The organism is Streptomyces sp. NPDC020917, from assembly GCF_044333795.1.
GTDB lineage: Bacteria > Actinomycetota > Actinomycetes > Streptomycetales > Streptomycetaceae > Actinacidiphila.
The window spans coordinates 57,672-162,170 of sequence record NZ_JBIRRR010000023.1 but is presented as its reverse complement, the minus strand read 5'-3'; the positions used below and the strand labels follow the sequence as shown (position 1 = coordinate 162,170).

Genomic DNA, 104,499 nt, shown 5'->3' with positions numbered 1-104,499 from the left:
GTCGCCCCTTCGGGGCGGGGGTCCGGGGTGCCCCCGGGCCCGCGTTGCCGGGTGCGGACCTGCTGTGGCTGGGCGCGCAGTTCCCCGCGCCCCTGCGGGGGTGACCCCCGTCCCCATTCTTCCCGCAGACGGGGGACGGGCTGGGAGGGGACGGTGCGGGAGTGTCCCCGCAGGAACTGTGCACACACCCGGCCCACCCAACGAAGGGAGCCGCACGCACAGTTCCGAGGAGACACTCCCGTGGCGGCCCCGACCCCACCCACCGAAGGTGCACCGCCAGGGGCGCGGGGAACGGCGCGAACAACCACGACGGCGCGGCAGACGGCAAAGCAGGCCCGGGGGCAGCCCGGGAGCCGCCAGGGCGAGCTACGACGAGTCCAGTGGGCGGCAGCGCGCAGCGGCGAGGCAGCCCGGCGGCCGAGGCCGGCCACGAACAACCCGCACCCCACGCACATCTCCAACCCAAGGGCTTCTCTTTCGCGCCCCCATGCATTGTCATGAACATGCGTTACGAATCTCGTCATGTGCCCCACGCGCCCCGCGCGTGCCCGCACCCCCCACCCGAGAGGACGCACCAGCGTGAAAAGCCCCAAGTACGTGGCGGCCGTCGTCGCCACCACCGCAGCCCTGGTCATGGGCGCCGGCCTGGGAACCGCCACCGCCAGCCCCGCGCAGCCCGCAGCCGTGGGCGTGTGCAGCTCGACCGCGGTCTCCGGCCAGGCGGTGAGCGGCGCACTGCCCCAGGCCGAGGTCCACCGCCGGCTCTCGTCCCTCACCGCGCAGCACCGCGCGCAGTACGGGATCGCGGCCAAGGGCCCGCTCGGCGCCCCCGCGGCCGCATCCGCGCGGCAGTCCCTGGTCGACATCCATCCCGCGCAGGGCACCGCCTTCAAGTCGGCGTCGGGCGCGGACGGTTCCTGCGCCACCCAGTCCGTCTCCACCCAACTCACCGTCCAGGAAGGCGCCACCACCATCTACACGCCGACGATGTACCCGCCGGGCGGCTCCTGCGTCGAACTCGTCACCGTGTACACGCAGTCCGTGCGCGAGGTCGCCGCCTGGGACTGGTGCCGCAGCGTGAACTTCGCCGCCTCGGTGCCGATCACCTCCTCGTTCCTGAGCACGTACGGCAACGGCTCCGGCGCCTACACCGGCCGCGTCATCAGGACCTCGTCGTCCTCCAACACCTGGTCCGCGGCGCTCTACAACTACGCCGCGGGCCGCTGGGACACCCTGTTCACGCAGTCCGGCACCAACCAGTCCGGCAGGACGGACGGTTGGGACATCGAGGAGCTGTACTCCTCGGTCGGCTCCTCCGGACAGGCGTACTCCTGCGGCGAGATGGCGGGCCTGACCTTCGAGTCCAGCGGCATCTCCGTCCGCACCAACGGCGTGTGGTCCGCCGCCTCCTCCGCGAACGCGGACACCCACTACGACTCGCCGAGCAGCGGTTTCTACTGCCCCACCCGCAGCTACCAGATGATCAGCGCCTACGACCACTGGAAGGACGTCGGCTGACGGCACCCCAGGACCGGCGTTCCGGCCGGGCCCGGCGTGGGAGCATGCGGGCGTGAGCGAGCTTGCTGTGCTCGGGACGGGCGGGGCCTGGCCGGAGGCCGGGCGGGCGGCGAGCGGCTTCCTGCTGGAGGCCGACGGCTTCCGCCTGGCCCTCGACCTCGGCTACGCCACGCTCCCGCGGCTGCTGGAGCGCTGCGCAGCGGCCGCGCTCGACGCCGTGGTGATCACCCATGGACACCCCGATCACTGCGCGGACCTGAGCGCGCTGTGCCGGGCGCTGCTGTTCGGTGAAAGGCGCCGCGGCCGGGTGCCGCTGTACTGCCCGCCGGGGGTGCTCGGCCGGGTCCAGGCGATGGAGCCGACCGAGGACCTCCACGAGGTCTTCGACCCCCGTCCGCTGCCGGGCGACCACGCGGTCGGCCCGTTCCGGCTGGCGGCCCGGCTGCTGCCGCACCATGTGCCGCACGCGGGAGTGCGGTTGACCGCTCCCGGACTGACGCTGGCCTACAGCGGGGACGCGGGCCCCGACCCCGTCCTCGGCGAACTGGCCGCCGGCGCCGACCTGTTGATCGCGGGTGCCACGCTGCTGGGCCCCGCCGCCGACCCGCACCTGCTCAGCGCCGCCCAGGCCGGGGTGTGGGCCTCGCGCGCGGGAGTGCGGCGCCTGCTGCTCACGCACTTCTGGCCCGGCGCCGAGCGCGCCCGCTCCGTCGCGGAGGCCGCTGCCGCCTACGGCGGGGAGATCCTGGCGGCCGACGAGGGGATGGCGCTCTCCCTGTGAACGGCCCCGGGCCGCCGAACCGCTCCGGACCCTGTGAACGGCCCCAGGGCCGCTGAACGGCCTTGGGGCCACCGAACGGAGCCGGGGCCGCGCAGCACCACGCGGCCCCGGTTCCCGTCCGGGCCGAAGCCCGTCCGAGGTCAGTGCATCCAGAGCAGGTACAGGCCGTTCGTGCCGTACTCGCAGATGTAGACCGGGCCGTGCACCGGCGCGTCGGCCTGGGCCTGGGCGACGCAGCTGTCGTACGTGGGGAAGTACCCGAGGAACATGAAGCCGCTGCCGGGCGGCGGTGACGCGTGTGCGGCGGTTCCGGCGAGGCCGAGGCCGAGCACCGCGGTGGCGGTCAGGACGGCGGCACGGGTGAGGACCCTCTTGCGCATATCGGTCACAACTTCCTTCCAGGCAGGCGTCAGCCGCCTGCTGAACGGGCCAGATGGGGTGTTGTGCGTGGAGATGCGTGCACCACGAAGCCTGCCCGGTGGCGGGCTCCGTTTTCAATAGGTCCAGACCAATTGGTGAGGGTGGGGTCCGTGGGGCGGCCGCCGGAACGCGGAGCCCGCTCCGCCCGCGCCGCCGCGTTCGTCGCGCCGGCGGCGGGCTGACCCGGGCAACGGGACGGGCCTGCCGTGCGCCCCGAACGCGCCCGCCGGGGGCCGGACATGGCCGGGCCGACCCGGGGCAACCGACCTCTGAGGCGGTCCGCCCCCCGGGCCGCCGACGAGATCCGACGGAAGGGGGACCAGATGACCATCCTCTGGGCGATCGTCGCGGGCCTGATCATCGGCCTGCTCGCCAGGCTCGTCCTGCCCGGACGCCAGCCGATCCCGCTGTGGGCGACCATCGTGGCCGGCATCGTCGGCGGGCTGGTGGGCAACGGCCTGGCCGCGGGCTTCGGCGTCGCGCACACCAGCGGCGTCGACTGGACGCGCCACGCCCTGCAGGTGGGTGCCGCGGCCGTGCTCATCGCGATCGTCACACCGCTGTGGACGGGCAGGCGCCGCGTCTGAGGCGCGTCCGGCCGGGGCCCTACGCCTCGGCCCGCGCCGTGCCGGTACCGGGTGCCGCCCCGCCGGCCGCGGCGCCGCGTGCCGCCTGCGCCGCGGTGTCGCGTGCCTCGTCGCGCCGCAGCGCGACGACGGCCATGTCGTCGTGCAGACCTGCCGCCGCGTGCGCCCGCAGGTCGTCGGTCACGGCCTCGACCAGGCGGGCCGGCCGGTGCTCGGCCCATCCGTCGGCGCGCTCCAGCAGCGGGTAGAACGTGCCGCCGGCGTCCCGCGCCTCGGTGACGCCGTCGGTGTACACCAGCAGCCGGTCGCCGGGCCCGAACGGGAACGTGGTCGGCGTGTACCCGCCCTCGGCCAGGGCACCCAGGCCCAGCGGCGGCGCGGGGTTCTCGACGTCCAGCGGCGTGACCGAGCCCTCGTGGAAGAGCAGCGGCGGCAGGTGGCCGCAGCTCACCACGTGGACGTACGGCTCGTCGTCCGGGATGTCGATGATCGCCGCGGTCACGAAGCGCTCCCCGAGGTCGGCTGTCGTGCCGCCTTCGCCGTCCGGCGGCGAGCAGGCGCCCGAGCAGTCGTTCAGGCCCCAGCGGACGCTGCCCTCCATTTGGGCGACCAGCTCGGGCAGCGGCGACTGGCGGTGGGCCGCGGCTCGGAAGGCGCCCAGGACGGTCTCGGTGTCGCCGATCGACGCCAGCCCCTTGCCGCGGACGTCGCCGATCAGCAGCCGCGTCGACCCGTCGGTCCGAGCCACCGCGTACAGGTCGCCGCCGAGCGGCGTGCCGGCGTCGGCGGCGCGGTAGGCCGAGGCCAGCGAGAGCGGCCCCAGGCGGGGCGGCAGCGGGCGCAGCACCGCCTCCGACACGTGGCGCAGGCCCGCCAGCTCGTGGCGGCGGCGTTCCAGCAGCATGCTGGCCGCCAGCAGCAGCCCCGACAGCGCGACGAAGGAACCGAGCTGCACCAGGACGTTCTCGGTGGTGAGCGTCATCCGCTCGGCCCCGGCGGTGACCAGGGCGACGACCGCCAGGGCGGCGACCAGCGCCGCCCGGCGGGGGCTGAAGAGGACCGCGGTCAGGGCGACGGGCACCACCAGCAGGTGCGCCAGGTGGATGTCCTGCGGGAGGAACAGGTCCGCGACCGGCACCAGCGCGATCAGCGTGACCGCCGCCGCGGTCCAGGCGCGGCTCAGCGTGTCCACGGGACCGCGCGAAGCCGCTGGACGCCGTGCGGGCGCGCGGCCCCGTGCGGCCGAGGGACCCGGTGCGGCCGACGGACCCCTTGGGGAGGTGGGACCGCGCAACGACGACGTCCTGCCCCGGAACGTTCTGTGCGGGCCACGCATGCGGACTCCACTCCTCGCGAACAACGTGGCCCCTAACAGCGGGTGAAAGCACCGCATTATTCCCGTATCACACAGAGTGCCCGGATTGTCATGATGCGAGGTCGGGCCGCCCAGCCGCCCCGCCGCCCCGCCGCCCCGTCGTCATGCCGCCTGGCGGCGGGGCGGTGCGGGGTCAGGGCAGGCGGGCGCGGCCCGCGGTGAGGGCGGCGGTGGTCTCCACGACGCGTCGTGCCTGGTGGCGGGCCGCCTGGAGGATCACCTCGCCGGGCGGGCCGTCGCCGGCCACATGGGACGTGCCGTAGGGGTTGCCCGACTGGAACTGGACCGGGTCGGTGTAGCCCGGCGGCACGATGATCCCGCCCCAGTGGCAGAAGGTGTTCGCCAGCGCCAGCAGCGTCGACTCCTGCCCGCCGTGCGCGGTGTTGGAGGCGGTGAACGCCGAGTACACCTTGTCGGCGAGCTTGCCGTGGAACCACAGCGGGCCGGTGCTGTCGATGAACGCCCGCAGCTGGCTGCACGGGTTGCCGAAGCGGGTGGGGGTGCCGAACAGCACCGCGTCCGCCCACTCCAGGTCGTCGTGCGCGGCGAGGGCGACGCCGGCGGTGTCCTCCAGGTGCTGGGCCCACTCCGGACGGGCGGCGACCGCCTCCGGCGGCGCCGTCTCGGCGACCTTGCGCAACCGCACCTCGGCGCCGGCCTTCTCCGCGCCCTCGGCGGCGGCCCGCGCCAGCGTATGGAGGGTGCCGGTGGAGCTGTAGTAGATGATCGCGACGTGCACGGGGCGCTGCCCGGTCTCCATACGGTCTCTCCTTCGTCGTCCGTGCCCGCGGCGGCCGGTGCCGCCTGCACGGTGGTCCGACGGGTAGGACGGAACAGCCGCGCCGGATGTGAGCATCCGGGCCCGGCCTCACATTCCGGGGCGCTGTTTCGTCGGAGTGGGTGAACGGAGATGGAGAAGCAGGGAACGACGCAGGGGAACGGGAGACCGCGTGCGGCGATGCGTTCGAGGGAAGCGGTGACGCCATGACCAGCCCGTCCGAGCAGGACGAGCAGGACGAGCAGGACGAGCAGGACGAGCAGGCCCGATCCGCGGCCGCGGGGGAGCGGGGCGCGTCCGATCCGCGGGCGGCCGCGGTCATGGGCGAGCGCCGCCGGCTGACCAACCTCGCCTACCGGATGCTGGGTTCGCTGGCCGACGCCGAGGACGCCGTCCAGGAGACGTACGCCCGCTGGTACGCGCTGCGGCCCGAGCAGCGGGCGGCGGTCGAACTCCCCGGCGCCTGGCTGACGACCGTCGCCAGCCGCGTCTGCCTGGACGTGCTGGGGTCGGCGCGGGCCCGCCGCGAGAGTTACGTCGGCGCGTGGCTGCCCGAGCCGCTGCCGGACCGTGCGGAGTGGGTGGCCGGGCGGCCGGGCGAGGCCGGCGTCGATCCGGCGGACCGGGTCACCCTCGACGAGTCGGTCAGCATGGCCTTCCTCGTGGTGCTGGAGGAGATGACCCCGGCCCAGCGGGTCGCGTTCATCCTGCACGACGTGTTCCGCTACCCGTTCGCCGACGTGGCCCGGATCGTCGGCCGGGCGCCCGAGGCGTGCCGCCGGCTGGCGTCCACGGCCCGCCGCCGCATCCGCGACGCGCAGCCCGACGCGACGGCCGCACAGGCCGCGTCCGCGGACCAGCGTGCCGGTGTCGTCCGGGCGTTCAGGAGGGCGTGGGAGGCCAGGGACATCGCGGCGCTGGTGGACCTGCTCGCCCCGGACGCGACGGCGACCGGCGACGGCGGCGGCCTGGTCACCGCCGTGCTGCGGCCGGTCGAGGGAGCGGCGGCGATAGCGCGCTTCTACCTGGAACGGCCGGGCCCGGCCGCCGGGCTCGCCTTCGTGGAGTGCACGGTCAACGGCCAGCCGGGGCTGGCCGTCAGGCGCGGTGGCGTGACCGTCTCGGTGATGGCCTTCGCGGTCGCCGGCGACCGGATCCAGCACATCTGGGCCGTGCTCAACCCCGACAAGCTCCGCCCTTGGGGGGCGGTTTCGGCGGCCTAGGGTCCGGCAGGACCCGGCTGGCCGCGTGCTCCGGGCCCGCCCGGCAGGAGGGGGTGGGCGGGCCCGGACGGCGCGTCAGTGCACGTGGATCGTCACCGTGACGGTCTTGAGGACCGCCGGCAGCCTGGTGGTGTCGACCTTGAGGATCTCGCCGCTGTCGCTCTGCCCCGTGGACGGGATGACCTTCCGGTGGACGGTCCACGTCCCGTCGGGGTCGACGGCGATGGTGTCGATGCCGAAGTCGTCGTCGTTGGACAGGTAGAGCGTCCGGCCGCCGTCCGCGGTGGCCACACCCTCGACCTTGTCGTGCGCGAAGAACGAGCCGCTGGGGTCGAGTTGGGTCACCAGCGCGCCGACGCTGAGGTACGGCTGCTTCTGCGCGACGGTGACGCCGGCGGACGTCAGCGCGGTGCGCGCCGCGTCGGTGCCGGCCTTGCCGACGAACGCCTCGGGCGACATGCCGCCGATGGTCAGGCCGCTCACGTCGGTGGCGCCGGCGATGTCGACCGCGTAGAGGGTCTTGCGGGCGGACGGCTCGAAGTTGCCGTCGCGTTCGTCGACCAGGAACCGGGTGCCGGAGAGCGCCGTGATCTCGCTGTTGGCGTCACCGGTGAGGCTCGGGTCGTCCAGCAGGTACAGGTACTGCTTGGTGGCGAACGTCCGCAGGTCGATCGTGACGATGCGGGTCGGCGCGACGTTGCCGGCCTTGGTGCTGCCGAGGTCCGGCTGCTGGAGCGCGGACTGCATGACGCCGACGAGCGTGGAGCCGTCGGGGGTGACCGTCAGGCCCTCCATGCCCTTGTTCTTGGCGCGGTAGGCCAGTTCGGACGGCAGGTACCCGACGATCTTGTGGAACGCGTTGTCCGGGCTGTCCCTGTACGGGGTCAGCCGGCCCAGCTCGTAGCCGTCGGCGTCGAAGTGCGTGAGGTACGGGCCGTACTCGTCCGACACCCAGAACGTGCCGTCGGGCAGCGCCACCAGGCCCTCGGAGTCGTAGCCGTACGGGTCCTTGGACACCGGCACCGGGGTGCCGCCGTTGGCGTTGGTGGCGGCGACGTCGTCGATGACCTCGCTGGTGTCGTGCGGCGGGCGGCCGCTGTACGGCACGCCGCCGAGGCTCTTCGGGCCCTTCAGCAGGACCTTCCCGACCAGCTCGGCCTTGCCGCCGACCAGCCTGAACTCGCCGATCTGCGGGGTGAAGCCGAGCAGCATCTCGGACTTGTTGCCGTCGGGGGCGTCGGCGTTGGGGCCGCGGTCGGTCAGTCCGTAGAAGGAGCCGGGACGGTTCGGCACCGGGGTCAGCGAGGAGCCGTAGCCCTCACCGGACAGGGCGGTGGTGGTGCCCCCGGGGCCCGGGACCTGGGCGAGCGGCGCGAGCGGCTTGCCGTTCACGCGGGTGTCCCGGAACAGCTGCACCGCGTCGGTCGTCGTGTACGTGAACGTGTCCGTGCCCGTGAAGCCGGTGCTCGGGGTGTACGTGAACGTGCCGTCCGCGTTGACCGTCGCCGTCCCGTGGGACGGGTCGGTGTGCCGGACGACCGCGGTCGCGCCGGAGTCGTTCCGCAGCACGTCGCCCTTCACCGTGCCGTGGCCGGAGAACGTGTCGGCGGAGGCCCGGAAGTCGTGCGACGGGGTGGACGTGCGGCCGCCGGACTGGGCGGTGGCCGTCCCCGCGCCCACCACGGCGAACGTGGCGGCGATCGCCACGGCGATCCGGACGCGCTTGCGAGTCAGGGGTCTGGAAGACATACCCCCGAATGTGGCGGTCCGCGATGAACTCCCCGGCGACACCGGATGAACCCTCGGTTCCCGCCGCGGCAGAACGCCGAACGGCGCCCGCACCGCACGGAGTTGCGAAGGTGCGGGGCGGCGGGCAACCCGGCCGGGTGGCGCCCTCCTCCGGCCGGGCGCAACCGTGAGCCCCCGTCAGCCGGCCTGTAGCGCGAGAGGTTGCCGCTCACTCCAGGACCGCCGTGCTGAGGAAGCCCAGCGCCGCCAGGATCGCGGCGGTCCGCACGGCGTGCGCGATCTGCCAGCGGTCGCGGATCCGCGCCCAGTCCGCGGGGGGAGCCTGCGCGTGCCAGCCCGTCTGCTCGACGTTGATGGGGCCGTTGACGGCGAGGGAGATCGCCAGGGCGAGCAGGAGCAGGGCGAGGGCGACGGCCGCCGGCCGCAGCGCCGGGCCGTGTGCGCGGTGCGCGTGGCGGACGAGCGCCGCCACGGCGACCAGGGTCAGCACGGTGACGACCCCGATGTACCAGGTGAGGAAGGCGAACTCGGCCTGCCGGACGCGGACGTACTCCGGGCCGGTCAGCCGCCGGAACGCCAGCTCGAGGACGAGCACGGTGACGGCGATCCCGGCCAGGATCGCGCAGCCCAGCAGGCTCGCGTACCGGGCGGTCCGCACCCATCGCGTGCCGTCCGCCCCTGTCGCCTTCGTCGTGTTCGCCGCGTTCGTCACCCTGGCACCTCCTGGTGGGACTCTGTCCTCTCCGGCTGCCCGATGCCAGGAGGAAGGGGCGGCTCCGGCGGCGGCGCGCCGCTCCAGCCGTCACTCCCGCCTCATTGACATGTTCATACCTCTGCGCGATCCTGCCGGAACGTGCTTCCGCCGTTGTTGACTTCTGTGCGGAAGCAGTGGAATCGGAGGAGTTCCGACGGTCAGACGCCAAGAATCCCCCTCCGATGCGATCTGACCGGACGTCGTCAGCCGGTTCCGCCCACTGCCGGCCCGGCGTCGAAGCGGAGGCCGACCATGGAAACGGGACGATGAAGCTCCTGCGAAGTCTCAACGGCGCCCTGGCCGTCACCGTGTGCGGTGCCCTGGCCGCCGTGCTGTCGCTGCTGTGCCCCGCGCCCGCCCAGGCATCCCAGACCACCATCCACAACGCCGACCCGAGCGTGATCCGGGTCGGCAGCACCTACATCTCGGCGGAGACCTCCGGCGGCGGCATCGCCGTCCGGGAGGCGTCGTCGCCGAGTGCGCTCGGCGCGGCCACCGCCAAGAAGGTGTGGACGAACCCCAGCGGCCGCAGCGAGGTGTGGGCACCGGAGATCGTGGTCGACAGCGGCCGCTACTACATCTACTTCACGGCCGGCGCCGGCGCGGCCCACCGGATGTACGTGATCAGCTCCGCCACCGCGAACAGCGGGTACGGGGCCGAGAAGCAGCTGGCCCTGCCGGACGGCAAGTGGGCGATCGACGGCAACATGTTCACCTTCAAGGGCCAGCGCTGGTTCGTCTGGTCCGGCTGGGCGGGCGACACCAACGTCGAGCAGAACCTCTACCTGGCCCGGATGAGCAACCCGACCACGCCGACCGGCGCGCGCTACATCATCTCGCAGCCGCGCGAGAGCTGGGAGCGCGTGGTCGGCAACCCCTACATCAACGAGGCGCCGGCCGCGATCAAGGACCCCAACGGCCAGCTGCACATCGTCTATTCGGCCAACGGCAGCTGGAGCGACCAGTACTGCATGGCCGACCTGCGGCTGCGGGCCGGCGGCGACCCGACGTACGTCTGGGATTGGTACAAGTCGAACGGCTGCCTGTTCGGGTCGCACGCCGCCACGATGATGAAGGGGTGGGACCCCACCCTCTACGTCGACGGTCCCGGCAGCCACAGCTTCGTGCTGCTCAACGGTGACATCAACACCAGCCCGCCGGCCGGCCCGAAGTTCCCGCTGATGTTCACCGCGGTCCCCAAGGGGACCCCCTACTCCTGGTCCGCGCGCTACTGGTTCACCGGCAGCTTCTGCTGGTGGGGCAACACCACGTACTCCCGGGCCAACGTCCCCGGCGCCACCACCAACACCGGCTTCAGCCTGAAGTTCTTCGAGTAAGCCGCGGTTCCACCCCTGCGCGACCCTGACCCTGCCCCGCCCCCCGGCGGCGCAGGGTCAGTCGCGTCCGAACACCGAATCGCGCGCGACTTCTTGACGGTCGGGCGGGGGGCCTTGACACTGCCATACGGATCGGGGAGCCCCTGATCCGTAGATTGAGAGCGTTCTCTGAAAAAGATTCAGAGGTCGCGAGAGGAGAGTGAAAACAGAAACCAAGGAGAAGTGCGCGATCTGCCCCCACAATCCGCGCCGACCCGGCGTTCACTTCGTGAACTCGGGTGAAAGGACCCCCCACTTCATGCGTACATCCCTCACCGAGAACCGCTCCGGGCCCGCGCCGCGGGCGGCCGGAGGACGGCGGCGGCGTGCCGTCGCCGCGCTCGGCGCTCTGGCCCTGCTGCTCGGCGGGCTGCTGGGCCTGTCCGAGACGGTCGGGACCGCCTCCGCGGACTCCACGGACTACACCCAGAGCGTCAGCCAGACGAGCAGCACCCAGGCGCAGGTCACCTTCACACCGACCTCGGCCTCGTCGTACGTGATCATCCACTACCTGGTGAACAACACGAACCAGCAGAACGTGCAGATGACGGCGGCCGGTTCGGCCTGGCAGTACACCGTCGGCGGCCTGTCGAGCGGCAACGTGCTGAGCTACTCGTTCACGTACACCAAGGGCGGCCCGCAGTACGACAGCCCGTGGTTCACGTACACGCAGGGCGGCGGGACCACCACGCCGCCCGGGACCGTGGCGACCCCCACCTTCAGTCCGGGCGGCGGCAGTTACACCTCCGCCCAGTCGGTGACGATCTCCGACGCCACCTCGGGCGCGGCGATCCACTACACGACCGACGGCTCCACGCCGACCGCCTCCTCCACGACGTACGGCAGCGCAATCACCGTCAGCAGCACCACCACGCTCAAGGCGATCGCCGTGAAGTCCGGGTCCACCGACTCGGCCGTGGCCAGCGCCACGTACACCATCGGCAGCACCGCGGGCTCCTGCCCGGCGCAGTCCGACACCCCCGACTTCGGCTCGAACGTCCACGTCTTCGACCCGTCGATGGGCAACGCGGCCATCCAGTCCCAGCTGGACGCCCAGTTCAACCAGATGAAGGACACCCAGACCGCCCAGTTCAGCGAGAACCGGGTGGCCGACCTGTTCAAGCCCGGCACCTACAACGTCGAAGACAACGTCGGCTTCTACACCTCGGTGGCCGGCCTCGGCCAGAACCCGGACGACGTCACGATCAACGGCGACGTCACCGTCGACGCCTTCAACGCCTCGGACGCGGGCAACGCCACGCAGAACTTCTGGCGTTCGGCCGAGAACCTCGCCATCAACCCCTCCAGCGGCACCGACCGCTGGGCGGTCGCCCAGGCCGCGCCGTTCCGCCGCATCGACGTGCACGGCAACCTGGCGCTCTACCCGGCGAGTTACGGCTACGCCAGCGGCGGCTACATCGCCGACAGCAAGGTCAGCGGCCAGGCGTCGTCGGTGTCGCAGCAGCAGTGGTACACCCGCGACAGCACCCTGGGGAGCTGGGCGGGCGGCGTGTGGAACATGGTCTTCTCGGGTGTGAACGGCGCCCCGGCGAACACCTTCCCGAGCCCGCCGGAGACCACCCTGGGCACCACCCCGGTCTCCCGCGACGTCCCGTACCTGTACATCGACAGCTCCGGCAAGTACCACGTGTTCCTGCCGAGCCTGCGCACCAACGCCTCCGGGCCGAGCTGGGCCGGCGGCAGCACCCCCGGCAGCTCGCTGCCGATGAGCCAGTTCTACGTGGTGAAGGCCGGTGACACCGCGGCCACCATCAACAACGCCCTGGCCCAGGGCTGCAACCTGTTCGTCACGCCGGGCGTGTACCACCTGAACCAGACGCTCAACATCACCAAGGCCAACACGGTGGTCCTGGGCATCGGTTACCCGACCTTCGTGCCGGACAACGGCGTCAACGCGATGCAGGTCGCCGACGTGGACGGCGTCCGGATCAAGGGCCTGCTGTTCGACGCCGGCACCACCAACTCCCAGGCCCTGCTGACCGTCGGGCCGTCCGGCTCGTCCGCGAGCCACGCCGCCAACCCCACCACCATCCAGGACGTGTTCTTCCGGATCGGCGGGGAGATCGCCGGCAAGGCCACCCAGAGCCTGGTCGTGAACAGCAGCGACACGATCATCGACCACATCTGGGCCTGGCGCGCCGACCACGGCAACTCCGGGACGGTCGGCTGGACCACCAACACCGCCGACACCGGCCTGACCGTCAACGGCGCCAACGTCCTGGCCGACGGCCTGTTCGTCGAGCACTACCAGAAGTACGAGGTGGTGTGGAACGGCCAGGGCGGCCGGACGATCTTCTTCCAGAACGAGAACCCGTACGACCCGCCCAACCAGGCCGCCTGGATGAACCCTTCGGGGGTCAACGGCTACGCGGCCTACAAGGTCGGCGCCAACGTCACCAGCCATGAGGCCTGGGGACTGGGCAGCTACTGCTACTTCAACGTCAACCCGTCCGTGAACAACTACCACGCGTTCGAGGTGCCCAACACCGCGGGTGTGAAGTTCCACGACGTGCTGACCGTGTCGCTGGGCGGGGTGGGCACCATCACCCACGTCATCAACGACACCGGCGCGGTCACCGCGTCCAACACCACGCCGAGCAACGTGGTGTCCTTCCCCTGACGGGTCGCTGAACGACTCGCCTGACATCCGCGGGCCCCACCGGAACACCGGTGGGGCCCGCGGCCGTCACTGTGACCAGCTCCTCCGGCGCGTCGCAGCCGAACAGCCAGGGACATGTGGCAGCGGTGTTCGTGGGGCCGGCGGTCAGCCCTCGGTGCGCGGCGCCGCGATGAGCGCGGTCGTCTCGGCGGGCAGGTCGGCGACGCGTTCCACGTCCAGCCCGGCCCGGTCGAGGAGCGCCGTGAACCGTTCGAGGGTGCGGTGGCGGCCGCCGTTGGTCATGAGCAGGTGCAGGTCCCACAGCGCGGGCAGCACGGTAGGGTCCTCGTCCACGACCACGCGCTCCAGGACGACCAGCCGCGAGGACGCGTCGGCCATCGCCTTGCGGCAGTTCTCGAAGACGCCGACGACCGCGTCGTCGCTCCACCCCGCGAGCACCCGGCACAGCAGGTAGACGTCCCTGCCCTGCGGCACCGCCGCGAACATGTCGCCGCCGACCAGTTCGACGCGGTCCAGGCCCACTGTGGCGGCGAGGTTCTCCGCCGCGACCGGCACGACGTGCTCGCGGTCGAGCAGGGTGCCGTGCGCGTCCGGCACCGCGGCCAGGATCGCGGCGGTCAACTGGCCGATGCCGCCGCCGATGTCGGCGAACGACCTGCCCGCGAAGTCGACGACCTCCGGGACGTGGTCGAAGAACAGGTTGCCGGCCTTCATCGCGCGCTGGAACCGCGCGTTCACGTCCTCGTCGTGGCTGAGGTAGCGGTACAGCGGCTCGCCGTAGGCGATCTCGAAGCCCGCGGTCAGCGTGGTGATCGCCTGGTGCGCGTGCCCCCACGCGGTGTAGAACTCCTCGCCGTACAGCAGGCACATGTTCCGCAGCGAGTCCGGCTCGTCGAGCAGCACGCTACTCAGCGCGGTGTTGCCGTAGCCGGACTCCCCGTCGCCGTCGAACACGCCCATCGCGACCAGCAGCCGCATCAGCCGGTGGACACCCTCCTGCTGGGCGCCGGTCGCCTCCGCGAGCGCGCGGTCGGTGGTGCGGCCGGCCGCGAGGTGGTCCGGGATCCCCATCTTGAGCGCGGTGTGCAGGCACTGCGCCCGCCAGCCGCCCGTGATCAGCTCGACGGCCTCCCGGGCGGCCTTCAGGTCGGTCTTCACTGCGGAACCTCCTGGCGGACGGCACTCGCTCGGGTGAGGACGCCGTCTCGGTCGATGTTCTCGGCGAATTCAGGGGCGGTGCCCGCGCAATTCACCGTGCAGGGCACGTGTTTCACGCCTGTACTTTTCAACGGTCAACGATCGGGTCGGATTTCCTGGTGCGCTGCGCCGGAAGAGGAGTGGGATCCCGGGTTTTGGCCTTCCGTAATTGGAGCCGAGGGAAGTCCCCGCCGTCAAGCCCGCCATTGACGCCATCCTGGCCGCCGTCGGGGTCCGCCGGAACCGGTCGAGCGGTCATCGACTATGGCTCCACCGGAGGATATTGTTTCGGCCAGTGGAAAGGGATCCCTTTGCTGTTTCGGCCAATTGCCGGGTAGCCGGGCGTCGCGCCCCGCCCTGCGACGCCGCCTTCTTCGTCCCGCGACCTCGCAGGTGGCGGCGCTGCGCCCGGCGCCGGCAAATGGCGTCAAGTACGCCTGATTCCGGTCGGGTTCCGATTGTGGAAACGGTGGGAGCTGCTGGACGCTCCGAGTCGGCCGTCGTTAGAGTCGGTCGGGTCTGCTGGTGGCATCGGTGTTCGGGTGCCGGTATCGCCGGAGCCGAGTGAACGGACGACGCAGTCTTTCGGCGCCGAGGAGCCGAACCCTTTTCTTGTGCGCGGCAATTGCCTCGCGCACAGGGCGCAACCCGAGCCGACCGCAGCTTTCGAGTGCTTCTCCGTGTTCACGGCGAGAAAGGGTCCTCCGATGACCGGGACGACCGGCGTACCCGCCACCAGCGCTTTTCCGATGCCCCCGGCCGCCCGGTACGCGGTCTTGCCGGGCGGTGCCGCCAGAGTGCCCGCGGGTGCGCGGCGGCGGGCGCATCCCGGATGATCGGCGGGGACGGCGGGTTCGCCGCATGGAGCGCCGGGGAGCCCGCAACGGAGGCGCACCCCGACAACGATGCCCGGGCCGGGACGGCCCTCGGCGGCGCGGACCGGCGCTACGTCAACGGCCTGGGGGCGCGGGGCCATGCGCGTTGACATCGCCTGGTGGGACCTGGACCGCTCCACCGCGACCATCGACTCGCTGCGGGACCACCTGCGGGACGGCACCGTCGACCAGTGGGCCGAAGTCGAGGGCCTGCGGCTGAAGTTCTGGATCGCCGACCGGGAGCGCAACCGCTGGGGGGCCGCGATGCTGTGGGAGACGGCCCCGCCCCCCGATCTCCCGCCCAACCGCGCCGCCGCCCTCATCGGCTACCCGCCCACCCACCGCTTCACCTTCGACGTCGAAGCCGTCGTCGAGGGCGCCCACACCCTGCCCCCCACCCTCCACGGCCTCGGCCCGGCCTTCACCCCCTAGCCCGCCCGCGCCGGAGCCCGGGATGGGGTCCGTGCACCTCGGACGGGTCCCTGATCGTCGTCGACGGGTGAGCCCGCTCTCCTGGGCGGCGGCCGGCCCCGTCGAGTCCGGCGGAATCGGGGGTCGATGTGCTGCCGGCTACGCCTTGGGTGGGCGGAAGGAGACCTGCATGCGGGTGGCCGCGTCGATCTCGTCGAGGGTGAGGAGGGGGGTGGCCCTGGAGTGGAGGGCGCCGCTGGCCTTGACGATGAGGCTCACCGCGGCCATGGAGGTGGCGTCGGGGAAGTCGACGATCATCGCCAGGTCGTCCTCGCCGAAGGCGAAGTACATCGCCTCGACGGTGCCGCCGAGGCCGGACACGACCTCGTCCACGGCCCTCCGGCGCCCGGTGCCGCCCTCCTTCAGCAGACCCCTGGTGCCCTCGGGGGTGTAGCTGGCCTGGATGAGGTACTTGGGCATCCCGTGACGCTCCTTCCCGCGGCTGCGCGCGGCGGTCCCGCGGGCTTCCCGCGCTGGCCACCAGCCTCGTCCCGGGCCCCGCGGCGGGCGAGCGGTCGGCCGCCGGGCGGGTGAGCCGTGCGCGGCGCCGGACGGGCGGGCTCAGGCGGTGGTCTCCCGGCGGCAGGACGTGCCGGTGCGCAGGTTGCCGGTGGCGCCGGTGATGACCGAGTCGAGCCGGGCCCTGGCCTGCACGAGGTCGGCGATGCGCCGGTCGACGTGCTCGCGCTCCGCCGCCAGCCGCCGGAGGAGCTCGGGGGTGGCGCGGCCGTCGACGACGCACGGCAGCAGGTCGACGATCGTCCTGCTGGACAGCCCGGCGGCGTACAGCTGCTGGATCAGCAGGACCCGGTCGACCGCGCTCTCGGGGTAGTGGCGCTGGCCGCTGGGGCTGCGCCCGGCGCTGAGCAGGTGCTGTTCCTCGTAGTAGCGCAGGGCCCGCACACTGACGCCGGTCCGGGCGGCGAGCTCTCCGACGCGCATCTCTTCTCCCGCGGGGTCTGCGTGCGACATCCGTCACGCGACTTGCCTCTGACGTCAACGTCAGGTTTTAGCGTAACCGGCGTGCGCCCCATCGGGAGACTTCCTCCCGTTTCGTCCCCTGGTGCGCGCGGGCTCGAAGGAGCCGGCCCGACCCCACCCCCCGCACCTGGAAGAAGCCCGCTCATGACCATGTACGAGGCGACCGGCCTCACCGGCCCCGCGTCCACCCCGACCGTCTCGGTCAAACCCGTCGTACTCCCCGCACCGCAGCGCAGCGACCAGAGCGACCACAGGGAGGACCTGCCCGTCCGCGTCACCGCCCCGCTCACCGGCACCGACCTGCCGCTCGTGCTGTTCGCGCACGGGTTCGGCTCCCACCTGGACGGCTACGCACCGCTGGTCGACCACTGGGCCTCCCACGGCTTCGTGGTGGTCCAGGCCACCCACCTGGACTCCCAGCGCCTCGGCCTGGCCGCGGACGATCCCCGCCGACCCCACCTGTGGCGCCACCGCGTGCGGGACATGACGCGGATCCTCGACGCGCTCGGCACCCTGGAGGCGTCCGTGCCGGGGCTGGCCGGCCGGGTGGACCGCGGCCGCGTCGTCGCCGCCGGGCACTCCTTCGGCGGCCAGACCGCGGGCATCCTCGTGGGGCTGCGCGTCACGGACCCGGCCACCGGCACCGCGGAGGACCTCTCCGACCCCCGGGTCACGGCCAGCATCCAGCTGGCCACCGCGGGCAGGGGCGGCGACGAGCTGACGCCCTTCGCCCGCGAGAACCTTCCGTGGCTGCGCGACCAGGACTTCTCCCGCATCACCGCACCCGGGCTCGTCGTCGCCGGCGACGAGGACGAACTCCCGCTGTCCACCCGGGGGCCGTCCTGGACGACCGACCCCTACACCCTCGCCGGTGGCGGCAAGAGCCTGCTGACGGTCCGCGGCGGCCGGCACTTCCTCGGCGGCATCTCCGGCTACGAGGCCGCGGAGACCACCGACGAGAGCCCCGGCCGCGTCGCCCTCGTCCAGCAGGTCACCCTCGCCTACCTGCGCCAGGTGACCGGCGTCGACCGCGCCGACTGGGAACGGGCGCGGACCGTCCTCGCCGGCGACACCCACCCGCTGGGACGGCTGGAATCGAAGTGACCACCCGCACCGGTCCCGCCCGCACCCACCCCGCCCGCGCCCCGCGTCCCATCGCTCACCCCCCGGCGCGCTCCTCCAGCAACTCCGCCGGGACGAAGCCCTCTTCGGCGAGCCGGTGCCACAGCTCGTCGGGGAGGGGCAGCCGGGCCGCCTCGGCGTTGGCTGTCACCTCGGCGGCCGACCGGCAGCCGAGGACGACGGAGGTGACGGCGGGGTGCAGGAAGGGGAACTGGACCGCCGCCGCCGGCAGCGGCACCCCGAACTCCTCGCAGACGGACTGGCACTTGCGGGCGCGGGCCAGGTCCTGGGCGGGCACCGGGCGGTAGTTGAACATGGCGTCGGACGACGGGTCCGCGAGCAGACCGGTGTTGAAGACCCCGCCCACGACCACCGCGGTGCCGTTCTTCGCGCACAGCGGCAGCAGCGTGCCCATCGCGTCGTGGTCGAGCAGGGAGAAGCGGCCCGCGATCAGGACGACGTCCACCTCGTACGCGGCGACGTACGCGGCGAGCGGCGCGCTGTGGTTCATGCCGAACCCGATCGCCTTGACCAGGCCCTCGTCCCGCAGCCGCCGCACGGCCTGGTACGCGGTGGCGCGGACCTCGTCCGCGAAGGCGTCCGCGTCGTGCAGGTAGAGGATGTCCACGAAGGAGCGCCCGAGGCGTTCCAGGCTCGACTCCAGCGAACTGCGGATGCCGCGCTCGGTCCAGTCGGGGACCACGTCGGTGCCGGAGCCGTCCGCCCTCGGCCGCAGCAGCCAGCCGGTCTTGGTGGAGATCACCGGCCGGGTGATCCCGGCCGGCTCCAGCAGCCGGCCCAGCCGGTCCTCGGCCTGGCCGTGGCCGTAGCGCGGCGCGGTGTCGAAGTAGGTGATGCCGGCCGCGGCCGCGGCCCGGAGTGTCGCCGCCGCGTCCTGCTCGGCCACCTCCTCGAACAGCCCGCCCAGCGGGGCGGTGCCGATCCCGAGCGGCGGCAGCCCGAACGGCAGCCGCGGCGCGGTCCTGGGCGCCAGGGGCACGGTCACTGGGGTACCTCCCACGGGGAGTGGCGGGTCGGCTCGCCGCCGCGCAACGTCATGGTCAGGGTCAGCCGCACGCGCGTGCCGCCGGGCAGCCGGACCGTGCAGTACCGGCCCTCGACCTGCTGCGCGGGGCCGTCGTCGGCGCGCACCGTGTGCAGCAGGTGCTCGGCGAACGAGCCCGCCTGCAGGACGACCGTGCGCGGCGCGGTGCCGAGGTTGACCAGTTCCACCACGGTGTTCTCCGGGCGGATGTCGGACACCAGCGCGGCGACGTCCGGGGGCAGTCCGGGCCGCTGCTTGTCGGCGTCGTGGTAGCGCACGTGCAGCTGGGCCAGGCCGCCGTTGTAGAGCACCTGCGGGGAGCCGGTGGTCAGCTGGAGCAGCGCCTCGGTGACCACCGGGTTGAGGTTCTGCCAGTGGTGGATGCCCAGGGCGTCGGGGCCGACGGCCGGGTCCACGTCGTCGTTCTCGATCGCCTCGACCCGCTCGGCGCACACCGCGAGGGCGCTGGCGAGCATCTGCTCGGGGAAGGCGGCGTTGCGCCCGTTGAGGTACTCGTGCCAGGGCTCCTCGTGGCCGCACTCGTCCTTGGTGCGCTGGGTGTGGACGGCCGCCCAGTCCCAGCGGGAGCCCTCCCGCAGCCGCTCCACGCGTTCCGCGTCCCCCGCGTCCCGGCTGAAGTGCCACAGCGAAAGGGGGAGTTGGGTCGGCATGATGGTGAAGTCGAACCAGCCGGAGTCGTTGTACCGCTGCGGCACCATCAGGGTGCGCTCACCCGGGATCGTGCTCAGGTGCGGGCGCCAGCGCCTGCCGAGGGTGCCCATCTCGCCGGCGGTGCGCTGCTCGGCGTGGCGCAGCACCGCGTCCAGCGGGTTGCGGGCCAGCTCCAGGTAACCGTGGTCGCCGGTCACCAGGGCGGCGTTGACCGCTCCGACGATCGCCGCCGAGGCGACCGACGACAGCCCGTGCGGCCACGACCAGCCGTAGTGCCCGCCGTACCAGCGGCCTTCCAGGTACTCGCCCACCTCGCCGCCGAGACCGGCGTTGTCGGGGACGACCTCGTGGCCGGCCATCCGCTCCTGCCAGGCGCCGACGTACTCGGCCACCCAGTCCGCGTACCGCCGGTCGCCGCCCAGCAGCCAGGCGTTGGTGGCGAGCGTCGTCGACGCCACGTTGACGAGCGTGTCGCCGCGCCCCATCCGGTCCCACATCACCTGCCCGTAGGCACGCGCCCGCTCCGGCGAGTCCGCCAGCTCGTCGAAGGAGGTGACCCCGGTGCCCCAGTCCAGCGGGAGGCCGTAGGGCCGGAGCGCCAGGCTCCACGGGAAGTAGGTGTCGTGGTCGCTGAATCCGGGGCGCGGGCCGCCGGTACCGGTGTGCGGCGCCCGGACGACCCGGTGCTCGGGGTCGTAGTTGGGGCCGCCGGGCAGGTAGACGTCGGCGAACCGGCAGGCGAGTTCCCGCAGTTCGGCATCGCCCGGGTCGGCGAGGCACAGGCCGTAGAAGAGCAGCATGCCCTCGCCCTGGTGGAACCAGTCGTAGCCGCGCTCCAGGCCGTCCACGACCAGGCCCATCTCGGTGAGCTGCCGGGTCACCCCGCGCCAGTGCCGCCGCGCGGCGGCGAGCAGGTCGGTGCTGCCGCCGAGCAGGTACAGCGTGGGCCAGTTGAAGAACGGCTCGTAGAAGTCGTCGACGCCGTCACGGTCGTCCAGGCCCTCCCCCAGCGTGTCGCGGAAGACGAGGCGACCGTCGCCCTCGGTGTAGCGGTCGGCGAAGACACGCCACGCCTTGTCCTGGAGGGCGAACAACTCCCTTTCCAGTGCCGCCCATCGGGGGACCCCGGTGATCCGGCGGGTGGCGGTCAGCTCCGGTGCGCGGGCGGAGCCGGCGGCCGTCATCGGCCGGCCCCCGCCGTGGACCCGCCGTCGATTCGTTCAACCCCGAGCATCGGGAACACACCCGACCCTTCACAATCGCCCATCGATTACCGATTGCTAGCCTTCATGGCAAGGACAGCTGTGTCAAGAGCCGTCACGTGCCGTGGAGAGGGAGTTCGCCGTGATCGACTGCCATGCCCACCTGTGGGATCCGGGCCGGGGGTTCCCCTGGATCCGGCCGGGTTCCGCGCACCACCGGCCGTTCACGATCGAGGACCTGGCGGTGGCGGGGGAGGGGACCGGCGTGACCGGGACGGTCCTGGTCGAGGCGTCGCGCGGCGACGCCGGCGAGACCCTCGACCTGCGCGCACTGCGGCTGCGCCGACCGGATCTGGTCGCCGGGTACGTGGCGAACCTGCACGTGCACGGCGACGCGGGTCCTGACCGCTTCCGTGAGCTGCTGCACGCGTGGGGCGACACCCGGCCCAACGGCCTGCGCATGGGCGGCCGGGCCTGGGCGGACACCCCGGCGGCCGCCCGGGCCCTCATCCCGGTGCTGGCGGACACCGGCACGGTGCTCGAACTCAACCTGGGCGAGCGGGCGCTGCGCGCGGCGGCCGACGTGGCGGCCCGCCACCCTGCGCTGACCGTGGTCGTCGACCATCTCGGAAACCCACCCAACCTTCGAGAAAACCTGGGAGGTTGGCACAGGGACATGGAATCCGCGGCCACACTGCCCAACGTGAACGTGAAAATCTCCGGACTGCTCACCCAGCAGCACGGCGTGCCGGCGGACGGGGTCGCGCGGCTGGTCCGGCAAGTGGTGGACGCCTTCGGCCCGGACCGCTGCCTGGTCGGCTCGGACTGGCCGATCTGCCTGCCGCGCGGCTCCCGGTCCCGCTCGCTGGAGTCCGCCAGGCTCGGACTGGCCCATCTGTCCCCGGAAAGGCAGGAGGATGTCCTGCACACGACGGCCGTACGCGTGTACGGTCTGCGCGGTTGACAGCCCCCGGTGCGTCCGGCTTCGATGAGTCTATCTATCGATAGACGATAAAAATGCGTACCATAGAGCGAACCACCCCACAGAGCAGGATTGGGAGTCATGGCATCGAACGCGTCGGCTGAGTTCGTCTCCACGCTCGCCACCAACAAGGACCGGTTCCGTAAGACCCTGATCTCCGACCAGGTGTACGGGCTCCTCCGCCAGTCCATCGTCGACGGCGAACTCGGGCCGAACGACCGCGTGGTCGAGTCCGAGATCGCCCGGCGGCTGGGGGTCAGCCAGGCTCCGGTGCGCGAGGCGGTCAAGCAACTGGCCCGTGAGGGCCTCCTGATGCACGTGCCGCGGCGCGGCCACTTCGTCGTGGAGATCTCCTCCCAGGACGCCGAGTACGCCCGCCAGGTGCGCGAGCCGCTGGAGCGGCTGGCCGCGCAACTGGCCACCGAGCACATCACCGAGCAGCAGTTGCAGGAACTCGACGGCCTGGTCGCGCAGATGCACGACGCGGTCGCCACCAACGACGTCAGCCGGTTCCGCGACGCCGACATCGAGTTCCACACCCTGATCAGCCAGAGCGCCGGCAACCCGTTCCTGGCCCGCATGTGGGAGGTCATCGAGCCGAGCCTGCGGACCCTGCGCGCCATCGCCGACCCGCTGTTCGAGGGCGACTGGCACGCCATGGCCGACGAGCACGGCCGCCTGGTGGGCCTGCTGCGCGGCGGTGACGGCGACCTGGCCGCCGAGGCGTTCGCCGACCACGCCGCCGGGCGCGGCCCGGTGCCCGACGGGCGCGCGGCGAAGAAGCCGGCCAAGCCCGCCCCCGCCCGCGGGCAGGACCAGGGCTGACGGCGTCCGCCGCCGCCCAGCACCGTGTGCCCGAGCCGGAACTCCGGCTCGGGCACACGTGGTTGAGCTGCTACCTGCGGGCACCGGCCGTCCACTTCGGAGCCCCGTACTGGTAGGCGCCGAGGCTCGGGACCGCGTCCGTCGAACCGTCGTTGACGCCCGGCAGCGGGATCGCCTGGCTGCGGGCGGGCGACGCCTCGGTCAGCCGGTAGTCGCGGTGCGCCGCGTCCACGAACAGCGGATCCAGCGTGGGATCGAGGTTGTTGGACATCACCAGCCCGCCGGCGGTGGCACCGTCCGCGCCCTTGATCTCACCGATGTTGTTGTAGATCTTCGTCCCGGTCGACTGGTCGGGTCCCTTGACGTAGAAGAGCGTCATGCCGCCGGTGTTGTTGTACACGCCGTTGTCGTGCGAGCCGGTCCCCAGGCCGTTCAGCATCACCGTGCCCTGGATGTTGTTCCAGCCGACGTTGTCCGCGATCACCAGGTTGCTCTGGCCGTTGTCCGCGTAGACGCCGGCGACCGCGAACGCCGTGACCCCCGGGGTCGGCGTGCCGTCGTGGAGCAGGTTGTGGTCGACGGAGGTGCCCATCATGTCGGCGCCGCAGCAGGTGTAGATGCCGGCGGTGTCCAGGCTGAGCCGCGCGTACTGGGAGATGTCGTTGTACGCGATCCGGTCCTTGTCCGGGGTGAGCCCGGCGTTCGTGCCCCACTGCAGGTTGATGCCGCTGCGGCCGACCCGGTAGATCGTGTTGTTCATGACCGTCTGGGAGTTGCCCATGACGGCGATGCCCGCCGCGTAGGTGCCCATGTAGTCCACGTCGTGGATGATGTTGTCGGTGGCGGTGTTGTTCTGCCCGGCCAGCGCGATGCCGTTGCCCGCGCTCAGCGACAGGTCGCTGCCGACGATCCTGTTGTCCGTCCCGTTCAGGACGATGCCGGTGTCGGAGACGCCGCGGGTCACGCTGGAGCCGCAGTCCGTGGTGCCGCGCGTGATGTCGGTGTAGTGCGACAGGTAGCTGCCGGTCAGCGAGTCCAGGGTGTCGTGGGTGCTGGCCGCTCCCGTCGTGATCGTCGAGGCGAACAGGCCGATCCCGACGACCGAGGTGTACGAGGCGTTCGTCAGGTCGAACGCGAGCTGCCGGGTCTTCGCCTCGACGGTGTGCTGCGCCGGGCTGTCCTCGCTGTACACGTACAGGCGGTGCGCCGCGGCGTCGTAGAACCACTCGCCGGGGTTGGCCAGTTCGCCGATCTTGCCGGACAGCGCGTAGCGGGTGTCGGTCGGCACGACCTTGTGGACGCACGGCGGGGCGGCGGACAGCGTCACCGAGCCGGTGTCGGAGCTCGCCACGGTGGTGGTGGCCGACACGTACCAGTAGCCGGTCAGGGCCCGCGCGCCGTTCCAGTACCCGGCGGGACGGGTCAGGGCCGGGTCGGCGATGGTGGCGTCCGCGCTGCCCGCGCCGGCGTGCTCGATCGCCGGGTTCAGCAGGTCGAGGCCCGGGTAGGGCCACTGCGCCTCGATGTCCATCGCCTTGTCCGTGAACACCTGCACCGTGGTCGGGTCGCCGCCGAGGTCGGCGTCGGTGCTCCAGACGTGGCCCGCGCCGACCGCGGCACTGAACGGCGAGTCGGTCGCGTAGGGGTCGCTCGCGGCGATCGCCGTGACGTCGGCGCCGGTCACCTGCGTCCAGCCGGTGAGAGCGGACGCGCCGCTGATCGTCACCTGCGCGCCCGGGGCCGCGCGGTAGGTGATCGGAAGGCCCGAGCTGCCCGAGTGCGCCGGTACGACCGTCTCCGGATAGGTGCCGGACATGATCTCGCAGGTGTCGCCCGCGACCATCACGTCGGCGCACTTCTGGAGGTGCTGGAACGGCTTGGCGGCGCTGAGCCCGTCGAAGACGTCCTTGCCGGACGGCGAGACGTAGTAGGTCCTGGCGCCCTCGGCTCCGTGCTTGTGGCCGTGGGCGCTGCCCGCGGGGGCGGCCGCGACCACGGACAAGGCGGCGACCGCGGCGGTCGCCGCGGACAGCAGGCCCCGCCTCGTCCGTGCCTGCGATCTGTTCAGCATTCCACTGTCCTTTCTCCTGACCTGAGAAATGGGAACCGGCGGGGCGGGGCTATCCCTTGACCGCACCGACGGTGAGACCGCTGATGATGTGGCGCTGCATGTAGAGGAAGAAGATGACGACGGGCGCCACCGCGAGCAGCAGGTTGGGGAAGACCTTCGTCATGTCGGTCGAGTACTGGCTGATCCCGGCGTAGATCGCCGTCGTCACCGTGTAGTGCCCGGACGACGGGCTCAGCAGGATCTGCGGGCTGATGAAGTCGTTCCAGATCCCGATGGAGTTGAGGATCAGCACGGTCACCACCGCGGGACGCATCAGCGGGAAGATGATGGTCCAGAAGGTCCGGTACCGGCCCGCGCCGTCGATGGTCGCCGCCTGGTCGATGTCCACCGGGATGGTGCGGATGAAGCCGACGAACAGGAAGATGCTCACCGGCAGCGTCGAGGCCACGTCGTGCGCGATCAGGCCGGTGACGGTGTTGGCGAGCCCGAGGTCGCGCAGCACGTAGATCACCGGGATGATCACCGCCGCGCCCGGGATGAAGGTGCCGGCGAGGAAGTACAGCATCACCAGCTGGGTGCGCCGCTTCATGCTCCGCGCGATCGCGTACGCGGCCGGGCCGGCGAACGCGATGCACAGCACGTCCACGGCCACGACGAGGAACAGGGTGAACCCGTAGCCGCCGATGACGTTGTACTGCGGGCTGTGGATCGCCGCCGACAGGTGCGAGAACGTCAGCCGGCCCGGCACCAGCGAGAACGGGTTGTTGAGGATGTCGTCCTGCGACTTGAAACTGTTGACCACCAGCAGGTACAGGGGCACGACCATGACCACGAACAGCACGGTCAGCAGCACCCAGCGCACCGGGGAGCGCGCCTCCCGCCGCTCCGCCAGCGAGGGGCCGCCCGCGGCGGCCGATGTCCTGACGCTCATCGCCTTCTTTTCCCTGGGATCCGCCTCCAGCACGGCCATCACCGCCTCCTAACCTGTCGCAGCTTGATCTTGGCGGTTGCGCAGTGCCGTCACCGCGAGGGCCAGTACGGCCGACACGACCATCAGGAACACCGCCTGGGCGGTCGCGTAACCGACCTTGGTGCTCTCGAAGGAGCGGGCCAGAATGAGGTACGAGAACGTCTGGGTCGACCCGGCCGGCCCGCCGCCGGTGAGGCTGACGACGATGTCGTAGGCGCGGATCAGCCCGACGAGGTTCAGCACCGTCGCGATGGTCACCACCGGCGCGATCATCGGGATGACCACCCGCAGGTTGGTCTGCCGCCGGTTCGCGCCGTCGATCGCGGCGGCCTCCAGCAGTTCGGCCGGCACCGTCTGCAGCGCCGCCACGAACAGCACCACGTTGAAGCCGAACCCGGCCCACACGATCACGCCGATCAGCGAGTACAGCGCCATGTTCTCGTCGAAGAGGAACCCGACGGGTCCGACGCCGAACTTGCCCAGCGTGTTGTTGATGGCGCCGTTGGTGCCGAGGATCGCCGCCCACAGGTAGCCGAGGATCAGCGCGCTGATCACGTGCGGGAAGTACGCCACGGCACGGAAGAACGAGTTGCCGCGCGAACGCCCCTTGAGGATCAGCGCGTACACCAGGCCCAGCCCGACCTCGCACACGGTGCCGATGGCGGCGATGAGCGCCGTCACGTACCAGGACTTGGTGGAGTTGGGGTCGTCGAACAGGTGCCGGTAGTTGTCCAGGCCGATGAAGTCGGCGGAGGAGAAGCCGTTCCAGTTCGTCAGGCTCAGATAGATCGCGACGCCGACCGGTACGACGGTCAGCACCGTGTAGAGCACCACCGCCGGGCCCATCATCGCCACGGTGACGGCGCCCTCCCGCACCCGGGTGGCCCGGCGGCTCGGCGCGGGCCGCCCCGGGCGGGGGGCAGCGCCGGAGCGCTGCCCCCGCCGAGTCAGTTCTGCGAGTTCCACCACTTGTCCAATCCGGACGCCGCGCTCGATGCGGACGTACCCGAGAACAGCGACTGGATCGTCGTGTTGAGCTGGTCGCTGTAGCCGGCGATCGGCTGGTGCGGGCCCGCCTTGACGATCACCGAGGGCGCCTTGTCCAGGATCTGCTGCACCGCGGTGCCGAGGCTGGACATCGGGTAGGTGAAGCCCTGCCGCAGGTTGCCGTCGGCGGCGAGCTGGCTCTTGACCGCCGCGGGGTCGGTGACCAGCCACTTCACGAAGTCGATCGCCGCCGCCTTGTGCTTGGAGCGGTTGACCACGACGTACGGGTCGGAGATGTTGCCGAACTGGCCGGACGGGTAGGCGCCGTCGGTCGGCATGGTGAACACGCCGATCCCGTCGCTCTTCTTGGCCTGGTCCGCGGCGGGCACGAAGTACGACCCCATGATGTACATCGCCGACTTGCCGTTCAGGAAGTCCGTCTGGCCGTCCGGGTAGGTCAGGCCCAGCGCGCTCTTCTTCAGGTAGCCCGCGTCGATCCAGCTCTTGTACTGCTGGAGGTAGGAGGCGTAACCGCTGTCCGCGAAGGTGACCTTGCCGTCCTTGCGCTTGACCGTCCAGTCGGGGTCGGCGGTCATGACGCCGGCGTCGGCCATCATCGAGAACTGGGCGCCCGTCACCCACTGGCCGGCCGTCTGCAGCGGGGTGTAGCCCGCGGACTTCAGCTTGGCCATCGCGTCGGTGAACTGGGCCAGCGTCTTGATGCCCGTCGCGTCCACACCGGCCTTGGTGAACGCGGCCTTGTTGTAGAAGACCAGCGACTGTATCTGCTCGCCCACGCCGACCAGGTACCGCTTGCCGTTGATCGCGTACTGGTCGGCCAGCGGGGTCTTCGCCGTCCAGGGCTGGTCGGTGAGGTCGGTGTAGAGGTCCGCGTCCTCCGCGGTCGGCGTGATCTGCTGGGCGATGTCCGGAGGATCGCCCGCGGCGAGGTCCTGCGTCAGCTTCGCGTTCGCCGAGATCGTGCCGGTCAGCTCCAGCTTGATCGTCGTGCCGGGGTGCGCCTTCTCGTACGTGTCGAAAAGGGTGTTCCAGTACTGCTCGGTGAGGTTCGGCGTGATGTTGACGATGACGCGGAGGGTCGTGCCCCCGGCCGAACTCCCGGAATCGCCGCCGCCACAGGCCGCGGCCGATGCCATTACCAGCGGGGCCGCGGCGAAAGCGCAGGTGCGGCGCCAGATCTTTCTCATTCGGGACACGCTCCGTTGCGTAGTCAGGAACACGGACAGCCGAGATCGCACAGGACTTCGGCGGGTTCGTCGTGTCGACGGCTTGATCGCTTACTGCGGGAAGCGCTGATCGGCGCTTCCCGTGGGACCACCGCCCGTCGTCCGGCGGGCGGTGGTCGTCACTGCGGCCAGGGAGGCGCCGTCCGTCGTAACCGCCCGGCCGGCATGGGGTGCGGTGCCGGTGTCAGGTCCGGACCGCACGGCCGCGAGGCGCCGGTCCACCGTCCCTGGTGGAGTCGCATGGACCTTCACCTCCAAGAATTATCGTCTATCGATTAATGATGCTAGGTGTGCCGCCCCGCATGTTCAAGAGTCGTGCGGCAAGCCCTTGCGTTCAGTCCGACCGGCGCCAACGCACGGCGACGCGGCCGGAGTCGGCGGGCTCCAGGAGCGTCAGGGTCACGCGGGTGAGGCGGTCTCCCCAGCTCTCCCTCAGCAGCGGGTCGTCCAGCTCCCGCACCTCGACCCAGGCGGCGGCGACCCGCGGGTCCCACTCCATGCGCAGGCCGGCGCCCCCGTCAGCCGTCACGGTCGCCCACCCCTTGCCCGACTCGACGTGCCCGGCCAGGACATGGCGGATCATCAGCGGTCCGTCCCGCCGCCCCTCCCAGCGGTCCTCGACGACCACCTGGGCCGGGTCGGCGCCCGCGGCGCGCTCCAGCCGCAACTCCCGCTCCCAGCACGCCACCAGCCCCCGCGGGTAGGCGCCGCTCACCTCGGCGCGCAGCGCGGCGCCCGCCTCGTCGAGCCGTACGGTCACCTCGCCGGCCCCGTGCGCGGCGCCGGGCGCCTGCCCTCCGCCGGGCTCGGGCACGTTGTGCCAGGCGCTCTGGAACGGCCAGGCCGCGTACCGGTCGGGCCCGAAGGTCTGCGCGGTGTAGACGGGCCGCCCGACGTCCACCACCAGCGGACGTCCGTCCACCGCCACCCAGTAGGAGCCGACGTCCAGGTGGTTGTGGTGCTCGCCGTTGTGCCCGGCCTTCGCCGCCAGCGCCAGCCCGGACGGGCTGCCCGCCGACTCCCGTGCCACCAGGACCTGCAGGCGGGGGAGCCAGCAGGCGCCGGCCAGCCAGGGCGCTTCCGCCTTCTCCTCCGCCTCTGCCGGTGCCGCCGTGACGGCGCGGCACCACCGTGCGTCCGCCAGCGCGGACAGCGAGCGGCCGAGACCCCCGGTGACCGCGATGCCGCCCGCGTCCCGGGCCGCGGCCACCGCGTGGGCGGCCGTCTCCGGCTGCCCGAGCCGTTCACCCCAGCGGAACACCACCTGCCAGGGCCGCCCGCCGCCCAACCGGGCAGGCGCGTCACCGACGTTGACGTAGTGGTCCGCGCCGAAGTGCATGCGCTGCGGGTAGCGCAGCAACGGCGCCAGCAGCGGCAGGTCCCGGGCGTCGAGACCGGCGCCGCCGGCGTCGGCGAGCAGGTCCAGCACCTCCAGCACGCGGCACGCGCCGGCGAACCAGTAGGCGATGCCCTCGTCGATCCCGCCGTCGTCGGGCAGCGTGACGAGGTAGTGGTCCAGGTCGCGGACGGCCAGCCGGACCAGCCGGGCGCGCCTGGCGTCGTCGTCGCAGAGCAGCAGTGCCGACGTCACGACGGCACTGACGATCCAGGGGTTCCAGTTGTTGGCGGTGCCGTCGGCGCCGATCCAGTGCCAGTCCCGGATCCGCTCGTACGGCGCGAGGACCCGGCGGTCGACCTCGCGGCGCAGGCGGCGGCGCAGGCCGGGCATCCGCAGGTCGAGGTGCGGTCCCAGCGCGCGGTCCGCCCACGCGAACAGCGAGGCGATCTCCGCCGCGCCCAGGTCGAGGAACGGCTGCTCCGGATCAGGCACCAGTTCCCCGTGCGAGGCCGTGGTGCGGTCGTGCGGCGCCCAGCACCAGGTGCTCGCCTCGGCGAGGGCGACCAGCCCGTCCGCGGCGGCGTCGAGATGCGGGCACCCTCCGGGCGCCGTCGCCTCGGCCGCCTCGCCGGTCAGCACGGCGGCCAGCACCAGCAGCGTCACCCGCTCCCGCAGCGCCCTGACCTGCCCCTCGTAGGCGCCGCGGTCCCCGTCGCGGAACGTCCTGGCCCAGGCGGAGGCGGACAACGCCGGTGCCGGGCGGTCCAGTTCGGCGGCGGCTTCGGCCAGGACCTCGGCGCGCACCACCTCGGGAACAGCGTCCCACACGGGCCGGTCGGTCACGTCGGGGACGCCGCACCGCGCGGCGGGGGCGCCCGACAGCAGCTCGGCGAGCGCGTCAGCGCCGGGCGGGTCCGGCAGCGGGGCCGGCACCGGGGCCAGACGTGCGGAAAGAGGACCGGTCACCGCGCTCCACCCTCCTCGTCCAGGACGAGTTCGATCACCGGGAGCAGGACGTCGGGCCGGGCGACCGGCACCGTCAGCGTGAGCGTGTCCGCGGAACGGCCGGGGGGAGCCAGGTTGTTGTGCTCGTGCTGCGTGCCGTCGATCCGCTGGAAGCGGACCTCGGACCCGTCGTGCAGGAACTGCGCGTAGCGCACCCGCCCGGCCAGGCCCGGCAGATGGAGGTGCTTGAGCGGCCACGTCGGCAGGTGCAGGTAGAGGCGGTTCCCCGCCTGGGTGTAGAAGGCGTGGGCGGGTGCCTCGTACGCGCTCGGGCCGGCCCCGTGCACGGACCGGGCGTGCAGCTCCATCCACGCGCCGATCCGCCCCAGCGTGTCACGGGCCCGCGGGTCCAGCGCGCCCCGGCCGGTCGGGCCGACGTTGAGCAGCATGTTCCCGCCGCAGGCCACCGACTGCACCAGCATCCGGACCAGCAGGCCGGGGTCCTTGTAGTCGTGGTTGTCCCGGTCGTAGCCCCACGACCCGTTGAGGGTGTGGCAGGCCTCCCACATGACCGGCACGCCGTCCCGCTCCAGCGGCTCGTCCGGCTGGTACTGCTCGGGGGTCACGTAGTCGCCCGGGATGCCGAGCCGGTCGTTGACGACGATGCCCGGCTGCAACTCCCTCACGGTCTCCAGCAGTTCCGCCGACCCCCACTCGGCGGCCCCCATCCCGGGGTAGGTGAAGTCGAAGAAGAGCAGGTCGATCCGGCCGTAACCGGTCAGCAACTCCCGTACCTGGGCGTGCAGGTAGTCGCGGTAGAGCGCCATGTCCCGGGGCTCCTGCGCTGCCGGTGTCCCGCGCAGCGGGTGATGGCGGTCCACCGGGAAGTGCGGATGGTGCCAGTCGAGCAGCGAGTGGTACAGCCCCACCCGCAGCCCCTCCGCCCGCATCGCCTCGGCGAACTCGGCCACCAGGTCCCGGCCGGTCGCGTGCACCGACGTGTAGTCCGTCAGCGAGGAGCCGAACAGGCAGAAGCCGTCGTGGTGCTTCGTGGTCAGGACCGCGTACCGCATGCCGGCCTCGCGCGCCGCCCGCGCCAGCTTCCCCGCGTCGAACAGGTCCGGGTCGAAGTGCTCCAGGTAGCGGTCGTACGCCTCCTGCGACATGGACTCCCGGCTGCGCACCCACTCGTGCCGCGCCGCGAGGCTGTAGAGCCCGAAATGGACGAACAGTCCGAAGCGCGCGGCCTCGAACCAGCCGGTGGACGGCGTGGGCACGGAAGTCTCCTGTGGTTGACAGCTGTTGGTGGTCGGCTGTTATCTACCATCGATAGGCGATAATGTCACTGATGGTTGCGTGCAGAGCTGTGCGCGGAAAGGCGTGGCGATGAGCCCGACAGGGGATCAGGGAGCGCCGGGGGCGGGGGACATGCCCACCTACGAGTCGATGCGGGCGCCGGTCCACACCGCGTCCTACGTCCGGCCGACCGAGCGCATGCTCACGGCGCTGAAGGGGGTGAGCGCCGCGACCGCCTGCGCGAAGCTGCACCAGTCCGGCATCACCCGGACCTTCATCGACGGTCCGGTGCCGCTGCACAGGGAGCCGGACGTCACGGTCGTCGGCGGTGCCGTGACCCTGCAGTTCCTCCCGCAGCGCGAGGACGTCTTCTCCGGCGCCGCGCAGGAGGACGCCGAGCGCAAGACCGCCCTGTGGGGCGTGCTGGAGTCCATACAGCCCGGCGACGTGCTCGTCGTGTCCGCGTACGGGAGCCACTTCACGGGCTGCCTCGGCGACATGCTGGTGCGCTACTTCAAGCTGCGCGGGGGCGCGGGCATCGTCGTCGACGGGCGGGTACGGGACGCGGCCCGCATCCGCGCGCTCGGGGTTCCCGTCTGGTGCACGGGGGTGACGCCGCACTACGCCTCGCAGACGGAGCTGTTCCCGTCCGCGTTCAACGTGCCGGTGGGCGTCGGCGGCGTGCTGGTGACGCCGGGGGACCTGATCGTCGCCGACGAGGACGGGGCCGTCGCGGTGCCGCAGGAGCAGGCGGTCCCGCTCAGCGAGGACTCGCTGGCCCACCAGGACCGCGAGGCGTTCGCCCGCCGCCGCCTCGACGAGGGCGGGAGGCTGTCGGACTACTACCCGCTCACCGAGGCCGGCCTGGCGGAGTACCTGGCGGCGCAGGGGGCGACACCGCAGGGGGCGGACCAAGCGGCGGGATGAGCCGGTCGCCGCGGTGGGTGCGGGGTCCTGAAACGGACAAGGGCGTCCACGCCCGGTCCGTCCTGGCGCGGACGCCCCGGAAGGGGACGCCTCAGCGGTGGACGGATCGGGGGCGGACGCCCTTGCCGTACCGTGCGGCCTGCGGGGATCCGGATCCGATGCCGGAGGTCAGGCCGCCGGTGGCGTCACGGGCGCACGACGCTCCCGGACTCCGCCCGGACGGCGGCGGGCTGTTCGGCGCCGACCAGCTTCTGCCAGGCGGCGGCCAGGCAGGCGTGTCCCTCCGGCGTCAGGTGCACGCCGTCCCGGGCGATCGCGGCGGGGCTGCCCGCCTCACGCGCCGCCTGGTTGAGCAGTCCGTCGGCCGCGAGCAGCGCGGCGTCGAACTCGGCGGCGAGCCGGCGGACCACGGAGATCCGCCCGTCGAGGTCCTCGCGCCAGGTCCACTGCGCGTCCTCGACCGGCACGAGGAACGGTTCGACGAGCACCAGGCGCGCACCCGCCGAGCGGGCCTGGTCGAGGATGACGCGGTAGTCCCGCTCGTAGTCCTCGAGCGTGGTGATGTCGCCGGAGTCGTAACGCCGCCAGGTGTCGTTGATGCCGATCATCACGGACAGCAGGTCGGGAGCGAGGTCGAGGGCGTCCTCCTGCCAGCGGGCCCGCAGATCGCGGACGCGGTTGCCGCTGATCCCGCGGTTGAGGACCTGCCGGCCGGAGCCGGCCGCCGCCAGATGTCCGGCGATCAGGCTGACATAGCCGGTGCCCAGACTGAAACCGTCCTCGCGGTCCCGCCCCGCGTCGGTGATGCTGTCGCCCTGGAACAGCACACGGACGGAATCGTCAAGCCGTACGGACATCGTCTCTCCTCGAAAGCGTTTTTCCCGCACCGGCGGTCCGGCGCGTGCTCGCCGCATATCTTTCGGTCGAGGTGCGCGACGGACGGCAGTGTCCGTTAACGCCCTGCCCGTACCGGCGGGAACCGCCCCTGGCTTTCCGGCGAAACGGGCGGCGATCGAAAAGGATGCTACACCGCTCGATGGGGCCGGAACAATGATTCGGCGCGGCATACCACGGTTCCGGAAAAGCCGGTCAGGTGCGGGATGAAAAGGGTGCGCATTTCGTCCCGCTGCCCGCTGCGCGATGCCTGAGGTCGAATGCGGCCGGATCAGGCTTGGGGTGTGACCTTGCCGTCCCTGGTGACCTTCACGGTGAGCGCCCCGCCGGCCGGGACCTCGACTCGCGGCCAGTCGAGGAACGCCGTGTACCCGAGGGGGCGGGCGGATTGGCGGGCGGTTTCCGCCAGCACCGACACCTGTGCCGTGTACGGCGTGCCGTTCGTCAGGCGGACCACGGTGGCGCGACGGCTCTCGCTGACGTATTCGGCCTCGACGTGGTCGAAGGGGATGAGGACTCCTTCCCCGGGCCGGACGTAGATGCCGGGAAGTTCGAGTGCCATCAGGACACCGTCGGTCTCGCACCAGGAGTTTCTCGTCCTGATGAAGTTGCCGACGGCCCCCTCGCCCTCGGAGTCGCTGGGCTGGATCCGCTCCATGCTCGAACCGATGAGGTTGTGGGTGGTGATGTGCCCCGGCATGTTGACGGCCTCGGCGTGGGCATGCTGGATGTCGCTGATGAGTTCGGCGTACTTCTTGTCCCCGGTCGCTCGATAGAGCTTGAACAGATGGTCGGCGGAGGACGTACAGACACCGGGCGCGGCATGCTTGTTCTGGCTGCTCGCCCAAACAGCGCCGGCCATCCTTCCCCCCAGCCGCGCGATATCGCTGCCGGCCGGAAACAGCGGATCGTACGCAAGTGTCCAGGACGAGCACAGTGCGGCCTGGACCTGCGCGCGATTCAGCCAAACCCGCTTCCCGGTGTACTGGTACAGCGCCATGAATGATTCCAGGAGTCCAAATGTGGATTCGGAATCCGCATCCTGTGAGATATCCGCGCACGCTCCGCCGGTGAAGCCACGGGACGCGACGTCGCGCGCGTAGTAGAACTCGGCCGCCTCCTCGGCGACGGCCAACCAGTCCGGACGACGGAAGTATTCAGCGGCCAGGGCGAGTCCGGCCGGAGCGATGGCGCCGGCCGTCGAGTTGTAGACGGCGATGTCGCCTGTCTCGGGCGTGATGTACTGGCCGAACTCGCCGTGCTCTCGCCAGGTCTGGGTGAAGGCTGCGGCCAGGCCGCTCGCGGCCATTTCCCATGATTCCTTGATGGTGTCGCCATGCCCTTGTGCCTTCAGGAGCATCATGTGCTTGATGAGCCAGAAGAGTACGTCTCCGTTCTTGCGCACCATCGCCTGGACCGCCGGAAAGTCGGGGTGAGCCTTCTCCGACCGGATCACGGCACCCTGAGTGATGTAGCCGTAGAAGAATCCGCTTCGCCCTTTCATGCGGGAGCAGATGAAGTCGAGCTCGTCCGAGACCCGGCCGCGTTCCGTCGGGTCGTCGAGGGCGAGCATGGGATAGGTGTTGATCATGCCGCTCACCCAGCCGAGCTGAAAGTCCTTGGAATTTTCCGGCAGATAGTACCTGCCGGCCGTCGTCTCGGTGAAATTACCCCGGCAGATGTCGGTGCCGAGCTGCGCCAGCTTGCTCATCGGAAGCAGGTTGCGGGGCATGGTGGGACCGGTGAGTGATTTTCTTACATCCATGAACTTCTGCAGGACGGCAGGAATTCCGTCGGCCTCGAAGGCGAAGATCTGGAAGCGAATCGACACGGCGTCACCGGGAGCCCAGTTCGACGCCCTGTCGTCGCTTGGCCGAAAGTCGCCGAAACCGGCCACCTGCCGGCGCACGACGGGCGCCGAGACGTGGAATGCGCAGCTGGCCCGGTCCGCACTCTCCTCGACCGTGAGTCCGCTGTTGCCCAGACGGGTTCCCTGCTCCGTGAGGACGATCCAGCCCTTCTTGAGCTTGGGCGAGAAGAAGCTCATGGCCGGGGCGGCGGTGCTGCAGGTTTCCAGCTCGATCCGCGAAGGCGCCGAGGAGTCGGAGGCCAGTCGCGGGTTGTTCGATATCGTCACCGGCGTCAGAGGGTTATAGTACATGTCGACCGGATAGTCCGGATTGTATCCGTTGCCGATGGCGCGATAGCGATTGCCGTTGTAGACGATGCCGGGGATCATCACGTAGTTCGCGGTCTCCCACTCGTCGAACGGGAAATCGACGGAGATCGCGGTCTGTTCCGCCTCCCCTTCCTCCAGCGTGCAGGTCAGGGTGACCTCCCACCCGTGACCGTCGGGCACCCGCCGGGTCTCCTGCTCCAGTCGCCACTGCCGCGGCCCGTCGGTCAGTGTGGCACCGCCGAATTCCTGGACCTGGCGCAGGGTCGTGCCGTCGTATTCTCGAACCGACACCCGGAGGGAGCCGTGCAACTCCCGCAGGGAACCGTTCAATTCGGCAGCCAGGCCATCCGCTCGGGAAACCGCTGCGCCGAGTGGCCGGGCTTGCGCGACCGCCGGTTCGAGAGCGATCTTCGCGCCGACTCCGGCGGCCGCGAGCAGGGCAAGGTAGCGCCTTCTGTCAAGCATTCTGCAACCGTCCTCGCGTGTGTGAACGTGCGGTGGAAGTTTCAGATCAAGGCGTGCGTCATGTCACGGCATGTGAGAGATGCGGCGGGATAGACCTGAGACACTCCCCGATGCCGCGCATGATTCTGGGTGCCAGCGCAGCAGAGGTCAAGATGCTAGATCGGATTCATAGTCATGAGTGGAGACAATAAGTAGGAAATATTCGCCTGTGGCGTTCGCGCTGGCCAGGCCCGCCGGCCCGGTGGGACGGCGTCGCGCCTCGCCCGGCTGCCCCGCGCGACGCGCGACGCGCGGAACCGACAGGGCGATGCGTCTTTGACGGCGTCCGGACCGGGGGCGAGGCTGCGGGACATGCGCCGACCCGACGCCCAGCGTCAGACCGCCCCCCCTCCTCGCCGACAGCGTCCGCGCGGCACTCACCGCCCTCCACCGCTCGCCCCGATGAGGTCGGGGCGGCGCGTCACGCGCGACGCGGCGTGAAGAGGCAGGAGACGACCACCACCACGGGCCACAGGGCCTGCCCGGCGGTCAGGACGCGTTCGGCGATGCCGGCGGCGCCGCGCAGTTGCAGTTCGACCAGGAACCAGGCGGCCCCGGCCACCATCAGGGCCGACGCCGTCAGCGACGGCACGGTCCGCAGGCCCCAGGGCGTGTTCGTGCCCAGTGGCGCACCCGGGGCGCGGGCGCAGGCCAGGACCGGCCACAGGGCCAGCAGGGAGAAGCCGACCGCGACCACCGAACCGTGGGCGAACGAGCCGCCGCTCTTCGGCGCGGGGAACAGCACCAGCACGATCGCGGCCACCCCGCCGGCGCCGAGCGCCAGACGCCCCGCGGGGGCGGCCGCCCGCAGCCCGCAGGCGGTCGTCATATGGCACAGCCCGAGCGCGATCAGCGTCGTGGACAGCGCCCAGTACCCGGTGTCGCCGTCGGAGGCGAGCACGCTGATCGTCTGGCGGACGGGGTTGTACGCGGCCCCCTGCATCGCCGCGGCCGTCGTCGAGCCGCCGATCAGCACCAGGGGAGCGCATGCGGACGAGAGCACTGCCCACCACGTCACCCGATCCATGAGACCACCGTAAAACGGGCATACCTCCATCTTCTACGTACACGCGGGTGCGTCGAAGCGGTGGCCTTGCCGGGCGGCCGAGCCGCCCATCGGCGCGGCGAGGAGCGCGGCAGCTCCGGTCATGTCCCGCTCGACGCTCTCGTCGCAGCCGACCCCGGCCTTCCGGCGCCGGTTTCCCCTCCGTCTTCGGGGGCCGCGCCGAGGACGGCGTCCGGCAGGCGCCGCGCACCCTCGAGCCATGCGAGGGTCCTGGTGGGAAGCCCCCGCGGCCAGCGGCGCGAGGATCCGGCGCACCGCGGCGACGTCCTCCGGCGGACTGCGGACCAGCCGGTACCGTGGCCCGGCAGCACCCTTGCCGGCGACGGTGCCGGCCGACCCAACGCCGTGACGGGGAACCGCACTTCATGTCGCATCGCTCCCGGCGCACCGCGTCCGGCCCGCCCCGTCCGGCGGTATGCCGGGCACCCGTCGGGGTTGCGGGCAGGCGCGCTCAGAGCCTGTTGCGCGCCTGCGCCGGCCGGCGATCGGTTGACCTCTCGGGCAGGCGATCGCGCCTTCGGGCGATTCTCGCGAGAGGCGGCCACGATGATCAACAGGCGGGACGTCGTACGGGCGGGCACGCTGGGTGCTCTGGTCACGGGGATGCTGGGTGCGCAGGCGGCACCCGCCGCCGCCTCGCCCACCGGGGAGGCGGAGCGGGTCGGCCCCCGGGACTGGAAGCGGCTGGCCGGCGCGCTGTCATCGAGCTCCACCCTCTACCGGCCGAGGGGCGACCGCTACCCGCCGCCGGCGGTCCCGTTCAACCACCGCTACGCCGGGATCCACCCGGGGGGAATCGTCGCGTGCGGCACCACCGCCGACGTCCGCACCGCGGTCCGCCGGGCCCGCTCGGTGGGGCTGCCCGCCGCACCCCGCTCCGGGCTCGGCCACAACCACGCCGGGTACTCCACCACCACCGGTCAGGGGGAAGCGGGCGTACGGCCCGACCGGCTTCTTCCGCTATCCGCAGGGGATCGGCACCTGACACCCGCCGGCCGCGTCGCCGCCCTCGCACCGGGCGCGTCCCTGCTCAGCCGAACAGCGTGGATCCCAGCGGGTTCTGCCGGTCGAAACCGGGGAGCATCAGGAAGGTCGCGCTGGCGGTCGTGGTGGTGAACTGCAGCAGCGCGTCGGAACTCCCCATGTGGGTGAGGGTGCTGGTGAACGTCCGCAGGTCGTTCTGGAAGCTGGCGAAGAGCAGGCCCGCGGCGGGTTCCGCGATGCTGTAGGAGCGGCGGAGCATGAGGCCGGCGCCGACGACGTTGGCGTTCGCCCGGCGGACGTGGGCGTCTGCCGGGACGAGGTAGCGTCCGTCCGGCGTCTTGGCGCCGAGTTCGGGGTCCGAGGCGATCGTGCCGCCGGACAGGGGCGCGCCGTCGGCCCGGCGGCGGCCCATGACCGCCTCCTGCTCGGTGACGGACAGCGCGGCGAAGCGCGGTAGTTGGAGTTCCATGCGCCGCAGGACGGCGAGGGTGCCGCCGGCGACCGGAGCCGGCCCGGCCAGCCACAGGTGGCGCTGCTGGTCGGCCGTGGTGTGCGGGCCCACGATGCCGTCGACGAAGCCGAGCAGGTTCCGCGGCGCGGAAAGGCCCTTGGCCACGGGGACGTTCGGGCCGCGGCCGCCGGACTGCCGCCAGCGTTCGCGTAACCGGTCGCCGGCCTGGTCCAGGAGCGCGGTGGCGACGATCGGGACCACCAGCGCGTCGCCGGCGCATATCTGGATCAGCAGATCACCGCCGCGCGCCTGCGGGGTGATCCGCTCGCGGGGGAACGGCGGGAGGTCCGCCGCGCCGGGAAGGGAGGGGTCGACCGTGCGCACCAGCCGGGGGCCCACCCCGATCGTCACGGTGAGATCGCCGGGCGGCAGGCCGAGCAGCCGGGCGTCGGTCCCCGAGGTCAACGTGCCGACGGAGCGGCCGAGTTCGGCGAGCAACGGGCCGACGGCCACGCCGTCCCGGACGTCGGCCACCACGGCCAGCAGGTTCGGCTGGGCCGGTTGCGGGAGCGTGATGCCCGCCTGGTGGCGGCCCGTCGCCGGCACCGGCGCGGCCGGTGAGGCGGTGGCGCCGTGCTTGTCCGACGGAGCGGAATGCGCTTCGCACCCGGCGGTGAGGCCGGCGGCCGCCACACCCCCGGTGGCACCGAGGAACGCGCGGCGTGACGGATGGGAGTCGGGTGGGCGCACAGTGTGAAGAATGCCATATCCCCTTCCGCGCCTGCGAATTGCGTCGGCGCCCTGCCAGGATCAGGTCATGACTCGCCTCGGTCTTCGCACCATGGTCCTCATGGGCACCCTGACGCTCTTATTGGCCGGCTGCGGTGGGGGCGGGGGCGACGGCGGAACGGGCAAGGGGCGGCGCCCGTCCGGCGCGCACGTGACGATCAAGGTGCCGGCCGACGCCCCGACGATCTCGGCCGCGGTGTCCCTGGCCCGCCCCGGCGACCTCGTGCTGGTCGCGCCGGGCGTCTACCACGAGTCGGTGAGGATCTCGACGGCTCGCGTCACGCTTCGTGGCGAGTCCCGGGGCAAGGTCGTCATCGACGGGCGGTTGCAGCAGCCCAACGGCGTCGTCGTCGCCGCTCCCGGGGTGGCCGTGGAGAACCTGACCGTGGAGAACAACACCCAGAACGGGATCCTGGTCACCGGCTCGGGGAAGGCCGTCGCCGGGCTGCCGGGCCGGTCCGGGGGCTACGACACCGGCAGCGAGCCCGTCACCTTCCTCAAGTCGTTCCTGGTCTCCTATGTGACCGCGACCCGCAACGGGCTCTACGGCATCTACGCGTTCTCCGCGCAGGACGGTGTCATCGAGCACTCGTACGCCTCGGGCGGCGCCGACTCGGGCATCTACGTCGGGCAGTGCAGGCCCTGCCGCATCGTGGTGCGGGACAACATCGCCGAACTCAACGCGGTCGGGTACGAAGGCACCAACGCCAGCGGCGACATGTACGTGGTCGGCAACCGCCTGGCCGGCAACCGGGTCGGGCTCACCACCGACTCCGACCACCAGGAGAAGCTGCTCCCGCAGCGGGGCGCGGTCGTCGCGGGCAACCTGATCGCGGCCAACCAGCAGACGGCGACGCCGCAGCAGGCCGACGGCGGGTGGGGCATCGGCATCGGCGTCGACGGCGGCAGCGACAACGTGTTCGTCCGCAACCGCGTCGCCGGGAACAGCAACGCGGGCCTGGTGATCACCGCGAGCGCCGACATCCCGCCGAACGGCAACCGGATCCAGGACAACACCTTCGCCGCCAACGGCGTCGACGTCGGCTGGACGTTCCGCACCGCCACCCGGGGACGGGGCAACTGCCTGCACGGCAACGTCCTGCGCACGACGGTTCCCGCCCGGCTCCCGGCCCTCGCGTCCTGCCCGCTTCCCGCCGGCGCGTCCTCGCCGTCCGGCACGTGGACGGCGCCGACGGCGCCCGGCGGCATCCCGTTCACCGACGTGGCGGCGCCCCCGGCGCAGCCGGAGTTCCCGAACGCGACCACCACGGGCGCCACCGCCGTTCCGGCGGTGCCGGTGCTGCCGGACACCTCGGACATCGTCCTGCCGTCCGCGTCACTGCTCGCCGCGGGCGCGCGGGTGCGGACGTCCTGACGACGCTAGGGAGCCGGTGTGACGCCGGGCACCGGGTGGACCGGGACGTACTGCTGGGTGTCGAAGTCGATGACCACAGGCTGCGATTGGGAGGCCACGCCGACGCGGACCCGGTACATGGTGCCGTCCGCGCCGATCCAGTAGCGCACCGCGCCCGCCGTACCGGCCGCGGTGCGCGCGTGCGGCCCCGTCATGACGTCCACCCGGTGGCCGGCCACCTGGTCGTGCCCGATCCGGACGGCGCCGTTCTGCGGCAGCAACTCGGCGTTGTCCGGCCGGTCGCTGCCGAGGCCGAGCGCGATGGTCAGCGACGTGTCCAGCGAACTGCCGGACGGCTGCAACGGGCGGCTGAACCAGCCGGACGGGGGCGGCGACGCGGGCGCGTGCGCCGGGGGGTCGGCCATCGGGTGGACGAGCACCGTGGTGGCGGTCCACTCGATCAGCCCGTCGCTGGACGTGTCGCGCCCGGTGCCGCGCACCGTCCCGTAGCCGAGCTTGCCGCGGTAGTCGAGGGACCCGGTGACGACCAGGCCGCCGGCGGTGCCCGGCACGGTGATCGTCACCGCGCGGCCGCCCGCCTGGTAGTTGCGAAACCGCGTGATCGCCAGCCGGTTCGCCTCGTCCGAGGTCACAGGACGCGTTCCGGTGGAGCCGGAGCCGGTGCCGGCCACCAGGAACGTGGTCACCCCGGCCACCGCGATTCCGACGACGCCTGCCAACCAGCGTGTCCGCACGCCTATTCGTGGTCCTGTACGCCGGCCGGCCGCGCGGCGTAAGTGACCTTTCTGGTTTCTCATGCTTCGCACGCGGCACAACGCTAACATGATTGCTGATTCATCCGCTTCGTTCCCCGAATCAGCCATGATCCCGGCCTATTCGCAACGGGTTCGTGAGAGCGGGACCGAACGTGGCGCAGTGCGTTGCGCGGCTGCCGGCGACGGCGACCGGCACTGGAGGTCGAGAACCGAGTGATGGGGCCGCGCAGCTGGCGTGATCAGGGCGTCCTCCACCATGAGCCGGGGGATGTCCCGCCCAGGAGATGTGTGAATTCGGGCCCACCGAACCGGCGGTGGGCCCGAATTCTTGTTCGGCATTCTCCCCCGGCCGCACCGCGGAAAGGCGTCGCGTACGCGAAAGCGGATGGCTGTTCGAGGGACAAACGACAAGGGAGTGTGAGGCCATGAGCCGAATCGGCAGAGATCCGAGCCGACCACCCGGCAAACGCACCGGGCCACTGGCGCGATTAGGGTTGTGCGTTCTGCTGACGGCGGGCAGCGCCATGGGCGCGACCGTCGTTCCGGCCGCCGCCTCGACGGGCGACGGCACGCTGACGGTCGAGGTGCTGCGGGACTTCTTCGGCACCGGCGTGATCAACGCGACCATGGACGTGCCGCAGCGCGGCATGAAGGTGGAGGTCACCGACCCCGCCGGCCACGACGTCACCGGCATCACGGACGCCACCGGAAAGGTGGCGGTGTCCCGCTCGGCCGTACTGACCGGCGGCCGGTACCGGGTCGACGTCAGCGTCCCGGCGCCGTACAGCGACTACCTGCGGGCGGCGCCGGCCTCGACGGCGGCGAACCACTTCGACAGCTTCACGACCTTCGTGGACGTGTCGGGCGGTACCGACGCGTCGGTCGTCACCGGGGTCTGGGACCCCGCCGACTACACGCTCCCGGACTCGCGGTACTTCGTTCCGGTGCAGAACGGCGCCAGCGGCACCGACACCCGCGCCCTGGTGGCGTTCGGGACGAACGTCCGGGGGACGTGTCCCACCGATGTGTCGTGCCCGGCCACGCTGGACACGCAGTCCCAGGTGGGCACGACGTTCGGGCTGGCGTACGACAAGTACCGCAGCCGGCTGTTCCAGAGCGCGTTCGCCCGCCGGTACGCCGCGTACGGGCCGGACGGCGGCGGCGCGATCTACACCGTGCCGGTCGACGGCGGGGCCGTGCCGAAGCTGTTCGCGACGGTGCCGGGCGCCGCGGTGACCCCGCACGACGCGGGCAACATGATCAAGGATCCCGGGTTCACCGACGCGCCGGGCAAGGAGAGCGTCGGCGGTCTGGCGCTGTCGGAGGACGGCTCCACGCTGTACGCGGTGAACCTGCTGACCCGGTCCCTGGTGAGCTTCCACGCGACGGGGGCCGGCGGTTCGGCGCCCGAGGCGACCGTGCGGATCCCCGACCCGGGGTGCGCGGCACCCGGCGACTGGCGGCCGTTCGGCCTCGCCGCCCACGACAACACGCTGTACGTCGGGGGCGTGTGCGACGCGGAGAGCACGCAGCAGCGCGCGGACCTCAAGGCCGTCGTCTACTCGTACGACGGCAAGCGGTTCACCACGGTGCTCGACCATCCGCTCACCGCCGAGCGCGGCACCGTCTTCACCGGTGCCGGCGGAGCCGACCAGGCCACGCACTGGAACCCCTGGAACACCAGCCTGGCGACCTGGGACCAGCGGAAGGTGGGCAACGCCTTCATCGATCCCCAGCCGGAGCTGGCCGGCCTCGCCTTCACCCGGGACGGTTCGATGATCCTGGGATTCCGCGACCGGTTCATGGACGTGCTCAGCGCGAAGGGGCTGGACCCCCGCCTGCTGAACAACACCCCGGAACTCGGCATGTCCGGTGGCGACATCACCATGGCCTGCGCCGATTCCACCGGTGGGTACGCGTGGGAAGGCACCGGCAACTGCCCCAACCACGCCGACCCCGCCAACGACGACGGCGAGGGCAGTGGCGTCGTCGAGTACTTCCCGGGCGACTTCTACCGCGGCGGGCACCAGGAGACCGCGCTGGGGTCGGTGGCCTACATCCCGCAGCAGCAGTGGGCCGTCAGCACGGAGTTCGACCCGACGGTCAACATCGAGACCGCGGGCACCGGCTACCACGACGTGACGACCGGCCAGGGCCCGGGCAACAACCCGACCGGCAACGCGTACCAGTTCATCGGCCAGGAGCAGAACGGGTTCGGCAAGGCCGGCGGGCTGGGCGACATCGCCTACGCGGCGGCGAACGCGCCGATCCAGATCGGCAACCTGACCTGGTACGACGGCGACCACAACGGTATCCAGGACCCGGCGGACGTGCCGCTGCCGGGCTCCACGATCAACCTGCTGGACGCCGGCGGCAAGAAGGTCGCCACGACCAGGACCGATGCGGCCGGTGAGTACTACTTCGGTGGCGTCGGCGCCTCCTACCAGCTGACGCCCGGCGCGAAGTACACGGTGCAGTTCGACGTGTGTACCGCCGACACGAGCAAGGTGCCGAGCCGGCCCCCGGCCGCGAAGCTGCGGTTCACGCTTCCGCTGGCCGGCGGCAACCGGGCACACGACTCCAACGTGATCCCCCCGACGACCGGGAGACTGTGCAACGGCTACGCGCCGGTCACGGCGCCGGCCGTCGCGGGAGGAGTCGACCACACCATCGACGCGGGCGTGTACATCCCCAAGGCACCACCGACGTCCGCGCCGCCGACGACCTCACCGCCGCCGCCGTCGTCCGCGCCCCCCACCGCGCCCACCCCGACGAGCCCGAGCTCAGGCTCCCTGGCCCACACCGGCATGTCCGGCCTGTCCCAGGTGGTCCTTCTCTGCGCCCTGCTCCTCGGCGCGGGCGCGGCAACCGCCTACGTGACCCGTAGGCGCCGCACCCAGCGCCACTGAAGCGCCGCTCCGCGACAGCCCTGGCCGGCCCGCCCGCAATCCCCTCCCGCGGGCGGGCCGGCCAGTTGCCGGTGCGCGGTTCCGCCAGCCGGTCAGTCAGCGGAGACGACCGTCGTCCAGTCGAGGCCGCCGTGCGCGCCGACCGCGGGGGCGAAGCCGCCGCCGGGGAGGCCGGCGAAGAACTTCAGGACTCCGTGGCGGGTGGCGGCGTAGAGGTCGGGGATGCCGTCGCCGTTGGCGTCGCCGGTGCTGAGGATGCGCGGGTAGCGGGCGGCGGTGAAGCCCTCGCCCACCGTCGTCCAGTCGGCGGGAGCGGCGAGCGTGCCGTCGGCGTTGCCCGCGGCCAGGCTGAGCTTCCCGGAGACGTCGTCACGGACGAGGATGTCGGGCGTGCCGTCGCCGGTCACGTCGCCCGGAGTGATCACCGTGCTGTGGTCGAGGCCGGTGGCCAGGACGGTGGCGGTCATCCCACCGAAGTCGCTTTCCCAGTGCAGCAGTTGACCGTTCTCCACGGTGAGGATGTCCTGGAACCGGGTGGACGTGCCCAGGCTGCCCGACGTGCCGTGCAGGATCTGCGTGGCCGCCGTCCAGCTCGTGCCGTCGGCACGGCTCCACGGACCCGTCGACGACCCGCGCGTGCCGAAGTCCCCGAGACCGTTGTTCGGGACCCCCGTGACGTAGCCGGTGCCGCTGATCCGGAGCAGGTCCTGGTAGCCGTCGAAGTCGAGGTCGCCGTCGCGGAGCACGCCGCCCTGCCCCCAGCCGTCGCCGGTGTCCGCGTACGTCACCGCCCTCTTCAGCGTGCCGTCGCCCTTGCCGTACAGCACGTACAGCCTGCCGTCGGTGCCGGTGGCCAGCAGGTCGGCCCTCCCGTCGCCGTTGAGGTCCCCGGCCTTGTCCCGCGTGGCGGTGGAGGCGACGTAGAAGGTGTACCGGACGGTTCCCGAGACGTTCCCCGCCCGGTCCACGGTCCGGACGTTCAGGAAGTTGGTCCCCCACTGGGTGGGGGTCAGCTTCACCCGCGCGGTGCCGTCCGCGGCGACCGGCACCGAGGCGTTGCCGCCGGCCGCCAGGTCGCGGTCGAGCGCGTACTCGAAGCGGACGGTGTCCTCCGAGCCGGGCCCGGACACCTTGAAGGTGAAGGTGCCGGTGGTGCGCACCGGTGGCGCCGGCGTCGTGGAGCCGTCCGGCGGGAACACCCTGGACGTGACGACCGGGGTGGCGGGCGGGGTGAGGTCGGCGACGAAATGGCAGTCGCCGGACCATTCCGAGGCCGTCCCCACCTGGTCCACGTCTCGCGTGCGCCAGGTGTAGGTGACCCCGTCCGCGAAGTCGGCCGAGGGAAGCAGCGCGCTCCTCGTGGAGCCGCCGTATCCGGAGGCGGTGACGTCGTACGGCGCCGACCCGTCGCCCGGCTCGACGAGGAACTCGGTGTCGTACCAGACCGACGGGCTTCCGTTGGACGTCGCCGAGAAGGTGATGCCGCTGACGGTCCTCCCGACGTATCCGTAGGGCTGGTTCGCCCCGCAACCGTCGTTGTCCGCGCCGCCCACCGGCGCGGGGCTGATGCCGAGCCCGCCCGGTGCCGGCGTGGGCCCGTCGGCCGCCCGGGCCGTGCCCGGGACCGCCGCGAACGCCGCGCCGAGCAGCAGGGTCGCCGCCGCTCCGGCAGCCACCCGTCTGAATCCGTACATGTCTGACTGTGTCGCCGTCATCCAACCCCCCCAGATAACCGGCGCGGTTGCGACTCCCGCCGGCGTCCGATCGGTGCTCGTCGGTGACGAGACCGCTGATCAATGTAGGGCCGGGGTCCGACAACGCCAACGGGAATTCGCCGGTTCGACCGGCGCGCTCCATGTCCCGCTGGTCCGCGCGGCGTTGGGCGGTCCGGAGGAGCGTGGAACCCGGCCCGAACGGGCCCCGATCTCCACCCGAACGGCCGCGTGGTGACGCGGGGGATACGTTCCGGCGCGTGAACTGGTGCGGCGACGGCGCCGCGTTGCCCGGGGGCCTGCGGAAGGGGGGCGCCGTCGCGTTCCCGTCAGTGCGCGGCCGGTATCCGCTCGGCCGCGGCGATCGAGAGGCGACGGCATGAGCCGTGCAGCACCGGCGTTGACCCTGGACTACCGGCCGAGCCAGCCGACCGGCTGGTTCGACCCCGACCGGCCGCGGACGCTCGGTGGGAACACCGCCGACCGGGACTTCGTCCATGACTGCAGGTCGTACCGCATTGGCCTGCTGCCGTTGGGCGGGCCCGCCGTGACGGCGCCGGCCCCGGTGTACGAGGACGTGCCGGCCGACCGGACACTGCGGTTCCGGTCCACCGTGGCCGCCACCGCCCCGAGGCGGCGGGCGCCGCGGGGCCGCCGGCCGCGCCGGGTGCGCACCCCCTCGGTGCTGCAGATGGAGGCCGTGGAGTGCGGCGCCGCGTCGCTGGCGATGGTCCTCGGCCACTTCGGCAGGTTCGTTCCGCTGGAGCAGCTGCGGATCGCCTGCGGGGTGTCCCGCGACGGCTCGCGCGCGAGCAACCTGCTCAAGGCCGCCCGCAGCCAAGGCCTCCGGGCCTGCCGGCCCGCTCCAGCACGGGCGGCGCGGCGGCCCGTGACCGCCGGCCCAACGCCGCGACCCGCGCTCCCAGTTCGCGGAACGCGAAGGGCTTGGCGAGGTAGTCGTCCGCACCCAGGGACAGGCCGGCGACCCGGTCGTCGACGGTGCCGGCCGCCGTCAGCATCAGCACCCGCGCGGTGCCCGGTCCGGCGGTGACGGCACGGCACACCTCGTCGCCGTGCACCACCGGCAGATCGCGGTCGAGGACCACCACGTCGTAGTCGTGGACGTGGAGGTGCTCCAGGGCCGCGCCACCGTCGTACGTTGGCCGACCCAAAAAATGGGGCCGCCGAATTGCCAGGCTGAACTAGCATTCTGCCGCCGCCCGCGAGCCGGCCCCACGTTCGGGCCGGTGGCCGGGCCACTGACAAGGGGGGGATTCCTTGACCAGAACCGAGAGATCCGTGACCACCACCCGCTGGCGGGCCGGACTTGTCGCCCTGGGGGCGCTAGCCCTCGCGCTGCTCGGGACCGGACCCGCGCACGCGGCTGACGGGACGGCCGCCACGCCGACCGATCTCTTCAACGGCTACCAGCACTGCTCCACTGACCCGACCGCGCCGACCTTCCTCTGGGGAGGCAACGGCGTCTTCGTCGAGGGCGTCGCCCAGGGCACGCCGCCTTCGAACCCGACGGGCAGCGGCTCCATGAGCATGCAGTACAGGGTCTGGCCGGTGGCCGACCCGACCCAGACCACCACCGTCGCGAGGGACTTCGCCACCGCCGGCTACGAGGCGGGCGCGCTCCTGCCGTCCGAGGTCCTGGCCGACGGGCAGACCTACGCCTGGCAGGCGCAGACACTCTCCGGCACCTCCGCTTCGGACTGGTCGCCGGCCTGCTACGTCACTCTGGACGACGTCCGCCCCGACCAGCCGCCGACGGTCACGTCGCCCAACTATCCGCAGAATGTCTTCAACCAGGGCGGGGAGCCTGTCCAGTTCACCTTCGGAGCCAACGGGGTCGGTGACGTCGCCGGATACGAGTACGACTGGCAGCAGGGTCTGGCCGCCGTCGTCGTCCCGATCGGCGACCACGGAATCCCGCAGCCGACGGACCCGTACAGCGACCCGAAACACTTCGTGCACGCGACGACACTCGGCGGCTCAGCCACAGTAGGCCTGATCCCGCCGAGCGGTTCCGGGCCGTACCGCCTGTGGGTGCGCAGCCTGGACCGTGCCGGGAACCCGTCCGACGAGACCGACTACATGTTCTACGTGAAGTACGACGGGCCCACCGCAACGCCGCTGGTGCCCGCGGTCCACTTCGACAAGGTCACACCGTTCCGGCTCACGCCGAACCCGGACCTCCAGGCGATCTCCCCGGTGGTCGGCTACAGCGTGGAGACCTTCGGCGCGAACGGCCAGCAGACCACTCAGGTCAACGCGGCCGGGGACGGCTCCGCCGAGGTGAACCTCACCCTGAACGGCGCCTACGGAGACTTCTTCTACGTTTCCAGCACCAGCGCCAACGGCTGGATCAGCTCGTCCTACTGGTGGACCACCGGCCCCGTCGACACCAGCCCGACCGTCAGCTCCGACGTCTACGCCGAGAACGCCTCCAGCGGCGGCGCGGGCGTTCCCGGCACCTTCGCCTTCACGCCGAAGGTGAAGGGAGTGGCCAGCTACACCTATTCCGTCAACTGGGGTACGCCGACCACGGTGAAGGCGACCGCGGGCGGCTCCGCCCAGATCTCCTGGACCCCGCCCGAGAGCGGCTGGTACGACCTGCAGGTCTACGCGACCACCAAGGACGGCATCCAGCTCGCACCGTACGACTACTACTTCACCGCCAACTGAACGATTTCCACCCAGGTCCCGAACAGGAAAAGGCCCAGATTTCTCATCTGGGCCTTTTTGACCCGTGTTCACCGCCCGCACTGGTGCGCATCGGGTGTGGCGGGCGGTGGCAACGAGGGCGTTGATCCAAACGATCAGTCGCGGTGGCCCGAACGGTTGCTTGCGACGGGACGCCTTGGACCGTAGCGACAGCGATCAGATTGCCGTTGGCGGCAGTTCCGTCCCGTTGACGGTCAGTCGCCACTGAGGCTCAGCCCCTCTCAGGAGTTCCTTCCCACGACGTCGGGGTCGTCCGACATGACCCCGACGCCAAGGGGTTCCTGGTCAAGGTAGGTCTCGTCTTCCCCGAAGTCCGGGGCCTGGAAGGGGTGTGTTGTCGGAGGTGTCGATGGCGAAGTGGCACACCGGGGTTGACCTTCCAGAGCGGAGAACAGCGACGTCAGATCGATGAGAGGTCTCACTTTCGTGACAGGTCCCGGAGTGGCCCGGTGTGCGGTGAGCGGGCGGAGCAGTCCTACAGCTTGGTCATCCTGGCGTACGGGCTCAAGATCCGCATGCGGACCGAGCCGAAATCCACGAGCGCCGCGACGCCGTCCTCGACGCCCACCACCCGCCCGAGGCCGTGCACGTCGTGGGTCACCTGGTCGCCCGCGGCGAAGTGCTTGGCGACTGGCGTGACCGGGGCTTTGAAGGGGCTGGTGGGCAAATGTCGCTTTGGTGCAGCGGGTCTTGTCATGGCTCAGTATGACCCCACGTCCGTCCCGTTCGGTGTGGCCGTTGACGCAGATTCGGATGGGACAACCGTGATCACGCCGCTGAACTGGGGTTTCGAGAAGCAGGACGGCGGTATGTGGACGACCGATGGCGATGACGTCCTCATGGATTCTGCCGAGGCGGGAGCGGATCTCGGGGTGGCGTACCCCAACGGAGGCGGCATTCCGGAGCAGGCCGGGGTACCTGTACCTGCGGGGGCATGGCGCGTGCGCGCGGTTCACACGGGTGGGGAGTTCCGTGGGTCGGCGTAAGTCTTATCGGTGGTGCAGGACGGCGGGGCGGGTGACGGGAACGACGGTGAGCAGTCCGTCGAGGCCCTTGTAGCCGTCCGGGTTGGTGGTGAAGAGCGGGAGTTCTTCGGCGATGGCGATGGCGGCGATCATGAGGTCGGCGACGCGGCGCCGTGGCTTGCGACCGGCGCCGATCACCGCGGCGCAGACTCTGCCGTAGATGCGAGCGGCTTCGGTGTCGAAGGGGATGGGGTCGAACTCGTTCTCGGCGCGTTGCAGGATGTCGAGGCGTCGGCCGCGTTCTGCGTGTTCGTCGTAGTCGTTCTGCTCCTCGTCCCGGCGCACCTCGTGGGGGCCGGCGGACAGCTCCGCCAATGTGATGGCGCTGATCGCCACCTCGGCGGGGAGTTCCGACGGGTCGAGCCACTTGCGCAGGATGACGATGTTGGTGTCGAGCAAGCCCTGGGCGTACTCAGCGGGCATAAAGGTCGTCCGCTTCCTGCTCGGCGGTGGCGGACTGGTCGGCCCGGAACGCCTCCAGCGAGACGTCCGACGCGGTACGGGACATCGCGGCGAACTCCGAGCGCGGGACGAATCGCCGGCGCCCGCGCAGCGGGATCAGCTCCCCGATCTGGTGCCCGTCACGCGTGACGGTGAAGGACTGCCCACCCTGGACGGCGTCCATGATCTCCTTGGACCGGCTGCGCAGGTCGCGCTGGGTGATCTCGGGCTGTGCTGGCATGGGTCAAATGTAGCACCTGGTAGCACCGCGTGCTCAGGGGGAAGGGGCCAGCTTCAGACCGGAGTCAGCCAGTCGACCAGCGGGCCATGGCGTAAGGCGGGTGAGTGCTGCGGTTGACGGGTATCTCGATCTGCACCCTGAATCAGTCCCACGCTCCGTTTTCGAGGTGTCACCTACGGACTGAGAAGGTAGCCGTCGCGCGGCGGCCGCCCCGGGTGCAACGTTCTCGGAACCACCCTGTCCACCCGTCCTCCGAAAGCCGACCTCACAGGCGGAATCTCGGTGTTCAACTCGCCGCCGCAGAAGGGCCCCTGCCGTGTCGGACGCCGTATCGACGCCGGTCCCCTCGACGAGGCGGTAGACGGACCCGCGGGAAAATCCCGGCTACCGCCGGCGTTCATCCGCCCTCTCTTCGTCTACCGCGCGGGTCGTGGCAAGTTCCCTTGCGCCCGGACCTGACCGACGGCATGGTCGCTGAGATCGTCGCCATCAACGACATCGAACGCAGGCCCTGGAAGCGGTGCGCCGACGCGATCGCCTTGACACCCAGGGTCGTAACATCATTCGGTGCCAGCCTCGAAGTCCAGATTCTCTGGTTGGTGTCGTAGTTCTTTGATGTTGCGGGTAACGGGTATATCGATTCCTACCTCTTCGAACGTTGCATCATCACACCAAACGCGACCCTCGCCGGAGAGGATGAAGCCTATCCGGATGGTCGCGCCTTCGTCAGGCACGTCTAGGACAACATCGCGACGGCTCCAACGCTGGGTGCCCGAAATGCTTCGGGCGTCAGAGGTGTTGTCGAACTCGACTGTGTTGTGGAGAGTGTCGTCCACGCGAAGCCAAATCCCTGCCCAGTTGGTGACGTTTCTGGCCTTGAGCATCGCGGACAGGCGTACCCGTTTGCCTCGGTAAGCGTCCGCCTTGAATATCTGGGCGATGGAGGCGAATTCCTTGGCGCCGGGCCGGGCTTGAATGAAGGCACTAGCATGACCACTGTGGAAGGTCTGCGTGTCGACGCCGAATTCGTAGTCCTCAGGCCGCGCCCCGGTCACATACCAGCCCTTAGGTAACGTGCTGGAGCCAGCAATATTCGAGGGACCTGCTTGGAACTCTGAAAGGATCTTGGTTGTCTCGGCCCTTGTGCGCTCTGACTCGGCGTCCAGCTTCCGAACCTCTGCTCGCGTTCGGGAGCGGGAAGTGAGGTATGTGATGACCGCTACTACTCCGGCACCGAAGATCGGCCCTGCGATTGTTAAGAGAGACAAGTTGACGGCTCCCCAGGCGGCATACGTGGTGATGATGGTCGCGCGTACGCATCTCCCCGTGGTGATGTGACCGGGGACCAGGTACATACTGATCGGCCTGTCCCTGGTTCAAACCCACAGAGCCCGAGAGGCAATGCTGGTCATGGATGCCTGCCGCCCGACCGCGACCTACTCCCGACTGCGTGCCTTCGCCTATGACCTCTGGCGCATCCGCCACACCACCCGGGGTGGCCCCATGCTCAACAACACCATGGCTCGGGTGGACCAGTCCTCGGAGTGCGCGGCCCAGATCTACTAACACTCGGACCGTGAGCGGCTGAAGACATCACTGAATTGATCCAGGCAACACAAAAGGCCCGGGTCTTCGACCTGGGCCTTTTCGTATGGAGCGGATGACGGGAATCGAACCCGCGCTCTGAGCTTGGGAATCACAGGGGCCTTGTCGGCATCCGTGCTGGTCAGAGATGCGAGTGGTCCTGAAGTGTTTGCGGGACCGCGCCCGTTGGCGGCCGTGGTCGACCGCTCTGTACCGCTGGGAGTAGTGCGGATGTGGTGCGGCGGGCAAGCCCTACCGATCGTGCAGGACGGTGGGCCGGGCCACGGGGACCACGGTGAGTAGATCGTCGAGGCCCTTGTAGTCGGCGGGGTTGGTGGTGAAGAGGGGGAGTTCTTCGGCGATGGCGATGGCGGCGATCATCAGATCCGCGACCCGGCGGCGCGGCTTGCGTCCGGCGCTGATGACGGCCGCGCAGACCCTGCCGTAGATGCGGGCGGCTTCGGCGTCGAAGGGGATGGGGTCGAACTCGTTCTCGGCGCGTTGCAGGATGTCGAGGCGGCGCCCCCGTTCCGCGTGCTCGTCGTAGTCGCTCTGCTCTTCGTTCCTGCGCACCTCGTGGGGTCCCGCGGACAGTTCGGCCAGGGTGATGGCGCTGATCGCCACCTCGGCAGGAAGCATCGCGGGGTCGATCCATCTGCGCAGGATGACGATGTTGGTGTCGAGCAGGCCCTGGGCGTACTCAGCGGGCATAGGGATCGTCCGTCCCCTGCTCGGCCGTGGCGTCCTGGTCGGCCCGGAACGCCTCCAGCGAGACGTCCGAGGCCGTGCGGGACATGGCGGCGAACTCCGAACGCGGCACGAACCGCCTGCGCCGGCGTAGCGGGATGAGCTCCCCGATCTGGTGCCCGTCGCGGGTGACGGTGAAGGACTGCCCACCCTGGACTGCGTCCATGATCTCTCTGGACCGGTTGCGCAGGTCGCGCTGCGTGATCTCGGGCTGCGCTGTCATGCCCCGAGGATAGCAAGCCGGATCACTGCGTGCTACACGGTGCTACAACCGAATGGCGCACTGTGTGCCGTGCAGGGGTCGACGAGACGGCGACTCTCCGCCGGTCGGTCGATCGGTGCGCCGAGCGGGACGGATCGAATATGGGGTTAACAAGCTGTGGTCAATCTCTTCCTCGGACTGAACCCGTCGTCTGAGGTCTGTAATGGCGAGTTCCCAGCTCAAGGCGATATTGACGACGCCAATGAAGCGGCAGCTTCCCTTGGTGGACCGCTCGCGTATCTGAGCACCGTCGGTGCTCATAGGTGTTCTTCTTTGACTTCGGTGTCATCTGGTCTCTACGGTCATCTCGTCGTGAACGGGTGGCACGTGTGCGGGAGGCTTCATGGACGGTACGGCCGCGGAGGACGATCGCCTGCTGTCGAGGTCCGAGATCGCAGAACTCGCTGGAGTCCGGCGGCCGGCGGTGACCAACTGGGAGCGGCGCCACGCTGACTATCCGAAGCCCGTGCGGAGCGGTGAGGTCGAACTCTTCGGTCTCCGCGCGATGCTCGGCTGGCTCGACTCGAGGCCGATCCCGACGCGCGGTCGTGTCTCTGGCGAGGCGGAGGGGATAACCTACGCGGACCGCGTACGCCGGAACCTTGCCGCCTTGGCCGGGACGCGCCAGGAAGCCGTCGCCGTCGGACACGTGGCGGCTGACCGCCGTCAAGCATTTACGGAGGGCCGGCGCACAGACGACTTGGCCCGGCTGGTGGGACCGCTGGGCGACGCGGTACGCGGTGACGGGTCGATGCTGGACTACATCGTGTTGCTCATGTCCCTGGTGTTCCTGCGGAGCAACGCCGGTTTCCGCTGGGAGGCGCTCCAACGAGGCGTGCGGGCACGGTCCGAAGCCATTGCCGCCGCAGCACTGCTACGGGACATCGGAGAAGCGGCTGACGAAGCGCTCCGGCTGCAAGGTGTGACACCGGGCGTGCGTGATGCGCTGCTCAGGTTGGAGCCTCGGCGGCTCGGCGACCTGCACGAGGCGATCAACGGGACGGAGAGCCTCGGCATCGATGAGTTCCGCGATTTGGTGGACCTGTTCGGCTTCCATGCCAACCCTCGCAGCGATCAGTTCTTCACTCCGCGCCCCGTCGCACGACTGATGAGGGACGCGGCGCTGACCGAGGGGAGCGCGGTCCGGTACGTGTACGACCCGTATGTGCGTGCCGGGGAGATGCTCGATGTCGCGGCGGAGCGCCTGTGCCCGACTTCTCCGCTGGTCCTGCGAGGCCAGAGCCCGCACCCTGGCACGCTCCGGCTTGCGGCGATGAATCTGGCGCTGCACGAAGCCGCGGTCGAGTTGGCTGCGGGCAGCGGGGCCCCGTGGAACGACCTGGAACGGCAGCGTGGCAGGGGAGCGGATCTGATCTTGACCAATCCGCCTTTCGCTGCAGCCGGAGTGGAGCGAGGGCTTCGTGACGGAGCCGCCCTGTCGTACGGTCGGCCTGCCTCGGGCGGCGTGGCTTTCGCCTGGCTCCGGTACGTGTTGCTGTCACTCCGGGACGGAGGGCGCGCGAGTGTGGTGATGCCGGTGAGTGCGGGCGCGTCCACCGATCACCGGGAGCGTGACATTCGGCGAAAGGCAGTCGAGGACGGGGCTGTCGAGTGCATCGTTGCTCTACCGCCCCAGCTCTTCTCTCGAGCACAGGTCTCTGTGTGCCTGTGGTTCCTGCACCGCCCGCCAGTGGCACGTGAGGACATCTTGTTCGTGGATGCCCGGGGGTTGGGTGACAAGGCGATGCGGGGGCCCCGCGTCCTCTCCGACGAACATGTCGCGGCTGTCGTGCAGACGGTCCAGCAATGGCGAGGGCGCCATGGCTTCCACCCGGGCCGCCAGGGCGCGGGGCATGTGGCGGTGGCCGTTCCGCGGGACGTGATCCGGGAGGCCGGTTACTCGCTCCAGCCCGCGGACTACATCGACAGGTGGATGTCCGTGGCGGCGGCGCCCGATGACGCCATGAGCGAAGCGGTCGCCACGGGGCGGCTCCTGGCGAAGACATTGACCCGCGCGGCTGCCACGGACAGCATCGCCGACGAGATGGCCTTCAGGCCGCAGCTGCCGGCCGCTGCCTTCTCCTACGACGGCCTGCCCCACGGTTGGCAGCGGGTATCTCTCGCTGATGTGGTTGACGTCGCGGCCGGGCCGTCCTATTCGCGGCTGCCGGCCGACACCCGCTCCATGGCCGGCGATGTGCGCGTCGTGATGCCCAAGCACCTCCGAGCGGGACGTATCGCTCACGGCGAGATGCAGAAGGTCACGGAAGACCTCGCCAAGCCGCTTGCCCGCTTTCGCCTCATGGCTGGGGACATTCTGTGTGTCCGCTCCGGTGCTCAGATGCCTCCTGCTCTCGTCGAGGAGCAGGAGGCTGGCTGGCTTTTCGGCACCAACCTCATGCGGCTGCGCATCCTCGACACCTTTCAGACCCGACTGCTCGACCCCGGCTACTTGATGGCCTATCTGTCCTTGCCTGAGACGTTGGGATGGCTGAGGGAACATGCGCAAGGAACCGCCGTCCCCTCTCTCAGCGTGAGAGTGCTCGGCCAATTGCCATTGCCTTTGCCGCCATTCGCCCATCAGCAGCGTCTCGGTGCAGCCCTGGGTGCCATGGACGCGCAGATCACGGCGCACCGTGAGATCGTCCTGGCCGCAACGCGCCGCCGTGCCGTCCTCGCAGCGCACCTGATGACAGGCGTGCTGATCCCGGAATGAAAGCCTCATTCCTCGGCTCCTCCGTGAAGGAAGAATTTCGTGAACAGTCCGCCGCCCGCGCCGCAGTCCGCGACGCGGTATCTGTGGATTCTGGTGGCATTCCTGTTTTCGCTGATTGTGGCACTCGCCGCAGGAATCCTGAGGGCGAGCACCGGGACCGGGCTTGCCGAGACCATCCTCTACGGCGGCACTGCCTTCGCCGCCTCGATGGGCCTCTGCCTGGCTGTCCTGTCAGCGGCCGGTCAACTCTGACGTCGGACCGAAAAAGGGACAAGCCCCAGGGTGGTTACCTGGGGCTTATCTAAAGAGCGGATGACGGGAATCGAACCCGCGCTCTGAGCTTGGGAATCACGGGCGGTCTGTGGTGGCAGGGCCGTTGGCCTGCGGATTCGTCCTCTCAGCCTGGCTGGGTGTTGTCCGCTGTGCACCGGTGGGGAGCGTGGTTGTCCGTCGCGCAGAGCACGGTGCTGGCACGGTGTTCCACCAGGGGGGCCGGCTTGTCCAGCTTCGCGGGGTGGGGGGTGCGCCCCGGGGCGGCTTCGGCGGCGGCGTAGCCTGTGCCTGCGGGGGCGGGTGGCGGCAGCGCTTGGTCGATGCCCTATATGTCCGATCCTGCTCTTCTTGCTGAAACGGCGCTGTTGGTTGATAAAACTGCAGGTCATTCAGTCCGCTCCCCGCGCCTGCGGGGATGAGCCCACCCGTCGGCGGATAGCCTGGACGCATGCCCGCTGCTCCCCGCGCCTGCGGGGATGAGCCCGGGGTACGCCGCAGCGTCGCACTCCTCGCCGACCGCTCCCCGCGCCTGCGGGGATGAGTCCTACACCTCGCGCCGGGGCGCGAGCCGAAAGACCCGCTCTCCGCGCCTGCGGGGATGAGCCCGCGCGCCCCACCCTCGCGGATCCCGATGTCCGCCGCTCACCGCACCCGTGGGATGAGCCCAAGATCGAGCTCACGGCCGAGGTCGAGGAGAACTGCTCCCCGCACCCGCGGGGATGAGCCCTGTGCACGAACGGCCGCCGATGTGCCGGGACCTGCGTCCCGGCACCGCTTGCCGAAGCCATTGTCGCCCAGCTCTGGGAGGAAGACTCACCCCAACGACAGCCGGAAGCGCCACGACAACAGGCACGAAAGCCACTCGCCCCCCACGACTCATGCGCCCACAACCGGCAGATAGCCATGCAGAAGGCAGCCCAGGAGCATTAAGCCAGCGATCAGCACAAGCAGACGGGCACACTCGCTCATCTCCATCCCCCACCGCCTGACTGGCACGGGGCTCGTCCCCGAACGCAGATCGGCAGCAGACCCCTTCCCGCGACTCCGTGGCCTCTTTCAAGTCGCAGACGCTGCCGGCTGTTCTGCCGGCACCTATCTCAGCGAACCCCGTGACCAAGGGACTCCGGAGCGCTAACCTCGCAACCTGGCCTGTCCGCGAGAGGCCCGAGGGGCTGCGACTCGTTGACAGTTGGGGGCTGTGGGGACGGGGTAAATGAAGGTCACCTGTCCTGGGGGAGAGGAGGATGAGTGCGTCTGTGGGCACTGCTCGTACAAGTGTCGTCGCCCAGACGGGTGGTTTGGGCTGCAGCCGCAAGCTTCTGACCTCGTCCGATGTGCCATACCCTGATATTGATCTTGTTTTTGCCGTCGCAGGCAGGGGGGCTTTAGTGTTTACTAAACCCAGTAGGCGGGTAATCTGGAGGGGTGACTCTACGTGCTTCCATGAGCGCGTTGAGTGCGCAATCAGGCTTGATGAGTCATCCCCCGCGGCCGGGTTCTGGACACAGATGGAGGAAGGCGAGTGGTCTGAAGATCCTTATTTCACAAGCCCCCCAGACGACGAGCAGATTCATACGGTGGCTCAGCTGCTCGCCAAGATCGAGTACATAGGGCTGAATGGCGAACCGCCAAACAGGTCGGCAATCAACGACCTCTGTGAAGGCGTCTGGGAGTTTAAACATGGCTGGCACCGTGTCGCCTACTTCGACACCCCCGGCGACGGCACATACGAGCCGAAACCGCGCATCGGCGATAGGCGCGAAACAGATCCGGACTGCCAGGATGACTATTGGTGGTACCCGCACATGGACTCCATTCTTCGTTTAACGAATGCATGGAGTAAGACGGGGCAAAAGGCACCACCTGAGGACATCCAACTGTCCCTCACTATTCGTGAGGAGGACGTCGAGCATGACAAAATCTGACCAGAGTATGATTGAGCGCTACGCTGGGTTTCCGCGCGGCGCACAAGAATTGTCCGCCGCGCGCTTGGCGCAATCAGTGGTTGCAAGTCTGCATCGAGCGATTTCCGCGAGCGGAAAAACCGCCCGCGAAGTCGCCGGTCTTCTTGGGGTGACCGAGGGTGCTGTATCTCAGGTGATGAGTGGAGACGGAAATATTCGAGTCTCCACTATTGGTCGTTACCTTCGAGCCATGGGCTACGAAGCCCGCATCGAAATTGTCCCTGTCGAGGAATCTGCGCCACCGATCACGCCGGCTCGAAGGCGCAGTCCTAAGCGGCAGGGAGATGAGACTCAGGTCGCACCGCGTGAAGAGCGTGCAACGGTATCCGTTTCACATTTGAACGTAAGCGATGGCGATGTCGTTGCGCAGGCGATTCTACTTGTGCTGCCCCATGAATTTCCTTCGGGTGCTCACGGTCGGGTGGAGGCTGTCCACGATCCTGAAAAGTCATGGCACATTCTAGGAGCCATGACGACCGGAAAGAGCAGGTCTAGGTGGCGTACGTCCTCTGTCTCCACGGTTGGCCGTGACACCGAGGGCACTCGATTCGTACCGAAAGACTCGGGAGCCATCTAATGTCCGAGGATATGGGGTCGGATGCGGCAGCCGCAATCCGGGAATCAGCTTCTTTGATCAACGTTCTTCTAGGTGAAGTTGCGGTGGTTCGAGGCCCGGCGTCGCATTACAATCCGGGTCCGGCTAATGTGTCGATCAATTCAGAGGGATCATTTCATCGACAGTCGAACGAGGCCACTAGCAGCGGTGTGGTTATTTGCAAGGACGAGTACGTCGCTCAGCTCCGTAATGCCGACGACGAGTCTATTGCAGAGATTAAAGCATCCTTTGTCGCCGCTTTTTCTGTGGAGACAGAGGATGCGCCTAGCGAGACTGATCTAGATGAGTTTGCGGGATCAACGGGCAAGCTGGTGATACGCCCGTACGCCCGTGAGTTCATTCATCAAATGTCAACGCGTTTGGGGGTCCCCGCATTGACATTGGAAGTTTTGCACTTCAAGGGAACGGTCTTGCCCGAAGAAGCGACTCAAGTCCGGGCTGAGGGGCTAGGAACTTGAGACCTTTCGCGCAGCCCGCGTGGGTGGCTCTGACCTCCCAGCACTCGTCGCTGGCCCGGCACGGGATCGCTGCCGCACTGGATGCGCGTGTGAAAACCGGGCGCGCCAAGACTTGTGGTGCGGATCTGGTGCGGGATGAATAAAGAGGTCTGAACAGCACAAAGGGCCCGGGTTTTCAGCCCGGGCCCTTTCCAAGGGAGCGGCTGACGGGAATCGAACCCGCGGGGATGAGTCCGATCTGCCGCCTGCGGCTAAGCACACCGGCTGCTGCTCCCCGCGCACGCGGGGATGAGCCCAACGTCGAGCTGATCCTCAACGTCCTGGAATACCGCTCCCCGCGCACGCGGGGGTGAGCCCCCGCCGCCGGGCTGGCCAGAGCAGTCAGGGGCCGCCCTTCCGTGGCCTGCCGGGGGAGCCTCGTTAGCGGTGGTGTGGGTTATCGGGGGAGTGGGGACCGGTCGGTGGTCGCGCGCTCGAAGGCGATGGGGTGTGGGCTCCTGTTCCTCGCGCGAGGTTGCTTCGGGTCGTGGCCGGTTGCTTCGGCGTCGGCGAGTGCGGTGGCGAGGGCGGGCCATGCGGAGTCGGACAGTACGTGGTCGGCGTGGGCGGGGATGGTCTGGCGGAGCTGTTGGGCGTGCTGGTCAGCGACTCGTTGCGCCGGGTGGCGCTGGGTGAGGGTGGCCAGGGGTGCCGCTGCCGCATGCTCGTAGGCGGCTTGGAGGTGGGTGAGGGTCGCCCGGGTTGCCTGGACTTGCTGGTCGAGGTGACGGTGGGCGTACCAGCGGCGAATGGCGAGGATGGCCAGGATGGCCGCGTCGAGGAACATCGCAAGGCCCGCGCCGTCGCCGACCGGTGGCTGGTGGGCGATGCCCCGGACGGCGGTGCGGAGGGCTCGGGCGTGGTGGTGGTCGGCCTTGATGCGGGAGCGGCTGGCGCGTTCGAAAGCGAGGGCGGCCTGCGTGAGTTGCGGGCGCAGGTCCGGCGGCGCGGTCAGGGGGAGGACGTCGAAGGCTTCGGCCAGGGCTGTGATGTGGGCCTGGGACGCGGGGTCGTCGCGCTGGTCGAGGTGGTGGGGGATGCGTTCGGTGGCCGCGGTGGCCTGGTACCAGGGCTTGGGTTGAGGCCGTGTCGCCGAGATAGGCCGGCTGGCGGTGAGGCGGTCGTGGATTTTGGGGTAGGACAGGTCGGGGGCGAGGGTGGAGCCGGAGAACCAGACGGGTTGGCCGTCGGCGTTGGTGTCGTCGGCGAGCGCGACCTTGTAGCCGCGGATGTCGCCGGAGGGGAAGCGCAGGATCTCCACCTTCATGCCGCTGGCGCCAAGGAGGTGGAAGAACTCGTCGGTGCTGGTGGACGCGGCGACGACGGTGCGCAGTTGTTCGCGGGGGGTGCGGTGGCGGCCAGCGCGGACGGCCTTCTCCGTTTCGGCGCGGGTGGGGCGTTTGGCCGCGGTGCGATCGCCCCGGACGACGACTCGCAGGTTGTAGTCGTGCTCGACGGCTTGGAGTTCGCGGTCGGCGGTCAGGTAGTCGTTCCAGTGTCGGGCGGTGCGCAGGTCGCCGCGGATGGTGGTGGCGGCGATGTGGATGTGGTCGTCGGCGTGGCGGACCGCGACCCAGCGGCAGCCGTCCGGGTCGCCGTCGGGCGCGATGCCGGTGGCCGCGACGAGGCGGCTGGCGATGTCGGCCCACTGGCCGTCGCTGAGCATCGGGTCCTCTGGCGCGGCGCGGACCGAGCACTGCCACACCGGTCGCTCAGGCACGTTCAGGTTCTTGTTCCGGGCTTGGTTCAGGCGTAGCTCCAGGGTGTTGGCGAGGCGCTTCATCGCCGCCTTCGGGTCGGCGTCGCGTCCGGGGTCCGGGGCGAAGCCGTCCCAGGAGGCGACCAGGTGCGGATCGGTGTGGTCCTTGGCGCGGACGGTGTCGTAGAGGTAGCCGAGCAGGCGCCGGATGGTCTTTCCGCGGGTGATCTTCGCGATCAATCAGGCTGCCCTTCCATCGGTGGTGCGGTGCGCGGCGGTCTCGATGTCGGCGATGGCGTCGCGGACGGTCTGCAAGGTCTGTTGGGCCTGGGTGAGGATTGGGATGTCGGAGGGGTAGGGGTCGCCGCCCGCGTTCAGGCGGTGGGCGATCTGGTTGACGTTGCCGCCGATCTTGGCGACCTGGGCGCGTAGCGCCACCAGTTCGTCGATCAGGTCGTCGGTTTCGGTGCGCCGGCCGGGCAACGGTTGGGTTCCTTCGATGAAGGCCATGACGACCGCGCCGACCAGGTGGGCGCCGGCGATCTCCAAGGCGTCCGCCTTGGTTTTGATGGCTTCGCGTTCGGATTGGCTGTAGCGGACGTCGACGCGGTGGGCGCGTTGGACGGTGTCGCGACGGCGACGGCGTGCGGTGCGGCGGACGGCGGCTTCGGCGGCGGCACGCATCGCGCTCGGCGAGACGGCGGGCGGCACATCGGTGGCGGGCGCGGCGACGGCTTCTCCCCCCGGTGCCCCCTGGCGCCGGAGTTCCTCCACCGCCACCCCCGGGGCGGAGGAGTCTGCGCTGGACCGGCCATTGGACGGTCCAGCGCCATACCTTGCTCCGCCGGGGGCAGGGTTGGTCGGTATCTGTTCGGGGCGGGCGGGAGCTTTGTGGTGCGGGTCGTGCACGGGGGGTGTCTCCGTTCGGGGTTGAGCCGGTATCGGGGTGTTGTCGGTGGCGGCGGATACGGTGCGCGGTGTTGGGCCGGACGGAGATCGTGAGGGACTCGCGGCCAGGGGGGGGAAGGTCCCCGGCAGCCGGTCCGGGACTGGATGAGGTATCCATGGCCCCAACCCCCTTTCCGGCCTTCTCCTTCCGTGCGCCCACGGGCGTCTTCCGTGCTGCGGTCCGCGCCTGGTCGCCGGGGCGACCGGATGGGCGGACCTCGGTAGGTGGTCCGCTGGTTTGACCTGCGGGGATTTCCGGTCAGAGGCCGGGTTGCTCGCGGCGCAGGGCGGTCATGATCTGGGTGAGCCGGTCCTCGGCGATGGTGTGGCCAGCGGCGCGGACGCGATTGCGGACCACGGCCCGGGTGGGGTTCTCGTGCGCCGCGAAGACGGGACGGGCCAGGGCAAGGAGGTCGTCGAGTTCGGCGCTGGGCGGGCGGCCGATCCGGCGGACCGACTCGTCGGGTATCGCGGCGGGGTGCTCTTCGGCGCGCGCGTGCTCGACAGGCGACTGGCCGGACGGAGCCTCCTCGGCTTCTGCGTCCTGTGCGGGCGGTTCGTCGGTGGCGGGTGCCGAGTCCGGATGCTGCGCGGTCTCCGTCGGCCGGGGCACTGGTACTTGGGCTGCGGGTGCGTCGTGGCGGGTGATGAGGATGTGGAGGTGGACGGCGCCGGCCAGGGCGAGCGGGGCGAGGGTGGACAGGATGCCGACGGTGGTGTTGCCCAGGTGCAGGCCGGTGGTGCGGGTCTGCTGGTTGAGGCGGATGGCGTGGAGGGCGTTGGCCCAGATGCTGGCGGCCGTAGCGGTGGTGAACAGGGTCCAGACGTAGAGGCGGGCACGGAAGGGCGCGGTGCGCAGGACGAGCAGGGCGCGGATGCCGTAGGCGATGAACCCGTCGACGACGGCGGGGAACAGGTACGTCAGCGCGGGGCGAACGTGGATGGCGATGGCCATCTGCTGCAGGGCGTCGTAGGAGAGCGCACAGCCCGCGCCGCCGAGGACGGTGATGGCGGCGCGGTCCCAGGCGGTGGCCCGGGGCACGGGGACATGGGCGTTCGGGGGCATGCGGGGATCTCCGGCGAAGGGTGGCTTCCGCGCGCGGGCAGGCGTCGGCGGAAGCGTGAACGGGATAGGCGGTCGGACCGTGAATGTCGGCCTGGGCGCGAGGGCCTGTCAGGTCGCGGTGTGCCTTCTGCGGTCGCGGCCGGTGAGGATGACGCGTTCGGTCATCTCGGCGAGGCGGGAGGCGACGCGGTCGCCGACGGCGTCGCGGAGCTCTGCGACGGGCAGGTTGGTGGTGACCAGCGTCGGGAGCATGTGGTTGTAGCGGTGGTTGACCAGGCGGTAGGTCAGTTCTTCGGTCCACTGCGACTGCTTGGCGGCGCCGAGGTCGTCCAGCAGCAGGAGGGGACACCGCGCCAGTGCCAGGAGCTGCCGCTCGGGATCGTGGCCCTGCCGAGGGCGTTGGGCTGCGTAGAGGTCGGCTGCGGTGGTCGCCTCCCAGCGTAGCCGGACACCGGCGGCCAGCAGGCTCCGGATCGCGCCGTACGCCTGATGGGTCTTGCCCGTGCCGGTGGGCCCGGCGATCAGCAGCGACGGGCCCGTGGCGATGCCCGGCGCACCACCCGGTCCCGGCCTGCCCGCGCGGGTGATCGCGGTGACCCAGGCGGTGACGCCTGGGTGGTCGGCGAGAGCAAGGCGGTAGCGCGGAGCGATACGGGCGTCGGCCAGCTTCAGCGCGGTCACTGGCTCCGGCTCGGGGGCCGGGGCATCGGCGCGTGGGTCGATGCCCCGGGCGGTGAGGATCGCGGCGAGACGGCCTGCCGCGCCGCCGGCGGTGCGGGGTTCGCGGGTGACGGTGGTCACAGGTCACCGCCGTAGGCAGCCTCGATGTCGGCGGGGTTCGTCCACGCCTGGTGCGGTGTACGGGGGTTGGCCTGCGACGGCGAGGCGTTCATCGCCTCGTTGACCAGGCTCGGCAGCACGCTCGGACTCAGGCCCTTGACGCGGAGCCGCTCCAGCCCTGCCCGGAGGTGATCCGGCGCGATGCGCTCGGCGAGCAACTGCTGGACCTCGCGGCCGAGGTGCCCGAGGTACTTCTCCGGCGGGCGGTGGGCGCACCCGGCGACATACTCGCCGAGGAGCTGCTTCGCCGAGACCGTGACGGAAGGGACGGGCGCGGGGGCGCTCGCGCCCCCGAAGGAATAGATCCTAGGTCCAGGATCCTAGGTCCTAGATCCGGACGCCGAGGGCTCACCGAGGGCTCACTGAGTCCTCCGTGAGCCCTCGGCGAAGCCTCACCGAATCCGCCCTGACCTGTGGTTTCGCGATTCGGCGAAGGCTCACCGACCTCTCGCGACTCCTCGTCGAGCCCTCCGTGAGGGCTCACTGCGACCTCACGGAGGGCTCCGTGTGTCTGCCGTGAGGACGCGCTACTTCCGGCAGCGTCGTGGTGCGGGCAGGCCGGTGCGCGTACCCCGCTGGGGCGGTTGATCTTCTGATGCTGGTGCCAGGCGACGACGTGGAGGTATCGCTTGCCGTCGTCGCCTTCGTAGCGGCAGACGAGGTCGGCGGCGGCGAGCTGGGTGAGGTCGTCCTCGACACCAAGCGGTCCGTGGTCGGGGCGCAGCGACCACAGCAGGCCGGCGATGACGGCGGGCTGGTCGCGGAACCGGCCGTGGTCGTCGGCCTGGGTGAGCAGGCCGAAGAAGGTCCGCTCGGCCGACAGGGACACCGCGGCGAGAGACTCGGAGGTGAAGGCCTCGGGCTTGATGGTGCGTATGCGGGCCACCGCTCACCACCCCGCCGTCGGGACGCTGCGGGGCAACGGGGGTGCGGTGCGGGTGGTCGGGGTCGTACTGTTGGGCACAGAGCTCCTTTGTCAGTGGGCCATGCGGGGTGGCAGCCCCGGCGTGCTGGCAGACCGTTCAGGGATGGGCGGACGGGGTTTCTGCTTCGGCCTCCGGCGTTCTCAGCGCCGGGGGCCTTTCTCGTTATGGACGGTGGGAACGACAGTTAAACCACACCCCGGTTGGACAGTCCATACATAGCTCTGCTTTTCGAGAGAAGTCAGCGGGGAAATCCTTGCGGCGTATGGGCCCGCACCGTAGCCGTAGATCACGGATCGTCCAAACCAGGGGTCCGGGCAGGTCAACACCCTGCCCTGGGATCCGGGTTGTCCGCTCTGGGTGGATTCAGGGCGCGTCCGGGATTCGGTGCTACCGTCCGGCCTGCGACTCACTCCCGCATTTACGCAGCCGCGTTGTACACCCGAAAATGCCGTTTCCCAAAACGCGTTTCCCGAGGTACAACATGACGTCCCTCCAAAAGCCCTCCGCGGCTTACGCCCATCCCTGAACCACCGGCCGGCACCACCGGGGCTGCCACCCCTCGTCGGCCGGAGAAGGAGCCCTGCTTTGCGCCCACCTGCTCCATCCCCGCACGACCTCTTCGCTGCTCCGCGCGGCGCGGAGGTGGTCGCCCGTGCCTGAACGCCTGCTGAAGATCGCCGAGGCCGCGGAACGCCTCGGAACGGGCGAGCGCTTCATCCGTCGGCTCATATCCGAGCGGCGGATCGCCTTCGTCAAGGTCGGCCGCCATGTCCGGATCACCGAATCCGTCCTCGATGCCTACGTCACGGCGAACACCGTGAACCCTGTCGCCCCTCGCCGCGCCCGCGCGCACTACCGGAGGGCGGCCTGATGGGAAACGCGAAGGGCGCAAAGCGCCGCTTCGGGTCCATACGGCAGTACCGCTCCGGCCGCTGGACCGCCAGCTACGTCGACCCCACCGGCCTGCGCCGGTTCACCCCCGAGACGTTCGTGACGAAGACCGACGCCGAGGTCTGGCTGTCCCAGATCGAGGCCGACCTCACGCGCGGCGACTGGACGGACCCGGACGCCGGAGCGGTCAACTTCGGGGAGTACGCGCTGCGCTGGGTCGAGGAGCGCGGCCTCGCCACCACCACCGACGAGCTGTACCGCAGGCTGCTGCGCCTGCACCTCCTGCCGGCGTTCGGCCCGTACGACCTGGACGAGATCACGCCCGGCCGGGTCCGCGCCTGGCGGGCCGACCGGCTGGAGGCCACAGGGGCGACCACCGTCGCCAAGTCCTACCGCCTGTTGAAGGCGATCCTGGAAACGGCCACCGACGACGAGCTGATCCGCCGCAACCCGTGCCGGATCAAGGGCGCGGGTAAAGAGGAGGCCGAGGAACGCCCGATCGCCACCGTCGAACAGGTCGACGCGGTAGCCGAGGCCATGGGCCCGCGCTGGCGGCTGATGGTCTACCTCGCCGCGTACGGCAGCCTCCGCCCCGAGGAGCAGGCGGAGTTGCGCCGCCCCGACGTGACGCTGCCCGACGAACCGGAGGAGTCGAAGCGGCGGCGCGACGTGCCGCGCGAGCCCGTGCTGCTCCGGATCACCCGCGCGTCACCGGAACTCACCACCGGCCGCCGGGTCACCGGCGACCCGAAATCGCGCGCCGGAAAGCGCGTCGTCGTCCTCCCCGCATTCCTGACCGTCGACGTACGACGGCACCTCGACTGGTTCGCGGCAAAGGACACAGACGGCCTGCTCTTCGTCGGAGAACGCGGAGCGCCGTTCCGCCGGTCCACCTTCGGCCGTAAATGGCGGAAGGCCCGTACGAAAGTCGGCCTGCCCGACAATTTCCGGTTCTACGACCTCCGGCACACCGGCAACACCCTCGTCACTCAGTCGGGCGGCACCCTGAAGGACGCCATGGTCCGCGCCGGCCAGTCCTCGGAACGCGCTGCCCTCATCTACCAGCACTCCACCCTGGAGCGGCAGAAGGAAGTCGCGGCCGGCCTCGACGAACGGGTCCGCGCCGAGCGCCTCGACGCGGCGGCCGACGACCCATCTGGTGCGGAAGTGGTGCGGCTGGCCTGACGCCGATCTGACCGCCCGCTCGGGGGCCGACGCGATGCCGTGTCGGCCCCCGAACCATGCGCGTTGCGACGCTCCGTGCTGGAACCCGCCGGCCGTACGTTGCGCTCTGCCAGTCGCAATCCAGTCTCTGAACAGCGGCGTTGCGCCTCGGTGCGCGTCGGTGCCACCGCGCGGTCCTCAACCGGGCATGACCGAAGGTGACTTCATCATGTGATGCAGGTCACTTAAAATCCGTCTCAGGATTCGAGAATTGCGCTGCACCAATATTCGATGCGCTATCCAGTACTGCTTGATGGCGCCAATTGACCGCCAGATGTGGTGCGCAAGTGGTGCACGGACCCGGTAATTGGTCTGGACAACAACAAAGCCCCAAGTCCATGACCTGGGGCTTTTCTTTGGAGCGGATGACGGGAATCGAACCCGCGCTCTGAGCTTGGGAAGCTCATGTTCTACCATTAAACTACATCCGCAGAAAACGGGGCCCGGGGGCCCTGCTCCAGGGACACTGTACCGCATCGCGGAGGGTCGGGGAGTGAGGGAAGTGGGGGCGGAGCGCGGGGCTGTGGGGGTAGGTTGAGGGGGCGGTGTGGTGGTCCCGGACGAGCGTCGGAGCATCCCCTAATGTGTGGGTTTGTCGGCCACGCGGAGTTGGGGAAGGGACTTCATGGATCGCACCGTTGTTCGTTGTGCCGAGGGGCACGTGTTCAGCACGGCTTCGTTTCCGATGCAGCACCTGGGGGCTGATCGGCTGGGGCCCGGGCGCCTGTTGAGGTGTCCCAAGTGCGCCCGGCTGCGGCATGCCGTGCCGGTCGCGCAGGCCGAGGGCAAGTAGGCCGGAGGCCGAGCCGGAGTGCCCCGGGCCGCCGGCCGTGGCCCGGGGCGTTAGTCTCGGGGGCGTGCTTCTCTCAGACAAGGACATCCGGACCGAAATCGACAACGGGCGCGTGCGCGTCGACCCGTTCGAACCTGCGATGGTGCAGCCGTCGAGCATCGACGTGCGCCTGGACCGGCTGTTCCGGGTCTTCGAGAACCACCGCTACCCGCACATCGACCCCGCCGTCGAACAGCCGGACCTGACGCGGCTCGTGGAGCCCGACGGCGACGACGCGTTCATCCTGCACCCGGGGGAGTTCGTGCTCGCCTCGACGTACGAGGTCATCACGCTGCCCGACGACATCGCCTCGCGCCTGGAGGGCAAGTCCAGCCTCGGCCGGCTCGGGCTGCTCACCCACTCCACGGCCGGGTTCATCGACCCGGGCTTCTCCGGGCACGTCACGCTGGAGCTGTCCAACGTGGCCACGCTCCCGATCAAGTTGTGGCCCGGCATGAAGATCGGCCAGCTGTGCCTGTTCCGGCTCAGCTCGCCCGCGGAGTTCCCGTACGGCTCGCAGCAGTACGGCTCGCGCTACCAGGGGCAGCGCGGCCCCACGCCGTCCCGCTCGTACCTCAACTTCCACCGCACCCAGGTCTGATCGCCCGGGCCTGCGTTCCGCGGCCGACCGCTCAGGGGTGCATCCGCGCGCCCTTGAGCACCTTGTCGACGGCGTTCCGCGGCCCGTGGACCGCCAGGCCCACCAGGTCGAGGCCCGCCCGCGGGACGGCCCGCACGGCGGCGCGGTTGGCCTCGTCGTGGCCGGTGGCGAACAGGTCCGCGGTGAACAGCGCCCGCGGCAGGGCCCGGGACAGCGTCCGGTCCAGCGCGGCGTTCAGCACTTCCTTGCTGCCCTCGAAGACGAGCACCGGCTGCCGGAACATCGCCAGGTACGCCGTGCCGTCGGCGTCCTCGTACGGTTCCCCGATCACCTCGGGCAGCGCCGTGCCCAGGCCGCTGACCAGGAACGCGGTCGCGTTCAGCTTCTGCCAGGGCGCGAGGTCGTCCCGCAGCAGGACGGCGATCTTGGTGTCGAAGCGGACGGGGGCGGCGGCTGCGGCGGTGTCGCCGGGGGCGGTCTGCTCGCTGGGTGCGGTGTGCTCGGTGGTCATGCCACGAATCTCGCCGGAGCCCCGTACCCCCGTCTTGTACGTTCCTGACCGCCCTGACCGCCCTGACCGCCCTGACCGCCCTGACCGCGCGGCACAGGCTCCGGGCCGCCCGGAACCCGCTCCGGGCGGCCCGGAACCCGCTCCCGGGCCCTCCCGCGGCCCCCTCAGATCAGCGGCAGCTTGAACAGCATGAGCAGCGCGACCAGTTGGAGCGACGACGCCCCGAGTGCCCGGTGCCACGGCAGGTCGTGGGACTTCGACACCATCGACGTCATCAGCGCGCCGCACGCGAACCAGGTGACCCAGCCCAGGAGTTGGACGAACCCGTTGCCGCCGCCGAGGAACAGCGCGAACAGCAGGCGCGGGGTGTCCGTGAGCGTGGTGATCAGCATCGCCAGGCCGATGGTCGGCGCCCACGCGCCGTCGCCGCCCAGCTGGCGGGCCAGCGTGTTGGTGACCGCGCCGAGGGTGATGCCGCACAGCACCACGGCGACGCCGGTCGTCAGCACCCACGGGATGCTGGTGGAGAGCGTGGCGCTGAGGATGTCGCTGCGGGCGGCGTCGAAGCCGAACACGGCGACCAGCCCGTAGAGGAAGGTCACCGTCAGGGCGCTGCCCCACACGGTGTGGTCGCGCATCTGCCAGAAGGTCCGGCCGGGGTGCAGCACGATGCCGCGCAGCAGCTGCTTCCAGTGCAGCCGCGGCCCGACGGGGGGAGCGGCCGACTGGCCGGCCCGGTACGTGCCCACGTTGTCCCAGCCGTCCTGGCCCTGGGCGGGCTGGTACGGGTCGTACCCGCCCTGTCCGCCGTAAGCCTGGCCGTCGCCGTACCCCTGGCCGTCGTACCCCTGCCCGCCGTACGGCCCGTCGCCGTACGCCCCCGCGCCGGCCAGCGGCGTCGGCTCGCCCAGGGTGAACGCCCGGGTGTGGCCGGGGGAGTCGTCGTGGTGGGGGGCCGGTCGGCCGCCTGAGGGGCCGGGGCCGTAGGACCCGGGCTGCCCGGGGTAGCCCTGCTGCTGCCCGGGTTGCGGCGCGCCTCGCCCCTGACCCTGCGGGCGCCCGCCCGGGTGCCCGCCGCGCCTGCCCTGTCGGTTCGAGAATCCAGCCACGCTTCGAACGTACCCGCTGATTCCGGCCCCTGTACGGGTGCCCGCGGGCCCCGGCGCCTTTGCTGCCAACCTGTGACACGTGTGCCCCGGGGGCCAAAAGGGAGGGGCGGCACCCCGCGCGGGTCTCCCCGCGGGGGTGCCGCCCCTCCTGGGAGCGTGCCGTCGGCCGGCCGCCGTCACGCGGTTCCCGCGTGCTCCTCCTCCGCGACCGCGCTGCCGCCTCCGGGCGTCTTCACGGAGTCCAGCAGCAGCTGGGCCACGTCGACGACCTGCAGGCTCTCCTTCGCGGTGCCCTCGTTCTTCTTGCCGTTGACGGAGTCGGAGAGCATCACGAGGCAGAACGGGCAGGCGGTGGAGACGATGTCCGGGTTGAGGGACAGGGCCTCGTCGACGCGCTCGTTGTTGATGCGCTTGCCGATCCGCTCCTCCATCCACATCCGGGCGCCGCCGGCGCCGCAGCAGAAGCCGCGCTCCTTGTGGCGGTGCATCTCCTCGTTCCGCAGGCCCGGCACCTTGGCGATGATCTCGCGCGGCGGCGTGTAGACCTTGTTGTGGCGGCCCAGGTAGCAGGGGTCGTGGTAGGTGATCAGGCCCTCGACCGGGGTGACCGGGACCAGCCGGCCGTCGTCCACCAGGTGCTGGAGCAGCTGGGTGTGGTGGACGACCTCGTACTCGCCGCCGAGCTGCGGGTACTCGTTGGCGATGGTGTTGAAGCAGTGCGGGCAGGTCGCCACGATCTTCTTCGACGCCTTGGGCTTCCGGTTCGCCGGGTCGACCTTGCCGTCGTCGTCCAGCTCCTCGCCGAACGCCATGTTCAGCATGCCCACGTTCTCCTGGCCGAGCTGCTGGAACAGGAACTCGTTGCCCAGGCGGCGGGCGGAGTCGCCGGTGCAGTTCTCCTCGCCGCCCATGATCGCGAACTTCACGCCCGCGATGTGCAGCAGCTCGGCGAACGCCTTGGTGGTCTTCTTGGCGCGGTCCTCCAGGGAGCCCGCGCAGCCGACCCAGTACAGGTACTCCACCTCGGTGAGGTCCTCGATGTCCTCGCCGACGACCGGCACCTCGAAGTCGACTTCCTTGACCCAGGCGAGCCGCTGCTTCTTGGGCAGCCCCCACGGGTTGCCCTTCTTCTCCAGGTTCTTCAGCATCGTCCCGGCCTCGGACGGGAACGCGCTCTCGATCATCACCTGGTAGCGGCGCATGTCGACGATGTGGTCGACGTGCTCGATGTCCACCGGGCACTGCTCGACGCAGGCGCCGCAGGTGGTGCAGGACCACAGGACGTCCGGGTCGATGACGCCGTTCTCCTCGGCGGTGCCGATCAGCGGGCGCTCGGCCTCGGCGAGCGCGGCGGCCGGCACGGCGGCGAGTTGCTCCTCGGTGCCCTTCTCCTCGCCCTCGGCGTCCTTGCCGCCGCCGGCCAGCAGGTAGGGGGCCTTGGCGTGCGCGTGGTCGCGCAGCGACATGATCAGCAGCTTGGGGGAGAGCGGCTTGCCGGTGTTCCAGGCCGGGCACTGCGACTGGCAGCGGCCGCACTCGGTGCAGGTGGAGAAGTCGAGGATGCCCTTCCAGGAGAAGTGCTCGACCTGGGAGACGCCGAACTGGTCGTCCTCTCCCGGGTCCTCGAAGTCGATGGGGACGCCGGCGCTGGTCATCGGCTGGAGGGCGCCGAGCGCGACCTCGCCGGTGGCGTTGCGCTTGAACCAGATGTTGGGGAACGCCAGGAAGCGGTGCCAGGCGACGCTCATCGTGGTGTTCAGGCCGAGCACGATCGCCCAGATCATGGTGACGCTGAGCTTGATCATCGCGGTGAGGTACACGACGTTCTGCAGGGTGCCGGTGCTCAGGCCCCGGAAGGCGGCGACGAGCGGGTACGTGACGAAGTAGCCGGCCTCGTAGTGGTCGACGCCGTGCAGCGCGCCCTCCAGGCCGCGCAGCATCATGATCGCGATGCCGATGACCAGGACCACGTACTCGACGAAGTACGCCTGCCAGGACGTGGAGCCGGCGAACCGGGACTTGCGGCCGGCCCGGGAGGGCAGGTTGAGCAGCCGGATCACGATCAGGGTGAGGATGCCGAGCGTGGTGAACGCGCCGATGAACTCGATGTAGACCTCGTACGGCAGCCACGTCCCGATGACCGGCAGGATCCAGTCCGCCTTGAACAGCTGGCCGTAGGCGTTGACGATCGTCAGCACCAGGGTGAAGAAGCCGACCGCCACGAACCAGTGGGCGACGCCGACGATGCCCCACTTGTTCATCCGGGTGTGCAGGGCGAACTCGCGGGCCAGCGTCAGGGTGCGCTCGCGCGGGTCGTTCGTGCGGGTGCCCTCGGGCACCGGCTGGCCGATCCGGACGTTCCGGTAGATCTGCCGGACGGCGAGGCTGATGAGCGCGACGCCGACCGCGGTGAGGACCAGCGACACGATGATCGCGGCGAGTTGCATGGAGGGCTCCTCGGGCCTGCGCGACGGGGACGGACGGGATCGGACGGGGCTGACCGGGATGCTGGGCCGGCCGCCGAGCCGAACGCTGTGCGAAGCGTACTAAGCGGTAACTTACTCCGGTCTCGGCTGAGGTTACCCGGGATTCCCGGCCCCATAAAGCCGCACTGCTGGTGATCTGTGTCGCGCGCGGCACCGGCCGCCCGCCCCGGCGTGCGCCGGGCCGGAGGCTGCGCCGCCGGCACGCGATTGAAGGTGCTCTCATCGTGACAAACATGGAGGCAGCGGACAACGGTCCGCGAGCGTCGCGGGAGGTGACCGGAGGATGCGCGCGGTGCTGCGCTGGGTGGCGATCGGCGCCGGGCTCGTGCTGGTCGTCGCGGCCGGGCTGGGCTGGGCCGCGTACCGCAAGTTCAGCGGCAACATCAGGACGGACCGTGCCGCCGAACAGGTGCTCAACCGGTATGCGGCCGAGCGCCCGCGGTCCCTGGTGCCGCAGGCCCGCAACATCCTGGTGATGGGGGCGGACGGGGGCGGCGGCGCCGACGTGCGGGGCGACTCCGCCCTCCTCCTGCACCTGTCGGCCGACCGGCACCGCGCCACGGCCATCGGGGTGCCCCGCGACCTGCGGGTGAGCGTCCCGGACTGCGCGCCGCACGGCGGCGCACGCCCGGCGCCCGGCGCGGCGGACGAGACCATCGCGGCGGCCTTCCGCGGCGGGGGCGCCGCCTGCACGATCCGCGCCTTCGAGCGGCTGAGCGGCATCCGGGTGGACCACCACCTGGTGGTGGACGTGGACGGCTTCGCGCGGATCTCCTCGGCGGCCGGCGGGCCGGCCGCCGACCGCAGCGCGGAACTGCTGAGGGCGCTGGCCGCGGAGGCGCGCGGCGGGGCGGGGACGCTCGTCCACCCGGCGAAGCTGTACGGCTTCCTCAACGGCGCCACCTCCTCGATCACCGCGGACCCCGGCCTCAGCTCGCTGCCCGCGCTGTACGAGCTGGCCGGCAGCCTGCGCGGCCTGCCGGAGCACGGCCTGGTGGTGTGCTCGCTGCCGGTCGGCGGGCGGGGTGTGGTGCAGGAGCCGGAGGCGGGCCGGCTGTTCGCCCAGGTGCGCGAGGACCGGCCGGTGGGCGGCACGGTCCGGCCGGGGGGCGGCGCGGATCGGCAGCCGCGGAAGTCGGACCGCGCGTCCTGAAACATCCGGAACGTCCCCTTCGTTGGGTGGGGAGGAGGCTCATGAGGGCTCAGGCGCTCTCACGCTCGGGGCCTGCGCGGGTGCCGGAAGGCAAGGTGCGCAGCCATCACGCGGCAAAGTTGAGTCGACTCGACTCACCTCTGTTGACAGCGAATCTCCCATGAGGCACTCTTGAGCCAGTTCCACTCAAGTCAGCTGGAGGATTAACCATGGCACGTGCGGTCGGCATCGACCTGGGCACGACTAACTCCGTCGTCAGCGTTCTGGAAGGCGGCGAGCCCACCGTCATCACCAACGCAGAGGGCGCCAGGACCACGCCGTCCGTCGTCGCCTTCGCGAAGAACGGTGAGGTGCTGGTCGGCGAGGTCGCCAAGCGCCAGGCCGTCACCAACGTCGACAGGACCATCCGGTCGGTCAAGCGCCACATGGGCACCGACTGGAAGATCAACCTCGACGGCAAGGACTTCAACCCGCAGCAGATCTCCGCGTTCATCCTGCAGAAGCTGAAGCGGGACGCCGAGTCGTACCTGGGCGAGAAGGTCACCGACGCGGTGATCACCGTCCCCGCGTACTTCAACGACTCCGAGCGGCAGGCCACCAAGGAGGCCGGCGAGATCGCCGGTCTGAACGTGCTGCGCATCGTCAACGAGCCGACCGCGGCCGCGCTGGCCTACGGCCTGGACAAGGACGACCAGACGATCCTCGTCTTCGACCTCGGCGGCGGCACCTTCGACGTGTCCCTGCTGGAGATCGGCGACGGCGTGGTGGAGGTCAAGGCCACCAACGGCGACAACCACCTCGGTGGTGACGACTGGGACCAGCGCGTCGTCGACTACCTGGTGAAGCAGTTCCAGTCCGGCCACGGCGTGGACCTGGGCAAGGACAAGATGGCCCTGCAGCGTCTGCGCGAGGCCGCCGAGAAGGCGAAGATCGAGCTGTCCTCGTCCACCGAGACCTCGATCAACCTGCCCTACATCACCGCCTCCGCCGAGGGCCCGCTGCACCTGGACGAGCGCCTCACCCGCGCCCAGTTCCAGCAGCTGACCACGGACCTGCTGGAGCGCTGCAAGACCCCGTTCCACAACGTCATCAAGGACGCCGGCATCCAGCTGTCCGAGATCGACCACGTGGTCCTGGTCGGCGGCTCCACCCGCATGCCCGCCGTCGCGGAGCTCGTCCGCGAGCTGACCGGCGGCAAGGAGGCCAACAAGGGCGTCAACCCGGACGAGGTCGTCGCCATCGGCGCGTCCCTGCAGGCCGGTGTGCTCAAGGGCGAGGTCAAGGACGTCCTGCTGCTCGACGTCACCCCGCTGTCCCTCGGTATCGAGACCAAGGGCGGCATCATGACCAAGCTGATCGAGCGCAACACCACGATCCCGACCAAGCGCTCGGAGATCTTCACCACGGCCGAGGACAACCAGCCGTCGGTGCAGATCCAGGTCTACCAGGGCGAGCGTGAGATCGCGGCGTACAACAAGAAGCTCGGCATGTTCGAGCTGACCGGTCTGCCGCCGGCCCCCCGCGGGATGCCCCAGATCGAGGTCGCCTTCGACATCGACGCCAACGGCATCATGCACGTGACCGCCAAGGACCTGGGCACGGGCAAGGAGCAGAAGATGACCGTCACGGGCGGCTCCTCGCTGCCCAAGGACGAGGTCGACCGCATGCGCCAGGAGGCCGAGCAGTACGCGGAGGAGGACCACCGCCGCCGCGAGTCCGCCGAGACCCGCAACCAGGGCGAGCAGCTCGTCTACCAGACCGAGAAGTTCATCGCGGACAACCAGGACAAGCTCCCGGAGGACGTGAAGAGCGAGGTCGAGTCGGCGATCGCGGAGCTCAAGGAGAAGCTGAAGAACGAGTCCACGGACGACGGCAACACCGCCGCCATCCGCGAGGCCACCGAGAAGGTCGCGGCCACCAGCCAGAAGCTGGGCCAGGCGCTGTACGCCAACGCCCAGGCCGACGGCGGCGCCGCCACCGCGAGCGCCGGCGCCCCCGGTGCCGAGCAGCCGGCCGCCGACGACGACGTCGTCGACGCCGAGATCGTGGACGACGAGAACGGCAAGAGGGATGGTGCCGCGTGACGGAGGAGCCGAAGGGCTTCGAGGAGCCCGAGGTCCCCTCTGAGGCCACCGGGCAGCCGGACGGCGAAGGCGTCAAGGACACCGGTCCCGCCGGCGAGGCGGGCACCGATGCCAAGGGCGGCGCCGGGCAGACCGGAGCGGCCAAGGAGCTGACGGCCGTCAGGGCGCAGCTGGACCAGGTGCGGACCGCGCTCAACGAGCGCACCGCGGACCTGCAGCGCCTCCAGGCCGAGTACCAGAACTACCGTCGCCGGGTGGAGCGCGACCGCGTCGCCGTCAAGGAGATCGCGATCGCCAACCTCCTCACCGAGCTGCTCCCGGTCCTGGACGACATCGGCCGGGCGCGTGAGCACGGCGAGCTCGTCGGCGGGTTCAAGTCGGTGGCGGAGTCGCTGGAGACGGTCGCGGCGAAGCTGGGGCTGCAGCAGTTCGGCAAGGAGGGCGAGCCCTTCGACCCGCTGGTGCACGAGGCCCTGATGCACAGTTACTCGCCGGATGTCACGCAGACCACATGCGTGCAGATCCTTCAGCCCGGGTACCGCATCGGTGAGCGCAACCTGCGTCCGGCGCGGGTCGCGGTCGCCGAGCCGCAGCCCGGCAGCCAGGCGAAGGAGGACGCGGACGACCAGGCGTCGGACGAGGACAACGGTGGCCCGGACCAGGGCTGACGCACATGGGCCGGGGCTGGCACAGCCCCGGCCCGGCAGCGGTGACGGAGAGGAGGGACGTCGCGGATGAGCATCAGTAGGGACCTGTTGGAGAAGGACCTGTACAAGGTCCTCGGCGTCCCGAAGGACGCCACCGACGCCGAGATCAAGAAGGCGTACCGCAAGCTCGCGCGCGAGTTCCACCCGGACGCCAACAAGGGCGACGCCAAGGCCGAGGAGCGCTTCAAGGAGATCTCCGAGGCCAACGACGTGCTCTCGGACGCCAAGCGGCGCAAGGAGTACGACGAGGGCCGCGCCCTGTTCGGCAACGGCGGCTTCCGCCCGGGGCCGGGCGCGGGCGGCACCGGCGGCTTCAACTTCGACCTGGGCGACCTCTTCGGCGGCGCCCAGGGCGGCGGCACCACCACCACGGGCCAGGGCGGCGGCTTCGGCGGCGGCCTCGGCGACGTGTTCGGCGGGCTGTTCAACCGCGGCACCGGCACCCGCGTGCAGCCGCGCCGCGGCCAGGACATCGAGTCCGAGGTGACGCTCAGCTTCACCGAGGCGGTCGACGGGGCCACGGTCCCGCTGCGGATGTCCAGTTCGGCCGCGTGCAAGGCGTGCTCGGGCACCGGCGACAAGAACGGCACCCCCCGGGTGTGCCCGACCTGCGTCGGCACCGGGCAGGTCTCGCGCGGCGGTGGCGGCGGCTTCTCGCTCACCGACCCCTGCGTGGACTGCAAGGGCCGCGGCCTGATCGCGGAGAACCCCTGCGAGGTCTGCCACGGCAGCGGGCGGGCCAAGAGCTCGCGCACCATGCAGGTCCGCATCCCCGCCGGTGTCACCGACGGGCAGCGGATCCGGCTGCGCGGCAAGGGCGCCCCGGGCGAGCGCGGAGGCCCGGCCGGCGACCTGTACGTGGTCGTCCACGTGGGCCGGCACCCGGTGTTCGGCCGCAAGGACGCCAACCTGACGGTGAACGTCCCGGTCAGCTTCGTGGAGGCCGCCCTGGGCGGCGAGATCAAGGTGCCCACCCTCGGCGGGCCCCCGGTCACCCTGAAGCTGCCGGCCGGCACTCCCAACGGCCGGACGCTCCGGGCCCGCGGCAAGGGCGCGGTGCGCAAGGACGGTTCGCGGGGCGACCTGCTGGTCACCATCGAGGTGGCGGTGCCGGACCGGACCGAGGGAAAGGCGCTCGACGCCCTGGAGTCGTACCGGGAGGCGACCGCGGGAGTCGACCCGCGCGCCGAACTGTTCAAGGCCGCAAAGGGAGCGTGACGGTATGAGCATGGACGGCGGCATCGGCGGCGGGCCCGGACGCGGTGCGCGTTCCGGGTCCCGCAACCCCTACCAGCTGACCGAGGAGTCCCCGGTCTACGTGATCTCGGTGGCGGCCGAGCTGTCCGGGCTGCACCCGCAGACCCTGCGGCAGTACGACCGCCTCGGCCTGGTCTCCCCGGACCGCACGGCCGGGCGCGGGCGCCGCTACTCGGCCCGCGACATCGAGCAGCTGCGCGAGGTGCAGCGGCTGTCGCAGGACCAGGGCATCAACCTCGCCGGCATCAAGCGGATCATCGAGCTGGAGAACCAGGTCGCGGCCCTGCAGTCCCGGGTCGCCGAACTGACCGCCGCCGTCGAGGGCGCAGCCGCCGTCATCCAGCAGCGCGAGGCGGCGGTGCACGCCTCGTACCGCCGCGACCTGGTCCCGTACCAGGACGTCCAGCACACCAGCGCGCTCGTGGTCTGGCGGCCCAAGCGCGACGGCTGACACGCCGCGCGCACCGCACGGCACACGGCGGACGGCCCGCCACCCGGACAGGGTGGCGGGCCGTCCCGCTGTATTGCAGGACCTGGACGGTGATTACGGCAGGACCTGGACGGTGTCGCCCACCGGGCGCTCACCGGTGGCGTCCGAGGTGTGGTTGACCAGCACCCCGTCGACGGCCATGGCGGTGGAGCCGCCGCCGTCGAGGTTGAGCGCCTGCACCGCGCCGAGCGAGCGCATGAAGGAGGCGGCCTCGGCGATCGTGAAGCCCTCGCTGCCGCCGCTCAGCCGGCCGTCCACGGTGACCAGCAGCAGCCGGCCGCGGGCGTCGACGCCGGCCATGGTGCGCGGCTGGCGCTGGTTCGCCCAGGCGTAGCCGAACGACAGGTCCTGCGGGTCGACGGTGCCCTCGCTGGCCGCGTCGATGGCGATCCGGCCGTTCTCCACCAGCGTCGGAGCCGCGCTGACGATGCTGTCGTGCGGCCCGAGCGGCACCCGCCCGCCGTCGGCGTCGCGCACGACCTGGTCGACGGCGACGCGCTTGCCGGTGACGGCGTGGGCGGTCAGCCAGTCCGCCGCGGTGCCGATCCCCTGGAGCACCGTGCCGCCCGCGGGCACGGTCCCGCCGCGCGCCCCGGTGGACACCACGCGGCCCTGGGCGTCCAGCACGGCCTGCACGCCCGCTCCCGCCGGCAGCGCGTGGCCGAAGGCCGGGGTGAACAGCACCAGGTCGTCGGTCTCGTGGCAGGTGACGTCCTGCCAGGGCAGGGCGCTGGGCACGGCGCCGGGGCGTCCGCAGTCCCGCACGGTGCCCGGCACCCGGTTGATGCCCTGCACCGCGTAACGGGCCGCACCCGCACGGGCGGTGACCGTGGTCGTCAGGTCGGCGACCCGGACGTGCCGGCCGCCGTCGCCGAGGACCAGCGCGGCCCGCGCGCCGGCCGCCATCGACTCCAGTTGCCCGTCGTAGGCGGCGATCCCGGACTGGGTGCCCTGCACGCCGTCGGCGTCGGAGGTCACGAAGAAGCCGGCGTTGACGCCGACGAGGGAGCCGAGCTTCGCGGCGACCGACGAGGTGGTCTCGCGCTGCGCCACGTTGCCGTCGTGGGTGCCGCTGACGGTGCCGGTGAAGGTGTGCGGATCGATGACCGCGACGTGGACGTTCTCCAGGTCGGCGGGCTGCTCGGCGTCGTAGCCGGTCCACTCGACGGCGGTGTGGAAGCCGGCTGCCTTGACCGCCGCGGCGGTGGTCTGCGCGGCGGCCTGCGTGCCGAACGCACCGATCCGCACCCGCAGGCCCATGACGCCGTGCGGGGTGTCGGAGTAACCGGGCCACTCGACGGTCTCGACCCGCGGCTGGTAGCCGGCGTCCCGCAGCTGCGCGGCGGTCTGCTGCGCCCAGGCCGGGCTGCCCACGGCGACGTCGACCGCTGCGCCGGTCAGCCGGCTGGTCGACGGCACCTTCACGGTCACCGTCCAGGACGGCGCGGCGGAGGCGTTGCGCAGGGTGCCGGTGCGCACCTGGACCCCGGGGGCGACGTCACGCGTCGTCCACTGCGCGGTCACCTGGCCGCCGGCCGCCCGATCGGCCGCCGGCGCGGCCGCCTGCGCCTGCTCCGCACCGAGCCCGAGGGGCGTGACGGCGGACAGGACGACGAACGCGGCGAGCGCGCCGCGCACCCCGGAGCGTCCCTTGCTGCTCTTCATGGTTCCTCCCGTGCGTGCGAATCGCCTGGCTGCCGAGCCGCGTGGTGGCGGGGCCGGCCACCGCCGATCACAGCCGCCGCACGAGAAGAAGTGACGCTGCCCGGTTGAGGGTTCGGCGAACACTGGGGGAACGGGGCGGCCCGCCCGGGCACGGGAGGGCACGGGAGGGCGCGGAACGGCGCGGGGGAGGGCGCGGCCGGGCGCGCGGAAAAGCGGACGACATCCGCCACAGGCCGCTGTTAGCTTCGCGGGTATGGACCCCCTCACCGAAGCCGACATCCGCGGCTCGTTCGTCAACTGCTCCAAGGGCGAGGCCAAGCGGCTCAACCTGCCGAAGGACCTGGGTGACCTGCCCTGGGGGGACCTGGACTTCCTGGGCTGGCGGGACCCGGGCGCGCCGGACCGCGGCTACCTGGTCAGCCCGGTCGACGGCGGCGAGCCGGTGGGGCTGACGCTGCGCGCGGCGCCCGGGGCGCGCCGGAACCTGATGCGCAGCAGCCTGTGCGGGCTATGCCTGACCGGGCACTCCGGGGGCGGCGTGGACCTGCTGGCCGCGCCGCTGGCCGGCCCGTCCGGGCGGCAGGGCAACACCGTCGCCCTGTACATGTGCGCCGACCTGGCCTGCTCGCTCTACGTCCGGGGCAAGAAGTCCAGCGCGCTCGCCAAGCGCCTGGAGGAGACGCTCACCCTGGAGGAGCAGATCGCGCGCACCCGGCGCAACCTGGACGCCTTCCTCGGCAAGGTCCTCCAGACCGCCGCGTAGTTCTTCCACGCGCTACTGGCGGGCGGCGTCGGCGGCCGCGACTCCCGGTTCCGAAGCGGTCGCCGGCGTTCCGGACCCCTCCGATCCGGCCCTCCCGGGCCCGGAGGTGCCGGCGTTGCCCATCGCCCGGGTCAGCGCGATCTCGATGACGACGCGCTCGGGGTTGGGCGTGGGCGTGCGGCCGTAGCGCTCGGCGTACCGGCGGACCGCGTCCGCCACCCGCTCGGGGTCGTCGCAGACCGTGGCGATCCCCTCCAGCGTGGCCCAGGTGCCGCGCTCCACCTGGCAGACCGCGACCCGCGCCCCGGCCGGCCCGGCCGCCCGCACATGGGCGGCCTTCGCGCTGCCGCCGCGCGTGATGACCCGCGCGAGGCCGGCCTCCGGGTCGTACGTGACGCCGACCGGCACGACGTGCGGGCTGTGCCGTCGGGCCGGTGGGTGGTCAGGGTGCACAGGTGGTACTCCCGCCAGAAGGCGAGGTAGCCGGGTTCGGGGGAGCGCGGGTCACGTCGTGCCATGGCACGACGGTAGCCCAGCGGGTGCCGCGCCCTGCCGCGCCCCGGCGCCCTGCCGCGCGCTCGCCGTGCCCCGCCGTCCGCGCCGTTCAGCCGAGGTGGACCGGCAGCGCGGCCACGCTGTTGCCGATGAAGCCCGGCAGCGGCGGCAGCGACGCGCCGGGCACGGCCAGCCGCAGCCCTGGGTGCGCGGCGTACAGGTCGCGCAGCGCGATCGCCGCCTCCAGGCGGGCCAGCGGCGCGCCGAGGCAGTAGTGCGCGCCGTGGCCGAAGGCGAGGTGCCGGGTGCCGGTCCTGGTGACGTCGAACCGGAGGGCGTCCGGGCCGTACTCGCGCGGGTCCCGCCCGGCGGCCGCGTACCCGGCGAGCACCGGGGTGCCGCGCGGCACGGTCACCCCGTCGACCACCAGGTCCGTCGTCGGGTAGCGGAACGGGAAGTTGGCGACCGGGCTGTCCCAGCGCAGCGTCTCCTCGACGACCGCGTCCCACCCGACCTCGCCGGCCAGCACCAGGGCCAGCTGCTCGGGGTGCCCGCACAGCGCCCGTACCGCGTTGGTGATCAGGTTCAGGGTGGTCTCGTGGCCGGCGACGATCATCAGCAGCAGGGTGCCGGTCAGCTCCTCGTCGCTGAGGCGTTCCGCGGTGTCCGCACCGCTCTCCCCGTCCCGGCCCTCGGCCGCACTCTCGCCGCGGGCGGCGATCAGCGCGCTGGTCAGGTCCTCGCCGGGGGCGGCCCTGCGGTCGGCCACCACCCGGGCGAGCACCTCGTGGATGCCGGCCTGGGCGGCCATCGCGTCGGCCGCGGTGCTGGACGTGCTCACCAGGCGGTGGGTCAGGCCGTGCAGCCGGTCGCGATAGGCGGGGTCGACGCCCAGCAGCTCGCAGATCACGCCCATCGGCAGCGGATAGGCGAACCAGCGGCGGAGGTCGACCACGCCGTCGGCGTCCCGCCGCTCCGGCAGGGCCGCCAGCAGGTCGCCGGTGAGCCGCTCGATCCACGGGCGCAGGGCGGCCACCCGGCGCGGGGTGAACGCCTTGGAGGCCAGGCCCCGCAGCCGCCGGTGGTCGTCGCCGTCCGCCGTCGTCATGCCGTTGACCAGCGCGAACGCGTTGAGCTGCCACTGGGCGGGTATCTCGCCGCGCTGGTAGGCGGCGAAGTGCCGGGCGTTCTTGGCGACCTTGGGGTCGGCCAGGAAGTCGCGCAGCTCGCGGTGGCGGGAGATCACCGTCCCGGGCACGCCCCCGGGCAGCAGCACCGGGCAGGCGGCCGCGGTCTCCCGCAGCTGCGCGGCCTCGGCCTGGACGGCGGCGCCGCTCGGGTCCATCGGGTGCGCCGTGTCCATGGGGACTCCTCACGCCGTCCGCGGGCTCGTCCGCGCCACCGCGGCCGCCCCGGCGGGACAGGCGTCCGCATTCTTGCACCGGGCGGCCGGAAAAGTCCCCCGGTCGTGCGCGTCTTCTGGCGCCCACTCTGCCTTGAGTGGAGTAGACTCAACTTGCTTCATGTTGCTGTAGGCAGGTTTAGCCAGGAGAAGGAAGAGGGAGGTCACCACGCCCGTGGACGCCGAGCTGACCAACAAGAGCCGCGAGGCGATCAACACCGCCAGCAACCGGGCCGTGTCCGAGGGCAACCCGGACCTGACACCCGCCCATCTGCTGCTCGCCCTGCTGGGCGGCGCGGACAACGAGAACGTGCTCGACCTGCTGGCGGCAGCCGGCGCCGACTCCGCCGCGGTGCGGGACGACGCCGAGCGCCTGGTCGACGGCCTGCCCAAGGTGCAGGGCTCGACGGTGGCCCCTCCGCAGGCCAACCGTGACATGCTCGCGGTACTCGCCGACGCCGCCCAGCGCGCGAAGGACCTCGGGGACGCGTACCTGTCCACCGAGCACCTGCTGATCGGGATCGCCGTGAAGGGCGGGCCGGCCGGCGAGCTGTTGAACAAGGAGGGGGCCAGTGGCAAGAAGCTGCTGTCCGCCTTCGAGACGGCTCGGGGAGGGCAGCGGGTGACCAGCCAGGACCCGGAGGGCACGTACAAGGCGCTGGAGAAGTACGGCACCGACTTCACCGCCGCGGCCCGCGAGGGCAAGCTCGACCCGGTGATCGGCCGCGACCAGGAGATCCGCCGCGTCGTGCAGGTGCTCTCCCGGCGCACCAAGAACAACCCGGTGCTGATCGGCGAGCCCGGCGTGGGCAAGACCGCCGTCGTCGAGGGCCTGGCCCAGCGCATCGTCAAGGGGGACGTCCCGGAGTCGCTGCGCAACAAGCGGCTGGTGGCGCTCGACCTCGGCGCAATGCTCGCCGGCGCGAAGTACCGCGGCGAGTTCGAGGAGCGGCTGAAGGCCGTGCTGTCCGAGATCAAGGACAGCGACGGCCGGATCATCACCTTCATCGACGAGCTGCACACCGTCGTCGGCACCGGCGCCGGCGGCGACTCCGCGATGGATGCGGGCAACATGCTCAAGCCGATGCTGGCCCGCGGCGAGCTGCGGATGGTCGGCGCCACGACGCTGGACGAGTACCGCGAGCGGATCGAGAAGGACCCGGCGCTGGAGCGCCGCTTCCAGCAGGTGCTGGTCGCCGAGCCCACCGTCGAGGACACCGTGGCGATCCTGCGCGGGCTCAAGGGCCGCTACGAGGCGCACCACAAGGTGCAGATCGCGGACTCCGCGCTGGTGGCGGCCGCGACGCTGTCCGACCGCTACATCACCTCCCGCTTCCTGCCGGACAAGGCGATCGACCTGGTCGACGAGTCCGCGTCCCGGCTGCGGATGGAGATCGACTCCTCGCCGGTCGAGATCGACGAGCTGCAGCGCTCGGTCGACCGGCTGCGCATGGAGGAGATGGCGCTGAAGAACGAGACCGACCCCGGGTCGGTGCAGCGCCTGGACAAGCTCCGCAAGGACCTGGCGAACCGCGAGGAGGAGCTGCGCGGCCTGACCGCCCGCTGGGAGAAGGAGAAGCAGGGCCTGAACCGGGTCGGTGAGCTGAAGGAACGGCTCGACGACATCGACACCCGGATCGAGCGCGCCCAGCGCGACGGCGACTTCGAGACCGCCTCCAAGCTGCTCTACGCCGAGAAGCCCAAGCTCGAGGCCGAACTGGAGGAGGCGACCCGCGAGGAGCAGGAGGCCCAGGCCAGGGGCACGGGCGAGAAGGAGAAGATGGTCAAGGAGGAGGTCGGGCCGGACGACGTGGCCGATGTGGTCGCCGCCTGGACCGGCATCCCCGCAGGCCGCCTGATGGAGGGCGAGACCCAGAAGCTGCTCCGGATGGAGGAGGAGCTGGGCAGGCGGCTGATCGGCCAGACCGAGGCGGTCCGCGCCGTCGCCGACGCGGTGCGCCGCTCCCGCTCCGGCATCGCCGACCCCGACCGCCCCACCGGCTCGTTCCTGTTCCTCGGCCCGACCGGCGTCGGCAAGACCGAGCTGGCCAAGGCGCTCGCCGACTTCCTGTTCGACGACGAGCGGGCGATGGTCCGCATCGACATGAGCGAGTACGGCGAGAAGCACTCGGTGGCCCGCCTGGTCGGCGCCCCTCCCGGCTACGTCGGCTACGAGGAGGGCGGCCAGCTCACCGAGGCCGTGCGGCGCCGCCCGTACAGCGTGGTGCTGCTGGACGAGGTGGAGAAGGCGCACCCCGAGGTCTTCGACGTCCTGCTTCAGGTGCTGGACGACGGCCGGCTCACCGACGGGCAGGGCCGTACGGTCGATTTCCGCAACGTCATCCTGATCCTCACCTCCAACCTGGGCAGCCAGTACCTGGTCGACCCGGCGCTGGACGCGGAGCAGAAGAAGTCCAACGTGCTGGCGATGGTGCGGGCGTCCTTCAAGCCGGAGTTCCTCAACCGGCTGGACGACATCGTGGTCTTCACCGCGCTCGACAAGGACCAGCTGCGGCGGATCGCCCGGCTGCAGACCGACCGGCTGGCCGAGCGGCTGCGCGACCGCCGGCTGACGCTGCAGGTCAGCGAGGCCGCGCTGGACTGGCTCGCGGAGGAGGGCAACGACCCGGCGTACGGCGCCCGGCCGCTGCGGCGGCTGGTGCAGACCGCGATCGGCGACCCGCTGGCCCGCGAGATCCTGGCCGGCGAGGTGCTCGACGGCCAGACCGTGGGCGTCGACCGGGCGGAGGACGGCCTGATCGTGGGCCCGCTCACCGCCCCCGATCTGACCAAATGACCGGCTGACCGGCAGGCCCCGGCCCGGCCCGGGCCCGGCCCCGGTGGCACGCCGACACGACCCCGGCAGGTACGCCCAGCGCGAACCTGCCGGGGTTGCCATGTGCGCCCCCGGATGAGGGAGGATGGCGGGGAGACGTCACGAAGGGACCTTCACGGTGAGCATCGACCCGTCCTCGATTCCGAACTTCGGGGGCCAGCCGGACCCGAATCAGAATGATCATGCCGGCAGCGTGGTCATTCCCGACCAGGAGCTGGTCAAGCAGCTCCTGGACCAGATGGAGCTGAAGTACCTGGTCGACGAAGAAGGCGACCTGGCGGCTCCGTGGGAGGAGTTCCGCACCTACTTCATGTTCCGCGGCGAGGGTGACCAGGCGGTCTTCGCCGTCCGCACCTTCTACGAGCGCGCCTACAGCGTCGACGACAAGCCGCAGCTGCACGAGGTCATCGACGACTGGAACCGCCGCACCCTGTGGCCCAAGGTCTACACCCACACGCACGACGACGGCTCGGTCCGCCTCATCGGCGAGGCCCAGACGCTGATCGGCCTGGGCGTCAGCCTGGAGCACTTCGTGTCCAGCACCGTCAGCTGGGTGCGGGCGTCCATCGAGTTCGACAAGTGGGTCGGCGAGACCCTCGGGCTCGAGAAGGACGCCGAGGGCGACGACGGCGAGGGCGAAGCGGGCGGGACCGAGGCCTGAGCCTCCCCGGCCGGGCCCGGGCCGAGCGTACGGCCTGGGCCCATGTCGTCATGTCCGCATGAACCCGTGCGCCCGGTGGCCGGTCCCCGCCGCTGTGACTCCCGCCGGCGTCACAGCGGCACCGTGACCACCGTCAGCAGGTACGCCCCGTAGCCCAGCGACACCGCGGTCAGCGTGAGCAGCGTGACGGCGGCGGCGCGCGTCCTGGCGCCCGCGAGCGCGACCGCGCACGGCACCAGCAGCGGGAACGCCGGCAGCAGGAACCGCGGCTTGCAGGAGAAGAAGTTCGCGCCGCCCAGCGCGATCACCACCAGCACCGCCGAGTACACCAGCAGCGGCAGCGGCATCCGGTCCAGCAGCGCCATCGCCAGCAGCAGCACCGCGCCCGCGCAGATCGCGGTGGACATGTACGAGTACAGCGTGTCCGGGAACAGCACCTGGTGCCTGACGAACTTCAGCGCGTACCGGCCGAAGTCGAAGTCCGAGCCCCAGCGGCTCTGCACGTCGAAGTACCCGTGCAGCGCGGCGTGCAGCCCGCTGCCGGTGTGCAGCCCCACCCAGGCCACGTAGCCGCACCAGCCGGCCGGGGCGACCAGTGCCGCCACCCAGGCCCACGGCTCCTGCCGGCGGCCGGTCCGCCACCGGTGCCAGGCGTCGGCGAGCACCGCGGCCGTCACCGCGGCGGGCACCGCGACGGCGTTCGGCCGGGACAGCCCCGCCAGCACGCTCAGCGCGCCCGCGGCCACCCAGCGCCGGGTCACCGTCGCGTACAGCGCCCAGGCGGCCAGCGCGCACATCGCCGGCTCGGTGTAGGCCATCGACAGCACGATCGAGTACGGGAGCAGGCCCCAGAGCATGACCAGCGCGGTCGCCGTCCTGCGCCCGTAGCAGTGGTCGACCACCGCGAAGATCCCCCACGCGGCGAGTGCGGCGAAGGCCCACGCGACCGCCAGCGCGGCCACCACGGAACCGCCGGGCAGCACCGCGTCGGCGAACCGCACCGTGGTCGGGTACAGGGGGAAGAAGGCCAGGTCGCTGTAGCGCAGGCCCGGCGCCTGCCAGGCGGGGATGAAGGTGCCGTAGCCCCAGTCGGCGATGCGGTGGTACCAGCGGGCGTCCCAGCCGAGACCGAGCAGGTCGCGCGGGTGGTCGCCGCGCCGGTGCGCCCACAGGGTCAGCACGACCACCCCGGCCAGCCGCGCCACCACGAACACGGTGACCGCGGGCAGCGCGCGCCGCGCCGCCAGGGTCGCGGCCGCGGCGGCCGCCCTGGCCCGCGCGGGGATCCGCCGGGACCGCCTGGGGCCGTACGGCGCCGCGGGGACGGGCCCGGTGACCTGCTCCGGAACGGGCGCGGAGCAGGACTCGGAGACCGGTCCAGGGGTGAACAACGCGGCGCTCCTCGGTACCGAGCGAATGATGCGATGGTCTGACAAAGGCGACTATCGGGGATCATCCGGGCTCACTCCGCGGCGACACGCCCGCTCCCGCGGGTGAATCGCCCGCCGATCGGGCGGTGGCGTCATGCGAAGCTAAGGCCATGGCTTCTGTGACGCGTTCCTCCGAGATCACGCCCACCACGCTGGAGGCCGGCGACCTGCGGCTGCGGCCGTTCACCGAGGCCGACGAGGCGGCCGTGCGCGAGGCGATGGCCGACCCCGGCATCCTGGCCTGGGCCGCCGGACTCGCGGTCAACGACGCCGCGCCCGCCGACCGCGGGCGGATCTGGCTGACGCCCCGGCTCACCGGCTGGTCCACCGGGACCGCGCCCTTCGCGATCACCGACGCCGCGGACGGCACCCTGCTGGGCTACCTGGGGCTCCGGGACGTCCACCGGGTCCCCGACCAGGCCGTCGCCGCGTACTGGACCACCCCCGCGGCACGCGGCCGCCGCGTCGCCGCCCGCGCCCTCGACGCGGCCGCCGCATGGGCCTTCGCCCCCACCGCCGAGGGCGGCCTGGCCGTGCACCGCATCAGCCTGGACCACTCCCTGGTCAACGCCGCGTCCTGCCGCGTCGCCGAGCGCGCGGGCTTCCGCGCCGAGGGCGTCATGCGCGGCTCCTTCGTCGCCCCCGACGGCGCCCGCCACGACTCCCACCTGCACGCCCGCCTCGCCACGGACCCCGCCCCGGCCCGCTGAGGGCCGGGACGTGCGGGATCCCCGGGTCTACGACTCGGCCGACCCGGCGGACCCGGCCGGCTCGGCGGGGCCGGCGGGTTCGGCGCCTTCCGCGGGCTTGCCGGCTTCCGCGGCCGGAGCGGGTTCCGCCTGCTCGGCGGGCTCCTCGGGAAGCTCCCGCAGCAGCCGGTTGATCATGTTCCGCCCGTCGTTGACCATCAGCCGGGGGAACTCGACGGCCAGGACACCCTGGCCCTTGATCGCGATCTGCACGCGCAGCGCCTGGGCCACGCCCGGGACCAGTTCGGGCTCCGACACCCACGCCACCTGGTCGAGGGTGAACGCGTAGAGCTGCTTGCCCGGCTTCGCGGCGAAGAGGCCGCCGATCTTGTACACCAGCAGGCGCCGGCCGGTGAGCCCGAGGATGCACCGCCCGGGCAGCTCCAGCATGACGGCCGGCGCCGTCCCGCGCCCGCCCCGGGCCGCCGCGGCCATCGCCGCGGCACCCGCCAGGCCGGCGATTCCGGCGGCACCGCCGACCATCGTCTTGCGCACGCCGCCGATCCGGAACGCCAGCAGTCCGTACAACACCCGCTCGTCCGCAGCCCCTTCGGCCGTCAGCCGCTGCTGCACCCGTTCCGTCTGTCCCACGGATCCCCCTCGATTTCCCGGAAAGGTGAGCATGGCATCTCGGCCGGGCGACCACCAGGCAGCCTCCGTTCGCCGCCCCCGGAGGGAACCGGAGCCCCGGAACGGGGGTAACCCCGGCCCGGGGGGCGGGGGTACGGCGGGTGCCGTGACGACCGCCGGGCCGGGGTCCGCCGCCCGGGCGGGGCAGCCTGCCCCGACGCGGTCTGCTCCGCGCGCCAGTTGCGGCCCAACGCCGGCAACGGCGAGGCGCCGCCCCGCGCCCCGCCGGGACGACCGGCGGAACCGCTGCGGCATCAACAGCGCCGCCCGAGGCGCCCGAAGCATCCGCCCCGCGCCAGCCCGCCCCTCCCTCACGGCCCCTGGCCCGTCCGCCGTGGGACCCGGCCCGTCCCTCACGGCCCCTGGCCCGTCCGCCGTGGGACCCGGCCCGCTCGTCCCTGGACCCCGGCCCGCTCGTCCCTGGCCCCCGGCCCGTCCCTCACGGACCCCCGCCCGGTGCTCCGGCCACCGGGCCGGGAGCGGCCGAGGACCGGGCGTCGTCGACCGGGAAGGAGGGCGCCGCGGTGGCGTGCGGGCTACGGCTGCGCAACGCCCGCCGCAGGCGTTCCGCTTCGCCCTCTCCGCCCTGTCCATTTGGGCTACTTCGGCCGGTCGTCCCACCCGCCCCACCCACACCAAGGCGCAGGCCGCGGGCAGTTCGCCCGGCCCGCACGGGGTGTGCACAATCTCGCCACATCCGGCACACAGGCACCTTCTCGGTTCGTGGCTATTGACAACGTTGTCGGCGCGAGCAACGCTAGCGGCGATTTCTCTTCGGGTGCGCCGCCGCGCGACCCCTTCACCGCGCGGGAGTTGCCGTATGGCCTCACAGCTCTGCCCTTGCTTATGACGCCGCCGGCCGGCGACGACGGCCCAGGCCCTTCCCGACTGTCCCCGCGGCGCACGAGCCGCAGCAGCGACGCGAACTCCGCCGCAGGCGGAGGACGGCAGCCGTGACATCCTCCAGCGGCACGCGACAGCCGCGACGACTTTCCCAGCGAAAGGCAGTGTTGTGTCCCCTCATCCCCCTGCCCACCTCCTGTCCTTGAGACGGTGGGTGAGCGCGACCGCGGCCCTGGCGCTGCCGGTGGTGGCCCTCGCGGTCGCACCCGCGGCGCACGCGGCGACCGCGGCCGGCACCTTCAGCTCCTCGTTCGAGTCGGCGGATCCGCAGCCCGCCACGAACGCCGTCGAGCTCGACGCGCACGGCGACCCGCTGCAGAAGAACCTGAGCGGGACGAGCCCCTCGGGCCTGCCCGGCAGCCTCCTCGGCCAGGTCACCGCGGTGACCGCGAGCGCCGAGAACCCTCCCGGCGAGGTCGCGGCGAACCTCAAGGACGGCAACCCCTCCACCAAGTGGCTGGCGTTCAACCCGACCGGCTGGGTCGCCTACCAGCTGTCCAAGCCGGCCGCGGTCGTCACGTACTCGCTGACCTCCGCGAACGACTCGCCGACGCGTGACCCCAAGGACTTCGCCCTCCAGGGCTCCACCGACGGCAGCACCTGGGTGGACCTGGACAAGCGCACCGGGGTGACCTTCAGCGGCCGGTTCGCCACCAACACCTACAAGTTCACCAACACGACGGCCTACGCGTACTACCGGCTGAACGTCACGGCGAACTCCGGCGACTCGCTCGTCCAGCTCGCCGACTGGGACATCAGCGACGGCTCCACCGCCGTGCCGCCGGCCACCCCGATGGTCACCAAGTCCGGGTCCGGCCCGGTCAGCGGCTACAACATGAAGCCCAACGCCGGCTTCACCGGCACGGCTTCGCTGCGGTACTCGGGCGGTGCCCAGGCCGACGGCGAGGCGTCCGCCACCAACAAGCTGTTCGACGTGAACATCCCGGTCGGGCCGAAGACCCAGCTGTCGTACAAGATCTTCCCGGAGTTCACCGGCCGCGACACCCAGTACCCGTCGCAGTTCGCCGCCGTGGACCTGCACTTCACCGACGGGACGTACCTGAGCGCGCTGAAGCCGGTCGACCAGCACGGCTACAAGCTCACCGCCGCCGCGCAGGGCGCCTCCAAGGTGCTCTACGCCGACCAGTGGAACGCGGTCTCCTCGGAGATCGGCACGGTCGCCGCGGGCAAGACGATCGACCGGATCCTGCTCTCCTACGACGACCCGCAGGCCAAGGCCGCGACCCGCTTCCAGGGCTGGATCGACGACCTCACCGTCACCGGGGACCCGGCGCCGATCGACGCCTCCAGCCTGACGAACTACGTCGACACCCGCCGCGGGACCAACGCCTCCGGCTCGTTCTCGCGCGGCAACAACCTGCCGATCGCGGCGGTGCCGAACGGGTTCAACTTCTTCACGCCGGTCACCGACGCGTCGTCCAACTCGTGGGAGTACTCCTACCAGCAGGGCAACAACGCGGCGAACCTGCCGACGCTGCAGGGCCTGGCGATCTCGCACGAGCCCAGCCCGTGGATGGGCGACCGCGACCAGATGTCGGTCATGCCCGTGCCGGCCGGCGGCTCGCTCACCGGAGCGCCGAGCACCCGCGCCCTGGCGTTCAGCCACGCCGACGAGACCGCGCGCCCCGACTACTACCGGGTGAAGCTGCAGAACGGCATGGTCGCGCAGATGTCGCCGACCGACCACGGCGGCGTCATGCAGTTCACCTTCCCGTCCGGGCAGGCCACCGGAAGCCTCGTCTTCTTCAACGGCACCTTCACCCTCGGCACGGACGGCACGTTCACCGGGTGGGTCGACAACGGCAGCGGCCTGTCCGCCGGCCGCAGCCGGATGTTCGTGTCCGGCGCTTTCGACCGCGCCCCGACGTCCTCCACCGCCACCTCCGCGACGTTCGACACCTCGTCGAACTCGCAGGTGACGATGCGCATCGCGACGTCGTTCATCTCGACCGACCAGGCCCGCAAGAACCTGGACCTCGAGGTCACCGGGCGCAGCTTCGACCAGATCCACTCCGCGGCCACCGCGGCCTGGAACGAGCGCCTCGGCCGGATCTCGGTCGCGGGGGCCACCCAGACCCAGATGGTGACGCTGTACTCCAACCTGTACCGGCTGAACCTCTACCCCAACTCGCAGTCGGAGAACACCGGCACCGCGGCCGCCCCGCACTGGCAGTACGCCAGCCCGGTCTCGGCGGCGACCGGCACGTCCACCGCGACGACCACCGGCGCCAAGGTCGTCGACGGCCAGATCTACGTCAACAACGGGTTCTGGGACACCTACCGCACGGTGTGGCCCGCGTACTCGCTGCTGTACCCGGACGTCGCGGCCAAGATCGCCGACGGCTTCGTCCAGCAGTACCGTGACGGCGGCTGGATCGCCCGCTGGTCGTCCCCGGGCTACGCCGACCTCATGACCGGCACCAGCGCCGACAACGCGCTCGCCGAGGCGTACCTCAACGGCGTGCAGCTGCCCGACCCGCTCTCCGCCTACGACGCCATCGTCAAGGACGCGACGGTCGCCTCCGGGCGCAGCGCGGTGGGCCGCAAGGGCATCGAGTCCTCGCTGTTCCTCGGCTACACCCCGACCTCCACCGGGGAGTCGGTGTCCTGGGCGCTCGAGGGCTTCATCAGCGACTACGGCATCGGCAACATGGGCGCCGCGCTCGCGAAGGACCCGAAGACGCCGAAGTCCGAGGTCAAGCGGCTCAAGGAGGAGTCCGCGTACTTCCTCCAGCGGGCCCGCGACTACGTCAACCTCTTCGACACCAAGTCGAAGTTCTTCCAGGGCCGCACCGCCAAGGGCGACTTCCTGAACGGCAACCCGCTGGACTGGGGCGGCGTCTACACCGAGACCGACGGCTGGAACTACGCGTTCACCGCGCAGCAGGACGGCCAGGGCCTGGCCAACCTGTACGGCGGCAAGAAGGGTCTCGAGGACAAGCTCGACCAGTTCTTCGCCACCCCGGAGAACGCCGACCACCCCGGCGGCTACGGCGGCACCATCCACGAGATGGTCGAGGCGCAGGCGGTCCGGATGGGCCAGCTCGGCATGAGCAACCAGCCCTCGCACCACATCCCGTACATGTACGACTACGCGGGCGCCCCGGCCAAGACCCAGGCGATCGTCCGGGAGATCCTGCAGCGGCTCTACGTCGGTGACGAGATCGGCCAGGGCTACGCGGGCGACGAGGACAACGGCGAGACATCGGCCTGGTACGTGCTCAGCTCGCTGGGCATCTACCCGCTGCAGGTCGGCTCGCCCAACTGGGCCATCGGTTCGCCGCAGTTCACCAAGATGACGGTGCACCGCAGCACCGGCGACATCGTGGTCAACGCGCAGGACAACAGCACCAGCAACGTCTACGTGCAGAGCGTGGCGGTCAACGGCAAGAAGCAGAAGACCACGTCCATCGACTCGTCCGTGTTCGCGCACGGCGGGACCATCGACTTCCAGATGGGCCCGAAGCCGTCGACGTGGGGCACCTCGAACAACGACGCCCCGCCGTCGCTGACCAAGGGCGCCGCGGTGCCCCAGCCGCTGCAGGACACCACGGGACCCGGGCTCGGCACCGCGACCGCCGACGGCGGCCAGGACGCGTCCAAGCTGTTCGACGACACCTCGACCACGCAGGTGACGTTCGCCACCGGCACGCCGCAGATCACCTGGGCGTACCGCGGCGGCAAGCAGACCCCGACGACCTACACCCTGACCTCCGGGGCGGCCGCGGGCGACCCCGAGGACTGGAAGCTGCAGGGGTCCGATGACGGGATCACCTGGACCACGGTGGACTCCCGCACCGGCCAGACGTTCCCGTGGCGCAACCAGACCCGTCCGTTCACCATCGACCAGCCCGGCACGTTCGCCCAGTTCCGCCTGGTCGTGACGAAGACCGCCGGGGCCGCGAAGACGAACCTCGCCGAGATCGAACTGCTCTCCGGCGGCGACGTCCAGCTCGGCGGCGGCACCGTGAGCGTCAGCCCGGCGCAGAACCCGGTGCCGGCGACCTCGGGCGTCGCGGTGTCGGTGCCGCTGGCCACCATCACCGGTGGCACGGCGAGCGGCTACCAGGCCACCATCAACTGGGGTGACGGCTCGGCCGCCACCGCCGGGACGGTCTCCGCGAGTTCGCGGGGCGTGTCCGGCGTCACCGGCTCGCACACCTACACCAAGCCCGGCTACTACCAGGCGAGCGTGCAGGTGACCGACGGCACCAGCCAGTCGTCCACCACGGTCGGCGTCGAGGTCGCCTACGTGCCGGCCTCGGGCCTGCGGGCCGCGTTCGACACCACGTGCATCGGTGACGACGGGGTGCTGGCGGCGGACTGCGACTCCGTCGGGTACGGCTTCTCCCGCGCCGCGCTGGCCGCGGCCGGCGTGACGGCGGGCAAGCAGCAGCAGGTCCCCGGCACGTCGCTGCACTTCACCCTTCCGGTGACCGCCGCGGGCGCGCCGGACGACGCGACCGGCAACGGCAGCACGATCGTGCTGAACCTGCCGGACGACGCGAAGAGCATCTCCTTCATCGGCACCGGGACGGAGGGCAACCAGAGCACCACCGCCACCGCGACCTTCAGCGACGGCAGCACCGCCGGCGTCCCGATCCAGATGAGCGACTGGACGCTGGGCGGCAACGCCAACGGCACGCCCGCCTACGGCAACATCGTCGTCGCCAAGTCCGCGTACCGGCTGGCCGGGACGTCCAAGGACAGCGCGCAGCCGTTCCTGCTCGCCACCGCCCCGTACCAGATCCCGGACGGCAAGAAGCTCGTCTCGATCACCCTGCCGACGCAGACCGGTGACCCCTCGAAGGTCGGCAGGATCCACGTGTTCGCCATCGCCGACGACGGCACGCCCGTCGCCGGGCTGGCGGCCACCGCGCCCAAGGACCAGACGGCGTCCGCCGGCCACGCCCTGACCGCGGACCTCGGTTCGCTGTCCGGCGGCGTTCCCGGCACGGACGGCTACCAGGCCCGGGTGCAGTGGGGTGACGGCACGGTGCCCGAGGACGTCACCGTCGGCTCCTCCGGCGCGCTGGCCGGCCAGCACACGTACCAGCAGCCGGGCACCTACACGGTGCACGTCATCGCGTGGGACTCGCAGTCCAGCGCCGGGTACACGTTCACGGTGACCGTGGGCGCGGATGCGGCGCAGGCGTCCCTGAAGGCGTCGGTGGCCTCGTCCGGCAAGGGCGCGGGATCGTTCGACGTCACCGGCAGCGGGTTCTCCGCGGGTGAGAAGGTCACCGTCCGGCTCGCCACCGGCACCGCGGTCACCGTCACCGTGACGGCGACGTCCGCCGGGGAGATCCACACGACCGTCGCGGCGCCCTCGGGCACCGCGCCCGGACGGTACTCCGTGACCGCCACCGGTGCGTCCTCCAAGACGCCGGCGACGGCCACCGTGCAGGTCGGCGACCCGCAGGCGACGCCGGCGTACCGCACGCCGGTGATTCCCACCAGCACCCCCAAGCCCGGGGGCGCCTCCGCCTGATCCCCTCTCCCACCAGGTGCCCGGCTCGCCCTCCGCGAGCCGGGCACCCTTCTTTTCCGGCGGCTTCGCCCAGAACGTTGTGCCTGGCCTTACGGACCGCCGTCACCAGTTCCGCGGCCGGTGACCCGGCCGGCTCCTCGTCCACGTGGTCATGCGGTCACAAAGGCAGGTCGTCCGGCAGGAGGCGGAAGCACTTGTGCCGGCCCAGCGGGCGCACGGCGCGGAAGTCCCGGCGGTCGAGGGTGAGAACGGCGTCGGTGTCGTAGTCCGCGGCCAGCGCGACGTTCACGGCGTCGGCGAGGTCGAGGTCCAGGGCGTGGTAGCGGGCCCGCACGGACTGCGCGGTGGCGAGATGGGTCTCGGTGACCTCAGGCACCACGATCCTGCTCACCCGCATCCACCGCCGGATGTCGTCCACGGCGCTCATCGCGGCCTCTCGGCCCAGCTCGCGGGTGGCGACGTGGTCGATCTCGGCCAGGAGCAGGGGAGACATCACGAGCAAGCCGGCGGCCAGGAGTGCCTCACCGGCTCCCCGGTGTTCCGGATGCGTCGAGTCGAGCGCCGCCAGTAGCCCCGAGGTATCCGCAACGACGATGATCACGCGGCGGACCCGGACCCGGACCCGGATCCGGACTCGCGTCGGACGGCGTCAGCCACGGTGTCCCGTACCTCGTCCTTGCCCGGCGTCCGACCGGACCCCTCGAAGGTCCGCGAGAACAGCGGTTCGTCCCAGACGCGATTCGCCATCGCCGCCAGGTGGATCCCCTGGCGGATGATCTCCGCCTCGCTGATCCCGCGACGCGCCGCGGCCTCCTTGATGATCGCCAGATCCTCGGGGTCCGCGTAGACGTTCGTGCGCTTCATGGACATGTACCAAACCTAACACATGTACTACCTCTGGTACCTGTGCCGGCCCGTGCGGGGCTCTGCTGCTCCAGGTTCTGCGCGATCCAGCGGTACGGGCAACCGTCCGTCCTCGTCAGCTCACCCGCTGAAGGCTTTGCGGAGGCGGTCGGCGGCCTCCCGGAGGACGTCCTGCTGTTTGCAGAAGGCGAAGCGGACCTGTGTGCGGCCGGCGGTGGGGTGGTCGTAGAAGACGGAGTTGGGGACGGCGACGACGCCGCAGCGTTCGGGGAGGGCGCGGCAGAAGGCGAGGGCGTCCGTGCCGGGGGCGAGTTCGGCGATGTCGGTGGTGATGAAGTAGGTGCCCTGGGGCTGGTGGACGAGGAAGCCCGCCTCGGTCAGGCCGGCCGCGAGGACGTCCCGCTTGGCCTGGAGGTCGTCGCGGAACGCGTGGTAGTAGGAGTCGGGCAGGGCCAGCGCCTCGGCGACGGCGTACTGGAACGGCCCGGAGGCCACGTAGGTGAGGAACTGCTTGGCCGTGCGGACCGCCGTCACCAGTTCCGCGGTCCCGGTGACCCAGCCGACCTTCCAGCCGGTGAAGGAGAACGTCTTGCCGGCCGAGGAGATGGTGACGGTGCGCTCGCGCATGCCGGGCAGCGAGGCCAGCGGGGTGTGCGCGGCGCCGTCGAACGTCAGGTGCTCGTACACCTCGTCGGTGACCACCAACAGGTCCCGTTCGACGGCCAGTTCGGCGATGGCCGTCAGCTCGTCGGCGGTGAGGACCATGCCCGTGGGGTTGTGCGGGCTGTTGAGCAGCAGCAGCCGGGTGCGCGGCGTGACGGCGTCCCGCAGCGCGTCGAGGTCGGGACGGAAGCCGGGCGCGGGGAGGGTCAGGGGGACCCGGACGCCGCCGGCCATCGCGATGCACGCGGCGTAGGAGTCGTAGAACGGCTCGAACGCGATGACCTCGTCGCCCGGTTCGAGCAGCGCGAGCATGGCCGCGGCGATCGCCTCGGTGGCGCCCGCGGTGACGAGCACCTCGGTGTCCGGGTCGAACTCCAGCCCGTAGAAGCGCTGTTGGTGATCGGTGATCGCGGTGCGCAGTTCGGGGACGCCCGCGCCGGGCGGGTACTGGTTGCCGCGGCCGTCCCGCAGCGCGCGCACCGCCGCCTCCCGCACGGCCTCCGGGCCGTCGGTGTCCGGGAAGCCCTGCCCCAGGTTGATCGCCCCGGTGGCGACCGCCAGCGCGGACATCTCGGCGAAGATCGTCGTCCCGAGCCCGTCCAGCCTCCGGTTGAGCAGCGCCCTGTCCCTGACCCGCATGCGTCCGCACCCGCTTCCGGCGTTCGTCCCGGCAGCCGCCCCGGCCGCCCGCTTCCGACCGGTCGAGCGTACTTCGCCGACCGGAGCGGACCCCCGCGGACGCCCCATCTGAACACCTGAGCCCACAAGCGCTCCAAGGGATGGAAAGTACACACAGATGGGTAAAAACGCTGAGGACGGCGCGCGTTTCATGGTTGCGTGGGCTCGACACCCACTGGGTCCCCCCATGGATCCGTGGACCCCACGTGCGCAGGAGCCGACGCATCCTCCCGGCCTCCCAGCAGACCCGCCGACAGGCCTGCCGGGCGGTCCACCGAGTGGTGCGGGACGGCCGACCACCTCCCCCGTGCGTGTTCCAGTGCGTGCCTGTTCCCCAGCGTGCTTGCGGAGCCGACCCGATGCTCACCACCCTTCACACCACTTACACCGACACCCGCGCGGGTGATCTCGCCTGGTGCCTCGGCAGGGAGCCCCTCCCGGCGCTCGCCGTGCTCGACGTCGAGATCGGCGACGGCCAGGGCCTGCGCGCCCAGGTCGAGTTACGGCTGCTCGGCGCCTCCCACCAGGTGATCGTCGACGCCGGGCGCGACGGCTGCTCGGAGACCGTGGCCTGCCTGCCGGGCAGCCAGGCGCCGCTGCCGTTCGGCGTGGCCCGCCGGCTGGGCGGCTTCGACTACGAGTTCGCGGCGCGCATCGAGACCCTGTCGGAGGGCTCCTTCGCAGGCCGGGCCCAGGAGTTGCTGGCACTGGTCGCGGACCATCCGCAGGGCCTGGCCGGCACGTTCCCGGGCGATCCGCACGCGTTCACCGCGCTGCTCGTGCAGTGCGTGGACGGCGGTGTGCGCTGGCGGACGTGGCACGCCTACCCGCAGGAGGGGCGGCTGGTGGCGACCCGCACCCGGGTCAGCGTGCTGCCGTGATCCCCCGACCGCCGTCAACCGGCGCCGGATCGCCCTCCCGTGGGTGACCGGCGGCGACGAGACCCTGACATAGCGTGCACTCATGATCGACCAGCACGGCCGTACCCAGGCCCCTCCGCGGCGGGTGGCACGACTGCCGGTGCCCGCGGGAGCGGCGCGCGCGCTGATCCTGGCCGCGGTGTTCGTCTGCGCGGCCTGCGGCCTGGTCTACGAGCTCGAACTCGTCGCCCTGGCCTCGTACTTGGTCGGTGACTCCGTCACCCAGGCGTCCGTCGTGCTGTCCGTGATGGTGTTCGCCATGGGCTGCGGCTCGCTGCTGGCCAAGCGGCTGCGGGGGCGCGCGGCCGCGGCGTTCGCCGCCGTGGAGTCGGCGCTCGCGTTGGTGGGCGGGTTGTCCGTGATGGTCCTCTACGGCTTCTTCGCCTGGTACGGGCAGGCCCGCCCGGCCATGGTCGGCTGCGCCTTCGCGATCGGCGTGCTGATCGGGGCGGAGGTGCCGCTGCTGATGGTGCTGGTGCAGCGGATCAGACGGCAGGACGCCGGCGGGGCCGTCGCCGACCTGTTCGCCGCGGACTACGTGGGCGCGCTCGCCGGCGGCCTCGCCTTCCCGTTCCTGCTGCTGCCGCGGTTCGGGCAGCTGACCGGGGCGCTGGCGACCGGCGTGGTCAACGCCGTCGCCGGCGGGGCGGTCGTGCTGTGGCTGTTCCGCTCCGACCTCACGCGCCGCGAGCGCGGGCGACTGCTGGTCGCCAACGTGCTGGTGCTCGCCGTCCTGGGCGGCGCCGCCTGGGCCGCCGGGCCCTTCGAGCGGGCCGCGCGGCGGGCGGTGTACGGCGGCGACGTACGGGTCGCCGAGCAGACGCCGCTCCAGGAACTCGTGCTCACCGGTGGGGACGGCCGCCCGCTGCGGCTCTATCTGGACGGGCGGCTGGCCGTGTGCGGCACCGGCGCGGCGGCCTACGGGCGGGCGCTGGCCGACCCCGCCCTGCGCGGCGGGCACGCCCGGGTGCTGGTGCTCGGGGGCGGGGACGGCGTCGTGGCCGGACAGGTGCTGGGGCGCGGCGGCGTCCGGCAGGTGACGGTGGTCGACGCGGACCGCGGTCTGCTCCGGCTGGGCCGCACCGACCCCGGGCTCGGCGCGCTGAACGGGCACGTGTTCGCCGATCCGCGGGTGCGGGCGGTGGCCGCGGATCCCTTCGACTGGCTGCGGGGTGCCGGGCGCGGCAGCTACGACGTGATCCTGGCGGATCTGCCGGCGCCGGGGCAGTCGCGGGCCGCCAAGTACTACTCGCAGGAGTTCTACGGGCTGGCCGGCCGCGTCCTGGCAGGCGGCGGCCGGCTCGCCGTCCACGCCGACGGGGCGCTCTGGACCGTGCGGGCCACTCTGCGGGCGGCGGGGCTCAGTGCGGCGGCCTATCGGGCCCCCGGCCCGGCCTGCGCGCCCTCCACCTTCCTCCTTGCCGGAGCTCCTCTCCCTCTTGCTGTCGCCCGCATCCCCGCGCCCGGGACTCCGCCTCCGCCTCCCTCGACCCTGCTCCACCCCCGCCTCTAGCCTCGCGGCGCGTCACCCGACAACGAAGCCCCGCCATGTCCCTGCCCGCCCCCGGCCCCCGGGCTGCCCCCGCGCTGCCCCCAGGCCTGCTCTGCCGCCTGCCGCGCCGTCTCGGCTGGTCGCGCAGTTCCTCGCGCCCCTTCGGGGTCCGGGCTGCCCCGCGGGGTGCTTTGCCGTCGAGCGGCATCGTTGTGGCTTGTCGCGCAGTTCCTCGCGCCCCTGGCGGTGCACCTTCGGTGGGTGGGGTCGGGGCCGCCACGGGAGTATCTCCTCGGAACTGTGCGTGCGGCTTTCTCCGTTGGGTGGGCCGGGAGTGTGCACAGTTCCTGCGGGGACACTCCCGCACCGTCCCCTCCCGGCCCGGCCCCCGTCTGCGGGAAGCAATTGGGACGGCGTCCACGCACAGGGGTGCGGGGTCCCCCAGCGCTTCGCCTGGGAGGTGCCCCCAGCGCGACCAGCCCCAACGGTGCGGCACCCGGCAACGCACCCCCGGGGGCACCCCGAACCCCCGCCCCGGAGGGGCGATGCTCCAGGAGCGCGGGGAACTCCGCGCCCAGCCACGATGCACGCCGCAGACGGCAACGACGCCCAAGGGGCACCCCAGACCCCGCAGGGGCGCGGGGAACTGCGCGACCAGCCGCAGCGGACCGTTGGACGGCAGAGCACCCCGCGGGGCACCCCGGATGCCGCCAGGGGCGCGGGGAACTGCGCGACCAGCCACAGCGGACCGTTGGACGGAGACGCACCCTCGGGGGCTGCCCGGGTGCCGTAGGGGCGGGGGAGCCGCACTACGGGCGGGAAAATCTCCGGGACGTGGAACGTCAAGCGCCCGCACTCCTGGGTAGGCTCCGCCGCATGGAGCACGAGTCCTTCGTCCCGACCCCGCCCGCCCGCCTGGCCCGCGCCCTCCGCTCTCCGGGCGCGCTGGCCGCGTGCCTCCCGGGCTGGCAGCCCGACCGCACCGACGCCGCGGACGTGCCCGCCGCCGACGAGCCCGGCGGCGGGGACGGGCCCACCGCGCGCGGCCGCCTGCGCCTGCGCGTCGCCGGCTCGACCATCACCTACCGCGGCACGGTCACGCTGACAGGCGACTCCTCCCCGTTCACTCTGGAGGCCCAGGGCGAGGAGGTCCGCGGCTCCGGCACGGTGCTGGCCCGGATCGAGGTGACGCTGGCCGCCACCGAGCAGCCGGAGCCCGGCACCACCGTGGCCTACCGGGGCAGCGCGGAGGCCGACGGCCGTCTGACGTCGTACGAGGACGCGGTCGTGGAGGCCGCGGTGCGCCGCCTGCTGGACCGTTTCTCCGCCGAGCTGGCCGCTCACGCCCCGGAGGCGGACGAGGAGGCCGAGGAGCCGGCCGTCCGGCCCGAGGACGTGCGGGAGCAGGCCACCGAGGACGCGTCCGACGAGGCCCCGGAGGGCGGCGAGCCGGACGTCGTGGACGACGACGGTGAGCCCGTCCCCACCGGTGACCTGGAGGATTTCGAACTCGTCGAGGTGGAGGTCGAGGTCCCGGAGAGCGCCGCCGCCCTCGACGACCTGGTGACGCCCGCCGAGGCCGCCCACGCGCGCCGCACCATGATCGGCCGCAGCGCGGAGGAGGTGGACCACGCCCCGCCGCGCGGCCGCTACGCCCCGGTGCCCGCGCCCGACGCCGGGACGGCCGGTGCGACCCTGCGCTGGGCCGCGCCGGCCGCCGCGGCCCTGCTCGCCTCGGCCGTCGTCGTCGGCCGGGTGCTGCGCCGCCGCAAGTGATCCGCCGCAGGTGGGAAGGGTGCGCCGGGTGGGGCGGTCGGAGCCTGCCCGCTAGGCTCGGGGTGTGCAGAATGACACGACGCTGACGGCGGGCGACGCCGAACTGACCTTGCAGCCCGAGCACGGTTGCCGGATCGCCTCGCTGAAGGTCGGCGGGACCGAACTCCTGCGCCAGGGCGACAAATTCGGTGCCTTCATCATGGTGCCGTGGTGCGGCAGGACCGAGAACGGGGTGTTCCGCAACGGGACCGTCACCCACCAGCTCCCGGTCGACGCCCCGCCGCACGCGATCCACGGCACCGGCCGGCACTCCGCCTGGCACGAGGCCGCGCCCGCGACGCAGACCACGGCCGCCTACTACTACGACCTCGCCGACCCGTGGCCCTACCCGGGCCGCGTCACCCAGACCGTCGAACTCTCCCCGCACAGCGTGAAGCTGACGCTGAGCGTGGAGGCGGCCGGCGACTCCTTCCCGGCGCAGGCCGGCTGGCACCCGTGGTGGCTGCGCAACCTGGGCCAGGGCGGCCAGGACGTCGAACTCGCCTTCAGCGCCGCCTGGCAGGAGGAGCGCGGCGACAACCACCTGCCCAACGGCAACCGCATCGACCCCAAGCCGGGCCCCTGGGACGACTGCTTCGGCATGCCCGACGGCGTGGACGTCACGCTGACCTGGCCCGGCGAGATGCGCGTCGAGGTCACCAGCCCCACGCAGTGGGTGGTGGTCTACACCGAGCAGCCCGAGGCGGTGTGCGTCGAGCCGCAGTCCGGCCCGCCGAACGGCCTGAACACGCTGCCGCGCCTGGTCACGCCCATCGACCCGCTGGAGATCACCACCGAGTGGGCCTGGCACCGCATCGGCTGAAACGCCTGCCGGCCCACGTCCGCCGATCGCCCGCCGCCCCCGCCCGGCGGCGGGCGGAGCGGCCCCGCGTCCTCGGTTAGTCTCGACGGCATGAGCGACGACGCACGTGCTGCCCTGGTGCGGCACATCAAGGACAAGGCCGTCGTGCACGGCAAGGTCACCCTCTCCTCCGGCCTCGAGGCCGACTTCTACATCGACCTGCGCCGGATCACGCTGGACGGGGAGGCCGCGCCGCTCGCCGGTCAGGTGATGCTCGACCTGACCGCGGACCTGGACTTCGACGCGGTCGGCGGCCTGACGCTGGGCGCCGACCCGGTGGCCACCTCGATGCTGCACGCGGCCGCCGCACGCGGCCGGCGGCTCGACGCCTTCGTAGTGCGCAAGGCCACCAAGACGCACGGCCTGCAGCGGCGTATCGAGGGCACCGACGTCAAGGGCCGCCGGGTGCTCGTCGTCGAGGACACCTCCACCACCGGCGGCTCGCCGCTCACCGCGGTCGAGGCGGTCCGGGAGGCGGGCGGCGAGGTCGTCGCGGTCGCGGTGATCGTCGACCGCGGTGCCGCGCCCAAGATCGCCGAGGCGGGCCTGCCGTATCTGGCGGCCTACTCGCTCGCCGACCTCGACCTGGCCTGACCCGCTCTGACCTGCGACTTTGCGACCCCCGGAGTGTTTCACGTGAAACACTCCGGGGGTCGTCGTATGCCCGGAGAACACCGAGGTGGTGTATCCGTTCGAGTCTGGGAAGATAAGGGCGACGATGACGTCGCCACGCCAGCAGGACCACCCGCAGAACCACGAGGAGCGGACACGATGCCCATCGCAACCCCCGAGATCTACAACCAGATGCTCGACCGCGCGAAGGCCGGCAAGTTCGCCTACCCGGCGATCAACGTCACGTCCTCGCAGACGCTGCACGCCGCGCTGCGTGGTCTCGCCGAGGCGGAGAGCGACGGCATCATCCAGATCTCCACGGGCGGCGCGGAGTTCCTCGGCGGCCAGTACAACAAGGACATGGTCACCGGCGCGGTGGCGCTCGCCGAGTTCGCGCACATCGTCGCCGAGAAGTACCCGGTCACCGTCGCGCTGCACACTGACCACTGCCCGAAGGACAAGCTCGACGGGTACGTCCGGCCGCTGCTGAAGATCTCCCAGGAGCGGGTGAGCGCGGGCCGCAACCCGCTGTTCCAGTCCCACATGTGGGACGGCTCGGCGGAGAAGCTCGACGACAACCTGGCCATCGCCAAGGAGCTGCTGGCCGAGGCCGTCAAGGCCAAGATCATCCTGGAGATGGAGATCACCCCCACCGGCGGTGAGGAGGACGGGGTCTCGCACGAGATCAACGAGTCGCTCTACACCACGGTCGACGACGCCTTCCGCACGGTCGAGGCGGTCGGCCTCGGCGAGCACGGCCGCTACCTGCTGGCCGCCTCCTTCGGCAACGTGCACGGCGTCTACAAGCCGGGCAACGTGGTGCTGCGCCCGAGCATCCTCAAGGAGCTGCAGGACGCGGTCGCCGAGAAGTACGGCAAGGCCAGCGCCTTCGACTTCGTCTTCCACGGCGGCTCCGGCTCCACCCAGGAGGAGATCGACGAGGCGCTGGCCAACGGTGTCGTGAAGATGAACATCGACACCGACCTGCAGTACGCCTTCACCCGGCCGGTCGCGGCCCACATGTTCACCAACTACGACGGTGTCCTGAAGGTCGACGGCGAGGTCGGCAACAAGAAGGCCTACGACCCGCGCGTGTGGGGCAAGTCCGCCGAGGCGGGCATGGCCGCGCGCGTCGTCGTGGCCGCGGAGAACCTGGGCTCGGCGGGCAAGAAGCTCAAGTAGACAGAGCGATACGAGGTGGGCCCCCGGCAGATGCCGGGGGCCCTTCGCGCTGCTGCTGGGGCAGACTGGAACCCATGTCCATTCACGAGAACCTGCTCGGGGGACCTGCCCCGACGCATCTGCCCGACGACCCTGGGCCGCGTGAGCTGATCGCCTCCGGCGCCGCTCCCACCGAGGTCGCTGCCGCGTTCCCGGCGTCCTCGCTCGCCTGGGCCCAGCTCTCCGACGAGGCCTTCGAGGCCGGCCGGTTCGTCGAGTCGTACGCCTACGCCCGCACCGGCTACCACCGGGGCCTGGATGCGCTGCGCCGCGCCGGCTGGAAGGGCCACGGCCCGGTGCCGTTCGAGCACGAGCCGAACCGCGGGTTCCTGCGCGCCCTGCACGCGCTGGCCCGCGCCGCGAAGGCCATCGGCGAGAAGGAAGAGTACGAGCGCTGCACCGCCTTCCTGCGGGACAGCTCCCCGACGGCGG

The 104,499-nt window shown here is 71.2% G+C and carries 82 protein-coding genes, 1 tRNA gene, 5 pseudogenes and 1 CRISPR repeat array (1 of these 89 cut by a window edge); of the genes and pseudogenes, 42 read left to right on the top strand and 46 right to left on the bottom strand.

The features are described from left to right. The first annotated feature begins 579 nt into the window (after window positions 1-579). Both ACH4TG_RS34915 and ACH4TG_RS34910 read left to right on the top strand, forming a co-directional pair. A complete protein-coding gene (locus ACH4TG_RS34915) occupies window positions 580-1,518 on the top strand; it encodes a hypothetical protein (protein WP_398246672.1) in 939 nt (312 codons plus the stop codon). A 52-nt stretch (window positions 1,519-1,570) separates the two neighbouring features. Next, window positions 1,571-2,299 (top strand): MBL fold metallo-hydrolase, encoded by a 729-nt coding sequence (locus ACH4TG_RS34910; RefSeq protein WP_398246671.1) that lies wholly within the window; start codon window positions 1,571-1,573, stop codon window positions 2,297-2,299. Between the two features lie 140 nt (window positions 2,300-2,439). Here ACH4TG_RS34910 and ACH4TG_RS34905 read toward each other — a convergent pair whose 3' ends face one another. Continuing rightward, window positions 2,440-2,679 (bottom strand): hypothetical protein, encoded by a 240-nt coding sequence (locus tag ACH4TG_RS34905; protein ID WP_398246670.1) that lies wholly within the window; start codon window positions 2,677-2,679, stop codon window positions 2,440-2,442. Window positions 2,680-3,042: 363 nt separating this feature from the next. On the opposite strand from ACH4TG_RS34905, the gene ACH4TG_RS34900 reads away from it, so the two are divergent. Beyond that, the gene (locus tag ACH4TG_RS34900; protein ID WP_398246669.1) at window positions 3,043-3,306 is read left to right on the top strand and encodes a GlsB/YeaQ/YmgE family stress response membrane protein; all 264 of its coding nucleotides are present in this window, start codon (window positions 3,043-3,045) and stop codon (window positions 3,304-3,306) included. 19 nt (window positions 3,307-3,325) lie between these two features. Here ACH4TG_RS34900 and ACH4TG_RS34895 read toward each other — a convergent pair whose 3' ends face one another. Both ACH4TG_RS34895 and wrbA read right to left on the bottom strand, forming a co-directional pair. Beyond that, window positions 3,326-4,498: a PP2C family protein-serine/threonine phosphatase gene (locus tag ACH4TG_RS34895; protein ID WP_398246668.1), complete on the bottom strand. Its 1,173-nt coding sequence runs from the start codon at window positions 4,496-4,498 to the stop codon at window positions 3,326-3,328. Between the two features lie 316 nt (window positions 4,499-4,814). Then, window positions 4,815-5,441, bottom strand: a complete 627-nt coding sequence (gene wrbA / locus ACH4TG_RS34890) for an NAD(P)H:quinone oxidoreductase (RefSeq protein ID WP_398246667.1) — start codon at window positions 5,439-5,441, stop codon at window positions 4,815-4,817. A gap of 338 nt (window positions 5,442-5,779) precedes the next feature. Here wrbA and sigJ point away from each other — a divergent pair, with 338 nt between their 5' ends. Continuing rightward, complete coding sequence (gene sigJ, locus ACH4TG_RS34885) at window positions 5,780-6,682, top strand: RNA polymerase sigma factor SigJ (RefSeq protein ID WP_398246686.1); 903 nt, start codon at window positions 5,780-5,782, stop codon at window positions 6,680-6,682. A gap of 75 nt (window positions 6,683-6,757) precedes the next feature. Here sigJ and ACH4TG_RS34880 read toward each other — a convergent pair whose 3' ends face one another. Both ACH4TG_RS34880 and ACH4TG_RS34875 read right to left on the bottom strand, forming a co-directional pair. Beyond that, window positions 6,758-8,431, bottom strand: a complete 1,674-nt coding sequence (locus tag ACH4TG_RS34880; RefSeq protein WP_398246666.1) for an esterase-like activity of phytase family protein — start codon at window positions 8,429-8,431, stop codon at window positions 6,758-6,760. A 208-nt stretch (window positions 8,432-8,639) separates the two neighbouring features. Next, complete coding sequence (locus ACH4TG_RS34875) at window positions 8,640-9,143, bottom strand: anthrone oxygenase family protein (protein WP_398246665.1); 504 nt, start codon at window positions 9,141-9,143, stop codon at window positions 8,640-8,642. Window positions 9,144-9,451: 308 nt separating this feature from the next. Between ACH4TG_RS34875 and ACH4TG_RS34870 the strand changes: the two genes are divergently transcribed. Next, complete coding sequence (locus ACH4TG_RS34870) at window positions 9,452-10,522, top strand: glycoside hydrolase family 43 protein (RefSeq protein ID WP_398246664.1); 1,071 nt, start codon at window positions 9,452-9,454, stop codon at window positions 10,520-10,522. 298 nt (window positions 10,523-10,820) lie between these two features. After that, entirely contained in the window at window positions 10,821-13,202 is a 2,382-nt protein-coding gene (locus ACH4TG_RS34865) for a chitobiase/beta-hexosaminidase C-terminal domain-containing protein (RefSeq protein ID WP_398246663.1), read from the top strand. Between the two features lie 144 nt (window positions 13,203-13,346). Here the strand turns inward: ACH4TG_RS34865 and ACH4TG_RS34860 are convergent, their stop codons facing one another. Further along, window positions 13,347-14,360, bottom strand: coding sequence for a methyltransferase (locus tag ACH4TG_RS34860; protein WP_398246662.1), 1,014 nt, complete (start codon window positions 14,358-14,360; stop codon window positions 13,347-13,349). A gap of 1,013 nt (window positions 14,361-15,373) precedes the next feature. Between ACH4TG_RS34860 and ACH4TG_RS34855 the strand changes: the two genes are divergently transcribed. Continuing rightward, window positions 15,374-15,706 (top strand): hypothetical protein, encoded by a 333-nt coding sequence (locus ACH4TG_RS34855; RefSeq protein ID WP_398246661.1) that lies wholly within the window; start codon window positions 15,374-15,376, stop codon window positions 15,704-15,706. A gap of 138 nt (window positions 15,707-15,844) precedes the next feature. Here ACH4TG_RS34855 and ACH4TG_RS34850 read toward each other — a convergent pair whose 3' ends face one another. Together ACH4TG_RS34850 and ACH4TG_RS34845 are read right to left on the bottom strand one after the other, a co-directional pair. Beyond that, a complete protein-coding gene (locus tag ACH4TG_RS34850) occupies window positions 15,845-16,165 on the bottom strand; it encodes a GYD domain-containing protein (protein ID WP_398246660.1) in 321 nt (106 codons plus the stop codon). Window positions 16,166-16,306: 141 nt separating this feature from the next. Next, the gene (locus ACH4TG_RS34845; protein WP_398246659.1) at window positions 16,307-16,687 is read right to left on the bottom strand and encodes a MerR family transcriptional regulator; all 381 of its coding nucleotides are present in this window, start codon (window positions 16,685-16,687) and stop codon (window positions 16,307-16,309) included. 183 nt (window positions 16,688-16,870) lie between these two features. Here ACH4TG_RS34845 and ACH4TG_RS34840 point away from each other — a divergent pair, with 183 nt between their 5' ends. After that, complete coding sequence (locus ACH4TG_RS34840) at window positions 16,871-17,830, top strand: alpha/beta hydrolase family protein (protein ID WP_398246658.1); 960 nt, start codon at window positions 16,871-16,873, stop codon at window positions 17,828-17,830. Window positions 17,831-17,885: 55 nt separating this feature from the next. On the opposite strand, the gene ACH4TG_RS34835 is transcribed toward ACH4TG_RS34840, so the two are convergent. Together ACH4TG_RS34835 and ACH4TG_RS34830 are read right to left on the bottom strand one after the other, a co-directional pair. Further along, entirely contained in the window at window positions 17,886-18,854 is a 969-nt protein-coding gene (locus ACH4TG_RS34835) for an aldo/keto reductase (protein WP_398246657.1), read from the bottom strand. Continuing rightward, window positions 18,851-20,749, bottom strand: a complete 1,899-nt coding sequence (locus ACH4TG_RS34830; protein WP_398246656.1) for a hypothetical protein — start codon at window positions 20,747-20,749, stop codon at window positions 18,851-18,853. The genes ACH4TG_RS34835 and ACH4TG_RS34830 overlap by 4 nt, the downstream gene beginning before the upstream one ends. A 160-nt stretch (window positions 20,750-20,909) precedes the next feature. Here ACH4TG_RS34830 and ACH4TG_RS34825 point away from each other — a divergent pair, with 160 nt between their 5' ends. After that, a complete protein-coding gene (locus tag ACH4TG_RS34825; protein ID WP_398246655.1) occupies window positions 20,910-21,731 on the top strand; it encodes an amidohydrolase family protein in 822 nt (273 codons plus the stop codon). A gap of 99 nt (window positions 21,732-21,830) precedes the next feature. Further along, on the top strand, window positions 21,831-22,574 hold the full coding sequence (locus ACH4TG_RS34820) for a GntR family transcriptional regulator (protein WP_398246654.1): 744 nt from the start codon (window positions 21,831-21,833) through the stop codon (window positions 22,572-22,574). Between the two features lie 70 nt (window positions 22,575-22,644). On the opposite strand, the gene ACH4TG_RS34815 is transcribed toward ACH4TG_RS34820, so the two are convergent. From ACH4TG_RS34815 to ACH4TG_RS34790, 6 genes and pseudogenes are all read right to left on the bottom strand, one after another. Next, window positions 22,645-24,645 (bottom strand): right-handed parallel beta-helix repeat-containing protein, encoded by a 2,001-nt coding sequence (locus ACH4TG_RS34815; RefSeq protein ID WP_398246653.1) that lies wholly within the window; start codon window positions 24,643-24,645, stop codon window positions 22,645-22,647. A 49-nt stretch (window positions 24,646-24,694) separates the two neighbouring features. Next, window positions 24,695-25,615 (bottom strand): carbohydrate ABC transporter permease, encoded by a 921-nt coding sequence (locus tag ACH4TG_RS34810; protein ID WP_398246652.1) that lies wholly within the window; start codon window positions 25,613-25,615, stop codon window positions 24,695-24,697. Window positions 25,616-25,624: 9 nt separating this feature from the next. Further along, on the bottom strand, window positions 25,625-26,584 hold the full coding sequence (locus tag ACH4TG_RS34805) for a carbohydrate ABC transporter permease (RefSeq protein WP_398246651.1): 960 nt from the start codon (window positions 26,582-26,584) through the stop codon (window positions 25,625-25,627). After that, window positions 26,563-27,810 carry an ABC transporter substrate-binding protein gene (locus tag ACH4TG_RS34800; RefSeq protein WP_398246650.1) on the bottom strand — a complete coding sequence of 416 codons (1,248 nt, stop codon included), beginning with the start codon at window positions 27,808-27,810 and terminating at the stop codon, window positions 26,563-26,565. The genes ACH4TG_RS34805 and ACH4TG_RS34800 overlap by 22 nt, the downstream gene beginning before the upstream one ends. Window positions 27,811-28,183: 373 nt before the next feature. Next, window positions 28,184-30,154 (bottom strand): heparinase II/III family protein, encoded by a 1,971-nt coding sequence (locus ACH4TG_RS34795; protein WP_398246649.1) that lies wholly within the window; start codon window positions 30,152-30,154, stop codon window positions 28,184-28,186. Beyond that, a pseudogene (locus ACH4TG_RS34790) lies at window positions 30,151-31,416 on the bottom strand (alpha-L-fucosidase); the annotation flags it as partial. The gene ACH4TG_RS34795 and the pseudogene ACH4TG_RS34790, both read right to left, overlap by 4 nt. Window positions 31,417-31,561: 145 nt before the next feature. Between ACH4TG_RS34790 and ACH4TG_RS34785 the strand changes: the two are divergent. Further along, window positions 31,562-32,356 (top strand): ribonuclease activity regulator RraA, encoded by a 795-nt coding sequence (locus ACH4TG_RS34785; RefSeq protein ID WP_398246648.1) that lies wholly within the window; start codon window positions 31,562-31,564, stop codon window positions 32,354-32,356. Between the two features lie 185 nt (window positions 32,357-32,541). Here ACH4TG_RS34785 and ACH4TG_RS34780 read toward each other — a convergent pair whose 3' ends face one another. The 4 genes from ACH4TG_RS34780 to ACH4TG_RS34765 all read right to left on the bottom strand — a co-directional run bounded on the left by ACH4TG_RS34780 (window position 32,542) and on the right by ACH4TG_RS34765 (window position 39,184). After that, a complete protein-coding gene (locus ACH4TG_RS34780) occupies window positions 32,542-33,213 on the bottom strand; it encodes an SGNH/GDSL hydrolase family protein (protein ID WP_398246647.1) in 672 nt (223 codons plus the stop codon). Window positions 33,214-33,521: 308 nt separating this feature from the next. Beyond that, window positions 33,522-35,894, bottom strand: coding sequence for a hypothetical protein (locus ACH4TG_RS34775; RefSeq protein WP_398246646.1), 2,373 nt, complete (start codon window positions 35,892-35,894; stop codon window positions 33,522-33,524). A gap of 460 nt (window positions 35,895-36,354) precedes the next feature. Further along, window positions 36,355-36,960 carry a DUF998 domain-containing protein gene (locus ACH4TG_RS34770; protein ID WP_398246645.1) on the bottom strand — a complete coding sequence of 202 codons (606 nt, stop codon included), beginning with the start codon at window positions 36,958-36,960 and terminating at the stop codon, window positions 36,355-36,357. A gap of 1,069 nt (window positions 36,961-38,029) precedes the next feature. Continuing rightward, on the bottom strand, window positions 38,030-39,184 hold the full coding sequence (locus tag ACH4TG_RS34765) for a Dyp-type peroxidase (RefSeq protein WP_398246644.1): 1,155 nt from the start codon (window positions 39,182-39,184) through the stop codon (window positions 38,030-38,032). 67 nt (window positions 39,185-39,251) lie between these two features. Here ACH4TG_RS34765 and ACH4TG_RS34760 point away from each other — a divergent pair, with 67 nt between their 5' ends. Then, window positions 39,252-40,598, top strand: a complete 1,347-nt coding sequence (locus ACH4TG_RS34760; RefSeq protein ID WP_398246643.1) for a right-handed parallel beta-helix repeat-containing protein — start codon at window positions 39,252-39,254, stop codon at window positions 40,596-40,598. Window positions 40,599-40,603: 5 nt separating this feature from the next. On the opposite strand, the gene ACH4TG_RS34755 is transcribed toward ACH4TG_RS34760, so the two are convergent. Continuing rightward, a complete protein-coding gene (locus ACH4TG_RS34755; protein WP_398246685.1) occupies window positions 40,604-41,284 on the bottom strand; it encodes a hypothetical protein in 681 nt (226 codons plus the stop codon). 593 nt (window positions 41,285-41,877) lie between these two features. Here ACH4TG_RS34755 and ACH4TG_RS34750 point away from each other — a divergent pair. After that, window positions 41,878-44,262, top strand: coding sequence for an SdrD B-like domain-containing protein (locus ACH4TG_RS34750; protein ID WP_398246642.1), 2,385 nt, complete (start codon window positions 41,878-41,880; stop codon window positions 44,260-44,262). Window positions 44,263-44,354: 92 nt separating this feature from the next. Here ACH4TG_RS34750 and ACH4TG_RS34745 read toward each other — a convergent pair whose 3' ends face one another. After that, window positions 44,355-45,956 (bottom strand): FG-GAP repeat domain-containing protein, encoded by a 1,602-nt coding sequence (locus tag ACH4TG_RS34745; RefSeq protein ID WP_398246641.1) that lies wholly within the window; start codon window positions 45,954-45,956, stop codon window positions 44,355-44,357. A 397-nt stretch (window positions 45,957-46,353) separates the two neighbouring features. Here ACH4TG_RS34745 and ACH4TG_RS34740 point away from each other — a divergent pair. Then, a pseudogene (locus ACH4TG_RS34740) lies at window positions 46,354-46,767 on the top strand (cysteine peptidase family C39 domain-containing protein); the annotation flags it as partial. A 61-nt stretch (window positions 46,768-46,828) separates the two neighbouring features. On the opposite strand, the pseudogene ACH4TG_RS34735 reads toward ACH4TG_RS34740, so the two are convergent. Beyond that, window positions 46,829-47,131: pseudogene (locus ACH4TG_RS34735) on the bottom strand (response regulator transcription factor); the annotation flags it as partial. Window positions 47,132-47,252: 121 nt separating this feature from the next. Between ACH4TG_RS34735 and ACH4TG_RS34730 the strand changes: the two are divergent. Continuing rightward, window positions 47,253-48,665 carry a hypothetical protein gene (locus ACH4TG_RS34730; RefSeq protein ID WP_398246640.1) on the top strand — a complete coding sequence of 471 codons (1,413 nt, stop codon included), beginning with the start codon at window positions 47,253-47,255 and terminating at the stop codon, window positions 48,663-48,665. Between the two features lie 514 nt (window positions 48,666-49,179). Here the strand turns inward: ACH4TG_RS34730 and ACH4TG_RS34725 are convergent. Beyond that, complete coding sequence (locus ACH4TG_RS34725; protein ID WP_398246639.1) at window positions 49,180-49,401, bottom strand: hypothetical protein; 222 nt, start codon at window positions 49,399-49,401, stop codon at window positions 49,180-49,182. Here ACH4TG_RS34725 and ACH4TG_RS34720 point away from each other — a divergent pair. Beyond that, window positions 49,400-49,690, top strand: coding sequence for an Imm21 family immunity protein (locus ACH4TG_RS34720; protein WP_398246638.1), 291 nt, complete (start codon window positions 49,400-49,402; stop codon window positions 49,688-49,690). The genes ACH4TG_RS34725 and ACH4TG_RS34720 overlap by 2 nt on opposite strands. 3 nt (window positions 49,691-49,693) lie before the next feature. Here ACH4TG_RS34720 and ACH4TG_RS34715 read toward each other — a convergent pair whose 3' ends face one another. The 3 genes from ACH4TG_RS34715 to ACH4TG_RS34705 form a co-directional block, all read right to left on the bottom strand. Further along, entirely contained in the window at window positions 49,694-50,152 is a 459-nt protein-coding gene (locus ACH4TG_RS34715) for a type II toxin-antitoxin system VapC family toxin (protein ID WP_398246637.1), read from the bottom strand. Beyond that, entirely contained in the window at window positions 50,142-50,411 is a 270-nt protein-coding gene (locus tag ACH4TG_RS34710) for a type II toxin-antitoxin system Phd/YefM family antitoxin (protein ID WP_398246636.1), read from the bottom strand. The genes ACH4TG_RS34715 and ACH4TG_RS34710 overlap by 11 nt, the downstream gene beginning before the upstream one ends. A 560-nt stretch (window positions 50,412-50,971) precedes the next feature. Beyond that, window positions 50,972-51,766: a hypothetical protein gene (locus ACH4TG_RS34705; protein WP_398246635.1), complete on the bottom strand. Its 795-nt coding sequence runs from the start codon at window positions 51,764-51,766 to the stop codon at window positions 50,972-50,974. 55 nt (window positions 51,767-51,821) lie between these two features. On the opposite strand from ACH4TG_RS34705, the gene ACH4TG_RS34700 reads away from it, so the two are divergent. Further along, window positions 51,822-51,977, top strand: a complete 156-nt coding sequence (locus tag ACH4TG_RS34700; RefSeq protein WP_398246634.1) for a hypothetical protein — start codon at window positions 51,822-51,824, stop codon at window positions 51,975-51,977. A gap of 270 nt (window positions 51,978-52,247) precedes the next feature. On the opposite strand, the gene ACH4TG_RS34695 is transcribed toward ACH4TG_RS34700, so the two are convergent. Then, entirely contained in the window at window positions 52,248-52,706 is a 459-nt protein-coding gene (locus ACH4TG_RS34695) for a type II toxin-antitoxin system VapC family toxin (protein WP_398246633.1), read from the bottom strand. Beyond that, entirely contained in the window at window positions 52,696-52,965 is a 270-nt protein-coding gene (locus tag ACH4TG_RS34690; protein WP_398246632.1) for a type II toxin-antitoxin system Phd/YefM family antitoxin, read from the bottom strand. Before ACH4TG_RS34690 ends, ACH4TG_RS34695 begins: the two co-directional genes overlap by 11 nt. A 382-nt stretch (window positions 52,966-53,347) precedes the next feature. Here ACH4TG_RS34690 and ACH4TG_RS34685 point away from each other — a divergent pair, with 382 nt between their 5' ends. The 5 genes from ACH4TG_RS34685 (at window position 53,348) to ACH4TG_RS34665 (ending at window position 59,031) form a co-directional block, all read left to right on the top strand. Further along, entirely contained in the window at window positions 53,348-55,720 is a 2,373-nt protein-coding gene (locus ACH4TG_RS34685) for an N-6 DNA methylase (RefSeq protein WP_398246631.1), read from the top strand. Between the two features lie 39 nt (window positions 55,721-55,759). After that, on the top strand, window positions 55,760-55,972 hold the full coding sequence (locus tag ACH4TG_RS34680; RefSeq protein ID WP_398246630.1) for a hypothetical protein: 213 nt from the start codon (window positions 55,760-55,762) through the stop codon (window positions 55,970-55,972). Window positions 55,973-56,387: 415 nt separating this feature from the next. Further along, window positions 56,388-56,720: a CRISPR direct-repeat array (repeat unit 29 nt; unit sequence CCGCTCCCCGCGCCTGCGGGGATGAGTCC). An 850-nt stretch (window positions 56,721-57,570) separates the two neighbouring features. Beyond that, the gene (locus ACH4TG_RS34675; protein WP_398246629.1) at window positions 57,571-57,918 is read left to right on the top strand and encodes a hypothetical protein; all 348 of its coding nucleotides are present in this window, start codon (window positions 57,571-57,573) and stop codon (window positions 57,916-57,918) included. Further along, window positions 57,905-58,534 carry a helix-turn-helix domain-containing protein gene (locus ACH4TG_RS34670; RefSeq protein WP_398246628.1) on the top strand — a complete coding sequence of 210 codons (630 nt, stop codon included), beginning with the start codon at window positions 57,905-57,907 and terminating at the stop codon, window positions 58,532-58,534. The genes ACH4TG_RS34675 and ACH4TG_RS34670 overlap by 14 nt, the downstream gene beginning before the upstream one ends. Then, complete coding sequence (locus ACH4TG_RS34665; protein WP_398246627.1) at window positions 58,534-59,031, top strand: hypothetical protein; 498 nt, start codon at window positions 58,534-58,536, stop codon at window positions 59,029-59,031. Before ACH4TG_RS34670 ends, ACH4TG_RS34665 begins: the two co-directional genes overlap by 1 nt. 436 nt (window positions 59,032-59,467) lie before the next feature. On the opposite strand, the gene ACH4TG_RS34660 is transcribed toward ACH4TG_RS34665, so the two are convergent. From ACH4TG_RS34660 to ACH4TG_RS34640, 5 genes and pseudogenes are all read right to left on the bottom strand, one after another. Next, window positions 59,468-61,009 carry a relaxase/mobilization nuclease domain-containing protein gene (locus ACH4TG_RS34660; RefSeq protein ID WP_398246626.1) on the bottom strand — a complete coding sequence of 514 codons (1,542 nt, stop codon included), beginning with the start codon at window positions 61,007-61,009 and terminating at the stop codon, window positions 59,468-59,470. After that, window positions 61,010-61,549: a plasmid mobilization relaxosome protein MobC gene (gene mobC, locus ACH4TG_RS34655; RefSeq protein WP_398246625.1), complete on the bottom strand. Its 540-nt coding sequence runs from the start codon at window positions 61,547-61,549 to the stop codon at window positions 61,010-61,012. 427 nt (window positions 61,550-61,976) lie between these two features. Then, window positions 61,977-62,783, bottom strand: coding sequence for a DUF2637 domain-containing protein (locus tag ACH4TG_RS34650; protein ID WP_398246624.1), 807 nt, complete (start codon window positions 62,781-62,783; stop codon window positions 61,977-61,979). 108 nt (window positions 62,784-62,891) lie between these two features. After that, complete coding sequence (locus ACH4TG_RS34645) at window positions 62,892-63,584, bottom strand: ATP-binding protein (protein WP_398246623.1); 693 nt, start codon at window positions 63,582-63,584, stop codon at window positions 62,892-62,894. Further along, window positions 63,581-64,509, bottom strand: a pseudogene (locus ACH4TG_RS34640) (hypothetical protein). The gene ACH4TG_RS34645 and the pseudogene ACH4TG_RS34640 overlap by 4 nt, the downstream one beginning before the upstream one ends. A 692-nt stretch (window positions 64,510-65,201) precedes the next feature. On the opposite strand from ACH4TG_RS34640, the gene ACH4TG_RS34635 reads away from it, so the two are divergent. Together ACH4TG_RS34635 and ACH4TG_RS34630 are read left to right on the top strand one after the other, a co-directional pair. Beyond that, window positions 65,202-65,420, top strand: coding sequence for an excisionase family DNA-binding protein (locus tag ACH4TG_RS34635; protein ID WP_398246622.1), 219 nt, complete (start codon window positions 65,202-65,204; stop codon window positions 65,418-65,420). Next, the gene (locus tag ACH4TG_RS34630) at window positions 65,420-66,625 is read left to right on the top strand and encodes a tyrosine-type recombinase/integrase (RefSeq protein ID WP_398246621.1); all 1,206 of its coding nucleotides are present in this window, start codon (window positions 65,420-65,422) and stop codon (window positions 66,623-66,625) included. Before ACH4TG_RS34635 ends, ACH4TG_RS34630 begins: the two co-directional genes overlap by 1 nt. A gap of 396 nt (window positions 66,626-67,021) precedes the next feature. Here ACH4TG_RS34630 and ACH4TG_RS34625 read toward each other — a convergent pair. Next, window positions 67,022-67,095 (bottom strand) — tRNA-Gly (locus ACH4TG_RS34625). A 426-nt stretch (window positions 67,096-67,521) separates the two neighbouring features. Here ACH4TG_RS34625 and dcd point away from each other — a divergent pair. After that, window positions 67,522-68,097 carry a dCTP deaminase gene (gene dcd, locus ACH4TG_RS34620; protein WP_398246620.1) on the top strand — a complete coding sequence of 192 codons (576 nt, stop codon included), beginning with the start codon at window positions 67,522-67,524 and terminating at the stop codon, window positions 68,095-68,097. Between the two features lie 31 nt (window positions 68,098-68,128). Here dcd and ACH4TG_RS34615 read toward each other — a convergent pair whose 3' ends face one another. The 3 genes from ACH4TG_RS34615 to ACH4TG_RS34605 form a co-directional block, all read right to left on the bottom strand. Continuing rightward, complete coding sequence (locus ACH4TG_RS34615; RefSeq protein WP_398246619.1) at window positions 68,129-68,608, bottom strand: DUF2000 family protein; 480 nt, start codon at window positions 68,606-68,608, stop codon at window positions 68,129-68,131. Window positions 68,609-68,772: 164 nt separating this feature from the next. After that, window positions 68,773-69,717, bottom strand: a complete 945-nt coding sequence (locus tag ACH4TG_RS34610) for a Yip1 family protein (protein WP_398246618.1) — start codon at window positions 69,715-69,717, stop codon at window positions 68,773-68,775. Between the two features lie 176 nt (window positions 69,718-69,893). Then, window positions 69,894-72,164, bottom strand: coding sequence for a (Fe-S)-binding protein (locus ACH4TG_RS34605; protein WP_398246617.1), 2,271 nt, complete (start codon window positions 72,162-72,164; stop codon window positions 69,894-69,896). Between the two features lie 322 nt (window positions 72,165-72,486). Between ACH4TG_RS34605 and ACH4TG_RS34600 the strand changes: the two genes are divergently transcribed. From ACH4TG_RS34600 to ACH4TG_RS34580, 5 genes are all read left to right on the top strand, one after another. Next, on the top strand, window positions 72,487-73,356 hold the full coding sequence (locus ACH4TG_RS34600; protein ID WP_398246616.1) for an LCP family protein: 870 nt from the start codon (window positions 72,487-72,489) through the stop codon (window positions 73,354-73,356). A 209-nt stretch (window positions 73,357-73,565) separates the two neighbouring features. Continuing rightward, entirely contained in the window at window positions 73,566-75,440 is a 1,875-nt protein-coding gene (gene dnaK, locus ACH4TG_RS34595) for a molecular chaperone DnaK (RefSeq protein ID WP_398246615.1), read from the top strand. Next, on the top strand, window positions 75,437-76,108 hold the full coding sequence (grpE, locus tag ACH4TG_RS34590) for a nucleotide exchange factor GrpE (RefSeq protein WP_398246614.1): 672 nt from the start codon (window positions 75,437-75,439) through the stop codon (window positions 76,106-76,108). Before dnaK ends, grpE begins: the two co-directional genes overlap by 4 nt. Window positions 76,109-76,174: 66 nt before the next feature. After that, the gene (dnaJ, locus tag ACH4TG_RS34585) at window positions 76,175-77,365 is read left to right on the top strand and encodes a molecular chaperone DnaJ (protein WP_398246613.1); all 1,191 of its coding nucleotides are present in this window, start codon (window positions 76,175-76,177) and stop codon (window positions 77,363-77,365) included. A 4-nt stretch (window positions 77,366-77,369) separates the two neighbouring features. Further along, on the top strand, window positions 77,370-77,855 hold the full coding sequence (locus ACH4TG_RS34580; RefSeq protein WP_398246612.1) for a heat shock protein transcriptional repressor HspR: 486 nt from the start codon (window positions 77,370-77,372) through the stop codon (window positions 77,853-77,855). 93 nt (window positions 77,856-77,948) lie between these two features. On the opposite strand, the gene ACH4TG_RS34575 is transcribed toward ACH4TG_RS34580, so the two are convergent. Next, a complete protein-coding gene (locus ACH4TG_RS34575) occupies window positions 77,949-79,559 on the bottom strand; it encodes a phosphodiester glycosidase family protein (RefSeq protein ID WP_398246611.1) in 1,611 nt (536 codons plus the stop codon). A gap of 253 nt (window positions 79,560-79,812) precedes the next feature. On the opposite strand from ACH4TG_RS34575, the gene ACH4TG_RS34570 reads away from it, so the two are divergent. Next, window positions 79,813-80,322, top strand: a complete 510-nt coding sequence (locus ACH4TG_RS34570) for an FBP domain-containing protein (RefSeq protein WP_398246610.1) — start codon at window positions 79,813-79,815, stop codon at window positions 80,320-80,322. 111 nt (window positions 80,323-80,433) lie between these two features. On the opposite strand, the pseudogene ACH4TG_RS34565 reads toward ACH4TG_RS34570, so the two are convergent. After that, window positions 80,434-80,840, bottom strand: a pseudogene (locus tag ACH4TG_RS34565) (pyridoxamine 5'-phosphate oxidase family protein); the annotation flags it as partial. 86 nt (window positions 80,841-80,926) lie between these two features. After that, window positions 80,927-82,180 (bottom strand): cytochrome P450, encoded by a 1,254-nt coding sequence (locus ACH4TG_RS34560; RefSeq protein WP_398246609.1) that lies wholly within the window; start codon window positions 82,178-82,180, stop codon window positions 80,927-80,929. A gap of 214 nt (window positions 82,181-82,394) precedes the next feature. Here ACH4TG_RS34560 and clpB point away from each other — a divergent pair, with 214 nt between their 5' ends. Together clpB and ACH4TG_RS34550 are read left to right on the top strand one after the other, a co-directional pair. Beyond that, window positions 82,395-85,016: an ATP-dependent chaperone ClpB gene (gene clpB, locus ACH4TG_RS34555; RefSeq protein ID WP_398246608.1), complete on the top strand. Its 2,622-nt coding sequence runs from the start codon at window positions 82,395-82,397 to the stop codon at window positions 85,014-85,016. A 157-nt stretch (window positions 85,017-85,173) separates the two neighbouring features. Beyond that, on the top strand, window positions 85,174-85,716 hold the full coding sequence (locus tag ACH4TG_RS34550; RefSeq protein ID WP_398246607.1) for a YbjN domain-containing protein: 543 nt from the start codon (window positions 85,174-85,176) through the stop codon (window positions 85,714-85,716). A gap of 110 nt (window positions 85,717-85,826) precedes the next feature. Here the strand turns inward: ACH4TG_RS34550 and ACH4TG_RS34545 are convergent, their stop codons facing one another. Beyond that, window positions 85,827-87,107 (bottom strand): hypothetical protein, encoded by a 1,281-nt coding sequence (locus tag ACH4TG_RS34545; RefSeq protein WP_398246606.1) that lies wholly within the window; start codon window positions 87,105-87,107, stop codon window positions 85,827-85,829. Between the two features lie 149 nt (window positions 87,108-87,256). Between ACH4TG_RS34545 and ACH4TG_RS34540 the strand changes: the two genes are divergently transcribed. Beyond that, the gene (locus ACH4TG_RS34540) at window positions 87,257-87,856 is read left to right on the top strand and encodes a GNAT family N-acetyltransferase (protein WP_398246605.1); all 600 of its coding nucleotides are present in this window, start codon (window positions 87,257-87,259) and stop codon (window positions 87,854-87,856) included. 27 nt (window positions 87,857-87,883) lie between these two features. Here ACH4TG_RS34540 and ACH4TG_RS34535 read toward each other — a convergent pair whose 3' ends face one another. Beyond that, a complete protein-coding gene (locus tag ACH4TG_RS34535) occupies window positions 87,884-88,486 on the bottom strand; it encodes a hypothetical protein (protein WP_398246604.1) in 603 nt (200 codons plus the stop codon). 1,096 nt (window positions 88,487-89,582) lie between these two features. Here ACH4TG_RS34535 and ACH4TG_RS34530 point away from each other — a divergent pair. Next, window positions 89,583-94,940: a GH92 family glycosyl hydrolase gene (locus tag ACH4TG_RS34530; protein ID WP_398246603.1), complete on the top strand. Its 5,358-nt coding sequence runs from the start codon at window positions 89,583-89,585 to the stop codon at window positions 94,938-94,940. Window positions 94,941-95,097: 157 nt separating this feature from the next. Here ACH4TG_RS34530 and ACH4TG_RS34525 read toward each other — a convergent pair whose 3' ends face one another. From ACH4TG_RS34525 to ACH4TG_RS34515, 3 genes are all read right to left on the bottom strand, one after another. Beyond that, window positions 95,098-95,541, bottom strand: coding sequence for a PIN domain-containing protein (locus ACH4TG_RS34525; protein WP_398246602.1), 444 nt, complete (start codon window positions 95,539-95,541; stop codon window positions 95,098-95,100). Continuing rightward, window positions 95,538-95,810: a CopG family transcriptional regulator gene (locus ACH4TG_RS34520; RefSeq protein WP_398246601.1), complete on the bottom strand. Its 273-nt coding sequence runs from the start codon at window positions 95,808-95,810 to the stop codon at window positions 95,538-95,540. The genes ACH4TG_RS34525 and ACH4TG_RS34520 overlap by 4 nt, the downstream gene beginning before the upstream one ends. A gap of 114 nt (window positions 95,811-95,924) precedes the next feature. Beyond that, a complete protein-coding gene (locus tag ACH4TG_RS34515) occupies window positions 95,925-97,106 on the bottom strand; it encodes a pyridoxal phosphate-dependent aminotransferase (RefSeq protein ID WP_398246600.1) in 1,182 nt (393 codons plus the stop codon). Window positions 97,107-97,504: 398 nt separating this feature from the next. Between ACH4TG_RS34515 and ACH4TG_RS34510 the strand changes: the two genes are divergently transcribed. The 7 genes from ACH4TG_RS34510 to ACH4TG_RS34480 form a co-directional block, all read left to right on the top strand. Further along, on the top strand, window positions 97,505-98,026 hold the full coding sequence (locus ACH4TG_RS34510; RefSeq protein WP_398246599.1) for a DUF2617 family protein: 522 nt from the start codon (window positions 97,505-97,507) through the stop codon (window positions 98,024-98,026). Between the two features lie 82 nt (window positions 98,027-98,108). Then, complete coding sequence (locus ACH4TG_RS34505) at window positions 98,109-99,578, top strand: spermidine synthase (RefSeq protein ID WP_398246598.1); 1,470 nt, start codon at window positions 98,109-98,111, stop codon at window positions 99,576-99,578. 855 nt (window positions 99,579-100,433) lie between these two features. Then, complete coding sequence (locus ACH4TG_RS34500) at window positions 100,434-101,333, top strand: carbon monoxide dehydrogenase subunit G (protein ID WP_398246597.1); 900 nt, start codon at window positions 100,434-100,436, stop codon at window positions 101,331-101,333. Between the two features lie 64 nt (window positions 101,334-101,397). Further along, window positions 101,398-102,195 (top strand): aldose 1-epimerase, encoded by a 798-nt coding sequence (locus ACH4TG_RS34495; RefSeq protein WP_398246596.1) that lies wholly within the window; start codon window positions 101,398-101,400, stop codon window positions 102,193-102,195. Window positions 102,196-102,285: 90 nt separating this feature from the next. Beyond that, complete coding sequence (pyrE, locus tag ACH4TG_RS34490; RefSeq protein WP_398246595.1) at window positions 102,286-102,828, top strand: orotate phosphoribosyltransferase; 543 nt, start codon at window positions 102,286-102,288, stop codon at window positions 102,826-102,828. Between the two features lie 177 nt (window positions 102,829-103,005). Beyond that, window positions 103,006-104,028 carry a class II fructose-bisphosphate aldolase gene (fbaA, locus tag ACH4TG_RS34485; RefSeq protein WP_398246594.1) on the top strand — a complete coding sequence of 341 codons (1,023 nt, stop codon included), beginning with the start codon at window positions 103,006-103,008 and terminating at the stop codon, window positions 104,026-104,028. Between the two features lie 74 nt (window positions 104,029-104,102). Further along, window positions 104,103-104,499, top strand: the 5' portion of a protein-coding gene (locus ACH4TG_RS34480) for a DUF3151 domain-containing protein (RefSeq protein WP_398246593.1). The gene runs 17 nt beyond the window's last position; 397 of the gene's 414 nt are visible here — the first part of the coding sequence; its start codon is at window positions 104,103-104,105; the stop codon falls past the right edge of the window.

Excerpts from the sequence above, each read along its gene's own strand:
- ACH4TG_RS34905 (WP_398246670.1), bottom strand. The coding sequence starts at position 2,679 with ATGCGCAAGAGGGTCCTCACCCGTGCCGCCGTCCTGACCGCCACCGCG.
- ACH4TG_RS34900 (WP_398246669.1), top strand. The coding sequence starts at position 3,043 with ATGACCATCCTCTGGGCGATCGTCGCGGGCCTGATCATCGGCCTGCTC.
- wrbA (WP_398246667.1), bottom strand. The coding sequence starts at position 5,441 with ATGGAGACCGGGCAGCGCCCCGTGCACGTCGCGATCATCTACTACAGC.
- sigJ (WP_398246686.1), top strand. The coding sequence starts at position 5,780 with ATGGGCGAGCGCCGCCGGCTGACCAACCTCGCCTACCGGATGCTGGGT.
- ACH4TG_RS34880 (WP_398246666.1), bottom strand. The coding sequence starts at position 8,431 with ATGTCTTCCAGACCCCTGACTCGCAAGCGCGTCCGGATCGCCGTGGCG.
- ACH4TG_RS34870 (WP_398246664.1), top strand. The coding sequence starts at position 9,452 with ATGAAGCTCCTGCGAAGTCTCAACGGCGCCCTGGCCGTCACCGTGTGC.
- ACH4TG_RS34865 (WP_398246663.1), top strand. The coding sequence starts at position 10,821 with ATGCGTACATCCCTCACCGAGAACCGCTCCGGGCCCGCGCCGCGGGCG.
- ACH4TG_RS34855 (WP_398246661.1), top strand. The coding sequence starts at position 15,374 with ATGCGCGTTGACATCGCCTGGTGGGACCTGGACCGCTCCACCGCGACC.
- ACH4TG_RS34850 (WP_398246660.1), bottom strand. The coding sequence starts at position 16,165 with ATGCCCAAGTACCTCATCCAGGCCAGCTACACCCCCGAGGGCACCAGG.
- ACH4TG_RS34845 (WP_398246659.1), bottom strand. The coding sequence starts at position 16,687 with ATGCGCGTCGGAGAGCTCGCCGCCCGGACCGGCGTCAGTGTGCGGGCC.
- ACH4TG_RS34840 (WP_398246658.1), top strand. The coding sequence starts at position 16,871 with ATGACCATGTACGAGGCGACCGGCCTCACCGGCCCCGCGTCCACCCCG.
- ACH4TG_RS34830 (WP_398246656.1), bottom strand. The coding sequence starts at position 20,749 with ATGACGGCCGCCGGCTCCGCCCGCGCACCGGAGCTGACCGCCACCCGC.
- ACH4TG_RS34820 (WP_398246654.1), top strand. The coding sequence starts at position 21,831 with ATGGCATCGAACGCGTCGGCTGAGTTCGTCTCCACGCTCGCCACCAAC.
- ACH4TG_RS34815 (WP_398246653.1), bottom strand. The coding sequence starts at position 24,645 with ATGCTGAACAGATCGCAGGCACGGACGAGGCGGGGCCTGCTGTCCGCG.
- ACH4TG_RS34810 (WP_398246652.1), bottom strand. The coding sequence starts at position 25,615 with ATGGCCGTGCTGGAGGCGGATCCCAGGGAAAAGAAGGCGATGAGCGTC.
- ACH4TG_RS34800 (WP_398246650.1), bottom strand. The coding sequence starts at position 27,810 with ATGAGAAAGATCTGGCGCCGCACCTGCGCTTTCGCCGCGGCCCCGCTG.
- ACH4TG_RS34785 (WP_398246648.1), top strand. The coding sequence starts at position 31,562 with ATGCCCACCTACGAGTCGATGCGGGCGCCGGTCCACACCGCGTCCTAC.
- ACH4TG_RS34780 (WP_398246647.1), bottom strand. The coding sequence starts at position 33,213 with ATGTCCGTACGGCTTGACGATTCCGTCCGTGTGCTGTTCCAGGGCGAC.
- ACH4TG_RS34775 (WP_398246646.1), bottom strand. The coding sequence starts at position 35,894 with ATGCTTGACAGAAGGCGCTACCTTGCCCTGCTCGCGGCCGCCGGAGTC.
- ACH4TG_RS34770 (WP_398246645.1), bottom strand. The coding sequence starts at position 36,960 with ATGGATCGGGTGACGTGGTGGGCAGTGCTCTCGTCCGCATGCGCTCCC.
- ACH4TG_RS34760 (WP_398246643.1), top strand. The coding sequence starts at position 39,252 with ATGACTCGCCTCGGTCTTCGCACCATGGTCCTCATGGGCACCCTGACG.
- ACH4TG_RS34750 (WP_398246642.1), top strand. The coding sequence starts at position 41,878 with ATGGGCGCGACCGTCGTTCCGGCCGCCGCCTCGACGGGCGACGGCACG.
- ACH4TG_RS34745 (WP_398246641.1), bottom strand. The coding sequence starts at position 45,956 with ATGTACGGATTCAGACGGGTGGCTGCCGGAGCGGCGGCGACCCTGCTG.
- ACH4TG_RS34720 (WP_398246638.1), top strand. The coding sequence starts at position 49,400 with ATGGCTCAGTATGACCCCACGTCCGTCCCGTTCGGTGTGGCCGTTGAC.
- ACH4TG_RS34725 (WP_398246639.1), bottom strand. The coding sequence starts at position 49,401 with ATGACAAGACCCGCTGCACCAAAGCGACATTTGCCCACCAGCCCCTTC.
- ACH4TG_RS34715 (WP_398246637.1), bottom strand. The coding sequence starts at position 50,152 with ATGCCCGCTGAGTACGCCCAGGGCTTGCTCGACACCAACATCGTCATC.
- ACH4TG_RS34710 (WP_398246636.1), bottom strand. The coding sequence starts at position 50,411 with ATGCCAGCACAGCCCGAGATCACCCAGCGCGACCTGCGCAGCCGGTCC.
- ACH4TG_RS34705 (WP_398246635.1), bottom strand. The coding sequence starts at position 51,766 with ATGTACCTGGTCCCCGGTCACATCACCACGGGGAGATGCGTACGCGCG.
- ACH4TG_RS34700 (WP_398246634.1), top strand. The coding sequence starts at position 51,822 with ATGGATGCCTGCCGCCCGACCGCGACCTACTCCCGACTGCGTGCCTTC.
- ACH4TG_RS34695 (WP_398246633.1), bottom strand. The coding sequence starts at position 52,706 with ATGCCCGCTGAGTACGCCCAGGGCCTGCTCGACACCAACATCGTCATC.
- ACH4TG_RS34690 (WP_398246632.1), bottom strand. The coding sequence starts at position 52,965 with ATGACAGCGCAGCCCGAGATCACGCAGCGCGACCTGCGCAACCGGTCC.
- ACH4TG_RS34685 (WP_398246631.1), top strand. The coding sequence starts at position 53,348 with ATGGACGGTACGGCCGCGGAGGACGATCGCCTGCTGTCGAGGTCCGAG.
- ACH4TG_RS34670 (WP_398246628.1), top strand. The coding sequence starts at position 57,905 with ATGACAAAATCTGACCAGAGTATGATTGAGCGCTACGCTGGGTTTCCG.
- ACH4TG_RS34665 (WP_398246627.1), top strand. The coding sequence starts at position 58,534 with ATGTCCGAGGATATGGGGTCGGATGCGGCAGCCGCAATCCGGGAATCA.
- ACH4TG_RS34650 (WP_398246624.1), bottom strand. The coding sequence starts at position 62,783 with ATGCCCCCGAACGCCCATGTCCCCGTGCCCCGGGCCACCGCCTGGGAC.
- ACH4TG_RS34630 (WP_398246621.1), top strand. The coding sequence starts at position 65,420 with ATGGGAAACGCGAAGGGCGCAAAGCGCCGCTTCGGGTCCATACGGCAG.
- ACH4TG_RS34615 (WP_398246619.1), bottom strand. The coding sequence starts at position 68,608 with ATGACCACCGAGCACACCGCACCCAGCGAGCAGACCGCCCCCGGCGAC.
- ACH4TG_RS34605 (WP_398246617.1), bottom strand. The coding sequence starts at position 72,164 with ATGCAACTCGCCGCGATCATCGTGTCGCTGGTCCTCACCGCGGTCGGC.
- ACH4TG_RS34600 (WP_398246616.1), top strand. The coding sequence starts at position 72,487 with ATGCGCGCGGTGCTGCGCTGGGTGGCGATCGGCGCCGGGCTCGTGCTG.
- dnaK (WP_398246615.1), top strand. The coding sequence starts at position 73,566 with ATGGCACGTGCGGTCGGCATCGACCTGGGCACGACTAACTCCGTCGTC.
- dnaJ (WP_398246613.1), top strand. The coding sequence starts at position 76,175 with ATGAGCATCAGTAGGGACCTGTTGGAGAAGGACCTGTACAAGGTCCTC.
- ACH4TG_RS34580 (WP_398246612.1), top strand. The coding sequence starts at position 77,370 with ATGAGCATGGACGGCGGCATCGGCGGCGGGCCCGGACGCGGTGCGCGT.
- ACH4TG_RS34575 (WP_398246611.1), bottom strand. The coding sequence starts at position 79,559 with ATGAAGAGCAGCAAGGGACGCTCCGGGGTGCGCGGCGCGCTCGCCGCG.
- ACH4TG_RS34570 (WP_398246610.1), top strand. The coding sequence starts at position 79,813 with ATGGACCCCCTCACCGAAGCCGACATCCGCGGCTCGTTCGTCAACTGC.
- ACH4TG_RS34560 (WP_398246609.1), bottom strand. The coding sequence starts at position 82,180 with ATGGACACGGCGCACCCGATGGACCCGAGCGGCGCCGCCGTCCAGGCC.
- ACH4TG_RS34540 (WP_398246605.1), top strand. The coding sequence starts at position 87,257 with ATGGCTTCTGTGACGCGTTCCTCCGAGATCACGCCCACCACGCTGGAG.
- ACH4TG_RS34520 (WP_398246601.1), bottom strand. The coding sequence starts at position 95,810 with ATGTCCATGAAGCGCACGAACGTCTACGCGGACCCCGAGGATCTGGCG.
- ACH4TG_RS34515 (WP_398246600.1), bottom strand. The coding sequence starts at position 97,106 with ATGCGGGTCAGGGACAGGGCGCTGCTCAACCGGAGGCTGGACGGGCTC.
- ACH4TG_RS34510 (WP_398246599.1), top strand. The coding sequence starts at position 97,505 with ATGCTCACCACCCTTCACACCACTTACACCGACACCCGCGCGGGTGAT.
- ACH4TG_RS34505 (WP_398246598.1), top strand. The coding sequence starts at position 98,109 with ATGATCGACCAGCACGGCCGTACCCAGGCCCCTCCGCGGCGGGTGGCA.
- ACH4TG_RS34500 (WP_398246597.1), top strand. The coding sequence starts at position 100,434 with ATGGAGCACGAGTCCTTCGTCCCGACCCCGCCCGCCCGCCTGGCCCGC.
- pyrE (WP_398246595.1), top strand. The coding sequence starts at position 102,286 with ATGAGCGACGACGCACGTGCTGCCCTGGTGCGGCACATCAAGGACAAG.
- fbaA (WP_398246594.1), top strand. The coding sequence starts at position 103,006 with ATGCCCATCGCAACCCCCGAGATCTACAACCAGATGCTCGACCGCGCG.